This is a genomic window from Streptomyces sp. P1-3, assembly GCF_050613155.1.
Classification (GTDB): Bacteria; Actinomycetota; Actinomycetes; order Streptomycetales; family Streptomycetaceae; genus Streptomyces.
The window spans coordinates 7,754,131-7,864,074 of record NZ_CP192512.1 but is presented as its reverse complement, the minus strand read 5'-3'; the positions used below and the strand labels follow the sequence as shown (position 1 = coordinate 7,864,074).

107 protein-coding genes and 12 pseudogenes (2 of these 119 cut by a window edge) are annotated in these 109,944 nt (G+C 69.2%); 65 read left to right on the top strand and 54 right to left on the bottom strand.

All coding sequences use genetic code 11. From position 1 onward, the window contains the following. From ACQUSR_RS33785 to ACQUSR_RS33770, 4 genes are all read right to left on the bottom strand, one after another. On the bottom strand, window positions 1-502 hold the start of the coding sequence (locus ACQUSR_RS33785) for a hypothetical protein (protein WP_431045370.1). The gene continues 590 nt to the left of window position 1, outside the view; 502 of the gene's 1,092 nt are visible here — the first part of the coding sequence; its start codon is at window positions 500-502; its stop codon lies off the left edge, out of view. A 419-nt stretch (window positions 503-921) separates the two neighbouring features. After that, a complete protein-coding gene (locus ACQUSR_RS33780; RefSeq protein WP_431047214.1) occupies window positions 922-1,650 on the bottom strand; it encodes an alpha/beta hydrolase in 729 nt (242 codons plus the stop codon). Between the two features lie 610 nt (window positions 1,651-2,260). After that, window positions 2,261-2,551 carry a hypothetical protein gene (locus ACQUSR_RS33775; RefSeq protein WP_431047212.1) on the bottom strand — a complete coding sequence of 97 codons (291 nt, stop codon included), beginning with the start codon at window positions 2,549-2,551 and terminating at the stop codon, window positions 2,261-2,263. A 352-nt stretch (window positions 2,552-2,903) separates the two neighbouring features. After that, window positions 2,904-3,137 carry a hypothetical protein gene (locus ACQUSR_RS33770; RefSeq protein ID WP_431047210.1) on the bottom strand — a complete coding sequence of 78 codons (234 nt, stop codon included), beginning with the start codon at window positions 3,135-3,137 and terminating at the stop codon, window positions 2,904-2,906. 213 nt (window positions 3,138-3,350) lie between these two features. Between ACQUSR_RS33770 and ACQUSR_RS33765 the strand changes: the two genes are divergently transcribed. Both ACQUSR_RS33765 and ACQUSR_RS33760 read left to right on the top strand, forming a co-directional pair. Continuing rightward, entirely contained in the window at window positions 3,351-3,923 is a 573-nt protein-coding gene (locus ACQUSR_RS33765) for a histidine phosphatase family protein (protein ID WP_431048000.1), read from the top strand. Between the two features lie 83 nt (window positions 3,924-4,006). Further along, window positions 4,007-6,169, top strand: a complete 2,163-nt coding sequence (locus ACQUSR_RS33760) for a protein kinase domain-containing protein (RefSeq protein WP_431047208.1) — start codon at window positions 4,007-4,009, stop codon at window positions 6,167-6,169. Between the two features lie 692 nt (window positions 6,170-6,861). On the opposite strand, the pseudogene ACQUSR_RS33755 reads toward ACQUSR_RS33760, so the two are convergent. Together ACQUSR_RS33755 and ACQUSR_RS33750 are read right to left on the bottom strand one after the other, a co-directional pair. Continuing rightward, window positions 6,862-7,124, bottom strand: a pseudogene (locus tag ACQUSR_RS33755) (helix-turn-helix domain-containing protein); the annotation flags it as partial. An 82-nt stretch (window positions 7,125-7,206) separates the two neighbouring features. Beyond that, window positions 7,207-8,127, bottom strand: a complete 921-nt coding sequence (locus ACQUSR_RS33750) for an SMP-30/gluconolactonase/LRE family protein (RefSeq protein WP_431047206.1) — start codon at window positions 8,125-8,127, stop codon at window positions 7,207-7,209. 114 nt (window positions 8,128-8,241) lie between these two features. Here ACQUSR_RS33750 and ACQUSR_RS33745 point away from each other — a divergent pair, with 114 nt between their 5' ends. Continuing rightward, window positions 8,242-8,694, top strand: coding sequence for an Lrp/AsnC family transcriptional regulator (locus tag ACQUSR_RS33745; protein WP_431047204.1), 453 nt, complete (start codon window positions 8,242-8,244; stop codon window positions 8,692-8,694). Between the two features lie 75 nt (window positions 8,695-8,769). Then, window positions 8,770-9,731: pseudogene (locus tag ACQUSR_RS33740) on the top strand (MFS transporter). A 62-nt stretch (window positions 9,732-9,793) separates the two neighbouring features. Here the strand turns inward: ACQUSR_RS33740 and ACQUSR_RS33735 are convergent. Together ACQUSR_RS33735 and ACQUSR_RS33730 are read right to left on the bottom strand one after the other, a co-directional pair. Then, window positions 9,794-10,126 carry a sulfurtransferase TusA family protein gene (locus ACQUSR_RS33735; RefSeq protein WP_431047202.1) on the bottom strand — a complete coding sequence of 111 codons (333 nt, stop codon included), beginning with the start codon at window positions 10,124-10,126 and terminating at the stop codon, window positions 9,794-9,796. Between the two features lie 111 nt (window positions 10,127-10,237). After that, complete coding sequence (locus ACQUSR_RS33730; protein ID WP_431047200.1) at window positions 10,238-11,032, bottom strand: alpha/beta fold hydrolase; 795 nt, start codon at window positions 11,030-11,032, stop codon at window positions 10,238-10,240. Between the two features lie 157 nt (window positions 11,033-11,189). Here ACQUSR_RS33730 and ACQUSR_RS33725 point away from each other — a divergent pair, with 157 nt between their 5' ends. Then, window positions 11,190-12,107, top strand: coding sequence for a LysR substrate-binding domain-containing protein (locus tag ACQUSR_RS33725; RefSeq protein ID WP_431047198.1), 918 nt, complete (start codon window positions 11,190-11,192; stop codon window positions 12,105-12,107). A 12-nt stretch (window positions 12,108-12,119) separates the two neighbouring features. On the opposite strand, the gene ACQUSR_RS33720 is transcribed toward ACQUSR_RS33725, so the two are convergent. The 6 genes from ACQUSR_RS33720 to ACQUSR_RS33695 form a co-directional block, all read right to left on the bottom strand. Continuing rightward, window positions 12,120-13,004 (bottom strand): PhzF family phenazine biosynthesis protein, encoded by an 885-nt coding sequence (locus tag ACQUSR_RS33720; RefSeq protein WP_431047196.1) that lies wholly within the window; start codon window positions 13,002-13,004, stop codon window positions 12,120-12,122. Window positions 13,005-13,006: 2 nt separating this feature from the next. Continuing rightward, a complete protein-coding gene (locus tag ACQUSR_RS33715; RefSeq protein WP_431047194.1) occupies window positions 13,007-13,384 on the bottom strand; it encodes a RidA family protein in 378 nt (125 codons plus the stop codon). Between the two features lie 39 nt (window positions 13,385-13,423). Beyond that, window positions 13,424-14,305: a fumarylacetoacetate hydrolase family protein gene (locus ACQUSR_RS33710; protein WP_431047192.1), complete on the bottom strand. Its 882-nt coding sequence runs from the start codon at window positions 14,303-14,305 to the stop codon at window positions 13,424-13,426. Beyond that, entirely contained in the window at window positions 14,302-14,721 is a 420-nt protein-coding gene (locus ACQUSR_RS33705; protein WP_431047190.1) for a tautomerase family protein, read from the bottom strand. Before ACQUSR_RS33705 ends, ACQUSR_RS33710 begins: the two co-directional genes overlap by 4 nt. 16 nt (window positions 14,722-14,737) lie before the next feature. Next, window positions 14,738-15,133, bottom strand: a complete 396-nt coding sequence (locus tag ACQUSR_RS33700) for a MarR family winged helix-turn-helix transcriptional regulator (protein WP_431047188.1) — start codon at window positions 15,131-15,133, stop codon at window positions 14,738-14,740. A 98-nt stretch (window positions 15,134-15,231) separates the two neighbouring features. Then, window positions 15,232-15,402 carry a hypothetical protein gene (locus tag ACQUSR_RS33695; protein WP_431047186.1) on the bottom strand — a complete coding sequence of 57 codons (171 nt, stop codon included), beginning with the start codon at window positions 15,400-15,402 and terminating at the stop codon, window positions 15,232-15,234. A gap of 205 nt (window positions 15,403-15,607) precedes the next feature. On the opposite strand from ACQUSR_RS33695, the gene ACQUSR_RS33690 reads away from it, so the two are divergent. The 4 genes from ACQUSR_RS33690 to nhaA all read left to right on the top strand — a co-directional run bounded on the left by ACQUSR_RS33690 (window position 15,608) and on the right by nhaA (window position 18,596). Beyond that, window positions 15,608-16,192 (top strand): TetR/AcrR family transcriptional regulator, encoded by a 585-nt coding sequence (locus tag ACQUSR_RS33690; RefSeq protein ID WP_431047184.1) that lies wholly within the window; start codon window positions 15,608-15,610, stop codon window positions 16,190-16,192. Between the two features lie 237 nt (window positions 16,193-16,429). Beyond that, window positions 16,430-16,690, top strand: coding sequence for a VOC family protein (locus ACQUSR_RS33685; protein ID WP_431047182.1), 261 nt, complete (start codon window positions 16,430-16,432; stop codon window positions 16,688-16,690). A gap of 4 nt (window positions 16,691-16,694) precedes the next feature. Further along, window positions 16,695-17,024: a TfoX/Sxy family protein gene (locus ACQUSR_RS33680; RefSeq protein ID WP_431047180.1), complete on the top strand. Its 330-nt coding sequence runs from the start codon at window positions 16,695-16,697 to the stop codon at window positions 17,022-17,024. Window positions 17,025-17,270: 246 nt separating this feature from the next. Next, window positions 17,271-18,596 carry a Na+/H+ antiporter NhaA gene (gene nhaA / locus ACQUSR_RS33675; RefSeq protein WP_431047178.1) on the top strand — a complete coding sequence of 442 codons (1,326 nt, stop codon included), beginning with the start codon at window positions 17,271-17,273 and terminating at the stop codon, window positions 18,594-18,596. Between the two features lie 126 nt (window positions 18,597-18,722). On the opposite strand, the pseudogene ACQUSR_RS33670 reads toward nhaA, so the two are convergent. After that, window positions 18,723-19,211: pseudogene (locus tag ACQUSR_RS33670) on the bottom strand (DUF5994 family protein); the annotation flags it as partial. 307 nt (window positions 19,212-19,518) lie between these two features. Here ACQUSR_RS33670 and ACQUSR_RS33665 point away from each other — a divergent pair. From ACQUSR_RS33665 to ACQUSR_RS33650, 4 genes are all read left to right on the top strand, one after another. Continuing rightward, window positions 19,519-20,082 (top strand): DUF5994 family protein, encoded by a 564-nt coding sequence (locus tag ACQUSR_RS33665; protein WP_431047176.1) that lies wholly within the window; start codon window positions 19,519-19,521, stop codon window positions 20,080-20,082. Window positions 20,083-20,087: 5 nt separating this feature from the next. Beyond that, the gene (locus ACQUSR_RS33660) at window positions 20,088-20,291 is read left to right on the top strand and encodes a hypothetical protein (RefSeq protein ID WP_431047174.1); all 204 of its coding nucleotides are present in this window, start codon (window positions 20,088-20,090) and stop codon (window positions 20,289-20,291) included. A 106-nt stretch (window positions 20,292-20,397) separates the two neighbouring features. Beyond that, the gene (locus ACQUSR_RS33655; protein WP_431047173.1) at window positions 20,398-20,661 is read left to right on the top strand and encodes a hypothetical protein; all 264 of its coding nucleotides are present in this window, start codon (window positions 20,398-20,400) and stop codon (window positions 20,659-20,661) included. 108 nt (window positions 20,662-20,769) lie between these two features. Then, window positions 20,770-21,042: a hypothetical protein gene (locus tag ACQUSR_RS33650; protein ID WP_431047171.1), complete on the top strand. Its 273-nt coding sequence runs from the start codon at window positions 20,770-20,772 to the stop codon at window positions 21,040-21,042. Between the two features lie 477 nt (window positions 21,043-21,519). Here the strand turns inward: ACQUSR_RS33650 and eno are convergent, their stop codons facing one another. After that, window positions 21,520-22,827: a phosphopyruvate hydratase gene (gene eno / locus ACQUSR_RS33645; RefSeq protein WP_431047169.1), complete on the bottom strand. Its 1,308-nt coding sequence runs from the start codon at window positions 22,825-22,827 to the stop codon at window positions 21,520-21,522. A gap of 163 nt (window positions 22,828-22,990) precedes the next feature. Between eno and ACQUSR_RS33640 the strand changes: the two genes are divergently transcribed. From ACQUSR_RS33640 to ACQUSR_RS33625, 4 genes and pseudogenes are all read left to right on the top strand, one after another. Next, complete coding sequence (locus ACQUSR_RS33640) at window positions 22,991-23,413, top strand: MarR family winged helix-turn-helix transcriptional regulator (RefSeq protein ID WP_431047167.1); 423 nt, start codon at window positions 22,991-22,993, stop codon at window positions 23,411-23,413. A gap of 120 nt (window positions 23,414-23,533) precedes the next feature. Further along, window positions 23,534-24,278, top strand: a pseudogene (locus ACQUSR_RS33635) (IS701 family transposase); the annotation flags it as partial. A gap of 87 nt (window positions 24,279-24,365) precedes the next feature. After that, on the top strand, window positions 24,366-25,124 hold the full coding sequence (locus ACQUSR_RS33630; RefSeq protein WP_431047998.1) for a transposase: 759 nt from the start codon (window positions 24,366-24,368) through the stop codon (window positions 25,122-25,124). A gap of 323 nt (window positions 25,125-25,447) precedes the next feature. After that, window positions 25,448-25,579 carry a hypothetical protein gene (locus ACQUSR_RS33625; RefSeq protein WP_431047165.1) on the top strand — a complete coding sequence of 44 codons (132 nt, stop codon included), beginning with the start codon at window positions 25,448-25,450 and terminating at the stop codon, window positions 25,577-25,579. 630 nt (window positions 25,580-26,209) lie between these two features. On the opposite strand, the gene ACQUSR_RS33620 is transcribed toward ACQUSR_RS33625, so the two are convergent. Further along, complete coding sequence (locus ACQUSR_RS33620; RefSeq protein WP_431047163.1) at window positions 26,210-26,626, bottom strand: VOC family protein; 417 nt, start codon at window positions 26,624-26,626, stop codon at window positions 26,210-26,212. An 80-nt stretch (window positions 26,627-26,706) separates the two neighbouring features. On the opposite strand from ACQUSR_RS33620, the gene ACQUSR_RS33615 reads away from it, so the two are divergent. Then, complete coding sequence (locus ACQUSR_RS33615) at window positions 26,707-27,300, top strand: TetR/AcrR family transcriptional regulator (protein WP_431047161.1); 594 nt, start codon at window positions 26,707-26,709, stop codon at window positions 27,298-27,300. 74 nt (window positions 27,301-27,374) lie between these two features. On the opposite strand, the pseudogene ACQUSR_RS33610 reads toward ACQUSR_RS33615, so the two are convergent. Then, window positions 27,375-27,641 (bottom strand): annotated as a pseudogene (locus ACQUSR_RS33610) (IS5/IS1182 family transposase); the annotation flags it as partial. A 50-nt stretch (window positions 27,642-27,691) separates the two neighbouring features. Between ACQUSR_RS33610 and ACQUSR_RS33605 the strand changes: the two are divergent. Both ACQUSR_RS33605 and ACQUSR_RS33600 read left to right on the top strand, forming a co-directional pair. Next, window positions 27,692-28,567: pseudogene (locus ACQUSR_RS33605) on the top strand (Tn3 family transposase); the annotation flags it as partial. Between the two features lie 31 nt (window positions 28,568-28,598). Next, window positions 28,599-28,940 (top strand): hypothetical protein, encoded by a 342-nt coding sequence (locus ACQUSR_RS33600; protein WP_431047996.1) that lies wholly within the window; start codon window positions 28,599-28,601, stop codon window positions 28,938-28,940. Window positions 28,941-29,165: 225 nt separating this feature from the next. Here ACQUSR_RS33600 and ACQUSR_RS33595 read toward each other — a convergent pair whose 3' ends face one another. Further along, window positions 29,166-30,140, bottom strand: a complete 975-nt coding sequence (locus ACQUSR_RS33595) for a helix-turn-helix transcriptional regulator (RefSeq protein WP_431047159.1) — start codon at window positions 30,138-30,140, stop codon at window positions 29,166-29,168. 98 nt (window positions 30,141-30,238) lie between these two features. Between ACQUSR_RS33595 and ACQUSR_RS33590 the strand changes: the two genes are divergently transcribed. Both ACQUSR_RS33590 and ACQUSR_RS33585 read left to right on the top strand, forming a co-directional pair. Beyond that, the gene (locus ACQUSR_RS33590) at window positions 30,239-30,640 is read left to right on the top strand and encodes a RidA family protein (protein ID WP_431047157.1); all 402 of its coding nucleotides are present in this window, start codon (window positions 30,239-30,241) and stop codon (window positions 30,638-30,640) included. 212 nt (window positions 30,641-30,852) lie between these two features. Next, window positions 30,853-31,038: a hypothetical protein gene (locus ACQUSR_RS33585; RefSeq protein WP_431047155.1), complete on the top strand. Its 186-nt coding sequence runs from the start codon at window positions 30,853-30,855 to the stop codon at window positions 31,036-31,038. Between the two features lie 100 nt (window positions 31,039-31,138). On the opposite strand, the gene ACQUSR_RS33580 is transcribed toward ACQUSR_RS33585, so the two are convergent. Together ACQUSR_RS33580 and ACQUSR_RS33575 are read right to left on the bottom strand one after the other, a co-directional pair. Further along, window positions 31,139-31,336: a hypothetical protein gene (locus ACQUSR_RS33580; RefSeq protein WP_431047153.1), complete on the bottom strand. Its 198-nt coding sequence runs from the start codon at window positions 31,334-31,336 to the stop codon at window positions 31,139-31,141. After that, on the bottom strand, window positions 31,333-31,740 hold the full coding sequence (locus tag ACQUSR_RS33575) for a recombinase family protein (RefSeq protein WP_431047151.1): 408 nt from the start codon (window positions 31,738-31,740) through the stop codon (window positions 31,333-31,335). The genes ACQUSR_RS33580 and ACQUSR_RS33575 overlap by 4 nt, the downstream gene beginning before the upstream one ends. A 111-nt stretch (window positions 31,741-31,851) precedes the next feature. On the opposite strand from ACQUSR_RS33575, the pseudogene ACQUSR_RS33570 reads away from it, so the two are divergent. Both ACQUSR_RS33570 and ACQUSR_RS33565 read left to right on the top strand, forming a co-directional pair. Continuing rightward, window positions 31,852-32,852 (top strand): annotated as a pseudogene (locus tag ACQUSR_RS33570) (IS256 family transposase); the annotation flags it as partial. A gap of 60 nt (window positions 32,853-32,912) precedes the next feature. Further along, entirely contained in the window at window positions 32,913-33,941 is a 1,029-nt protein-coding gene (locus ACQUSR_RS33565; RefSeq protein WP_431047149.1) for an aminoglycoside phosphotransferase family protein, read from the top strand. Window positions 33,942-34,197: 256 nt separating this feature from the next. Here ACQUSR_RS33565 and tuf read toward each other — a convergent pair whose 3' ends face one another. Next, window positions 34,198-35,394: an elongation factor Tu gene (gene tuf, locus ACQUSR_RS33560; protein WP_431047147.1), complete on the bottom strand. Its 1,197-nt coding sequence runs from the start codon at window positions 35,392-35,394 to the stop codon at window positions 34,198-34,200. A 1,193-nt stretch (window positions 35,395-36,587) separates the two neighbouring features. Here tuf and ACQUSR_RS33555 point away from each other — a divergent pair. From ACQUSR_RS33555 to ACQUSR_RS33535, 5 genes are all read left to right on the top strand, one after another. Further along, window positions 36,588-37,127 (top strand): SCP2 sterol-binding domain-containing protein, encoded by a 540-nt coding sequence (locus ACQUSR_RS33555; RefSeq protein ID WP_431047145.1) that lies wholly within the window; start codon window positions 36,588-36,590, stop codon window positions 37,125-37,127. A 152-nt stretch (window positions 37,128-37,279) separates the two neighbouring features. Next, a complete protein-coding gene (locus tag ACQUSR_RS33550; protein WP_431047143.1) occupies window positions 37,280-37,405 on the top strand; it encodes a hypothetical protein in 126 nt (41 codons plus the stop codon). Window positions 37,406-37,429: 24 nt separating this feature from the next. Then, window positions 37,430-37,957 carry a hypothetical protein gene (locus tag ACQUSR_RS33545; RefSeq protein WP_431047141.1) on the top strand — a complete coding sequence of 176 codons (528 nt, stop codon included), beginning with the start codon at window positions 37,430-37,432 and terminating at the stop codon, window positions 37,955-37,957. Next, window positions 37,938-38,963 (top strand): S8 family serine peptidase, encoded by a 1,026-nt coding sequence (locus tag ACQUSR_RS33540; protein ID WP_431047994.1) that lies wholly within the window; start codon window positions 37,938-37,940, stop codon window positions 38,961-38,963. Before ACQUSR_RS33545 ends, ACQUSR_RS33540 begins: the two co-directional genes overlap by 20 nt. A 169-nt stretch (window positions 38,964-39,132) precedes the next feature. Then, window positions 39,133-39,915 (top strand): abortive infection system antitoxin AbiGi family protein, encoded by a 783-nt coding sequence (locus ACQUSR_RS33535; RefSeq protein WP_431047139.1) that lies wholly within the window; start codon window positions 39,133-39,135, stop codon window positions 39,913-39,915. Between the two features lie 315 nt (window positions 39,916-40,230). On the opposite strand, the gene ACQUSR_RS33530 is transcribed toward ACQUSR_RS33535, so the two are convergent. Together ACQUSR_RS33530 and ACQUSR_RS33525 are read right to left on the bottom strand one after the other, a co-directional pair. Beyond that, window positions 40,231-40,461: a DUF397 domain-containing protein gene (locus ACQUSR_RS33530; RefSeq protein ID WP_431047137.1), complete on the bottom strand. Its 231-nt coding sequence runs from the start codon at window positions 40,459-40,461 to the stop codon at window positions 40,231-40,233. After that, window positions 40,458-41,321 (bottom strand): helix-turn-helix domain-containing protein, encoded by an 864-nt coding sequence (locus ACQUSR_RS33525; protein WP_431047135.1) that lies wholly within the window; start codon window positions 41,319-41,321, stop codon window positions 40,458-40,460. Before ACQUSR_RS33525 ends, ACQUSR_RS33530 begins: the two co-directional genes overlap by 4 nt. A 257-nt stretch (window positions 41,322-41,578) precedes the next feature. Here ACQUSR_RS33525 and ACQUSR_RS33520 point away from each other — a divergent pair, with 257 nt between their 5' ends. The 5 genes from ACQUSR_RS33520 (at window position 41,579) to ACQUSR_RS33500 (ending at window position 46,021) form a co-directional block, all read left to right on the top strand. Continuing rightward, window positions 41,579-42,736, top strand: a complete 1,158-nt coding sequence (locus ACQUSR_RS33520; RefSeq protein ID WP_431047133.1) for an ATP-binding protein — start codon at window positions 41,579-41,581, stop codon at window positions 42,734-42,736. Window positions 42,737-42,914: 178 nt separating this feature from the next. Further along, complete coding sequence (locus tag ACQUSR_RS33515) at window positions 42,915-43,061, top strand: albusnodin family lasso peptide (RefSeq protein WP_431047131.1); 147 nt, start codon at window positions 42,915-42,917, stop codon at window positions 43,059-43,061. Window positions 43,062-43,137: 76 nt separating this feature from the next. After that, a complete protein-coding gene (locus ACQUSR_RS33510; protein WP_431047129.1) occupies window positions 43,138-44,820 on the top strand; it encodes an albusnodin/ikarugamycin family macrolactam cyclase in 1,683 nt (560 codons plus the stop codon). Beyond that, window positions 44,817-45,449: a lasso peptide biosynthesis B2 protein gene (locus ACQUSR_RS33505; RefSeq protein WP_431047127.1), complete on the top strand. Its 633-nt coding sequence runs from the start codon at window positions 44,817-44,819 to the stop codon at window positions 45,447-45,449. The genes ACQUSR_RS33510 and ACQUSR_RS33505 overlap by 4 nt, the downstream gene beginning before the upstream one ends. Next, window positions 45,446-46,021 (top strand): GNAT family N-acetyltransferase, encoded by a 576-nt coding sequence (locus tag ACQUSR_RS33500; protein WP_431047125.1) that lies wholly within the window; start codon window positions 45,446-45,448, stop codon window positions 46,019-46,021. Before ACQUSR_RS33505 ends, ACQUSR_RS33500 begins: the two co-directional genes overlap by 4 nt. Window positions 46,022-46,423: 402 nt before the next feature. On the opposite strand, the gene ACQUSR_RS33495 is transcribed toward ACQUSR_RS33500, so the two are convergent. The 3 genes from ACQUSR_RS33495 to ACQUSR_RS33485 all read right to left on the bottom strand — a co-directional run bounded on the left by ACQUSR_RS33495 (window position 46,424) and on the right by ACQUSR_RS33485 (window position 49,792). Next, complete coding sequence (locus ACQUSR_RS33495) at window positions 46,424-48,112, bottom strand: CAP domain-containing protein (protein ID WP_431047992.1); 1,689 nt, start codon at window positions 48,110-48,112, stop codon at window positions 46,424-46,426. A gap of 445 nt (window positions 48,113-48,557) precedes the next feature. Beyond that, window positions 48,558-48,686: a hypothetical protein gene (locus ACQUSR_RS33490; protein ID WP_304460010.1), complete on the bottom strand. Its 129-nt coding sequence runs from the start codon at window positions 48,684-48,686 to the stop codon at window positions 48,558-48,560. A 134-nt stretch (window positions 48,687-48,820) separates the two neighbouring features. Then, entirely contained in the window at window positions 48,821-49,792 is a 972-nt protein-coding gene (locus tag ACQUSR_RS33485; protein WP_431047123.1) for a GlxA family transcriptional regulator, read from the bottom strand. A gap of 100 nt (window positions 49,793-49,892) precedes the next feature. Between ACQUSR_RS33485 and ACQUSR_RS33480 the strand changes: the two genes are divergently transcribed. Together ACQUSR_RS33480 and ACQUSR_RS33475 are read left to right on the top strand one after the other, a co-directional pair. Beyond that, window positions 49,893-50,717 carry a dienelactone hydrolase family protein gene (locus ACQUSR_RS33480; RefSeq protein ID WP_431047121.1) on the top strand — a complete coding sequence of 275 codons (825 nt, stop codon included), beginning with the start codon at window positions 49,893-49,895 and terminating at the stop codon, window positions 50,715-50,717. Between the two features lie 265 nt (window positions 50,718-50,982). Next, window positions 50,983-51,792 carry a transposase family protein gene (locus ACQUSR_RS33475; RefSeq protein ID WP_431047119.1) on the top strand — a complete coding sequence of 270 codons (810 nt, stop codon included), beginning with the start codon at window positions 50,983-50,985 and terminating at the stop codon, window positions 51,790-51,792. A 57-nt stretch (window positions 51,793-51,849) separates the two neighbouring features. Here the strand turns inward: ACQUSR_RS33475 and ACQUSR_RS33470 are convergent, their stop codons facing one another. Next, entirely contained in the window at window positions 51,850-52,317 is a 468-nt protein-coding gene (locus ACQUSR_RS33470; RefSeq protein ID WP_179939559.1) for a hypothetical protein, read from the bottom strand. A gap of 291 nt (window positions 52,318-52,608) precedes the next feature. On the opposite strand from ACQUSR_RS33470, the gene ACQUSR_RS33465 reads away from it, so the two are divergent. Together ACQUSR_RS33465 and ACQUSR_RS33460 are read left to right on the top strand one after the other, a co-directional pair. Then, window positions 52,609-53,376 carry a transposase gene (locus ACQUSR_RS33465; protein WP_431047117.1) on the top strand — a complete coding sequence of 256 codons (768 nt, stop codon included), beginning with the start codon at window positions 52,609-52,611 and terminating at the stop codon, window positions 53,374-53,376. 291 nt (window positions 53,377-53,667) lie between these two features. Then, entirely contained in the window at window positions 53,668-54,972 is a 1,305-nt protein-coding gene (locus ACQUSR_RS33460; RefSeq protein ID WP_431047115.1) for a hypothetical protein, read from the top strand. Window positions 54,973-55,112: 140 nt separating this feature from the next. On the opposite strand, the gene ACQUSR_RS33455 is transcribed toward ACQUSR_RS33460, so the two are convergent. Next, window positions 55,113-55,610, bottom strand: coding sequence for a hypothetical protein (locus ACQUSR_RS33455; protein WP_431047113.1), 498 nt, complete (start codon window positions 55,608-55,610; stop codon window positions 55,113-55,115). Between the two features lie 3 nt (window positions 55,611-55,613). Beyond that, window positions 55,614-55,766 carry a hypothetical protein gene (locus ACQUSR_RS33450; RefSeq protein WP_431047111.1) on the bottom strand — a complete coding sequence of 51 codons (153 nt, stop codon included), beginning with the start codon at window positions 55,764-55,766 and terminating at the stop codon, window positions 55,614-55,616. A gap of 149 nt (window positions 55,767-55,915) precedes the next feature. Here ACQUSR_RS33450 and ACQUSR_RS33445 point away from each other — a divergent pair, with 149 nt between their 5' ends. Both ACQUSR_RS33445 and ACQUSR_RS33440 read left to right on the top strand, forming a co-directional pair. After that, a complete protein-coding gene (locus tag ACQUSR_RS33445; protein ID WP_431047109.1) occupies window positions 55,916-56,065 on the top strand; it encodes a hypothetical protein in 150 nt (49 codons plus the stop codon). Between the two features lie 473 nt (window positions 56,066-56,538). Continuing rightward, a pseudogene (locus ACQUSR_RS33440) lies at window positions 56,539-56,797 on the top strand (transcriptional regulator); the annotation flags it as partial. A 61-nt stretch (window positions 56,798-56,858) separates the two neighbouring features. Here ACQUSR_RS33440 and ACQUSR_RS33435 read toward each other — a convergent pair. From ACQUSR_RS33435 to ACQUSR_RS33425, 3 genes are all read right to left on the bottom strand, one after another. Further along, entirely contained in the window at window positions 56,859-59,648 is a 2,790-nt protein-coding gene (locus ACQUSR_RS33435) for a hypothetical protein (RefSeq protein WP_431047107.1), read from the bottom strand. Further along, a complete protein-coding gene (locus ACQUSR_RS33430) occupies window positions 59,645-60,154 on the bottom strand; it encodes a hypothetical protein (RefSeq protein ID WP_431047106.1) in 510 nt (169 codons plus the stop codon). The genes ACQUSR_RS33435 and ACQUSR_RS33430 overlap by 4 nt, the downstream gene beginning before the upstream one ends. A gap of 265 nt (window positions 60,155-60,419) precedes the next feature. After that, window positions 60,420-61,781 (bottom strand): hypothetical protein, encoded by a 1,362-nt coding sequence (locus ACQUSR_RS33425; RefSeq protein ID WP_431047104.1) that lies wholly within the window; start codon window positions 61,779-61,781, stop codon window positions 60,420-60,422. Between the two features lie 49 nt (window positions 61,782-61,830). Here ACQUSR_RS33425 and ACQUSR_RS33420 point away from each other — a divergent pair, with 49 nt between their 5' ends. Continuing rightward, window positions 61,831-62,379 carry a hypothetical protein gene (locus ACQUSR_RS33420; protein WP_431047103.1) on the top strand — a complete coding sequence of 183 codons (549 nt, stop codon included), beginning with the start codon at window positions 61,831-61,833 and terminating at the stop codon, window positions 62,377-62,379. 259 nt (window positions 62,380-62,638) lie between these two features. Here the strand turns inward: ACQUSR_RS33420 and ACQUSR_RS33415 are convergent, their stop codons facing one another. The 3 genes from ACQUSR_RS33415 to ACQUSR_RS33405 form a co-directional block, all read right to left on the bottom strand. Next, window positions 62,639-62,968 (bottom strand): helix-turn-helix domain-containing protein, encoded by a 330-nt coding sequence (locus tag ACQUSR_RS33415; protein WP_431047101.1) that lies wholly within the window; start codon window positions 62,966-62,968, stop codon window positions 62,639-62,641. Further along, complete coding sequence (locus tag ACQUSR_RS33410) at window positions 62,965-64,080, bottom strand: tyrosine-type recombinase/integrase (protein WP_431047099.1); 1,116 nt, start codon at window positions 64,078-64,080, stop codon at window positions 62,965-62,967. Before ACQUSR_RS33410 ends, ACQUSR_RS33415 begins: the two co-directional genes overlap by 4 nt. A gap of 322 nt (window positions 64,081-64,402) precedes the next feature. After that, the gene (locus ACQUSR_RS33405) at window positions 64,403-64,729 is read right to left on the bottom strand and encodes a putative quinol monooxygenase (protein WP_431047097.1); all 327 of its coding nucleotides are present in this window, start codon (window positions 64,727-64,729) and stop codon (window positions 64,403-64,405) included. A gap of 101 nt (window positions 64,730-64,830) precedes the next feature. Between ACQUSR_RS33405 and ACQUSR_RS33400 the strand changes: the two genes are divergently transcribed. Beyond that, the gene (locus ACQUSR_RS33400; protein WP_304460012.1) at window positions 64,831-65,148 is read left to right on the top strand and encodes an ArsR/SmtB family transcription factor; all 318 of its coding nucleotides are present in this window, start codon (window positions 64,831-64,833) and stop codon (window positions 65,146-65,148) included. Between the two features lie 318 nt (window positions 65,149-65,466). Here the strand turns inward: ACQUSR_RS33400 and ACQUSR_RS33395 are convergent, their stop codons facing one another. Both ACQUSR_RS33395 and ACQUSR_RS33390 read right to left on the bottom strand, forming a co-directional pair. Next, window positions 65,467-66,318 (bottom strand): calcium-binding protein, encoded by an 852-nt coding sequence (locus tag ACQUSR_RS33395; RefSeq protein WP_431047094.1) that lies wholly within the window; start codon window positions 66,316-66,318, stop codon window positions 65,467-65,469. A 213-nt stretch (window positions 66,319-66,531) separates the two neighbouring features. After that, complete coding sequence (locus ACQUSR_RS33390; RefSeq protein ID WP_431047093.1) at window positions 66,532-67,413, bottom strand: hypothetical protein; 882 nt, start codon at window positions 67,411-67,413, stop codon at window positions 66,532-66,534. A gap of 378 nt (window positions 67,414-67,791) precedes the next feature. On the opposite strand from ACQUSR_RS33390, the gene ACQUSR_RS33385 reads away from it, so the two are divergent. Next, window positions 67,792-68,403 carry a lipoprotein gene (locus tag ACQUSR_RS33385; protein WP_431047091.1) on the top strand — a complete coding sequence of 204 codons (612 nt, stop codon included), beginning with the start codon at window positions 67,792-67,794 and terminating at the stop codon, window positions 68,401-68,403. Window positions 68,404-68,470: 67 nt separating this feature from the next. Here the strand turns inward: ACQUSR_RS33385 and ACQUSR_RS33380 are convergent, their stop codons facing one another. Both ACQUSR_RS33380 and ACQUSR_RS33375 read right to left on the bottom strand, forming a co-directional pair. Further along, window positions 68,471-72,775 carry a hypothetical protein gene (locus ACQUSR_RS33380; RefSeq protein WP_431047089.1) on the bottom strand — a complete coding sequence of 1,435 codons (4,305 nt, stop codon included), beginning with the start codon at window positions 72,773-72,775 and terminating at the stop codon, window positions 68,471-68,473. 147 nt (window positions 72,776-72,922) lie between these two features. After that, window positions 72,923-73,447 (bottom strand): hypothetical protein, encoded by a 525-nt coding sequence (locus ACQUSR_RS33375; protein WP_431047087.1) that lies wholly within the window; start codon window positions 73,445-73,447, stop codon window positions 72,923-72,925. Here ACQUSR_RS33375 and ACQUSR_RS33370 point away from each other — a divergent pair. Continuing rightward, window positions 73,446-74,180: pseudogene (locus ACQUSR_RS33370) on the top strand (hypothetical protein). The gene ACQUSR_RS33375 and the pseudogene ACQUSR_RS33370 sit on opposite strands and share 2 nt — an antisense overlap. On the opposite strand, the gene ACQUSR_RS33365 reads toward ACQUSR_RS33370, so the two are convergent. Then, on the bottom strand, window positions 74,108-75,382 hold the full coding sequence (locus ACQUSR_RS33365; RefSeq protein ID WP_431047085.1) for an MFS transporter: 1,275 nt from the start codon (window positions 75,380-75,382) through the stop codon (window positions 74,108-74,110). The pseudogene ACQUSR_RS33370 and the gene ACQUSR_RS33365 overlap by 73 nt on opposite strands. Window positions 75,383-75,481: 99 nt before the next feature. Between ACQUSR_RS33365 and ACQUSR_RS33360 the strand changes: the two genes are divergently transcribed. Next, complete coding sequence (locus tag ACQUSR_RS33360) at window positions 75,482-76,567, top strand: DUF5937 family protein (protein ID WP_431047083.1); 1,086 nt, start codon at window positions 75,482-75,484, stop codon at window positions 76,565-76,567. Window positions 76,568-76,623: 56 nt separating this feature from the next. On the opposite strand, the gene ACQUSR_RS33355 is transcribed toward ACQUSR_RS33360, so the two are convergent. Continuing rightward, window positions 76,624-76,746: a hypothetical protein gene (locus ACQUSR_RS33355; protein ID WP_431047081.1), complete on the bottom strand. Its 123-nt coding sequence runs from the start codon at window positions 76,744-76,746 to the stop codon at window positions 76,624-76,626. Between ACQUSR_RS33355 and ACQUSR_RS33350 the strand changes: the two genes are divergently transcribed. Together ACQUSR_RS33350 and ACQUSR_RS33345 are read left to right on the top strand one after the other, a co-directional pair. Next, window positions 76,733-78,400: an NAD(P)/FAD-dependent oxidoreductase gene (locus ACQUSR_RS33350; RefSeq protein ID WP_431047080.1), complete on the top strand. Its 1,668-nt coding sequence runs from the start codon at window positions 76,733-76,735 to the stop codon at window positions 78,398-78,400. The two genes, ACQUSR_RS33355 and ACQUSR_RS33350, sit on opposite strands and share 14 nt — an antisense overlap. A gap of 139 nt (window positions 78,401-78,539) precedes the next feature. Continuing rightward, window positions 78,540-78,737: pseudogene (locus tag ACQUSR_RS33345) on the top strand (MFS transporter); the annotation flags it as partial. Between the two features lie 23 nt (window positions 78,738-78,760). On the opposite strand, the gene ACQUSR_RS33340 reads toward ACQUSR_RS33345, so the two are convergent. Together ACQUSR_RS33340 and ACQUSR_RS33335 are read right to left on the bottom strand one after the other, a co-directional pair. Then, complete coding sequence (locus tag ACQUSR_RS33340; RefSeq protein ID WP_431047079.1) at window positions 78,761-80,044, bottom strand: IS701 family transposase; 1,284 nt, start codon at window positions 80,042-80,044, stop codon at window positions 78,761-78,763. A 262-nt stretch (window positions 80,045-80,306) separates the two neighbouring features. Next, the gene (locus tag ACQUSR_RS33335; RefSeq protein ID WP_431047077.1) at window positions 80,307-81,521 is read right to left on the bottom strand and encodes an alpha/beta hydrolase family protein; all 1,215 of its coding nucleotides are present in this window, start codon (window positions 81,519-81,521) and stop codon (window positions 80,307-80,309) included. A 579-nt stretch (window positions 81,522-82,100) separates the two neighbouring features. On the opposite strand from ACQUSR_RS33335, the gene ACQUSR_RS33330 reads away from it, so the two are divergent. Together ACQUSR_RS33330 and ACQUSR_RS33325 are read left to right on the top strand one after the other, a co-directional pair. After that, window positions 82,101-82,688, top strand: coding sequence for a DUF1062 domain-containing protein (locus ACQUSR_RS33330; RefSeq protein WP_431047075.1), 588 nt, complete (start codon window positions 82,101-82,103; stop codon window positions 82,686-82,688). Window positions 82,689-82,810: 122 nt separating this feature from the next. Continuing rightward, window positions 82,811-83,153: pseudogene (locus tag ACQUSR_RS33325) on the top strand (MMPL family transporter); the annotation flags it as partial. On the opposite strand, the gene ACQUSR_RS33320 reads toward ACQUSR_RS33325, so the two are convergent. Further along, window positions 83,144-83,605: a hypothetical protein gene (locus ACQUSR_RS33320; RefSeq protein WP_431048019.1), complete on the bottom strand. Its 462-nt coding sequence runs from the start codon at window positions 83,603-83,605 to the stop codon at window positions 83,144-83,146. The pseudogene ACQUSR_RS33325 and the gene ACQUSR_RS33320 sit on opposite strands and share 10 nt — an antisense overlap. 10 nt (window positions 83,606-83,615) lie before the next feature. Continuing rightward, the gene (locus ACQUSR_RS33315; RefSeq protein WP_431047073.1) at window positions 83,616-84,140 is read right to left on the bottom strand and encodes a GtrA family protein; all 525 of its coding nucleotides are present in this window, start codon (window positions 84,138-84,140) and stop codon (window positions 83,616-83,618) included. A gap of 928 nt (window positions 84,141-85,068) precedes the next feature. On the opposite strand from ACQUSR_RS33315, the gene ACQUSR_RS33310 reads away from it, so the two are divergent. After that, window positions 85,069-86,058 carry a TauD/TfdA family dioxygenase gene (locus ACQUSR_RS33310; RefSeq protein ID WP_431047071.1) on the top strand — a complete coding sequence of 330 codons (990 nt, stop codon included), beginning with the start codon at window positions 85,069-85,071 and terminating at the stop codon, window positions 86,056-86,058. A 151-nt stretch (window positions 86,059-86,209) separates the two neighbouring features. Here ACQUSR_RS33310 and ACQUSR_RS33305 read toward each other — a convergent pair whose 3' ends face one another. Further along, window positions 86,210-86,782, bottom strand: a complete 573-nt coding sequence (locus tag ACQUSR_RS33305; RefSeq protein WP_431047069.1) for a GNAT family N-acetyltransferase — start codon at window positions 86,780-86,782, stop codon at window positions 86,210-86,212. Between the two features lie 65 nt (window positions 86,783-86,847). On the opposite strand from ACQUSR_RS33305, the pseudogene ACQUSR_RS33300 reads away from it, so the two are divergent. After that, window positions 86,848-86,991, top strand: a pseudogene (locus ACQUSR_RS33300) (DUF4158 domain-containing protein); the annotation flags it as partial. A 93-nt stretch (window positions 86,992-87,084) separates the two neighbouring features. Here ACQUSR_RS33300 and ACQUSR_RS33295 read toward each other — a convergent pair. Then, the gene (locus ACQUSR_RS33295) at window positions 87,085-87,645 is read right to left on the bottom strand and encodes a hypothetical protein (RefSeq protein WP_431047067.1); all 561 of its coding nucleotides are present in this window, start codon (window positions 87,643-87,645) and stop codon (window positions 87,085-87,087) included. A gap of 152 nt (window positions 87,646-87,797) precedes the next feature. Further along, entirely contained in the window at window positions 87,798-88,355 is a 558-nt protein-coding gene (locus tag ACQUSR_RS33290) for a recombinase family protein (RefSeq protein WP_431047065.1), read from the bottom strand. Between the two features lie 37 nt (window positions 88,356-88,392). Here ACQUSR_RS33290 and ACQUSR_RS33285 point away from each other — a divergent pair, with 37 nt between their 5' ends. Together ACQUSR_RS33285 and ACQUSR_RS33280 are read left to right on the top strand one after the other, a co-directional pair. After that, window positions 88,393-89,727, top strand: coding sequence for an aminotransferase class I/II-fold pyridoxal phosphate-dependent enzyme (locus tag ACQUSR_RS33285; RefSeq protein ID WP_431047063.1), 1,335 nt, complete (start codon window positions 88,393-88,395; stop codon window positions 89,725-89,727). A gap of 68 nt (window positions 89,728-89,795) precedes the next feature. Next, entirely contained in the window at window positions 89,796-90,695 is a 900-nt protein-coding gene (locus ACQUSR_RS33280; protein ID WP_431047061.1) for a dihydrodipicolinate synthase family protein, read from the top strand. Between the two features lie 95 nt (window positions 90,696-90,790). Here the strand turns inward: ACQUSR_RS33280 and ACQUSR_RS33275 are convergent, their stop codons facing one another. Together ACQUSR_RS33275 and ACQUSR_RS33270 are read right to left on the bottom strand one after the other, a co-directional pair. After that, window positions 90,791-91,708 carry an aminoglycoside phosphotransferase family protein gene (locus tag ACQUSR_RS33275; protein WP_431047059.1) on the bottom strand — a complete coding sequence of 306 codons (918 nt, stop codon included), beginning with the start codon at window positions 91,706-91,708 and terminating at the stop codon, window positions 90,791-90,793. 484 nt (window positions 91,709-92,192) lie between these two features. Next, window positions 92,193-93,458 carry an MFS transporter gene (locus ACQUSR_RS33270; RefSeq protein ID WP_431047057.1) on the bottom strand — a complete coding sequence of 422 codons (1,266 nt, stop codon included), beginning with the start codon at window positions 93,456-93,458 and terminating at the stop codon, window positions 92,193-92,195. Window positions 93,459-93,560: 102 nt separating this feature from the next. Between ACQUSR_RS33270 and ACQUSR_RS33265 the strand changes: the two genes are divergently transcribed. Continuing rightward, window positions 93,561-94,013, top strand: a complete 453-nt coding sequence (locus ACQUSR_RS33265) for a winged helix-turn-helix transcriptional regulator (RefSeq protein ID WP_431047055.1) — start codon at window positions 93,561-93,563, stop codon at window positions 94,011-94,013. 236 nt (window positions 94,014-94,249) lie between these two features. Here the strand turns inward: ACQUSR_RS33265 and ACQUSR_RS33260 are convergent, their stop codons facing one another. Next, on the bottom strand, window positions 94,250-94,453 hold the full coding sequence (locus ACQUSR_RS33260) for a hypothetical protein (protein WP_431047053.1): 204 nt from the start codon (window positions 94,451-94,453) through the stop codon (window positions 94,250-94,252). A gap of 364 nt (window positions 94,454-94,817) precedes the next feature. On the opposite strand from ACQUSR_RS33260, the gene ACQUSR_RS33255 reads away from it, so the two are divergent. Together ACQUSR_RS33255 and ACQUSR_RS33250 are read left to right on the top strand one after the other, a co-directional pair. Beyond that, window positions 94,818-95,738 (top strand): helix-turn-helix transcriptional regulator, encoded by a 921-nt coding sequence (locus ACQUSR_RS33255; RefSeq protein ID WP_431047051.1) that lies wholly within the window; start codon window positions 94,818-94,820, stop codon window positions 95,736-95,738. Further along, entirely contained in the window at window positions 95,735-96,778 is a 1,044-nt protein-coding gene (locus ACQUSR_RS33250) for an NAD-dependent epimerase/dehydratase family protein (protein WP_431047049.1), read from the top strand. Before ACQUSR_RS33255 ends, ACQUSR_RS33250 begins: the two co-directional genes overlap by 4 nt. A 36-nt stretch (window positions 96,779-96,814) precedes the next feature. On the opposite strand, the gene ACQUSR_RS33245 is transcribed toward ACQUSR_RS33250, so the two are convergent. Next, entirely contained in the window at window positions 96,815-97,201 is a 387-nt protein-coding gene (locus ACQUSR_RS33245) for a GNAT family N-acetyltransferase (RefSeq protein WP_431047048.1), read from the bottom strand. A 310-nt stretch (window positions 97,202-97,511) separates the two neighbouring features. Here ACQUSR_RS33245 and ACQUSR_RS33240 point away from each other — a divergent pair, with 310 nt between their 5' ends. After that, complete coding sequence (locus tag ACQUSR_RS33240; RefSeq protein WP_431047046.1) at window positions 97,512-98,840, top strand: cytochrome P450; 1,329 nt, start codon at window positions 97,512-97,514, stop codon at window positions 98,838-98,840. 407 nt (window positions 98,841-99,247) lie between these two features. Continuing rightward, window positions 99,248-100,954: a S8 family serine peptidase gene (locus tag ACQUSR_RS33235; RefSeq protein ID WP_431047044.1), complete on the top strand. Its 1,707-nt coding sequence runs from the start codon at window positions 99,248-99,250 to the stop codon at window positions 100,952-100,954. A 100-nt stretch (window positions 100,955-101,054) separates the two neighbouring features. On the opposite strand, the gene ACQUSR_RS33230 is transcribed toward ACQUSR_RS33235, so the two are convergent. Next, the gene (locus ACQUSR_RS33230) at window positions 101,055-101,582 is read right to left on the bottom strand and encodes a DUF3995 domain-containing protein (RefSeq protein WP_431047042.1); all 528 of its coding nucleotides are present in this window, start codon (window positions 101,580-101,582) and stop codon (window positions 101,055-101,057) included. 85 nt (window positions 101,583-101,667) lie between these two features. Here ACQUSR_RS33230 and ACQUSR_RS33225 point away from each other — a divergent pair, with 85 nt between their 5' ends. The 7 genes from ACQUSR_RS33225 to ACQUSR_RS33195 all read left to right on the top strand — a co-directional run. Next, window positions 101,668-102,234 (top strand): TetR/AcrR family transcriptional regulator, encoded by a 567-nt coding sequence (locus tag ACQUSR_RS33225; protein ID WP_431047990.1) that lies wholly within the window; start codon window positions 101,668-101,670, stop codon window positions 102,232-102,234. A gap of 93 nt (window positions 102,235-102,327) precedes the next feature. Then, window positions 102,328-102,948 carry a TetR/AcrR family transcriptional regulator gene (locus tag ACQUSR_RS33220; protein ID WP_431047040.1) on the top strand — a complete coding sequence of 207 codons (621 nt, stop codon included), beginning with the start codon at window positions 102,328-102,330 and terminating at the stop codon, window positions 102,946-102,948. A gap of 81 nt (window positions 102,949-103,029) precedes the next feature. Then, a complete protein-coding gene (locus tag ACQUSR_RS33215) occupies window positions 103,030-103,518 on the top strand; it encodes an SRPBCC family protein (protein WP_431047038.1) in 489 nt (162 codons plus the stop codon). Window positions 103,519-104,075: 557 nt separating this feature from the next. Continuing rightward, window positions 104,076-104,579: an LGFP repeat-containing protein gene (locus ACQUSR_RS33210; RefSeq protein WP_431047036.1), complete on the top strand. Its 504-nt coding sequence runs from the start codon at window positions 104,076-104,078 to the stop codon at window positions 104,577-104,579. Between the two features lie 15 nt (window positions 104,580-104,594). Further along, window positions 104,595-106,559, top strand: a complete 1,965-nt coding sequence (locus ACQUSR_RS33205; protein ID WP_431047034.1) for a DUF6603 domain-containing protein — start codon at window positions 104,595-104,597, stop codon at window positions 106,557-106,559. Next, window positions 106,559-109,462 carry a hypothetical protein gene (locus ACQUSR_RS33200; protein ID WP_431047032.1) on the top strand — a complete coding sequence of 968 codons (2,904 nt, stop codon included), beginning with the start codon at window positions 106,559-106,561 and terminating at the stop codon, window positions 109,460-109,462. The genes ACQUSR_RS33205 and ACQUSR_RS33200 overlap by 1 nt, the downstream gene beginning before the upstream one ends. Before the next feature lies 1 nt (window position 109,463). Further along, window positions 109,464-109,944, top strand: partial view of a hypothetical protein gene (locus ACQUSR_RS33195; protein ID WP_431047030.1) — the 5' portion only. Its footprint extends 3,941 nt past the window's final position; 481 of the gene's 4,422 nt are visible here — the first part of the coding sequence; its start codon is at window positions 109,464-109,466; its stop codon lies beyond the right edge, outside the window.

Genomic DNA, 109,944 nt, shown 5'->3' with positions numbered 1-109,944 from the left:
GTGCATCGTGCTCGTCCTTCACCGTCTCCGCCTTCCACGCCCGCAGGGCTCCGGCCGGAGCGCGGGTGGGCGGCGGGCGGTGCTTGTCCTGGCCCCCCTCTACCCACTGCACGTACACCTGGGCGTCTGGTGCCACGGCGGCCGACCACCAGCCGGTCTCCGGCGCGCCTTCGATCGCTTGCGCGAGCGGACGCAGCGCCTCGACGAACTCCTGATGGGTGAGCAGGGAGTCCTCCTCGTCGGGCTCCTGCCAGTACATCGCGGCGGCCGCGCTGTCGCCCAGCGCGCCCATTAGCCCTTGCTCACCCATGGCTGCGACAGCGTGGGCGGGATCCAGCCCGCCCAGCAGCCGGACCAGCTCCCGCCGCTTCCGTTCGTCGGCAGGATCGAGTGCGGTGTGGAAGAGGGCCTCCCCTATGTCGCCGCTGCGCTCCGCGACCAACATGCACAGTCGGCGGCCCCGCGGACCGAGGAGTATCGAGGCACCCTGCGAATCGGACATCCCGCGCAGCCTATACGCCGGACGCCGCGTCCGATTTTCGCAACCGCTCTGCGCTGACGGCGAGGTCCACCCCCGCCTGAGGGAGGTCAGTGAGGAAATGACACCGGCCTGAGACTGAGGAGCGGCCGAGCCCACTGAGACAAACGCGAAACCACTGGCCAGGACGGCGTCTGATGACGCAGCCGACGAGAATCTACATGAAGCCAGTCACCCTTTCATCCAATCGAGGCGCCTGACACCGAACTTAGGCGTCCACGCCTCGCGCCGCCCCGATCGCGGCGGTACCGCCGCGATCGGGGCGGTTGTGCACCTGCCAGCCGCCGCCATCGAGGAGGGCCGGGACCTGTCCTCGATGAGCGGCATCCTGGCCGACGCCGCCTACCGTCTGCTGCTGTCCTGACGGCGGGGGTGGCCGGCGGCTAGCTCAGATGCCGGGTGAAGAACTTGGCCGCGGCGTCCCCCGCGTGCTGAGGGACGCCGGTGTGCCCGCCCATGTTGGCGTGCAGGGACTTCTCTTTGGAGCCGAAGGCGTCGAACAGGTCCAGGGCCGCCTGCCGGTCGTTGCCTTCGTCGTCCCACTGCAGCAGGACGTGCAGCGGAATGGTGACCTGGCGGGCCTCCTCGAACATGACGCGGGGCACGAAACTCCCGGCGAACAGAACGGCGGCCGAGATGCGCGGCTCGACCACCGCAAGGCGGACGCCGATGGAGATGACTCCCCCCGAGTACCCGACCGGGCCGCCGATCTCGGGCAGCGAGAGGAGGGCGTCCAGGGCGGCCTGCCATTCCGGGACCGCCTTGTCGACCAGCGGGAGGATGAGGGCGTCGATGATCTCGTCGCTGACCGGCTCGCCGGCCTCCATCGCCTGGCGCAGGTCGGCGAGGGCCTGCTCGGCGGCGGGCCAACGGGGCCGGTCGCCGCTTCCGGGCAGCTCGATGGTGGCCGTGGCGAAGCCGTCCGCCGCGGAGTGCCGGGCTCGGGCCACCAGTCGCGGGTACGTCTTGCGCAGCCCGAGGGGAGGGGGGCTGAGCAGGATCAGCGGCGCCGGTGCGGATGCGGGCGTCCACAGGATGCCGAGGATCTCACCGAGGGTGAATTCGCGCTCGAGAATGCCGTCGTCGAGGCGTTGCTCGGAGGTGAAGTGCATGGTCGTGCCTTTCGGGAGGGCTCAGAGATGGCGCTCCCGGACGACGACCTATCGCCCGACCGTGACCCCGGAGGGGAGCACCCGTGTCGATACTGCGTTCACGGGTACCACCTCCTCGTTCTCTCGCACGGCCTCCGGAAAAGTAGCAGTGGCCGCCGTGGTCCGCCAACGGGTTTTTGCGGAGGCTCCGTGGCCGGACGCCACGGAGCCACTCGCCTCAAGGCCAAGACCGTTTAGTCAAGGGCTTCGGGGCTGTGTGGTCACGGTGTGGTGCAGGCCGGGAGGTAGGAAGCGGAGCCCTGTCAGGGACGGTTTTGCCCGGGCCCTCGTTACAGCTGCGACGATGCCGCTGCCATGAGCCTCCGTGGTGGGCCGGGCGCACCCCGGGCTCCCGTTCCCCACGGACCTCCGCCACCATCCTTTGACATCGAAGTAAGTCCACCCAGGTCAGCTGATTGCGGTGGACTAAGTTGATTGTCAAAGGACAGCGCTCGCGGAGCTGGGCGTGGAATGGGCGTGACACCGCCCGCGGCCGGTCGTTGAACCGGCCGGACACACCAGTGCAGCACGAGATCCCGGGAGCCGTAGCCCGGGGTCTCGTGCTGCCGGATCAGCGCACGGCGGTCGATGTGCCCGTCTCCAGGTCCAGCGTGGGTACCGGGCGGCGCTGGTCGTGCGTGCAGGCGGCGCGCCTGCCGTGGTCTCGAGCCCACCGCCAGCGCACGCGTTCATCGCGGGCAGCCGGCTCGGGGAGCATGGCGGTGAGCTGGTCCTGCCATACGAACAGGGCTTCCTTCGCGGACTCGGGCGTCACGCAGGCCTTGCCCCGGTAAGTCTCCGTATCCACGTCGGTGACCACCCCCGGCAGCAGACGCAGCACCTCTTGGGCGTCCTTGAGCACGGCGAGCGATGATCAGTCGCTCAGAAGCAGTCCTTCGGCGGGTCGGCCGGCGATATGAAGTGCTTCGCCCTCACCCACGTCTTGTACGGGACAGAGTCCTCCCGATACCAGTACCCGTACCGGTTCGAGTGCGCGCACTCAACACCGACAGGGGCTCCCTGCCGAATATGACGAACCTTGGTACACCGGTCGGTCGGGTACTTGCACAGGTCGGCACCCCCCGGGTCGGCCACGTACATCGTGACCTTGCGAGGCGCAGCCGCGGCCCCCTCCGCATGCGCTGTCGGCGCCAGGACTCCGGCGCCGAAGAACGCCGCACCCAATGCGGCGACGCTTACGAGCTTACGAACAGTCAACACTCCCCCAATTCCCATTTCATCACCGATTCCCCTCGCTTCAAAGGCGGTGCCATTTCCCGCCCCTTGCTGCATTTCATCCTTGTGGAACGGAAGACGACAAGGAAGAGGTCATTGATGCGAAGGCGAAGGCCATTGATGCCCTGATGTGCATAAGCGCGCAGGTCCACGGTGAGGTCGAAGGTGTCGAACCCGTCGGCGATCCGGACCGTGGGGCGCTCGAAGTTCACGCACCAGTTCCGCAGCCGCTCGCCGGCCGCCATTGGGGACGTGGAAGGCGTTGACGCTGCACCAGGCGCCCGGTGGCTTCCACAGCGGCAGCTCGGTCTCCTGCCACCGGCTGTCCGCGAGCTCCCACTGGCCCGTCGCCATCGCGTCCGGCGTGGTCGATGTACGCGGCAGCCGCGTGAGGGACGAAACCGACCGGATTCGAAGGCTGACATCTGGCTCCTGCGCCACGGCGCCTACGAAGGCCACCGCCCCGGCTACCGCGCCCCACTCGACGCGGCACGAAGGGACGCGAGCAGGTACGCAGCTCCCTGCCCCTACCGGACGGCATCACCGGCATCGTCACGAGCCCCATCCCCCGAGCCCGCCAGACCGCCGCCCTCATCGCGCACGTCACGGGCCTGCCGATCATCGCGATGTCCGGCCTCCTGGCGGAACGGCGCGTATCCAGCGTCGTCCTCGGCCGCACACCCGCCACCTATCCACCCGCCTACCATGCATGGCGAGAACGCCGTCTCGCCAACCCCTCCCTGCGCTTCGAGGACGGCGAAAGCCTCACCGACCTCCACGCCCGCGCCAGCCACTGCGTCAACTTCCTCCACCGCAACACCCAGAAGCACGGCCCTCTCCTGGCCGTATCCCACAAGCTCCTCCTCGGCGTCCTCACCCGCCTACCAGAAGGCCCCACCGCCTTCACCACCGCGGCCAGCACCTCCTGGCAGTTCACCGAGCACCGCCTCTTCACCACCCACCAGCTGACGCCGCAGTTTCCCCGTGCACAGCCGTGAGCCTGGGCCCAAGAGCGGGGCAGCTTCAGACCCCCGTCCGCGCCCGCTTAGGCTGTGAGTCCTGGCAACGGAGGGGGTAGGCAGTGGCGCTGAGTTCGGGGGATCCGGCGTCGCTGGGCGACTACGAGCTGCTGGATCGGCTGGGTTCCGGCGGGATGGGCGTGGTGTATCTGGCGCGCTCGGCCTCCGGTCGGCAGGTGGCGGTGAAGGTCGTCCATGCCCAGTTCACGGAGGACGAGGAGTTTCGTACCCGGTTCCGGCAGGAGGTGGCGGCGGCCCGGAGGGTCAGTGGTGCGTTCACCGCGCCCGTGGTGGACGCCGACCCGGACGCCGAGCGGCCCTGGATGGCGACCCAGTACGTCTCCGGGCCCACCCTCGCGGAGCGGCTGGCGCAGCACGGGCCGTTGGACTTCGCGGAGTTGCGGCGGCTGGCGCTGGGGCTGGCCGAGGCGCTGCGCGACATCCACCGCGCGGGAGTGGTCCACCGCGACCTGAAGCCCGCCAACGTCCTGATGGCGGAGGACGGCCCGCGCGTCATCGACTTCGGCATCTCCCGGGCCGGCGACAACCAGGCCCTGACGACCACCGGCCGGGTGATGGGCACCCCGCCGTTCATGTCTCCCGAGCAGCTCAGCAGACCGCGCGAGGTCACCGCTGCCTCCGACGTCTTCTCGCTGGGCACGCTGCTGGTGTACGCGGCAAGCGGCCGCGGCCCCTTCGACGCCGAGAGTCCGTACATGACGACGTACAACGTCGTGCACGAGGCGCCCGCACTGGACGAGGTGGCCGAACCGCTGCGCGGCATCGTGGCGGACTGCCTCGCCAAGGATCCCACCGCCCGGCCGGACCTGTCGGGCCTTCTCACGCGGCTGCGGGAGCTGCCCGAGCGCGGATCGCCGCGCGTCGAAGGCGCCGCGAAGGCCGGTTCGCCGGCCGAGGCGGAGGAGTACGCGCCGACGAGCCCCGGCAGGCGTCGACGGCGCACCTTGCTAGCGGTACTGACCGCGGCCGTGGCGCTCGGACTCGGCGGCGGCGGGCTCGCGCTGTACACAGCGAACGGCAACGGAGTGCGAACGGACGAGCAGTCGGCGGCCGCACAGCGGAAGGTTTCGCCACCCCAGGGATGGCGTCCATGGCAGGTGTCGCTGCCGAGGGACGGGCGCGATCAGCTCTACGTCGCCGACGACGAAGTGAACTCCCCGGCCTGCGTGCGCGAGGGCGACGCGTTCTTCTGCGGGGGCCGGAATGTGCGGCTGGTCCGCGTCAACGGGCTGACCGGGCACGTCGACTGGCGGGCCAAGGAGCTGGTGACGGCCGCGACGCCCGACGAAGGCACGAGTGTCAGCTTTTACCGGCCACTCGCGGTACGCGGCGGTTTGGTCTATCTCCACGACAGCCCTGGTGAGATCTCCCGGAGGCTGGTGGCGGTCCATGCGGATTCCGGCACGGTGGCTTGGGCTCACCGCGTGAGTGGCGAAGAGGACCATCCCACTGTCCTCGCGGGCGACATGCTGGTCTCCACCGATCCGAGCGGTAAGGCTCTGGTCGCGCGGGACGCGGTGACCGGCGACGAACTGTGGACATCTCATCCGGTTGAAGGCGGCGCGTGCACCCCGACGGTGGCGGACGGGCTCCCGTACGCCATCTGCTACGGCCGCGACTCCGACGAGGGGTCGGGCGCGCTCCTCATGCGGCTGGACAAGCGGAACGGCGACGCACACCGGGTGACGGACGTCGGCGGCGCCGAGAGCGTCCTCGGCGCGCACGACGGCACTCTGCTGTTGGGGACTGAGGCCAACCCGTGGGAGCCGTCGCCCTCCCCCGCTGTGTCGCGGGTCAACCCGCGCACTGGCGAGAGGCGCGAGCTGAAGCTGCCCGCCAACGCCGACGGGACGCCGACGCTCGTCGGCGGCCGGCTCTTCTTCGTACAGGAGACCGGCCGCGTCACGATGGTTGATCCGCGCAGCGGCAAGGAACTGTGGAGCACCGTGGCGTCCGTCGAAGGTCTCGGTGCTCCCACCGTCTCCGCACAGGCCGGGGCGGTGTATCTGTGCGGTGCGAGCGGCCGGCTGGTGGCACTGGACCTGCGCACGGGCGCCGAGCTCTGGCACACCTCTCCCCACAGCTCCGTCTCGGGCCTCGGCGGCGCCGCGTTCGCCGTACGCGGCACGGTCACCGGGCTGACCGGCGACCAGACGCTCTTCTCGGTCGACCCGGCGCACCCGGACGCCCAGCCCTCCGGCTGACCCGGAACCACCCGGCAGCAGTCGAGGCGTATCGCCTGCAGTACAGCACCCTCTACAAGGCCGCGGCCGGTGATCGGATGACCGCCCGGCCGATAAGGGGACGTGAGGAGCAGGCCGTGAGCGCCGCCCAGCACACTCGCACCAGCAACCCCCTTGACCGGAGTCATCCCGAGCGATTCGGCGAGCCAGCCTCCTTTTGTGCGGGACGGCTCAGGGGGCGATCCCTCCACGCCCGTGCCCCATCCGTGTCCTCCAGCACGGTACCGTTGATTCCCAAGCTCAGAGCGCGAGTTCGATTCTCGTCACCCGCTCCAGCATCAGCGGGGAACCGCAGGTAGGAACCGTGACCCCGGCTGGACCATGCCCCGCACTCTGGGCATGGTCCGACGGCTCCCCCATGCGTTACGGCGTCAGGCGCACTTGCCCTTCAGCCACGCCTTGTAGTCCTTGGTCCACGACGTGCCGATGCGTCGCGGCCCCTGAGCGAGCGTGCTCTGCCATCGCGGGTGGTTTCCGGAAGCCGCCGGCACAGGCTCTTCCCAGCCGATCCCGTCGACCCACGTGGGGTAACCGCGCAGCGTGGCCTCCAGGCCCGCGGCCTTGACGCGTCGGCCGAGCTCGGGGCGCAGACTGTCGTCGCGCGTGTAGATCATGATTTCCTGGCCGGCCGTCCGTTCCCGGATCGGGTCGAGGACCTCACGCCACGCACTGTCCGCCCACTGAGGGTCCAGGCAGGCCAGGCCGATCTCGTTGAACCGGTGGATCACGTCGCCGACGGTGTCCTCGTCGGCCTGCACCAGCTTCGCGATCACCGGCACACGGTTGCCGCCGGCCGAGGCCAGCAGCATCATCGCGCGCCGGTACGCACCGAGTTGGTGCTGCCCCAGCACACGATCTGCTGCAGCTTCTGCCCCTCCTGGCCGGTCAGTCTGCGCACAGGGACCAGCTCGGCCACCGCACCTCCAGCAGTCGGACGGCCCCATCCGGACATCCAACCGCGGGAACCACCGCCCCGGCCAGCCTTCGCGGTCAGAGCACTAGATCCGGGGGGCGCCGGTGACCGACATCACCAGGGAGTACAGCGTGGTGGTCGCGGTGATGAACAGGCGGTTGTTCTTCGGGCCGCCGAAGGCGATGTTGGAGACGGGCTCGGGAACCCGGATCCGGCCGATCAGCGTTCCGTCCGGGTCGTAGCAGTGCACCCCACCGGCCATGGCCGCCGCCCACAGCCGCCTGTCCTTGTCGAAGCGAATGTTGTCGAACCGGGCGACACCGTCCGTGGCTTCGGCGAAGACCTTGCCGTCCGAGAGCGTGCCGTCCTCGCGCACATCGAACACGCGGATGTGACCGGCCCGGGTGTCGGAGACGTACAGCTGCTGCTCGTCGAGGGAGAAGACGAGCCCGTTGGGGCCGCCGAAGCCGTCCGCAACCAGGCGCACCTGTCCCGTGCCCGGGTCCACTCGGTAGACGTTGCACGCGCCGATCTCGCTCTCGGCGCGGTGTCCCTCGTAGTCGCTGGTGATGCCGAAGTCCGGGTCGGAGAACCAGATCGAGCCGTCGGAGCGCACGGTCGCGTCGTTGGGGCTGTTGAGCCGCTTGCCTTCGAAACGGTCGGCAATGACCGTGATCGCACCGTCGTGCTCAGTGCGGGTGACGCGGCGGTTGCCCTGCTCACAGGTGATCAACCTGCCCTCCCGGTCAAGGGTGTTGCCATTGCTGTGGCCCGCAGGCGAGCGGAAGAGGCCGACAGTGCCGGTCGCCTCGTCCCACCGCAGCATGCGGTCGTTGGGGATGTCACTCCAGATGGCCTGGCGCCAGGCCGGAAGGTAGAGCGGGCCCTCCGCCCAACGGCAGTCCTGGTAGAGCCTTTCCAGCCGCATGTCCCCGTTGGCGCAGCGTCCGGTGCGGAACCGCTCGTCCACAACCTCGTAGATGTCGGGGCGGGTGTCGGATGACATGGATGTTCCCTTCACGCCTGTTACAGAATCTCATTCGCTTGATCTCGAACATTGCAGGATGAGATATGGTCTTAGCAAGAGGTGACCGAAAACCGGGGCACGGAAGAGGCGAGCATGGACGACATCGACCGCGAGCTTGTGGCACTGCTCCAGCAGGACGCCACCCAGCCATACGCCGCACTGGGCAAGGCGGTTGGCCTGTCGGCAGGCGCCGCCCACGAGCGGGTACGCAAGCTACGCGAGCGCGGCATCATCCGTCGCACGACGGTGGACGTGGACCCGGTCGCGTTGGGGCGCGGGGTACTGGCCTTCGTCATGGTCGAGTCCTCGGCCTGGATGGGCGACTCGGCCGCCGACTTCGCCGCGATTCCCGAGATCCAGGAGGCGCACGTCATCGCGGGCAGTGCGTCCATCCTGGTGAAAGTGCGCACCGCAACCACCGAGCAACTCCAGGACGTACTGCGGCGGCTCTACGCCATTGACGGCGTAAGCGGCACCCAGGCCACAGTCTCCCTGGAGACCTTCTTCGAAAGGCCCGTCTCTCCCCAGGGGGCGGTCGTCGGCTAGTGCTCTGACCGGGAAGGGATGACGCGCCAACCCGGTAGACCTTCCCGGTCAGAGCACTAGCGAAAGAACTCTCTTGTGACGAATACCCTGCCTGCTCGGGCCGAGGATCTCCCACGGTCTCAGGCGCAGCGGCGCGTCCTGATCGTCTTGATCGCCGCTCAGGTCCTCAGCGGTGCCGGACTGGCGGCGGGTCTGACCGTCAGTGCCCTGCTCGCGCAGGACATGCTCGGTTCCACCGGCCTTGCTGGTCTGGTCAGCGCCCTGTCCATCACCGGTTCCGCGCTGGCGGCCATCGTGGTCGGGCATGTCTCCCAAGCGCGCGGCCGTCGCTCCGGTCTTGCCGCCGGGTATCTGGCTGGTGCCGTCGGCAGCGTGAGCGTCATCGCCGCTGCGGTCGCCGGCAGCTCCGTGCTGTTGTCCGTCGCGATGTTCGTCTACAGCGCCGGTACGGCCACGAACCTGCTGGCCCGCTACGCCGGTGCCGACCTGGCGGCTCCCGAGTACCGCGCCCGCGCCTTGTCCACCGTGCTGGTCGCCACCGCCCTGGGCGGCGTGGTCGGGCCCGCTCTCGCCGCGCCCGCCGGCGACCGCAGCGCCGCCTCCGGCCTCGTCATCGCGCTCCACATCGGGGCGATGCATCTGCCTGCGCCCCTGTCCGGCTGGCTCGTCGACCGGTACGGCCGGCTCACGGTCGCCGCCGCCTCCGCGCTGGTCCTGCTGGCCGCCGGACCGTCGCTGCCAACGCCCCCCCGGGGGGGGCGGCCGCCAGGTTCGCGGTGGCTCTCGCGTTGCTGGGTGCGGGTTGGAGTCTCGGCCTCGTCAGCGACACCGCGATCATCACCTATGCCGTCCCGTTGGCCACCCGCGCCAGGACGCAGGGTGCGGTCGATGTCTGCCTCGCCCTCGCGGGTGCCATGGGCGGTATGGCCTCGGGCCTGGTCGTCACGGCCGCCGGCTGTCCTCTTCTGGCCGTCGGCGGTGGCATCCTGGCGCTGGCCATCGTGCCAGCGGTCGTCGTCGCAGCGCGCAGTCGCTGAGCGCCGCCCCCCTGGCCCGCACGGGCAGTGGCCGCATCGGGCGGGACACAAGGGATACGTGGTTACGGCCGTAGGTCGACGTCCGGTTGGGCTGGGTGCCACGGGGCATCGGGGCGGGTTGGACGTGCGTCGGCGGAGAGCCGGAGGGCGTACACACCCCTGTCCTTCTCGTCGAGGACGGGCCCGAGATAGTGATGGCCGGTCATATGGCACCAAGCGGCCAGGTCGAGTGGAGCGGCCGGATCGGTCGCGATGACATGCACGACGGCACCTGGCTCGGCCTGGGCGATCCCGGCACGCAGCCGCAAGAGGACCGCGACGCAGAGCAGTCCGGTGCCGTCGACGGTGATGTCTGCTTCCGGCACGGAAGCCGGAGCCGGGGACGAGCCGGTCATGCGCGGGCCATTCCGGTCAGCAGCATGCTCAGGTCCAGCCCTGGTGCGCTGACGGCCCTCGGCAGCCATTCCGGCACGGACCGCTTTGATCGCGGGAAGAGCATCGCTTCCTCATTTCTGTTCAGTGGCGCGGGCGGCCGGGGTCATCCGGGCGAGCGCGGCGCGCAGCGCGGCGTTGAACTCGGCGGGGCGTTCCTGGTGCGGCATATGGCCTGCGTCGGCGATGACGCCGACCTCGGCGTCGGGCGTGAGCGCGGCACAGGTCCGGGCCACTTCCAGGGGGATCGCGGTGTCCAGCTCACCGTGAAGGTAGTGGATCGGTACCTGTAGCCCGGGCAGTGCCGGTCGCGGGTCGTAGCCGTCGGCGGTGGCCTGGTGCTCGTCGATGTAGACGCCGGAGTCCAGGATCTGGCGAACCGTCCAGTCGATGAGCGCGGGGGCGGCGCCCGGCGCGTACCACCCCGGCACCCAGTCGGCGACCGTACCGGCCCGGTCACAGCACAGACCGGTCACGAGTTCCGTCTGGGCCTCCGTCGAGGGCCAGTACCCCGGCGCGTCCACCGGAACCACGCCTCCAGTCAACTCGGGGCGTCGCACGCCCAGTTCCGTGGCGAAGGTCCCGCCGATCGAGGAGCCGATGACGACCGGCCGGTCCAGCCGCAGCGCGCCGATCAGCGCCACCAGGTCGCTGACCACCCCGGCGGTGGTGTTGCCGCGGGCTGGGTGGGCGGACCGTCCGCAGCCCCGCCAGTCGACGGTGACGACCCGGTGGTCCCGGGTGAAGTCGGGGAGCTGCGCGCCCCAGGTTTGGCCGCTGGTGCCCCAGCCGTGCAGGAACAGCAGCGCCGGACCGGTCCCCTCGTCCTCGTAGTGGAGCGTGGTGCCGTTGACCTCCAGGCTGGGCATGGTGGTTCCCCTCTGCCTCGTGGGCCCTTGCGGGCCGTACGGTTCGTGATGTTCCCAGCCAACCGCGCTCGCCCCCGTCGGCCAACGACCGATCCGCGACTACACTGATCGCGAACCGTGATCAGTGCAGGTCACGGCGAACGGGGGGCCAAGGACCATGGAACTGCGTCAGCTCCGCTACTTCCTCACCGTGGCGGAGGAACTGCACTTCGGCCGGGCCGCCGAGCGGCTGCACATCGTGCAGTCCGCGGTCAGTCAGCAGCTCCGCCGGCTCGAACGTGAACTGGGTGCCGAGCTGTTCGCCCGCTCCACCCGCGTCGTCCGGCTCACCGAGGCCGGCGACCGGCTCCTCCCCTACGCCAGGGAGATGCTCGCCCTCCAGGCACGCGCCCGCGAGGCCATCGACGAACTGCGCGTCGAACGGGCCACGACGGTGCGCCTCGGCACCAGCTCCGGACTGGGTGTCCGGCTGGACGCCGTACTCACCGCGTTCACCCGGCTCGCCAGCCACGCCCAGTTGGAACTGGTCACCGGCAGCACCGAGGAACGCCTGGCGCAGGTGCGGGCCGGTGACCTGGACGCCGCTCTGCTGCGCGGTGAACGGACCGCCCCCGGGCTGGAGCTCCAGCCGCTGTGGCAGGACGCACTGATGGCGGCACTGCCCGCGGACCACGAGCTGGCCGCGCGGGAGACCATCGAACTGGCCCAGCTCGCGGAACTGCCGCTGCGGCTCTCCCCGCGCTCCCGCAATCCCGCGCTCCACGACCTGGTGATGCACTCCTGCCGGTCGGCCGGCTACACCCCCGCCCTGGGCCCGGAGTTCACCAACGACCAGGACACCCTCGCCGCCATCGGCCACGGCACACCGTCCTGGACGGTCTTCTACGCCCCGCACGTCGGCCAGCTCCATGTCCCCGGCGTGGCGTTCCGCCCCCTGAGCGGGCCGACGCCCGTGATGCGGACCTACCTCGCGGTGCGCAACGGGCCGCCCCGGGCCGCGCTGCGAGCCCTGATCGATGCCTGCCACGCGACGGTCGGCGCGGGCGCGGTGGCAGGGCCTGGGAGTGCCGTGTGACCGCAGTGTCGATCAGCGATCCGGCACGGTGAGCGCGCCCTTGCCGACGATCGTGGTGAAGCCTCCGACAGTGATGCCGGCGAGGCGGCCTCCCTCGGTGCGGGCGCCCGCCTCGATCAGGCTGGGACGTCCCATCCGGACCCCCTGCTCGATGCGGAGCGTGTGCTCGCCCTCGGTCTGCCGCGATCGCCGGGCGAGGCTCCCGGCCAGCCCGGCACAGGCGGAGCCGGTGGCGGGATCCTCATCGACCCCGGAGCCGGGAGCGAACGCCCGTGCGTACAGGGTGCCGCCGCTTCGGAACTCTCCCGCGAACACATAGAGGTGCGGCGACCAGCCGTGGGCGATACCCGCCGCCCACGCCGCCCTGTCCAGGACGGCGCGGTCCACGGACTCGGCGGACGCCAGACGCACGTAGCAGAAGTTCAGTCCGACCCCGCCGTACCAGCACTCCAGGATGTCGTCCTCGGGCAGGGTGAGCGCGCCCGCGACCGCTGTCAGGGACGGACGGTGCGTGGGGGCCTCGAAGGGGATGTCCAGTGCCAGTCGGCTGAAGGAGCCGCGGACGTCCACCGTGACGGGGCCGATGCTCTCCTCGAACGTCAGCCTGCCCTCCGCCGTACCCGCTTCACCGTGCCCGCCCGCGGCGAGCACGGACGCCGTACCGATGGTCGGGTGACCGGCGAACGGCAACTCCTCGTGCGGCGCGAAGATCCGCAGGCGGTAGCCGCGGCCCGGCGCGAGCGGGAACGCGAAGGCCGTCTCGGAGAAGTTGAACTCCCTTGCCAGCGCCTGCATCATCGCTCCGGACAGCCCGCGCGCATCCGGGAACACGGCCAACTGATTGCCTCCGAACGGCTGTTGCGTGAAGACGTCGGCGATGACGAACTCGTACGCCATGGTCAGCAGGCGATGACGTCGATCTCGACAGCGGCGCCGAGCGGGAGCGCCGCGACACCGATCGTCGTGCGTGCCGGGTAGGGCGCGCTGAACATCTTCTCGTACGCTCCGTTCACGGCGGTGAAGTCGGCCATGTCGGTCAGATAGACACCCACCCGTACGACGTCGTCGAGCGTCTTACCCCCGGCCTTGAGTACCGCGTCGATGTTCCGCAAAGCCTGCTCGGTCTGCGCCGCCACATCACCGTCGATCAGCGCACCAGTGGCGGGATCCTGGGCCACCCGCCCGCTGACGAAGATGAAGGGTTCGGTACGGACAGCGGCCGAGAAAGGGCCCACCGGCTTCGCGACCTCGTCCGTGGTGATCTCTTCGTGCTTCATCTGTGCTCCTTGGGTCATTCGTTGGGCCATCGGGCTGGGTCATTGGGCGACGACGGTGTTGGCCAGAGTCCCGATGCCGGAGATGTCGATGCGGACGCTGTCGCCGTCGGCCAGGAACCTCGCGGGAGTGAACCCCGCGCCAACACCCGCCGGGGTCCCGGTGGCGATCACGTCGCCGGGAAGCAGCGTCGTACCCGCCGAGATGGTCTCGATGAGGGTGGGGATGTCGAAGACGAGGTCGCTGGTCTCTGCTTCCTGGCGCAGTTCGCCGTTGACCCAGCACCGCACGCTCAGGGCCGCCGGGTCGATGTCGTCGGCGGTGACGATCCACGGCCCCATCGGGCAGGAGGAGTCCAGGGCCTTGCCGAGGAACCACTGACCGTGCCGGGCCTGGAGGTCCCTGGCGGTGATGTCGTTGACGATCGTGTAGCCGAAGATGTGCCGGTGGGCCTCCCCGCGACGGATGCCACGGCCCGCAGTGCCGATAACGACGGCGAGTTCGGCCTCGTAGTCCAGGCACTCGGTCACGTCGCGGGGCAGCGGGATCGTCGCGCCGGGCGCTGTCACGGTCTCCGGGGGCTTGGTGAAGACCACCGGCGCGGTGGGGACGGTGCCGGTGGGCGACGCGTTGAACCCGCTCCGGTCGAACTCCTCCGCGTGCTCCCGGTAGTTCTTCCCGACGCACAGGATGTTGCGGGCGGGTCTGGGAAGGGGCGCGAGGAGTTCCACGTCGGACAACGGCCGGGGGGCGGCCAGGGCACCCGGGGCCAGACGGTCGCGCACGTCGTCGAACCTGTCGATCACATCGAGCATCGTGGCGAGGGGACGACCCGCGTCCACCTGGTCAAGGGCCCGTACGGTGCCGCCGACGACGACGCCGACCTGCGGGCTGCCGCCGCACCGGTACGTGGCGAGTCTCATGACGCTTCCTCCGGCTGCCGCAGATGCGGCGGAAGCCGGTCGGCGAACTGGGCCTCGCCGTTGCCGAACGAGAAGTTCTCCGGCGGGACCTCCAGCAGGCTGATGAAGACGTCCTCGGGGCGCACCTCCAGCTCGCTGGACAGGAGTGTGACGATGACCCCGTACAGCGCGGTCTTCGTCTCGCGGCTGCGGCCTGCGGCGAGCGTTATCTGGATCAGGATGATTCCGTCCGTACGCTCGATACCGAGGAACGACGGGTCGTAAGCGATCTCCCCGGGGTCGTGCTCGGTGACGATCTGGAAGCGGTCCCCTTCGGGAATCCTGATCGTCTCCACCATCGCGCGGTGCACACAGTCACCCACACGGCGGGCGACGTCCCCGCCTCTTGTGTGGAGCGAGATGCGAACGAAAGGCATGATTTCCTCCTGATGCTTACTGAACAGTGAGCTGTTGGGCATCCGCGAGCAGACCGCGGAGCATTCCGAGCAGGTCGTCGGTGGCTCCCCGGCCGAAGGCCGCCGCCACCTCTTCCTGGACCGCCATCCAGTGCGGACGCGCCTCGGCGAGCTTCGCCACGCCCTCGGGCGTCAGCCGCACCATGCGCTGACGGCGGTCAGCGCCGGTCTCGACAGCGACGAGCCCGGCCCGCGTCAGGGGCTGAAGCTCACGCGTGCAGGTCGTCCGCTCCATGGCGAGGCGGTCCGCGAGCTGACTGACCATGAGCGGGCCCTCGGCGTCCAATCGCGCGAGGAACGCGTAGCCCGTGGGCCGCAGTCCCGCCTCCCCCAGCGCCTGGCTGTAGAGGCGGTCGATCCACCGCGTGGTCATACGAAGCGTGGTACACACGCACTCTGTCGTGGCAGGCTGCATGGGATGAGTGTATATACACGTATCTCAAAATGGAACGGCAGCCATTCATCCGAGCCCTACCCGGAGCCCAGGGCGGTCCGGAGTGAGTGACGTCTCGGCATGGCCTGACTTCCATCAGCGACGGGCCGTTCGGCCGCCGGCCCCACGATGTCGATGAGGGCCAGGACGACGACGCCGACCGGGGCGAGTAGCCGCCGCAGCGCGATCCTGGAGGGCGTGGGCCGCATTCACTTCTGCGCTTCCTGCGGTGCCCGGCTGCCCCGGGGCGCCCCTGCCCGCTCGGTTCTCGGAGTCCTGCCGCCCGCGCCGCGGTGCGCGCGTCAAGTAGCGCGGGCTTGCCCGTAGGACAGGCGGGTTGGACCGGTTGATGACCCGCTACCCTGCCTGTTACGTACGTCCGTACCAATCGGCGCCTGGGAAGGGGTAGTGATCGTGGCAGAAGAGGCCGAGCGGCGGCCGCGCCGTACGCGCCGGCATGACCCGAATCGGCGGGAGCGCATTGCCGAGGTCGCGGAGGAGCTGATCGCCGAACGCGGCCTGGAGGGTCTCAGCCACCGGGCGATCGCCGAGCGGGCCGATGTTTCGCTCAGCTCCACGACCTACCACTTCGCCGACCGCGAGGCCCTGATCCAGGCCGCACTCGAGCGAGCCACGGACCGCTTCGCCGGCTTCGTGCGCCAGTGGGCCCTCGAGCATGCGCAGGACACCCGGGAGCAGCTGGCCGAGGCACTGGCGGACTCCGTCATGGCCTGTCTGGGTGAAGGCAGGACCGGGATGGTCGTGGAGTTCGAGCTGTATCTCGCCGCGCTGCGCCGCCCGGCCCTACGGGAGGCGGCCGCGTGCCTGACCCGGGAGAGCGTCGAGGCGATGACCCCGGTGGTGGGGCCCGTGCTCGCGGCGTGCATTCCACCGCTGATGAACGGTCTGTGCCTGCAGGTGATGACCGCGCCCGAGCCTCCCGGCCGCGAGCAGGTCCTCACGGTGGTGAGGCAGGTACTGGGAGTGGAACCCGCCTAGCCCGACCCGCAGCGGGTTGCGGACCGGCCCGCCGCCGACGCGCAGGAACACACAGTTCCGCTGGCGCGTCAGCGGCGGGTCTTTCTTGCTGTGGGGGCTTTCTCGCCTTGGGGGCCGACGTGACCCGGGCCACTCCTTCGAGAGTATTGGTACGGTCGTACGTACCGATGAGCTAGGGTGAAGATGTCATGAAAACGTGAGCAAATGATCTATATGGGGCATTGAAAGGAAAGAGCGATGGCGAAGGCGAACCCCTGCAATCTGGTGGACATCACGGTGCCGCATGCGGCCCACAGCGAGGCGCGGAAGTTCTACACCGAAACCTTCGGGTGGAGCGTGGACATCGACATCCCCGGCTACCCGATCATGGGAACCGGTGACGGCGGCGCTCAGGTCGGCCTGATGTGGGAGGGCAACCCGGAGTCGGGCGACCTGGCGAAGTTCTGGAAGACGGGCAAGGCGATGCCGTTCCTGGGCACCGACGACATCGACGGCTGACCTGATGGCCTACGACGAAGTGCTGGCGGACCGGGTCCGCCAGCACCTGGAGCAAGCCGACCTGGACTCCGTGGAGAAGAAGATGTTCGGCGCGGTCTGCTTCCTCGACCGGGGATACACGGTGGCTGGGGTGTTCGGGGACGACCTGCTCGTGCGCGTCGACCCCGACGACATGGACGACGCCCTGGCCCAGTCCGGCGCGCGGCCCTACGACTTCCGCGGCCGAACCTCGGGCGGCTGGGTGTACGTGGCGGGTGAGGTCCTCGACGACGAAGTCCTGGACGACTGGCTGCGGGCGGCCTGGGACGCCACGGCCGGGCTGCCTCCCAAGTGACCCACCCGCACGTCACGCCCCCTGCGAGGTTCGCGACGCCGCGGGCCATCACCTTCCGTCGGCCCCACCTGGACCCCAGGACACGCGGCAGGCCCAACTGGCCCCATGACGAGCCCCAGCGCCTCCCCCGCCACGTGCGACCCAGCCACGCGCCCTGTCGCATCGACGCCGTACATCTCGTCGACGTCACCGCGGACAGCAAGTCACACTGCGACCCCGCCCGGCAATGCCCCGGAGGTGCCTCCTATGTGTGCTGCTCCGCGTGAGCGTTCGGTCTTCCTCGGGCTGCTGCCCTGGCCGGAGCGTGTGCAGGTGGCTCGAGCCCTGCGGACGGAGACGGTCGGCGGGCTGGTGCTGCTGGGCGCCGCCGTGGTGGCGCTGGTGTGGGCGAACACCCCGTGGAACCGAAGCTACGAGGCACTGCGCGATGTCCACTTCGGCGTACCCGCGCTCGGGCTGGATCTGTCCGTGGAGCACTGGAGTGCCGACGGGCTGCTCACCCTCTTCTTCCTGGTCGCTGGGATCGAGCTCAAGCGCGAACTGGTGGCCGGCGGGCTGAGCACCCCGGCCACGGCTGTCCTGCCGGTGGTAGCCGCGGTGTGCGGCATGGCGGTGCCCGCAGCGATCTACCTGGCCACGGTCACGGTCGGCGGCGGGCGTGCCGGAGGTTGGGCGGTGCCGATGGCCACCGACATCGCTTTCGCGCTGGCGGTGCTGGCCGTGCTCAGCACCCACATGCCCACCGCTCTGCGGGCCTTCCTGCTGACCCTGGCGGTCGTCGACGACCTGGGCGCGATCCTGGTCGTGGCGGTGTTCTTCTCGAGCGGCCTGAAGCCGGCCGCCCTCGGCGGAGCTCTCGCCGGGCTGGTGGTGTTCTCCCTGCTGCAGCGGTTTCGGGTGCGCGGCTGGTGGTGGTACGTGCCGCTGGGCGTGGCCATCTGGGCGCTGACGTACAACGGCGGGGTGCACGCCACCGTGTCCGGGGTGGCGATGGGCCTGCTCCTGCGCTGCGCCCGCGACCAGGACGCGGGGGAGGACGCCTCGCCCGGGGAGCGCACCGAGTACCTGCTGCGACCGGTGTCCGCCGGTGTCGCCGTGCCGCTGTTCGCCCTGTTCGCCGCCGGAGTGAGCGTCTCGGCCCCCATGCTGGGCGAGGTGTTCACCCGCCCGGAGCCGCTGGGCGTGGTGCTGGGCCTGGTCATCGGCAAGACGGTGGGGATCTTCGCTGGAACCTACCTCGCCGCCCGGTTCACCCGGGCCCGGCTCAACCCTGATCTGGCCTGGGCCGATGTCTTCGCCCTCGCGGTGCTGGCCGGTATCGGCTTCACCGTCGCCCTGCTGATCGGTGAGGTGGCCTTCCCCGACCCGGCCGATACCGGGCGCGTCAAGGCCGCCGTCCTGCTCGGCTCACTGCTCGCCGCGGCAATGGCCGCGCCACTGGTCAAACGCCGTAACCGCATCTACCGCGGGCTGTGGGAGGCGGAGAACCGCGACGAGGACGCCGACGGCATCCCCGACATCTACAAGCGCGGCACGGGCGGACCCGCGCCCGGCGCCGCGGGTGAGGACTGAGCGCCGGGCGACCACCGGCGCGAGGAACGGTCGGGAGGGCCGTGTGCGAGCGCTCATGACCGGCCGAGAGGGGAAGTCCCTGGGCGGAGCGCCAGGTCGAATCGCCGCATCGTCTGTCTGTGTGCGTTCCGCGGGACTCGGGTGTGCGGGATGGGTGCCGGTGTCGATGAGGATTTGCTCGGCTGGGGTGATGTTGTCGGCTCGTACGGCCTGGGCCATCGCGGCGCGTGCCGCGTCCGGCGTCGCCTGCGAGGGGACGACCAGCAGTGAGAAATGATCCTTGTCGCCCCGGGTGATGAGGACGGTGTCGTCACCGACCGGGGAGGAGTCGAGGTGGACGACCCGGTCGTCGATGATCAGTCGCGTCGGCAGTTCCTCCCAGGCACTCGCGTCCAGTCCGACGCGGGTGATCGGGCCGAGATGCCGGCTCAACGCGGTGATCAGATTGGGCAGTTCGGCGGCGATGTCGCGGGATCGCGGCCACCACGCGCCATCGAGGATTCCCTCGCGAAGCCGTGTCGTCTCCAGCCTCAGAAGCGCTGTCCCGGGCTTCACTGCCTCGAGGATCGCATCCGGGAGGAGCCTGGCGGGACGCGGGGTGTCGGAGTCGGCCATGGTGAGTTCCCCTCGACGGGGATCGGCATCTTCACTGGGTAGCCCGTGGCAGAACCGCCGTGGTCGCCACAGCGAAGGGTTTCAGGGCTTCACCGTACTCCGCGTGCCGGCCCGCAGGCTCGTCCGCGAGGCTCAGTGCGGGCTCGCACTCCTGAGAAAGCGCTGGTCGCAGGGGTGTACGGCCCATGGACCGGAGTAGTGTGAAGACACCGGGAGTACTTCGCACACCGGCTCCCGTGCCGGTGCCGTTCCCGGCGAGCAACAAACACCGGGCAGTCGAAGACGAGCCCGGAGGCGGGTTCGCGCCATGACCATCACCACCGAACGCACGATGACCGATGAGCGCGTCCCCTCGCCACCGGCTCGTTTGTCCCTGACGCCCGAGGGCGCGCCTCCAGGTCTCCTGGACGGCGCCTGGTGGCCCCGGTCCCGGGACCTCTTCCGCGAGTTGCCCGCTCTGACAGACAGGCTGGACAGGTGCTGGGGCCGGATCACCCATGTCACGGTGAACCCGACCCACTGGCCGGTGATCCCCCCGAAGGTGCCCGTCACCGGGCACACGGTGCACGTGGGTTGGTTCACGGATGAGCAGGACCCGCACAAGCTGATCCTGCTCTCCTACAGCGCAGGACGCTGGGACCTGCTGGTGATCCCACCGGAAACCAGCGCGGCGTCCGCCGCCCGGCTGATGTCCGCCGCAGCCACCCCCGGCAGCCTCCTCACCGCGAGCAGACTGATGGACGACGAGGACGCGATCCGCGACGCGACTGAGGACCGAGGCCGGGAATCGGAGTGGGACACCGAGGGCGGGGCCGAGCCTCCGCCGCTCAGGCATCCGATCGGGCTCCCGACCTCCGCCCAAGAGAGGTGAGGACAGTGGAGACTGTCATCACCACCGCGGTGATCCTCGCCATGATCGCTCTGGGAGTTCTGCTGATCCACCTGCTCAATGGCCAGCACGACCAAAGGATCGCGGCCTTCCGCTACAGCGACGTCCTGCCGGTGCGCGGCAGCCGGAGCCGGAAGCGCCGGCGGCCGGCCGACGGGGCCGCAGGACACCACGACGGGGACCGCGGATGACACCGACTCTTCTCTGACCGGGGGCGGTGGGTGCGACGCCGAGGCGGCGCGCCCACCGGCACGTCACTTGGACGCCTCCCATATCACCTGGACGAACGAGGACACCATGAAACCAGCGGAACCAGTGCCCTCGGCCGGACACGCCGAGGTTCGTATCGTCGCCGCGTCCCCGGAGACGGCACGCCAGGTCGCGGAGGTTCTCCGGCGCTGCTTCGCCTCCACCGAACAACGCAGCTATCCCGTAGGCCACGACGGCGGGACCCGTCTCCATCTCACTGTGGACACCGCCCACGCCGCCGAGCCCGCCCGGTCCTGGCTGCTGTCCAGTAAGTCGTCGGACGACGACCGAACGCAGTCGGACGAGGTCTGAGGGCACCGGTCGCAACGCTGCGCGGCGGCACGCCAGACGGCTGGGCGGGGCACCGCCGCCCCGGCTCCACTTCCCGCACCGACCACCAACCATGAGAGGGCGGCAGCGATGGCAACACTGCGCGAACGCAAGACTTACCGAACCCAGGTCCTTCAGGCTCTGTACGAGGCCACCGAAGGCAACCGTCTACTGGGCGTCGCCGGGGCCCAACTGCGCGATGACCTCGGTATCCACGAAGAGGACCTGGCTGCGGCCTGCACGTATCTGGTGGGCGAGGGCCTGATCGCGGTCGACTGGGCAACCGGCAACACACCCGCGATGGTCACTCTGACACACCAGGGAATCCGGCTTTTGGAGGCCGAGGAGGAGGAGCGCGGCTGAGGCGGTGCTCGGCACTTCCTGGCAGCTGGGGCGCCCGGAAAGTGCGCTATGCCGGGAAAGCGCTTCGAGCGATACCATGGGCCTTGGGTTGGTGCACTCTCACGTGCAACCACCCGGAAGGGCAGCCCCGGTGTGTACACGCCGGGGCTGTGACGCGAGCTGGGTGCCCTCACGTTGCGGGGCGTCCAGCTCTGGAGCGCCGTCCGGGAGGACGGTGTCCACCCGGTGCCCTGCGAATGATCCGCAGTAACCGCTTGCCCTCGTCAGCGTCGATCTCACGCACGCGTACTCGTTCTGCCACCTGCACAGAATGACGGTCACGCGCTGGCCGGCTCCATTCGACCGGCCGTGCCGACCGGTCCGGGAAGGCGCAGGTCACGCGGGGGTGAGCAGCCCAGGAAGATTGTCTCCCCGGCACGCGAGCGGGCCCCCGTTTGCGATCTGGGGGCCCGCGTGGTCTCTACCTCTGCCTGCTGTTCACGCCCGGCGCAGTGCGGAGCGGCCCGCGAAGCGCGCCGAGTCGCCCAACTCCTCTTCGATCCGAATCAGTTGGTTGTACTTCGCCGTGCGGTCGGAGCGGGAGAGCGAGCCGGTCTTGATCTGACCGCAGCCGGTCGCCACCGCCAGATCCGCGATGGTGGTGTCCTCCGTCTCGCCCGAGCGGTGCGACATGACAGCCGTCCAGCCCGCCTGGTGGGCCGTGGCCACCGCGGCCAGCGCCTCGGTGAGAGTCCCGATCTGATTGACCTTGACCAGGACCGAGTTGCCGACGCCGGTGCGGATGCCCTCGCGCAGCAGCGTCTCGTTGGTGCAGAACACGTCGTCGCCGGTGAGCTGACAGCAGTCGCCGACGCGGGCGGTCAGCTCGCGCCAGCCGTCCAGGTCGTTCTCCGCCATCGGGTCCTCGATGGAGACGACCGGGTAGGCGTCGATGAGCTTGGCCAGGTAGTCGGCGTGCTCGGAGGGGGTGCGGCGCACCCCCTCGCCCGCGTAGTCGTACACCCCGTCGCGGAAGAACTCCGACGACGCCGGGTCCATGACCAGGCCGATGTCCGTGCCGGGGCGGTAGCCGGTGCGCTCGATGGCGGTCATCACGAAGTCGAGCGCCTCCTCAGCGGTACGCAGCGCGGGCGCGAAGCCACCCTCGTCGCCGACGCCCGTGGAGTGCCCGGCGGCCAGCAGATCACCGCGCAGGGTGTGGAAGACCTCGCTGCCCATGCGGACGGCTTCGGCGAAGGTGTCCGCGCCCACGGGCGCGATCATGAACTCCTGGAAATCCAGCGGATTGTCGGCGTGGGCGCCGCCGTTGACGATGTTCATCATCGGCAGCGGCAGGAGGTGGGCGTCGGCGCCGCCGAGGTAGCGGTAGAGGGGCTGGCGGTGGGCCGCCGCGGCGGCCTTGGCGGCGGCGAGGGAGACGCCGAGGATCGCGTTGGCGCCGAGCCGGGACTTCGTGGCGGTGCCGTCGAGGGCGCTCAGCGCGGCGTCGAGGCCCGCCTGGTCCGCCGCGTCCCGGCCGCGTACGGACGCCGCGATCTCCGCGTTGACGTGGGCCACCGCGCGGTCGACGCCCTTGCCGTGCCAGCGCGCGGAGTCTCCGTCGCGCAGTTCCACGGCCTCCCGGGCACCGGTGGAGGCGCCGGAGGGGACAGCCGCGCGCCCCAGGGACCCGTCCGCCAGGACGACGTCGACCTCGACCGTGGGGTTGCCCCGACTGTCGATGATCTGGCGGGCGGTGACGGTCTCGATCGTGGCGGTGACGGTTCCGACTGCGTTTGCGGACATGGGAGTTCCTTCCCGTTGTCGTGTGCCGTGGCCCCGGCTGCGACAACGCTGGCGCTGAGCCCGACAACACCAAACCCTACAGCAATGCTGCTCAGTTTTGCTGTACAGCATTGCTGTGCAGGTCAGGTGCACAGCTTTGCTGGCCAACGGGGTAAAGTGCCCTATGCCCACCTCGGAAGCCGCCGCCATCGCCGTCGAACTGCGCACCGCGATGGGCAAGCTCACCCGACGCGTCAAACACGAGGACCGCATCCCGCTGGGCCAGGCCGCCGTGCTCGGTGCACTCGACCGCAACGGCGCCATGACCACCAGCGACCTCGCCGCCGATCAGCGCGTACGCCCCCAGTCGATGGCCCGGGCGGTGGGGCTGCTCATGGAACAGAACCTGATCACGCGCCGGGCGCACCCCACGGACGGCCGCAAGTCGCTGGTCGAGCTGACGGACGCGGGCCGGGCCGCGCTCGAAGCGGAGCGCGGCCGCAGGGCCGGTTGGCTCGCGCAGGCCATCGAGGCCGAACTCACAGATGAGGAGCGGGCGTTGCTGGCACGGAGCGCCACCCTGCTGGAGCGGCTCGCCACACGCTAGTAGGGCTTGGTCGGGTTCAGTCTCTGGTGGCGTGTCCAGATGATCGGTTGTTCCGTTGATCGGGTGTGACGCCTGAGGAGCTTGCTGGGGTCCGGTGTGATCTGGAGGGCTTCGCGGCAGATGTGTTCGAGCCGTTCGCGCGGGCGGATCAGCGGCGGTGGGGTGTATCTGTGGGGGCTGCTGCTGGACGGGCAGCGGAAGTCGGTGGAGCCGATGGCAGCCAGGCTCGGTGAGGACGGCAACCGGCAGGCCCTGGCCACTTCATCACCTCCAGCCCCTGGGATCCGGCCCATGTCCGGGCCCGGCTGGCCTGGAGGATGCAGCCAGTGGTCAAGCCTGCCGCGGTGATCGTCGATGACACGGGGTACCTCAAGGACGGCGAGGCATCGGTGTGTGTCGCGGCAGTACACCGGCACCGCGGGAAAGGTCACCAACTGTCAGGCGGGCGTGTCCTTGCACCTGGCCTCTGACCATGCATCGGCGGCGGTGAACTGGCGCCTGTTCCTGCCCAAGTCCTGGGACCCGGCCCGGGCGGAAGCCGATCCCGCCAAGGTGGCCCGCCGCGAGCGGTGCGGTATCCCGCCGGACGTCGGTCATGTCGAGAAGTGGCAGCTGGCCCTGGACATGGTCGACGAGACACTGTCATGGGGCATCGAGGCCCCGCTCGCCGTCGCGGACGCCGGTTACGGGGATGCCGCCGCCTTCCGGCTCGGCCTGGAACAGCGCGGACTGTCACGTGGTGGGCGTCTCCATGACGGCCACCGCCCATCCTGCCGATGCCCGGCCGCAGATCCCGCCCTACAGCGGCCGCGGCCGCAAACCGGTGACGGCCTACCCCGACCCGCCCCAGGGAGTGAAACAACTGGTCACCACAGCCGGCCGGGAGACGGTCCGGCCAGTGCAGTGGCGCGAGGGATCCCGGCCGGGCACCGGCCGCAGCGGGTTCAAGCGCATGTACTGGCGCTTCACCGCACTGCGGATCCGCCCCGCCGGACGCGAAATCCGCAAGAACACCGACGGCCCCGAACTGCCCGAATGCTGGCTGCTGGCCGAATGGCCCGCCACCGAACCCGAACTGGTCCAGTTCTGGCTCTCCAACCTGCCCCCGGACACCCCGCTGACCACACTCCTGCGGCTCGCGAAGCTCCGCTGGCGCATCGAGCACGACTACCGCGAGATGAAACAGGCCCTGGGACTCGCCCACTTCGAAGGCCGCACCTGGAACGGGTGGCACCACCACGTCACCCTCGTCTCCGCCGCCCACGCCTTCTGCACCCTCCAGCGACTGGCCAGAGCCCCAAAAGAAACGGCGCCGGCCTGGGCCTCTACCAGGTCATCCGCGAGCTTCAGATACTCCTCGCGGTCTGGACCGGCGCCTGCCCCACCTGCCACCGCGACATACCCACACTCACACCAACCTGACCAAGCCCTACTAGCAGCCAGGTCCAACGAGGACCTGGCCGCTCTGCTGTTCACGCAGGGGCGGCAGGATTCGATATCTTCTCCTGGCCATCGAGAGCGACGGACTCGACCAGGCAACGGCTGCAGCCTAGTCCCCAGCACGAGCGGAGCCCGCCCCACGCCCGCACCGGCCGGGGGAAGCAGCCCGGCGGCCATGTGTCCATCCGGTCCCGGACCGGCCGCCGACCCGCCGCCAGGCCACGAGGCGCGCGCTGTCGCCTCGCATAGAGATCACAGGAAGACCGAATGAGGGAGCCCGAGTGGGAGACCTAGTGGTGCTGGGGATAGCCCTCACCTTGGCGCTCATCGCGATGGTACGCGGCAACAGAAGGGGAGGCAGCAGGCCAGCAAGGAGAAACCGGTCCTCGGGCGACGGAGGCGGCCACGCCTGTGGCGGCAGTTGGTCCTGCGGAGGCGACTCGTCCTGCGGGGGCGGCGGAGGCGACTGACGAACTGAGGCCGGCCGACTGGGAGCAGATGAGCCACGACCAGCGAATGGCCTATGGCTTGACCGTCACCCCGAGTCGCTCAACGCCCACCCCACTGCCCCGGCCGACCCGCGAGCACGGTGTCGTGGCCGCAACCCGCGTGGTGCTGCGGCAGGCGCGAGCCGACACGTTCGGTTCCCGCGAACTGGCGTTCAAAGTCGCGGGCTATCTGGCCGCACGCGAGGCTTTGGAGAGTGCGGGAGTGCCGCGCCTCTGATCGGCGTTCCCAACCCACGCATCTCCCACCACGGCTTCTCCCGGTGCGTCAGCTGTCAATCGCTGTCACAGGGCCTGTGTGACTGCGTGAGTTCCAGCAACGGTGGCGGTTCGTTCCCAGCGCCCCGGGGGGGGACCGCACCGTCCACCGCACGGCGACAAGACGGCGGACGGTATTGAGACCGGCGGCGAAGACGACAGACCTCCGCAAGCGCACCGCCCCAGAATCTGTGATGGCCGAGTATCAACTCGACAGCCCCGACGCCGACGTCGAAGTCATTCCCGCACCAGATGCCCGCCCGGCACCCGGATCGTACGAGGCGTCGACAGCGATCGGCCCCGGCGTCGTGCCAGCGCCGGGGCCGATGGTGGCACGCTGATCGCGTCAGATCGCTGCTCTGAAGGTTGCTCCGTAGGTGTCGCTCAGCTTGTGGGCGATTTCCGGTCCAGCGGCCTCTGGCCAGACGAGGATGAGATGCTCTTCGACGGGGTCGTCGTCGACGGTGAGAAGGCGGTGTCCCTCCGCTCTCCGTCCCCGTCATGACCACAGCGAACTCGCCCGGTGTCGCGGCATGGCCGGGCGCGTCTAGGGCGTGTCCGATTGGTTGGCGACGGACCCGCCCTTCATTGATCAGCCGTTGACGTACTGTTCGGAGTATTCCGCGGTGGGGACGATGGGCGTGATGACGTCGATCAGTACGCCGTTGGGATCGGGCACGATGAAGTGCCGTTGCCCGAAGTCCTCGCTGCGCAGTTCGAGGACGGGCGGTATCCCCTCGCGGGTGACGAGCCGGTCCCATTCCGCGTCCACATCCTCTACTTCGAAGTTGAGCAGCAGACCCCGTGCCGGGACGCGGTGCCCCTTGGGGATCGTCGGGTGGGTGTGGTCGAGCAGGGCGAGCTCGTACCCGGGATCTCCCGGTCGCCGCAGGCTGACGTACCAATCGGCCTCGAACGTCGTCTCAAACCCCAGCAACCGGGTGTAGAAGTCGCGGGACGCTTGCAGCTTCGCCGTGCCGATCACGGGATAGAAGCTGGTCAGCTTCATGGCTGGACCCCTCTCGCATACCATCGGTATGCGAGTGACGCTATTCGCGTACCATTGGTATGTCAATGAGGAGGAGTGCGATGCGGCAGCGCGGCGTCCGGGCGCAGCAGCGGGAGCAGACCAGGCAGGCGCTGCTGCGGGAGGGGAGGCGCCTGTTCTCCGGCCGCGGCTACGGCGCGGTGGGCCTGGCGGAGATCGTCCAGGCGGCCGGGGTGACCAAGGGCGCGCTCTACCACCACTTCACAGGCAAGGCGGACCTCTTCCGCGCCGTCCTGGAGGAGCTCCAGCAGGAAGTGGGCCGGCGCGTGGCCGCGGCGGCCGACGCCCACGACGATCCCTGGTCCCAACTGACGGCAGGATGCCAGGAGTTCCTCACCGCGACCGCCGATCCGGACATCCAACGGATCGTGCTCGTCGACGGGCCCGCCGTGCTGGGCTGGAGCCAATGGCGGGCGATGGACGAGGCCGCCTCAGCCCGCCATCTCGCTGACGCGCTGACTTCGCTCGTCGACGCGGGGATCATCGCCCCGCAGCCGGTCGCACCGCTGGTCCACCTGCTGTCGGGGGCGATGAACGAGGCAGCCCTCTGGCTGGCGTCCTCCTCCGACCCTGAGGATCTGGCGCACACCAGAGCCGCGCTGGAGCGACTGCTCAAGGCGCTGCGCACCGGCTGACCAGCCGACCCCGGAAGGCGTCGGATCCGCCCCAGGCCCACGTGGCCCAGGCAGGCTACGGGCTGTGCGGCGGGTCACGAGCGAAGCCAGAGGCGAACAGCGGCGACGGTCACGGTGCCATGAAAGATGTACGCCCTCTTCTCGAATCGGGTGGCTATGGCGCGAAAGCCCTTGAGCGCGTTGATTGTTCGCTCGACGTCGTTCCGACGTTTGCAGATCGCCTTGTCGAAGCCGGTGGAGCGGCCGCCCGCGCTACCACGGCGCCGGCGGTTGGCCCGCTGGTCCTTGCGCTCGGGAATGGTGTGCTTGATCTGTCGACGCCGCAAATAGCGGCGGTTCCGATCGCCAGCCGCAGGACCCTGCCGCGTTCATCGCCGGCCTGAAGCAGCGGATGACCGGCGCTCTGGACCGGCTCAGCGTCGCGGTGACCGGCGGCTCGGCGGGCGGGGTGAAGTTCACCAGGCGGCACGTCGAGCCCTGGATCACCGTGCCGAAGCTCCAGCCGCTGGAGGAGCCCACCGGGCTGGAGGCCCTGAACGCCGAAGTGATCCGCCGCTGGGGCGTCCTCGACCTCCTTGACGTGCTGAAAAACGCTGACTTCCTGACCGGCTTCACCGACGAGTTCTCTTCGGTGGCTGCCTGCGAGCGCATCGACCGTGCCACCCTCCAGCGGCGCCTGCTGCTGGCTCTGTTCCCGCTGGGCACCAACACGGGTATCCGCGCCATCGTGGCCACCGGCGAGCACGGCGAGAGCGAAGCCGCGCTGCGCCACATCCGCCGGCACTTCATCACCGTGGACAACCTCGGCGCGGCCGTGCGGAAGCTGGTGAACGCCACCTTCACCGCCCGCGACACCCCAATGGTGGGGCACCGGTACGCCTGCGCGAGCGACAGCAAGAAGTTCGGGGCCTGATCCAGCAACTTCATGACCGAGTACCACGCCCGCTACGGCGGCAACGGCGTGATGATCTACTGGCATGTGGAACGGAAGAACGTCTGCGTCTACTCCCAGCTCAAGAGCTGTTCGTCCTCCGAGGTCGCGGCGATCGTCGAGGGCTTGCTGCGGCACTGCACGGACGCTGAGGTCGAGTCGAACTACGTGGACACCCACGGCGCGAGCGTAGTTGGCTTCGCCTTCACCGAGCTGCTGAGCTTTCGCCTGCTGCCGAGGCTGAAGAAGATCGGCAGCATCCGACTGCACCGGCCGGACGACGGCCCCGCCACCTGGCCGACTCTCACCGGCTCGCTGACGTCCCGGGCGATCCGCTGGGAGCTGATCGGCCCAGCAGTACGACCAGATGGTCAAGTACGCCACCGCGCTGCGCATGGGTACGGCGGAGGCCGAGCAGGTGCTGCGGCGCTTCACCCGCGGCGGCCCCAAGCACCCCATACGCTGCCCTGGAAGAGCTCGGCAGCGCGGTGCGGACGATCTTCGCGTGCGACTACCTCGCCGGCTCGGAGCTGCGCCGGGACTTTGCATCTTCTCCAATCCAGCTTGGTGCACATCAACCCGTACGGGACTTTCTGCCTGGAGACGGACAGCCGGCTCGACCTGTCCGGCCTCCCCGGAGCCGGGGCCGTGCCGGGGCAGCGTGGTGTGGCGGACAGCACGGCCCGCGCGGTGTTGTGACGGCGGATGAGCAGGCCCCCCCCCGGGCCGCGGAGGGGTCAGTCACCCCCTGACCGCAGCCGCGGGACGCCTTGCTGGCTCTACGCGTCGAGGCTGGGGGGCTGGGCGGTGAGGGGCCGTGGAACAGGTGGGGAGCTCCGCGAACGGTGGCAGGTGCCGCGGGGTGAGGTCGATCTCCGGCGAGCCCGGCCGGCGCTTGTCGGCTTCGGCGGCGTCCCGCAGAAGGCGACGACTCTCAGGATGACACTCCGTAGCGGGTGGCGAGCGCGGCGGCGCGGTTGCGCAGGGAGTCGCGCAACCACTGCGGGGCCAGGGCCTCCGCGTTCGTGCCGAGGTGCCACAGCGCCCATTCGGCGTGTCTCGCATCTTGGAAGGTCACCTCCAGCCGCAGCCAGCCGTCTGCGTCGGCTTCCTCGGCGAGGACGGCCAGCGCGGTGCCCACCAGGTCCTCCCGCCGCGCCGGGTTCATCCGTACCAGCACGGTGACTTGGTCGCCGCCGGTCCGAAACCGTGTGCTGCGTTCCTGCCAGGCCCGGTCCAGATCGACCCGCTCTGGTCGCTGTGCCGGTTCGGCGAGTTCCTCGGCGGCCAGGATGCGGGACAGCCGGTAGGTGCGGTCCGCGCCAGACCGCGTGGCCAGCAAGTAGCCCTGGTCGCGCACGGTGACCAGGCCGATCGGGTCCACCGTGCGCCACTTCGGGGTCTGGTCCACAGCCGCGTAGTGGATGCGCAGCTTGTGGCCGGCGAACACCGCGCGCCGGACCTCGGCCACGATGATGTCGGGTACCTCCTCAGTAACCAGCCGGCGCGAGAGGAGGTCGGTCTCCGGGTCGATGAGCAATCGCTGAGTCGCGCCGGCCGCGGTGGCCCGATAGCTCTCGGGTAGCGCGTCAACCACTTTGCGCATGGCCGAAGCGAGCGCCGGGCCGAGGCCGAATGCCTGCGCGCCGCGCCGCGATCCAGCAATCAGCAGAGCAAGTGCCTCGTCGTGGTTCAGTCCGGTGAGCTCGGTCCGGAAACCGGGCAGCAACGCGAAACCGCCGTGCCGACCGCGTTCGGCGTAGACCGGGACACCAGCTGCGGACAGCGCATCGATGTCGCGCAGCACGGTGCGGGTGGACACCTCCAGTTCGCGGGCCAGTGTGGCCGCGGACAGCCGACCGTGCTGCCGCAGCAGCAGCACCAGCGAGACCAACCGATCAGCGCGCACACGAAAACCCTACTGGAATACACGACACATGATGTCGTGATTCGTTGCGAGGCTTTACCAGCACCACACAGACCCATCGCACACGAGAGGTGACCCGCATGGCACACGCCATTGTCAATCCGGACGGTTTGCACGACCCGGTCCCGTTCGGCTACAGCCACACCGCCACCGTCCCCGCAGGTACGGAACTGGTGCTCATCGCGGGTCAGTACGGATCGGGCCCGGACGGCGCGGTTGTCTCGACCGATTTCACCGAGCAGGTGAAGCAGACGTTCCGCAACATCGGCGTCGCTCTTGCCGCCCACGGGCTCGACCTCAGCCACGTCGTCCAGCTCAGGACGTATGTGGTGAACCATGACGTCAGCAAGCTCGGGCCAATCGCCGGCGCCGTGCAGGAGGGCTGGGGGACGAAACCGCCCACGCAGACCCTCATCGGTGTCGCGAGCCTGGCTGCGCCTGACGTGCTGTTCGAGGTCGAGGCTCTCGCCGCCCGGCCCTGACTCGCCGCCGCCCGCATCCGGGCTATTCAACCCGGATGCGGGCGGCGGTTCGGCAACGGGGTGGCGTAGCAATGTGAACGGGCACCTTCGGACACGAAGGTCCGGGCAACACGTCGCTCTGGTGAGGGACCGCCTCGTAGGCGAGCGCACGCGGCTCGCCTACGAGGCGTCGACGGATTCGGCCGAACTTGGGTCGTCGCGGTATCGGGGTGTTGAGCCTGCGCGAAGACCAGGTCGCCGCGATCTGGAGCTGGCCGAGGATCTGCGGCGTCGCCTCCACCCGCACCCACAGGGCCGCGCGGAGCATGCGCCGCGACCTCAGCCTCTACCGGGCCGGCGCCCTGCGCTGCGCCGCCGAGCTCGATGAGCGCGCCACCGGCTTCCTCACCCGTGCCTGACCGGGCTCCGGCTCCTCCACGTCGTCCGCCGGCCAGCCGTAGGGCCCGAACAAGCCCGCCTCGCCCGGCCTGCGGGCGCCCAGCATCGCGGCGCCGCCCTTCATCCGGTGCCAAGCGGGGAGCACTGCCCACTCCCTTCGAGCTGGCGCGGCACCGCGGCGGCCCGCAGCTCCTTCAGGTCCGGGATGTGGTTGTAGAGGGTGCCGACCGACACCCCCAGCAGTCTGGCGATGGTCGTGACGGAGTGCTCGGGGCTGGGCAGCATGTCGCGGGCCGCGCGGATCAGACCCTCGGTCACCACGGTGAGCCACCCGCCGACCCGGCCGCGGGCACGGGCGGCGGCCAGACCTCCCGGGTGCCCTGGACGATAAGTTCCCGGATGAACTCCGCCAGAGTGGCGAAGACATGGAACACCAGCCGCCCGCCCGGAGTGGTGGTGTCCAGCGCCTCGTGCAGCGAGGTGAACCCGATCTCCCGGCGGCGCAGCTCGACCACCATGTTCACCAGGTCCTGGAGCGAGCGGCCATAGCAGTCCAGCGAGGGCACCACCAGGGTGTCCCCCGCCGTCAGGAAGGCATGGCACTCCTTCAGCTCCGGCCGGGCATCGTTCTTGCCGGACTCTTGTCGAGCAATGATCGAGACCTGTGGATCGGCCTGACGGTAAGGGCGTACCTTCCCGATGGATCGATGGGGATCGAGCATGGCCGGCGTTGCAGCGCCGGTCGGGAGGGCACGCCCGGTGCTGACCGTAGTTGCTGGGGACGGTTCGACGCGAGGCGGCGTTTCGCTGCTGGACGAGATCGTGCGGGAGGGCGCACCGACCCCGAGACCGGCGAGCGGAAGAAGTTCAGGTCGGCGATCCTGCCGCCGTGGTGCCGCCGCTCCTCACGGATCGCGGAGGCACTGCCACTGCTATACCTGCACGGGATGTCCTCGGGCGACTTCGTACCTGCCCTAGAGGGCTTCCTCGGTTCGGCCGCCGGCCTGTCCCCGGCCACGATCACCCGGCTGACCGCCCAGTGGCAGGACGACCAGAAAGCTTTCTCCGAACGGGACTTGTCGACGGCTGACTTCGTCTACCTGTGGGCCGACGGCGTGCACTTCAACGTTCGCCTGGGCGAGGACCGGCTGTGCGTGCTGGTCGTCATCGGGGTGCGTGCGGACGGCAGCAAGGAGCTGGTCGCGCTTGCCGACGGCTACTGGGAATCAACCGAGTCATGGGCCGACCTGCTGCGCGACTGCCGCCGACGCGGCATGCGCGCCCCGGTGCTCGCGGTCGGCGACGGGGCACTGGGATTCTGGACCGCCCTGCGCGAGGTCTTCCCCCAGACACGGGAGCAACGCTGCTGGGTGCACAAGACCGTCAACGTCCTGGCCGCGTTGCCCAAGTCCGCCCAGCCCGGCGCGAAAAAGGCTCTCGCGGACATCTACAACGCCGATGACCGCGAGCACGCCGAGCAGGCCGTGACCGCGTTCGCCAACACCTACGCGTCAAGTTCCCAAAAGCGGTCAAGAAGGTTACCGCCGACGCCGAGGTCCTGCTGGCCTTCTACGACTACCCGGCCGAGCACTGGATCCACCTGCGCACGACCAATCCCATAGAGTCGACCTTCGCCACCGTCCGCCTCCGGACCAGGGTCACGAAGGGCCCCGGGAGCCGGGCCGCCGGTCTGGCCATGGCGTTCAAGCTCATCGAGTCCGCCCAGAGCCGCTGGCGCGCGGTCAACGCACCGCACCTTGTCGCCCTGGTCCGCGCCGGCGCCCGCTTCGAACGCGGCGTCCTGGTCGAACGCTCGCAAGCAACCGCGGCGTGAACGGCCGCCAGTTATCCGCCGCAACCGCAGAGTTGTTCGCCCGCGTGGAAAGATGAGGTCATGTGGTCGCGACTGCCGTTCGGGGACGAGTTACGGGCCGAGCTGGGCTCACCCAGACGCTCTCGGCGTCTGGGCAGCAGTCCGCGCTCACGTGTGTGGCGCGTGGAGCTGGCCGGTTCACCGGCGGTGGTGAAGCAGATCGTCGACGGCCCCGACGCCGAGGAACGGTACACCCGCGAGGTGGCCGCGCTGCGGCTCGCCGCCCGGGCTGACGCGCCCGTGGTGCCCTCACTGCTGAGCACCGATCCCAGCGAGCGGGTACTGGTCTTGGAGCATCTGGACCACCAACGCCCGTCCAGCGACTGGATCGTCGACTACGCGGCGGCCCTGGCCCGGCTGCATGCCACTGCCGGCCCGGAGGACGTCGGAGTACTTCCCCGCTGGCTGGGCCCGGACGAGGCCGACGTCGAATCCTTCCTCAGGCTGGCCGAGGCTCTTGGGGTTCCCGTCGCGCCTGGCGTGTCCGGCGAGCTCGATGACCTCGTGCATCGGCTTGGCCAGGCATCGGGGCATGCCCTTCTCCACGGGGATCCGTGTCCCGGCAATGACCTGCACACCACCAGCGGGATCAGGTTCATCGACTTCGAACAGGCATCACTGGGCAGCGGACTGGTGGAGCTCGCCTACCTGCGCATCGGCTTCCCGACGTGCTGGTGTGTCACTGCGGCATCCGCTCCACTGCTGGACCGGGCGGAGACCGCCTACCGCACGGCATGGCGCACCGCGACCGGCACCGAAGTCCAGGACGATCTCGCCGACGCGTGCGCCGGCTGGCTGCTACGAGGCGACGCGCTGGTCGAAAGGGCCCACCGCGGAACCACTGACCACCTGGCCCGGATCCTGAACCGGGACTGGAAGTGGGGCACCGCGACCGCCCGGCAACGGCTCGTCCACCGGCTCGGTGTCGTCGGCCAGATGACTACCGACCGCGCCGACCTGAGCGGCCTGAGTCGGCTCAGCACGGACATGCGCCAACGAATGCTCGCTCGCTGGCCCACGCTCCCACCAGTCCCATCACAACGCCCGTAGACACCGGCTGATATCCCGGATCCGCGCGGAAGCTCGAACCACAACTATTGACTATTCCTCCTTCTTGTCTGCGAGGATGCGCCGGCACCCGGCCGCCTTCAGCGCGTCGAGCTGCCGGATGCCTGCCTCAGCCTTGGCTACCCACTGCAACTCACTCTACGATTCCGCCGCCCCTGGCGCCCGCCCGCTATGCCCGGTCGCCGTGCGGGGCGTGCGGCACGCGGCATACCGGCGTGCTCCAAGGGGCGTGGGGCGGCTACGCGAGGATCTTGGTCACCCGGCCCACGCCGATGGTCTTACCGCCCTCGCGGACGGCGAAAGGCTGGGCGCGCTCCATCTCTATGGGCGAGATGAGTTCGACGGAGAGGTCACACCGGTCGCCCGGCATGACCATGTTGTCGGTCCCGTCCGTGCTGAACTTCATCACCCCGGTCACATCCGTGGTCCGGAAGTAGAACTGCGGCCGGTAGCCGTTGAAGAACGGGTTGTGCCGCCCGCCCTCCTCCTTGGAAAGCATGTAGATCTTCGCCTCGAACAGCGTGTGCGGAGTCACCGTGTTGGGCGCGGCGACGACCTGCCCGCGCTCGATCTGCCCCTTTTTCATGCCGCGCAGCAGCAGACCGACGGTTCGGCCCGCTTCGGCCTTGTCCAGCCGCTTCTTGAACTCCTCGATGCCCGTCACCGTGCTCTTCTGCGCCTCCCTCAGGCCGACGATGTCGACCGCGTCACCGGGCCTGACGACCCCGGCCTCCACGCGCCCGGTGGCCACCACTCCGCGACCTCCGATGTCGAACACCTCGTCGACTGCCAGCAGGAACGGCTTGTCGATGGCCCTCTTGGGGATAGGGATGGCGGAGTCGACCTCGTCCATCAGATGGAGCACCAATGTGGTCCAGTCCTTCTGCCCGTTGAGGGCTCCCAGCGCCGAGACGCGGACGACGGGGACCGTGTCTCCTTCGAAGCCGACGCCGGAGAGCATCTCGCGGACCTCGGTCTCGACCAGGTCCAACACCTCATCGCTGTCGACCAGGTCGCACTTGTTCAGCGCGACGACGAGCGATTCGACACCAACGCTCCGGGCCAGCACCGCGTCCTCCCTGGTCTGCTTCTGCGGCCCGTCGGCCGCGGAGACGACGAGAATTGCGCCGTCCATCTGCGCAGCCCCAGTGATCATGTTCTTGACGTAGTGGATATCGCCGGGGCAGTCGGTGTGTGCGTAGTGCCGCTTCTCCGTCTGGTACTCGACATGCGTCGTGCAGACCGAGTGACCACTGCGCTTCTCCTCCTGCCGTTTGTCGATGTCCGCGACCGAGACCGCCTTGTTGAGGCTCGGGAACTTATCGGCCAGCACTTTGGTGATCGCCGCCGTCAGCGTCGTCTTGCCGTGGCTGATGTGGCCCAGGGTGCCGATGTTGATGTGAGGCTTGGACTTCGCGGCTTGTGTCGTGGCCATGATGATCCGTTCCCGCGCAGGACCCCGAGTGGCGCTCACCATGCTCCTCGCGCCCCCGCACGGCCGCGTACCGCCCGGTGGCGCCGTACCGCCATTCGGGTGACGTCGGGACGCGGAGTCACCCTCGGTGCGCGGAGAGCGCGCAGGGCGTCTCCATGGTCATCATCGTCGGTCCGCCCGGCGGGCTGCTGACCGTCGAAGGTGTCCAGCCAGCCGACACTCCACCCTGCGCAGCCCCGTTCCCGCTTCGAGGTCGGCGCCGAGCTGGTCTTGTCCGAGCTATCCCAGCACGGCGGTGAGCTGGCCTCATCACCCGCGTTCACCACGGAAAGTAGTCCCTGACAGAGCGTCAAGATGTGAAAGTCCGACAAGCCGACACACCGCAGCCACTGCTACCGCTATCCACTGCGCTGCCAACCCTCACGACGACCCCAGCCCTCAGCGTCACACGGGCCTACTTGTCCGCTCGCCCTGGCCATGCGAGAACAGGGCCGTGATCCCCGCGAGTTCGCGGAAACTGGAAGTTCTTCAGCACGAACCCGAGGGTCCGAGTCGTCATTCTCAGGGATGAAACCGCGGGTTCTTGGCAAAACCGTTGGGCGGGTGATGAGGCCGGGCTTGGACCCCAGGAGGCGACTGACCCGCCGGTAGGTCGTCAGGGGTCGGGGTTATCTGGGGTTTCTGAAAGATACCCACACGTCAGGCCGCTGGTTGTTGATGCAGGCACGTGGGGCACGCTAGCCAGGCAGGTGGTTCCGTCGCACCTGCCTGGTGGGCCACGAGCTCATGTACGTGTGGCTTTCCCAGCCTCAGCCGTGTGCGAGATCTCCCATGAGGGTGTCGTCACCGCCGGTGTCGCGGCACTCACCGTGTCCCACACCATGTGTGTCGCTTTACGCGGGGACTCGGCCGCCGGTACGCGTTGTGCCCATGTGATCCATCGTGTCTCTTTCACCAACCTACGAATGACGAAGGTCACGCTGTCCCGATCCCCCGGAGCGCATTCCGCAGGATGTCGGGGAAGGGTGATCCCCAGGCCGCCCAGTCTTCCAGATCGCGCCGACCACCGAGGGTGATGTCCTGGGGTCGGCAAGGCCCGAGCAGGCGCGGAGTAGGCAGTGCTCCGCCCACGGAACGGTGTCCTGGTCTGGCCAGCAGATCCTGTGGCAGGACGAGATTCGCGCTGGCTCGGGATGCTCTACGGACTGCGGGATGGAAGCATTGAACGCGTAATCGACCGGCACGCTGGTAGCGAACGGGAGGATGCGATAAACCTCCGTGACCCCGACGCCACGACGGCGGCAGCCCTCGAACGGATCCGGCAGGTCCCGTTCCTCGGCGACTTCGCCGAACCGCTGCCGAGGCTTACCGAGCCCGGTGCTGCGGGCGGTAAGGAGGGCGTCGAGAGGACTTTTCGGCGGTTCAGCGGGCTTCTCGGCGAGCAGACGGACGCGGTGCGCCTGCGCTTCCGCGTCGTGGACGACGGCGGGGAGAACTGCTGGTGCATCGAGGCCGGGCCGGAAGGCAACCGCGTCACCGGCGACGTTGGCACGCGGGCCGACGTCGAGGTCATCGTCGACGACGGGACCTGGGCCGCTTTGGCGGAGGCGCGCATGTCACCTCTGGAGGCGTTCGGGCTGGGTCGGATGCGAGTGCGCGGCGATGTGAACGTCGCCTGGCGCGTCGTGCGGCGACTGCATCGTGCGGCGGCCAACGGTTCCGAGGGGAGATGAGGCCAATGCCAAGCACCAAAGGCACCGTGAGCTGCGTCCAGGTCGGCGATGACTACGGTTTCACCACAGTCGTAGAGCCAGGTACAAGCAACCAGGAGACGTTCATCCTCTGGTGGAGCGGTGTCGCGACACCCGCAGATCCCGCTGTTCACGTGCGGATCATCCAGAGCGACTGGGTGTCCCTGCTGCGGCAAGCGATGGCGGACGGTCTTCCTGTCACCATCGGGTCCCCAGAGGACTCCGCTCTGGTCCTCGGCGTCCAGCTCGACTCGACCTGAGGGCCGCGGCTGCGGGGAGGTGCGATGAGCATCAGGCGAGCCAGGGTCGCCGAGGAGGCGGACCACTGGTATGTCGACAAGCTGAGCGATCGGCGCATGTGGTTCCGGCCAAAGGCTGACGAGATGACAGTGACCCTCAGCCAGGCAGCCGACAACGACGTGCTGTCGCGGCTTGTGCAGGCGGCTCCGGTTCGGTCGGTCAGCCGCGGCGCGAACCCACGCCTGGGCTTCGCCGCAATATATGTCCGCCCGGCAGCCGACGTGACAGCCGTACGGAGCTTGCCCGAGGTGGCGAATGCCCTGCCGGTGATGGTCGACCCTGAGGGCCTGTCCCGGTATTTCCTTCCGGACGAGTTGACCGTGCAGTTTCGCGAGGACGTCGACTCGGCGCGCGCGGAGGAGATCATCCGCGGGTTGGGCAGTGAGGTAGTCGTCCGGCAGCGCACACCTGGCTACTACACCTTGGCAGTCCCCGAGGGCGCGGGCCTGCCTGTTCGGCACTATCCGTCGTTTCGCCGCACTGCCCGAGGTGATGTTCGCCGAACCGAGTGAGGCGGGCTTTGATGACCTATTGGCCTACACGCCGAACGACCCGGATTTCCCGCTGCTGTGGGGGATGCACAACACCGGCCAGGAGGCGAACGGCGCCTCCGGCACGGCCAGCATCGATATCAAGGCACCTGAGGCATGGGACATGGGCCTTGGTGATCCCCGCGTCGTCATAGCCGTGATCGACAGCGGTGCGGATCTCGACCACCCGGACCTGAGCGGCAACCTCCTGCCGAGGAACAATGAAGACTGGAACTTCGCCGACCCCGAGGACCGCGTGCCGGACGACGTACGCGGGCACGGCACACACGTTGCTGGGACCGCCGCCGCGGCGGATAACACGGTCGGAGTCATCGGTGTAGCGCCCCGCTGCCGGATCATGCCGCTGCGCATCAACGGGAGGGCAGACCGCTACCAGGACAAGGCAGACGCCATCAACTACGTGGCTCAGCGGGCAGCGGCTATGCCTACTCTTCGGTTCGTAATCAACTGTAGCTGGCGCACGAGCGGCGACAACGCCGCCATTCGCAGTGCGATTACCAACGTTGTGAGCCGCAATGTCGTCGTGGTCTTCGCCGGCGGTAACGACAATACGAGCACGGACGTTACGCCGCTGTACCCAGGCGTCTACCCTCGAGTGATCTCGGTCGCGGCGATCGACCAGGACGGGGTCAAGGCCACCTTCTCCAATTATGGCAGCACCATCGACGTGTCTGCCCCCGGCGTCAACATCTACTCCAGTCTCCCGGATGACCGGTACGGGTTCGCTGATGGCACGTCGATGGCGGCACCACACGTTGCTGGGCTGGGCGGGCTCGTCTGGTCCGTGGCGCTCGGTCTAACCAATTTTCAAGTGCGGATGATCATCGAGGACAGCTGCGATGATCTCGACGCGCTCAACCCAGGATTCACCGGCCAACTCGGGAGCGGCCTGATCAATGCGTATCGAGCTGTCCGGCTGGCGCAGTTTGTGGCGGGCTACGTCCCCTCGATCCCAGCTCTGGCCTGAGCAAGCGGCAGGCCGCCGAGCAGTACCGGCGCGACCGCCTGCTGCCCTCGGGCAGCCGGGCGGCGATTTCGATGTGCTTCCCAGCGCGAGCGGTCGGGCAGGCAGTAACCGGTGGTCCGTCGACGCATCGCCGGATGTCACCAGCCACTGAAAGCGCGAGATTGGGACCATGGAAGCCATCGAGAACCTCCTGCACCGGCGGACCGACCTGTCGACATTCGTCGTTCACTTCACCCGAGCCACACCACCGGATTCGGCTTCGGGCAACCTGCAGAGCATCCTCCTATCGAAACGGCTGGAGGCGCGAAACGTATACGGGATGGCGGGGGAGCTCTCCAAGGAGTTCCCCGACGTGGCTGAGACGCAGAAAGTGGTGTGCTTCACTGAGACGCCGCTCGAACATGCCTGGATGATGTGCACACCCATCGAGAACCGCGAGTTCCAGTTCGAAGGCTACGGTCTGGCCTTCACCAAGACCTTCGCGCGACGATTTGGCGTCAACCCCGTCTGGTATCTCGACATCACGCCTGGCCACGGTGTTCCGGGAGGCCGAGACTGGCTTACCCAGCCCATCAATCGGCTGGTCCAGCGAGCAAAGGAATCAGCCGCAGCCTCAGAGGATGCGGATCCGGATCCTCCGACGCTGGCGGCAGCTGACATCCTTCGCCTCACCCCATTCATTGAACAGATGGGGCGAACCACCGGCGGCCGCAAGGAGTTCTGGTGGGAACGCGAATGGCGTTACGTCGGACATTTTTCGTTCAAGGCCGATGATATCGTCGCCGCATTCGCTCCCGAAGGCGATCATCAGAACCTGAAGGCCTGTCTGAGCACAGATCCCAGCTATGAGTCGAAGATGCCCGCGTTCGTCGACGCCAACTGGGGACTCGAGCGCATGATCGCTACTCTGGCTAATGTCGCAGCGGCGGATCTCGGTCCATTTCCAAGGTGATCAAGTCGAGTTTCGGGCCTCGATGTCGCCACGGTCGATCCCAGCGTGGCATCTGCGTCATGGCAAGAGCGTGCCATGACGCTGCTGAGATGCTGTTCCGCTGAGGCATCCGGTCGCTCTCGACAGGTCGGACCGGGCCTGGGCCGAGTTCGCGCGGGCCAGGAGGGACCGAGATGCCCTCGGGGTTGCCGGGACACAGGGTCGGGAATGGGTGAGACTTGGTGGCCGGTCCGGGCGACTGGGGTTCGTTCGGACCGGCCTAAGCTGCGCTCCAAAGCTGGTATGCAGCCAGCGGACAGTGGAGTTCTCCCGGAGTCAGGGACGGTTGAACTCCCCGCCCTGGGCACCGTCGAGGAAGGCGTCCCACTCATCCGGCCAGAACAGCAGCACGGAGCCGCCCGGATTCTTCGAGTCGCGCATGGCTACGGCGCCTTCTACGAAGGCGACCTCCACGCACGCTCCGTTCTGCGCACTGCGGGTGCTCTTGCGCCACACCGCACCGTTCAGGTCGACCTGGGGCGTCGCGCGCCCGGTCTGGTTGCTCATGTCTCTTGCATCTCCCTTGCGATGCCCTTCAGCAACGCTGTCGTTTCCTGTGGGTCGGGTGCTGCCGCCCGCAGCAGGTCGAAGCTCTGGGTGAATCTGCGGACGTCGCGTTCCTTCTCCAGATAGATGTTCCCGGCCGCGGATTCGACGTAGATGACCGTGGGTGTCATCGGACCGAACTCCAGCAGCGTGAACGCCCCCACCATCGCCGCGTGTGCTCCCTTGGCCAGCGGCATGACCTGGATGGTCACGTTCGGCAGGTCGGCCATGGCGACGAGGTGGTCCAGTTGCTCCCGCATCACCTCCTTGCCACCGACCGGTCGCCGCAGCACCGTCTCCTCAACGACCGCCCACAGCTCCAGCGGGCCGGATGCCTTCTCCAGCATCTGCTGTCGACGCAGGCGGAACTTCACCAGCTGCTCGATGTCGGTCTGGTCCATCGGGTTGCCCGAGGCCATGAGCGCCCGGATGTACGGCTCGGTCTGCAGAAGCCCGGGAATGACGAACGGCTCGAAGGAGCGGAGCGTCACCGCGTCGGACTCCAGTCCCGCGTACGTGCTCATGCCCGAGGGCAGCACGTCGTCGAACTGGGCCCACCAGCCCTGCTGCTGGGCGTCCTTGTGGATCTGCATGACCGCCTCCACTTGAGCCGTGTCGTCCACGCCGTACCAGGCCAGCAGATCCCTCACGTCCCGAGCCTTGATCGGGGCCTGCCCCGTCTCCACCCGGCTGACCTTGGACATGGAGCACTCCAGGTGCTCGGCCACGTCCTCGATCCGCTTACCGGCCTTCTCCCGCAGCCGTCGCAGCTCGGCACCGAGCTGACGCTTGCGGACGGTTGGACCGTTCGCAGGACTCATCGCCCCTCCTCACAACAACGCACGGACGGTGTTGCTGTACGCAAGTCTGCCGCAAGGCGCCCCCCGCCCGCTTCCGCCCAAGTGTTCGCATCCGTTTGGCTCGTTGAAAGTGAATATGCCAATTCCCTGACGCACTTGCGTGGGAGAAGTTCGTTCCTTCATTCTGGGGATGCTTCACGATCCGTAGTGCCCTCGTTGCTGATCGTTTGTGGCCAGGTGCGTTGCGGATGCCGTCCGAACGGAAGGAGCCCCTGGCGATGCGAGCGGTGCCAGACCAGACGCGCGAGCGGTGGACGGACGGGGTCGAAGCGCGTCCGATAGCTGCCGCCGTGGTGAGCGACCGGCATCTGTCCTTCACGGTCGATGCCGTTGAGGCGTCCGTGCCCGTCGCCCGCTGCGAGGTCGCCGCCCATCTGGCGATGTGGGGGCTGCCGCGCGGGTTGGCCGTGGTTGACACCGCCTTGATCGCGGTGAGCGAGCTGGTCACCAACTCCGTGCAGCACGCTGCCGATGCGTCGCCGACGGCGGACGTGGCCCTCGCCCTGGGCGGCGGTGAGCTGTCGGTGGCCGTGCATGACCGGGATCCGCAGCTTCCTCAGACGGTGGAGGTCCCGCACCTGGACGGCAGCGGCGGGTGGGGGCTGCGGCTGGTCGAAGCCCTTGCCGCCGAAGCGGGCGGACGGGTCACACCCCCCTGGACAGTGACGGGCTTGGCAAGACCGTCACCGTCCTGTTGCCCCTACCAGCACGTCGGCCGGCAGCGGCATGTTCCCCCGTGGCGCCGCTGCCCGCCGAGCCGCACCCCCGACACGGGGTGTGCGGTGGGCGCCGTCCCCTCCCTGCGGCGCCGTCGGCGGCCCCGCCCAGCCGCAAGTCCGCGGCGGGGCCGCCCCAGGACTCGACACGCGCTGACCAGCAGATCCGCCGCCACTGGACTTACCCCAGGAGAAGAAGTGCCCGAGCCGCTTCCGCAACAGCTGCCGTTCAGCATCGTGTTCGACACCGCCAAGCAAGAGCTCGTGCTGTGGACGACGCACGGTGTTCCACCGCGGCAGACCACGCGGCGCAAGGCCATCCCCACCCCGGTAGATCTGGTGATCGCGGTCGCCGAACACCGCCACGAGGCATACCTGCAGACCCGGCTCGCCCAGCATCTGGCCGGAGCCGCCGTCCAGCATCTGGGGCTCGACCCCGATCGGCTGGAGACGGCTGTCCGTTCCCTGGCCGACCCGACACGCAAGGTCCCGCTGGAGACGCTGCTGCACGGTACACCCCCGCCCGGCACCGTTCCGGCCGGAGCCCGACCCACCCACACAGACCCCGGCCCTGCCGCCGGTGGGCGCCCGCCCGGCGAACCCGGCCGGTCGGCTACCCACCGTGGATCGGCGTCAGGTCCGGCATCAACGTCCGCCTGATGCCCGGGTATGACGGCGGATGCGGGGCCCGGCAGCACCACTCGGACCCCGGCACCATCCTCGCCGCACCGGCCGCGACGGTGCCGCGAGGAGGCAGTCCCTCGTGCGGACGAACCTGCGGCCGCACCGTGCGAGGACGGTTCCACTCCATCGAGTTGGCAGAGAGGAGGGAACGCACATGGAACTCCACAGTGACGAAACCATCGGACGGAAGCGTGAGGAACACCTCGCACCGCCCGCGGTGATCGAGCTGGGCGACGCAGCCGCCCTGACCAAGGGCAGCAGCAGTCAGAGCGTCGAGTCCAAGCAGACGCCGTACAGCTGACGCACAACGGCGGCGGCCTCCGAAAGGGGGGCCGCCGCCTCGCTGTCTGAACAGGAGTGATGAGGAGAAGAGTGGTATGGGGATGCGTTGGTTCGGTGGATGTGCACCCGGTGGTCGGGCGGTCGTCCCGCACGGCGCCCGGATGCTGTGGAGCGATCCGCCGCTGTGGACCGTGGGGCCGTGGCGTCAGAGGCTGGTGCACACCCGAGACGGGCTCGGCGTGCGGCTCGCCGTGTTCGGTTCCTGCTCGGTCGGCGAGGACGACTTCGCAGCGGCCTTGACCGCCCGCGACTTCGCGGCCGTGGCTGGCGCCTGGGCCGGTTCGTACACCGCCGTACGGCTCAATGCGGCCGGGGCGATCGAGGTGGTCACCGACGCCGCCTCCGCCTGCCCCATCTACAAGGTCAAGGCGCCCGGCGGCATCGTATGGGGGTCAAGCTCGCGGGCCCTGGCGGGCCTTGCCGGCAGTCGGCTGGACCCGCAGTGGCTGGCCTCGTACCTGCTGGACCGCCAAGCCCCGCGGGCAGACCGCAGTGCCTGGGCCGATGTCGTGCCCGTCCCGCCAGGACACCGGCTGACCCTGGACGCCGACGGTTCGGCGACCGCCTCGTCCTGGTGGACACCCACATCCCGGCCGTATGAGGACGCCCTGCCGCTGGTGTACCGGGCACTGACCGAAGGGGTACGGGCCCGGGTGCAGACGGCACAGGCTTCGACCGACCTGGCCGGGATGGACTCCACCACCGTCACGGTGATCGCCGCCCAGCACGGGCCCCTCACGGGCATCACCGTGCACCCCGAGGACATCACCGAGGGCGGAGACATGGCCTACGCCCGCGAGCTGAACACGCCCGGCCTTCGCCGGGTCCTGTTCCCGCTGCGGGCCGAACACCTCCCCTTCACCCCGGCCCCGGACCGGCTCCCGGCGACGGACGAGCCCGCACCGTCCGCGATCGTGTGGGCGATGCTCTCCGCACAGCTGCGGACCGCCCTGGAGGCCGGGTCCGTATGCCATCTGACCGGGGACGGCGGCGACAACCTGTTCCTGGCACCCCCCACCCACATTGCCGATCTCGCCCGCCGCGGGCGTCTGCTGCGGGTCGCCGCGGACGCCCAGGCATGGGCCCGCTTACGGAAGATCAGCCCCTGGCCGGTCTGGAAGTCCGCCCTGCGCGGGGATGCCGCCGGCCTGGCCCGCCCCTGGCTCGCCAGGCCGCCGTGGGTCACCGCGGCGGCGGTCGAGGCCGTCAGCGAGCCGGGCCGGGACGCGGACGCCGTGCTCGTGGCCGACGTCTGTGGAGCCGCCCGTCTCGCCAACGGCGATGTCCAGGCCGCTGACTCGCTCGGCATCGAGCTGCACAACCCGTACTTCGACGGTGCCCTGCTGGACGCGGTCGTTTCCGTGCCCTCGTGGAAGCGGTTCTCGGTGAGCCGCTACAAGCCCATGCTGGTCGACGCCGCCGGGCACCTGCTGCCGAAGGTCCACCGCGCGCGGGTCACCAAAGGTGTGTTCGCCGCCGACTTCCACCACGGGCTGCGGACCAACCTGGACCGCGTCTTGTCCCTGACCGACGCCCGCCTAGCGGCGATGGGCCTGGTCGACCCGACACCTCTGCGGGCCGCGGTGCACGGTGTGGCCCTGGGGGCGGACACGATCTGGCCCCAGCTGCTGACAGCGATCGGCGCCGAGATGTGGCTCGAAGCCATCGAGGAGGCACCAGCTGTCGCGTGGGGCCCGCAGAAGGAGGCAGCGGCGTGAACAGTGCGAACACGGTGTCGGTGACCACTGCGAACGCGGAGGTCACGATCGACTACCGCACGGGAAGCACCCAGTTGCGGCCCCTGACACCCGGCTCGGCCCCCGCCGGGGCCGGTAGCGTAGTGCGGCATGACGGCCCGGCCATCTCCTGGGGAACGTTCGAAGTCTCCGCCGTTCTCCCCACCCCCGACCCGGTCCCGCTGCGGTGGCGGATTGGGGCCGTGCCAGCCGTGGCGTTGACCGCCGCGGTCATGCTGATCGGCCCCCAGCGAGGCCGCTTCGCCCGCATGGTGCGGCTCGCCTGCGCAGGCCGAGCCCTCCCAGCAGCCAACGACCAGCAGGCGGTGTACGCGGTGCGGGCCATGCGCCGGGCAGCCGCGGTCATCCCCGCCAGCTGGGCCTGCCTGGAGCAGTCCACCGCTGCGGCCGTCCTCCTCGCCCTGGCCGGACGGCGAGCCGAGTGGCGCCACGGCGTCGCCACCGACCCGGTACGGCTGCACGCCTGGATCGCCGACTCAGCAGGACACCCCGTCGAAGAACCGGCCGACACCGCCCTCTACACCCCGACCTACACGCCAGACGGCCCCAGTCCTGCCAACCAGCAGGGGCCGGAAGGGACCACAACATGAGCAGCCCGCACATCCTTCTACCCGGCGACCAGCTCGCCCTAGGCCAGCCACGTCACGAGATGCTCGCCGAGTACCACAAATGGGAGAACGACCCCGGCACAATCCTCGGCTACGGCAACCAGTTCCCCCAATCCTGGGAAGTCCGCGTGGCCGGATGGGAACGCCAGCGCGGCAACCACAACTACCCACAGTTCGAGGTCGTACGCGTAGAGGACATGACGCCGATCGGCATGACCGTGCTGACCGTCAACCAGTTCGTCCGCACCGCCGAGTTCGTCATGGTCCTCGCACCCGAAGCCCGCGGGAAGGGCTACGCGGCCGAAGCCGCCCGCCTCACCCTCGACTGGGGCTTCCACCTCGGCGCCCTCCGCATGATCTGGCTCAAGGTCCTCGAACCCAACCAAGCCGGCATCACCGCGTACGAGAAGGCCGGCTTCAAGCCCTCCGGACGGCTGAGGCAGTCCGGCTACTGGCTCGGCCAGCCCGTCGACGAACTCCTCATGGACGCCCTCCCCGCCGACTTCCCCGGCCCCTCGGCCATCCGCGCAACCCAAGCCACCGACACCCCCTGACCAGCGCAGACGCACACCGGGGGTGGGCTGCAAGGAATACGTCCGAGGCGGGTCCTGGTGCGGCGGGTACGTGGACATCGTTATGCCCACCGACCGACGCGGTGACAGGCACAGCTGGCACGACGCCATCCGGGGTCTGATCGGTCCACATCGAGACGCATGTTCGAATCCGTCGCTACGGCCGGTCACACCATACGAATCAACGACCCGCGAAATACGGGCCTCGACGCAAGGCCAGTGACCTAGCGAGCCGTCCGAGCCTCTGACGTGCGGAAACATCGTCGGTTAGGGCTTCCAGCAGCCGTTAAGTCACTGGCATTGAGGCTAAGCCGGTAGGAGCTCTCAGCCGACCCAGAACCACCCCCGGACGCGGCCCCGGCGGACTGCCTGCGATGCGTCCATTCAGATCTGCGGCGGAGCGATGCCGAGAGTATGGGTGTGTCCGCCCGCGATGGCGGCCACCTTCCTGAGGCCGAGCATCTGTTTTGGCTTGAGCTGGTCGACGGTGGTGCCATCCCCCAGCTGTCCGAATGCGTTGTTGCCCCAGGCCCACACGTCGCCGCCATTGGTGAGCGCCAGGCTGTGGAAGGCGCCAGCGGCGATGGCGGTCACCGTGACGAGGCCCGGCACCCGTTTTGGCTTGAGCTGGTCGACGGTGGTGCCATCCCCCAGCTGTCCCCACTTGTTGTCGCCCCAGGCCCACACGCTGCCGTCGTTTTTGAGCGCCAGGCTGTGGCCGCCCCCGGCTGCGATGGCCACCACGTCCTTGAGGCCCGGCACCGGTACCGGCTCGGATCGGAGTGTAGTGTCGCCGGTCCCCAGTTCCCCGTATGCGTTGCCGCCCCAAGCAGCCACCCAGCCATAACTCGTGAGTGCCAGGCTGTGGCAACCTCCAGCGGCGATAGCAACCACATCGGGAACGTCTACCTGGACTGGGCGTGGAGCCTTGTAGCTATACGGCCAGATGCTGAAATAGTCCGGGTCGCCCACCTGCCCGGATGTGTTGGGGCCCCAAGCGTACATATAGCCCTGCTGGTCTAGCACCAAATTGTGGTAGCTGCCGGCGGCGATGGCAATGACCGGCGCGATTGTATCGTGGTAACCCAATACCAATACTGGCGTCGGCCTGCCCAGTGTGTCGCCCACGCCCAGTTGTACCTCATCGTTGGCACCCCAGGCCCACACCAGGCTGTCAGCGGTCAGCGCCAGACTGTGGTTCCAACCAGCGGCGACGTCGACTACTCCACTGAGGCCCGGCACCTGATGTGGCGTGAGTCTATCGGTAGTGGTTCCGTCTCCCAGCTCTCCATCGTTGTTGTCGCCCCAGGCCCAAACAGTTCCATCAGTCTTAACCGCCAAGCTGTGCGAGCTGCCAGCGGAGATGGCTGCTACCTCGTCAAAGGCTGGCCCTCGGGGGGACTTCACCACAGGTACCGGGGTGTGCCTGGCATTAGTGCTGCCATCTCCCAGCTCCCCCCACTTGTTATTGCCCCAGGCCCACGCCTGGCCCAATTTCACGAGCTCTAGTTGACGGCAATGCCCGAATGTCTGCACGAAAATGAAGCCACCATCCGGTGGAACAGGATTTCCATCGGCGTCAAAGAGTGGGTTACCATTCTGGTCCTTGAGGATCGGGTTGGCCTCGGGGACGCCCGGGATGACTGCAACACCCGTCTCGTTATACTCAGGATTGAGTAGGGTCATCCGGTGAGGATGACTCTTCATCCACTCCGCGACTGCATGTCGGGGTGTGATCTTATTGACGTAGTTTCCCTTGTAGATGTCATTTCTGCAGTTCTCGTTTCTGGGCGGGTTTGCATTCACAGAACAGTATCCCGCGGCCTTGATTCGAACTTGCTCTGAACCTCTCTCGGGATTTTGGTGGACCACGGGTCCGCCTCCCGGTGGCCACCACTTGAGTCTCGCGGAATCCTTGGCATGCTGAAGCGCCTCAGCCCGCAGCTTCGGATTGAGACTCAAAGGCGGCGAACCAACCACTGCGCGTTGTTCGTTGATTAGGCACAGCACAGCCGACTCCGCAGCGGCCTGAGACAGTTGGGCAACCGGCGTGTCGGCGTAAACGCATGGCATCGAAGACTCCAGGGATCGAACATTGTCGCCATCGCATGTGCGGCGGTACGGCCAATATGACGCGTTCGAAAGCAACTGCGCTCGTACAGAACGGGTTGGTTGCTCCATCCGGTGGCGGGGACAGATCTCCCAGGCCATGGCAGGCTGCTGCACACGGCCGATAGACGGCTGGCCCGCGGATGCCAGGCTCACAAGCTTGCCCAAGTGCGGCCGAACGGCGGCGAAGGCCAACTCCTATCTCGCTGCCATCCCCATCCGGGGGTCGGGCCGAAAGAAGCGGCCTAGGCGCCATGCGAGTGACTTAACGGCTGCCGGAAGCCCTAACCGACGGTGTTTCCGCACGTCAGAGGCTCGGACGGCTCGCTAAGTCACTGGCATTGGGCCTAAGGATTGTCCCGCAATGATCTCCAGATGAGTGGGAGTCGGCCGCTGTGTGACGGTTGGCCTATCTGGAGAGGTTGAGGTTGTGCAGGCGGGCGACGCCGAGCAGGGCGGCGTACACCTCCTTGGCCTTCGCCAGATCGGCGACGGGGTGCAGCACGGTCTTGATTCCCTGGGTGGACGATCTGGTCATGGTCACTCCTGAGGTCGTGAACGTCGAGGGTGTCGGGGGCATCGGGGTCGTCGTGCCCCTGAAAATCAGGCTAGGCACGGACCCGGCGGCCGCCGCTTCTCGATTCCTGACGGGTCGCTCCTGACCGGTCGCCGTCACCCGGCGCCGCGCCGGAAGGCGGCCCGGTAGTGACTCGGGCGGCGCCCGGTGTGCCGGGCGAAGAGCGCGGCGAAGGTCGCCGGGTCCCGGTAGCCGACCGCGGCAGAGACGCCGGCGACGGTCCGGTCCGTGGACTCCAGGAGGTGGCGGGCGCGACGGACGCGCGAGGACTGCAGGTACTCGAGCGGACTGAGGCCGGTCTCGTCCGCGAAGCGCCGCAGCAGCGTGCGGGTGCTGACATGGAAGGTGTCCGACAGCGCGGCGAGGTCGTAGCGGGCGGTGAGGTGCTGATCGAGGTGGCGCATCACCCGGTGGGAGAACTCGTGTCCGGGCCGCGGCAGCAGCCTCGCGTCGACGTACGGAGTCTGCGACGTGCGCGCGTCGTCGACGAGCGCCACCCGCGCGGTGGTCCGCGCCACGCCGGCACCGCTGTGCCGGCGGATCAGCTCCAGAGCGAAGTCGTACATCGCGCTGAAGGCCGCCGTCGTCGTCACCCCCTGATCGGTGACGGCCAGCCGCTCGGGCCGCACTTCGGCGTCCGGACAGCGCCGGGCCAGTTCGTCCGCGAACAGCCAGGACGTGGTGGCCCGGCGACCGTCGAGCAGCCCGGCCTCTGCGAGCAGGAACGCGCCGACGCACAGGGAGACCACGGCCCGGCCCTCGGCGGCGTGCGCGCGGATCGCCGCGATCTCCGCGGCGAGCTGCGCGAGCCTCGCGTCCAGGTCCAGGCCCGGCAGCAGCTCGAAGCCCGGCACCACCAGGACGTCGGCCTCGCGCAGCGGCGAGACGGCCAGTGCCGCGCCGCCCGATGCGGCGACACGACGCCGGGGCGAGACCACCGTCACCTCGTAGCCGGCCCGGTCCGGCCCCGCCACGTGCGTGGCCATCGTCAGCAGATCGGGCACGCCGAACACCTCGGACGCGAAGCAGCCCGGATAGGCCAGGACCGCGATCCGCAGCGCGCTCACATCCGCCTCCTCAAGCCCGGTCGACTGATGGCGAGATTACCTTCACCCATGGCGATACGGCCTCTGCCCCGGCGTGCGGGCGGCAGTCCACGCTGTCTCCATGACTGCAGCCGACGGACGTCTCGACGACGCGCTCACGGACTTCTCCCGCCGACTCGTGGAGGTGGACGGGGTGGTGAAGACGGTGTACGTCGCGGGCTCCGGCCCCGCCGTCGTGCTGATGCCGGAGATGCCCGGCATCAGCCCCGACGTACTGCGCCTCGCACGGTGGATACGGGACGCGGGCTTCACCGTCCACGTCCCCTCGCTGTTCGGGACCGACGGCGCGTACCCCACGGCCGAGCGCGGCAGGGAAGTGGTCCGCCGCGCCTGCGTCAGCGCCGAGTTCCGTGCCTTCGCCGGCGGCGGCACCAGCCCCGTCACGGCCTGGCTGCGCGGTCTGGCCCGCCAGGCCCATGCCGCCTGCGGCGGTCCGGGAGTCGGCACGATCGGCCTGTGCTTCACCGGCAACTTCGCCCTCACCATGGCGATCGAACCGTCCGTCGTCGCACCCGTGGTCAACCACCCGTCGCTGCCGCTGGACGACCCCGCCGGACTCGAGCTCGGCGACGAGGACGCCCGCGCCGTACGGGACCGCGTCACGCGCGACGGTCTGACGGTCCTCGCCTACCGCTTCGAGGGCGACCGCTGGTGCACCGGCCAACGCTTCGCCGCCTACCGGGCGCTCCTCGGCGACGCCTTCGACGGCCGTGTCCTGTCGGACAGTTCGGCCCGCACCGACCCGCCGCCCTTCTTCCGCGACATGGTCGAGACGCCCCACAGTGTGGTCACCGCCCACCTGGTCGACGAGGCCGGGCATCCCACGGTCGAGGCCAGGGACGACATCCTGGCGTTCCTCGGGGAGCGCTTGAAGCCAAATGATTGACCCCTGGTTCTGTCATGTATGACCGATTTGGTACTGCGGTCCGCATCCCCGAAGATGCAAGGGTGCGTACATGCCAAGCCACTTAGTTCGCCGACTGTCGGCGGTGGCGCACTGACGTTTTCTCAGTGAAGTGACCAACAGACCTGTGGACAACATGAGTTGGGCGGGCGGGGTCGGGGAAGCCCCGGCTGCAGGCAGGCGTTGGACCCCTGGTAGGACGGTTCTCCCCACAAGATCGTCCGCTGCGAAAAGCCAGAGGCCCACGTTGGTCACCTATGTTGCTACGCTCGACGTCCCCCGCCACGTCGTGGAATACCTCGCCCGTCTGCTGGCCGCCCATCGCCGCCGGATCGGGACTCCGAGGAACTCACGCGCCTTGGGCCCGTACCGCCAAGCAGTGCTGGTCCTGCGCTGGTTCCGCGAACGCAGCTGCGTGCACTGCCTCGCCCGCGACGCTGGCATCTCCCAGGCAACCGGCTACCGCTACCTCCACGAAGGCATCGACGTCCTCGCTGGCCAGGCGCCGGACCTGCACGAGGTTCTCGGCCGCTGCCGAGGCGAGGGCATGACCCACGTGATCCTCGATGGCACGCTGATCGCCTCCGACCGCGTCGCCGGTCTCCGCGAGAACGGCAACGACCTCTGGTTCAGCCAGAAGCACAAGACGTTCGGCGGCAATGTACAGTTCCTGGCCGCCCCTGACGGCACCCCGCTATGGGTCTCCGACACCGAACCCGGATCCACCCCCGACATCACCGCCGCCCGCCTCCACGCATTCCCCGCCCTCTACAAGGCGGCGGCTGACGGTCTGCCCACCCTCGCCGACAAGGGCTACATCGGCGCCGGCATCGGCATCCTCGTCCCAATCCGCCGTCCGAAAGGCCAGTCGGAACAAGCCCTGCACGCCGACACACGAACCACGAACAACCTGATCAGAGGCATCCGAGCACTCGGAGAACGCGCAGCCGCCGAACTCAAACAGCGCTGGCGAGCCCTGCAGCGCGTCACCATCAGCCCCAGCCGGATCGGGGACATCGCCCGCGCCGCCCTCGCACTCAACGCGATCTGGAAATGATCACCACTGGGAAAACGTCACTGCCTGACGCCTATGCTGCCCGTCGGCTTCACCGCGTCAGTCTGCACCGGGGTAAGCGGTGGTGCGCCACCAGTCGCCGGCTTCCAGATGCTCGATCACCCGGGAGTCGGTGACCACCACGTCGTAATCGGCCCCTACGCGTATCTCCTCGCAGCGGACCAGGGCCGCGGCGGATTCGGGGGACATCTCGTTGAACGACCCTTCATCCTCCCAGGGAAATCCTCTGCCGCTTTCAAACACCCGTTTCTCGGCCTCCGCCGTGAAGGGGTAGTTGCGCGTCGCAGTCCGCTCCACACTCTCGACGAAGTCGTCATCCACCCCGTCGTCCTCGTCAACAAGAAGGTCCAGTATGGCCTCATCGTCTTCCAGGTCACTGAGGAAGAAGCTCGCATCGTCGGGCAGCGGAGCGTGCCATACGTCCGGGTTGATGGCAGTTACCCGCAGTTGTATGCGGCGGCGCGGTGGATCGACGGCTAGCACCCGTACCGCGTAGAGATCAGTCACGACGCCATTTTCTGCGTGGGCACCGGCATCGTCAAAGGCCTCATACGCAGCCTCCGCGCCCTGCGCGAGCGCACCGCCGCGGAGCTCAAGCAATCCTGGCGAGCCCTGCAGCGCGTCACCATCAGACCCAGCCGTAACGGCGAGAGACCCCGCCCCGCTCTGGACCTCAACGCAATCTGGAAGTGATCACCATTGAGAAAACCTCACTGACCTCTGGTGGCACCGTCGTCTTGCCGGATGGCGTGAGCCTGGATGAAAGAAGCGGCAACGCGCTGGTGAAATGATCTCGGCGTGACTTGTGTGATCACGGCGTCCGAGCCGTCCTGGATAGGCCCGTTCACTGGGCTGAGCCCGCGCTGCTTCGGCAAGTTGGTCACCGCGGTCCGGCGTGAGAGTGCCATGACGTTGCGGCGGGGGCGGCCATGGGGGCTTCCGTTGGAAGATCGCGTCCTACTGGTCGTGGCGTACTGGCGCACGAACTTGACAATGCGCCAGCTGGCCCCGCTGTTCGGAATCTCCAAGTCGGCTGCGGATCGCATCATTGACCGCCTCGGGCCCCTGCTCGCGTTTCAGCCGAGGAGGCGGTTCCGCAAGGACGCCGTGCTCATCGTGGACGGGACTCTCGTGCCCACCCGCGACCACACGATTGCCGAGCAATCGAAGAACTACCGCTATTCAACGGCCCATCAGGTGGTCATCGACGCCGACACCCGCCTGGTCGTGGTGGTCGGCCGGCCCCTGCCAGGCAACCGGCACGACTCCCGTGGCTGGGAGGAGTCCGGCGCCAAGGCCGCCGTCGGCAAGACAATGACCATCGCCGATGGCGGCTATCAGGGCACCGGACTGGCCATTCCACACCGCCGCCGCAAGGGCGAAGAACTCCCGCTCTGGAAGGAAGAGCACAACCGGTCGCACAAGCAGGTCCGCGCCCGCGTTGAGCACACGTTCGCCCGCATGAAGGGCTGGAAGATCCTGCGCGACTGCCGTCTCAAGGGCGATGGCGTCCATCACGCGATGCTTGGCATCGCCCGACTGCACAACCTCGCCCTCGCCGGATAGGCCAACGGGCGGCACCGCAGCCGACCTTGCCATCACCAGGTCCAAGATCAGTTACGGGACAAGCCTTAGACGACCGAAGTGACACAGAATTGGATCAGCGGCGCCCCACTTTCAGGTAGCTGAGCGGTCGACCATGCTGGGTGAGTGAATGACATCGAGAGCCGTCTGAAAGACGCGGGGCGGGCATTCCTAGCTGTGGCATGGCCTCGGCTTCGGGACGAGCGGGTGGTTCCTCCGCCAGCCTTTCACCCGTACATAGAGGTCGGGCGAGATTACTTCGGGGACTCCGTCATGGTGCTGGCCGAGTACCGGGCGCTTGAGGATGCGATTGCTGCTGCTCATCCTCGGTTCGACGCCGACCGACCATTGGGTGAGCGCGAGTTCCCTGGTGGGTTGATCTTCAGCTTCCTCGAGACGTTCATCGCCCAGCTGACCGGTGCGCGCGAGGAGTTCTCCCCTGACGGGCCGGCCGCCGAGCAGTCGCTGCACGACCTGGTCCAGGCGGTCCAGGCGGACACCTTCGAGGTGGCGTGCTGCCGGGTGGTTTCCCACATGACCACTGCGGACGGCGAGCCACTCGAGTTCACCGACGTCTGGGTGGAGCCGGTCATCTCGGAAGCGGTTGGACACAGTAGGGAGCTGCACCGGGTCATTTCGGCGGTGATTCCTGGGGCGGTGAGCGCCAGTGGTCGAATCCGGCCTGACGACTTCGCACCACCGGAGAGCGTCATCGTCGCGCGAGACAGCAGTTCGCAGCCGTTTGACCTGCGCGAGCCGCTGTCGCAGCGGATCGAGCGGTTCCTGCTGCTGGTGCGGCTGTTGAAGCCGGGCACCAGTGAGTCGATGTGGGAGGTTCAGGGGGAAACCCGCCCAGTCCGAGAGTTCAAGCCCATCGTGGTCCGTTTCCGGGGCGCGGGGCCCGGGTTCGCGTCCCCGACGCAGCTGGCTGCCCGAGTGATCACCCTCGGCTCGGATGATGTCAGCCGTGTTGACGGCCTCGGGCGGCTCCTCGCCGCTGCAGAGCAGGCGCGAGCGGACATGGCATTCACCTCGTATGGCATGGCGTTGCAGAAGTTCGTTCTGTCCTTCCACGCCCACGTCTGGTCCGAGCAGATCGTTGGCCTGGCGACCGCCTTCGAGGCGGCGCTGTCCGGAAAGGAGAAGGACGACGTCACGCTGCGGTTGAAAACGCGCGCGGCGACGCTGCTGTCTACTGACCTTGATCCCGCGGACAAGATCTTCAAAGACGTGGGCGTGATCTACGGGCTCCGGTCCAAGCTCGTCCATGGCGGTGGCATGAAGAGAAAGGATCTCCTCAAGGAGGTCCGGAAGATCTCGACCGTTCCCGGCGACCTGCTTGACGGAGAGGCGATCGCGCACGCCGTGGAACGGTTGCGGGACCTCGTCCGGCGCAGCCTGCTCGCCCGAGTCTGCCTTGCGGTCGGCGATACGCCGTTGTGGCCCTTGGACACGGATGAGGGCGTCGACGCGGCTATGGTCGATGATCTCTGCCGGGCGGCATGGCGCGAAGCATGGCGGGGCGCCCTCACGGAGATCGACGCCATCGACTCCGCCGACCGTCCTCCTCGCCAATAGGCCCGCTCAGGTGTGGTCTATGACTGGCTGGGGCGGGCCTGCCCGTCCAGGCGGGGGTTCGGGTTATGGCTACGAAAATCTTGCCGGAGCCACGTTCGCGTGTACGCAGACGCGTGGGCCGTTGGTTCGAATCGTGTTGGTCAGCTGCACGACCCGGAGGGGGCGGCGTCGTTGCGGGCGGCCGGAAGGCGGCGGACGTTGTCGACGGCGGTGGCCTGGCTCCGCAGGCGCTGGATCTCATCGTGCTGAGCGGCGAGCCGTGAGATCGCCAGGGTCTTGAACGCGGTGAGCTCGGCGAGGTCCGCGTCCCGTTTGATGATCCGTGTCTGTAGTTCAGCCACCTGAGTCTTGAGGCGTTCGATCTGGGCATTCCGCGGGTCCACGATCTGCCCGGCTTCCTGCAAGGCTGTGAGGCGCCGTTCGAACTCCTCAGCCAGGTGCTGGTAGGGGCCCGGGCGTGCGCTGCCGTCGCGGTTCTTCTTGGGGTAGAACGCGGTGCGACTCACTCCGGCTTCGGCGGCCAAGGTCTTGATGTCGCACTTGCCGCCGGGCGGCAGCTCGCCGGCGAGCAGGCGGTCCATCGCCGCCCGGATCGCTGCCTCGTTGCGGGCCTTGGTGTCTTCGCTGATGCGGGGCAACGTCTACTCCTGTCCGTGTCCGCTGGCTGCGGTGCTGATCTGTTCGACGATCTGCTGGGCCCGTTCCAGCTCGGGCCGCAGCCGGGCCTTCTCGGCTTTGGGGAAGCGAGGGTTGTCCAGGAAGACCTGGGTGGAATCTGCTGTGCTCTGCCACACGGGTAGATGGCAGGGGGGTGGGTGGCCTGCGGGCAGCGGGCCGAATCGCACATGCCCGCCAAGGGTTTGGTCGCGTTCGGGGTTCCGGCGAGCTTCAGGCACAGGGCTTTCGACGGATCGCGGAACCAGCAGTAGTTCGCAGTCTGCACATGCAGGCTCTTGGACTGCTGCCGCAGCAGCATCTCCAGGCGACGCTCGTTGTCCAGGACCGCCGCGGTGCCGGGATCATGCTCTTTCAGGACGTCGTCGATGTGCTCGAACGCCTTGATCAGGTCACGGGCGCCAGGCCCGGCCGGTAGCTTGCCGGCTCGGTAGTCGGCGAACGCCTGCGAGGTCAGCTCCAGGTGGTGTTCTTCCTGGGCCTGTTCGACCTCCGCGAGCAGCGTTCCCTGTGACCCGCCGGGGCGGTGTAACGGTGGAGTCGGGTATTGGAACTCTCCCAATAGCGTGGGCAGTACGGTGATCGGATTGATGACTCTCTCCAAGAGGTGTGTCCGGCCAGGATGTCGGTAGGGGCGTCGCAGCCAGTCCGGTGGGCTACACGTGCAGTACGACGTCGACGGGCTCCGGTGCGCCGGGCACGCCGAACATGTGCCAGCACTCGTCTAAGCCTTCGACCAGGGTGGGCCGCTGGGTCTGTCGGTGCCAGCGTTCGGCGGTAAGGACGGCCTCGTCGGCTTCGACGAGGTGCTGGTCGACGGCGAGTCGCTGTCGCCATTGGACTCATGGCCGAACTCTCGGAGACATGGCGGGAGGCGGCGTTGTCCGCGAAGTCGGTGGAGGTGACCCGGTCGGCGCCGAGGACGCCCGGCACGCCGAGGCCGCCGAGGCCGCCGAGGCCGCCGAGGCCGCCGAGGCCGCCGAGGACCATTACGTACGTGCGCTCAGCCTCCTGGAAGGCGGGGGCGCCGCCGGTGACCTGGCCGATCTGTGCCGCCTCCTCGGCGACCTGCTGCGCCGCACGGGGCGGGATCGAGGCGGCCCTGGACGCCTGCCGCACCGGCCTCGGCAACCACCGCCCTGAGCCCGGGCCCCGGCTCAACCGCCGCTGTGAAGGTCAGACCGGCACCGCATGCGCCCATCCGTCCGGGGTCAGCCGTCCGCCGGCCCCCGCAGGGTGCGGCGGAGCTGTTCGGCCGACTCCGGGCGGTGTTCCGCGGTGAGCAGTTCCACCAGCCGGGAAGCGACCCTGTGATGCAGGGCCGTACCGCCCATCGGCGAGACGGCGTACAGCTCCATGATCTCCGTCGCCTCATCGAACAGCGTCTTGGCATCGTCGAGCCGGGGCTCGTCCAACGCTGTGCGGACTTCTGCGGCGATCAGCAGCGCGCCCACGAGCCGTGCGACGGCCAGGGGGTCCTTCTCGGCCATCCGACGGCACACCACCACGCACTCGTCCGCCGCCTCGGCGGCCTCCGCGTACCGGCCCGCGACCATCAGCGCTCCGATGAGCACGCCCAGCGCCTCCGCCAGCGTGTGCTGTTCGGCGATCGCCTCACGCGCGCTTACCCGGCGCAGGATCGCGACGCTCTCGTAGGCCGCGGTCAGGCTCTCCTCCGGACGCTGTGCCACGAGCAGCCGTACGGCGAGTCCGTTCAGCCCGTCCGCCAACTCGCGGTCGTAGGCGGAGGGATTGACCCGGGCGAGCTCCCGGTACAGCTCGACCGCCTCGTAGGCCAGCGGGACACTGTCAGAGTTCCCGACGCGTTCGAGAGCGGCGGCGAGGTGGTACAGGGCGTTAGCCAGCGACATGGCGTGGGCGGACGGGTCCCTCGCGTGGAGGCGACGCCGCAGGTCCACGCTCTCCCGCCCCAGCGACACCGCCGCCTCCGGCCGGTCCGTACGCAGGTGGCACACGCCGAGGGCCGCCAGCGCGGCGGAGAGGTTCGACTCGTGCTTGCCGGGTTCGGACGCGGCCAGTCGGCGGTACAGGGTCACGGACTCCTCCATCACCGCCGTCGCGTCGTCCCAGCGCTGCGCGTACGACAGATCCCGTCCGAGACCGAGCAGACCACTTGCCAGGTCGGGCCGGTACTGCTCGTCGTACGCGGCCAGCCTCCGCTGCACGGCGACGGCTTCCTCCGTCGCGGCCAGCGCCTCCTCCCGTCGCCCGACCTCCCCCAGCCGGTCGGCGTAGGCCTTCAGCGCGAACGCCAGGTTGCCTTCGACCATGGGGACGAGAGCGGGATTCGGCACATCTTCGAGTGCGATCGCCCGGAACTGTGCCAGGACCGCCTCGGATTCGGCCAGGGCCTCCTCCAACCGGCCGGCATGGTGAAGCCGGACGCCGTGCTCGTGCCGTTCCGCAGCCCGGTCATTAGGGTTCCTGGCGCGCGCCAGCCGGTGCGGGAGCAGCCGGGCGCTCACGGCTGCAATTCCGGGATCCAGGTCGGGGCTGCGCCGGTTGAACGGCGGGAAGAACATGGCGACGGATTCGAGGAGCTCCGGGCTGACGTCGTCCAGGGCGGCCAGCGTGGCCAGCGCGGCGCTGCCCCCGATTACGGCGAGCTGCGGGGCGGTGCTGAGCAGCGGAAACAGATGGAGGGGGCCGACATGGGGCCACCGCTGGGCGGCAGCGGCCAGAAAGACGACAGCGCGCGGCATCCAGCTTCCGGCGACCGCGTCACTCACCACGTCGGTGCCGCTGAGCATGGCGCTGACGGTGAGGCCGGCCCATTCCTGTGCCGGGTAGTCCGCCCGGTGCCCTGGAAGCGTCAAGGCCAGGAAGTCCTCGGCGAGTCGGTCCGGAAACAGCGGTTCCAGGACGGTGCTGCGGTCCGGGTCGGCCGACGGATAGCACACCGCGTGATCCGCGAGGATCCGCTCGGCCGGCAGCCGGGACGCGAGATCGCTGACGGCCACCCGCCCCTCCTCCGGTGTCACCGGCCCGGTGAGCGCCGCGGTGAAGACAGCGCGGTTCATGAGCGCGGGCGGGGTGCGGAACACCGGCGTGGACGGGGCGATCTCATGGCCGGGGTCGCCGTATAGCCGTGCCCAGTGCAGGTGTTCCCGGTCCAGCAGGTAACTGGACAAGCCGACGAGATCGGCGGGCGCTCGCAAGCCGTGGGCATCGGCATCGACGGCGACCAGGGCCGCCATGTGCACAGCCAGGGTCAGACCGAAGTCGGCGTCACCGAGCAGGGCCGGTGCCGCGATGCCGTCAGGAGAGACACCGTACCGGGCGGCGAAGCTGCCCAGAGCCACGGCGAACATCTCGGCCCGCGGGGATGCGGAGGCACCGTCGCCGCCGACCTCGTCGGACAGCGGCGCAAGGCGTTGCAGCGAGGTCCTGGCTTGCTGGTTCACCACAGCGGCGCGCACGCTGGGCCAGAGGTCGTCGCCACGGGCGAGCAGCAGCACCCGGGCGCCGCGTCCGTTGTCGCGATGCAGAAGCGCGTTGCTGAACAGCCACAACAGATGGGTCAGCGGCCAGCGGTCGGCATAGTCGACGATCAGCAGCACCCCGGCGTCGCTCTGGTCACGGAGGTCCTGACTGCCTGGAGGGGGGAGCACGCTTCCCGGCCCATGGGTGGCGGTGACGACCTGCCAGCCCTCGGCCAGCGACTCCTGCGCGAAACGGTCGGCGAGGCGGGTCTTGCCCTGTCCGCCCGGTGCGCACAACCACCGCACGGCGAGGGCACTGCCGTCGTCGCGCCACCCCCGTAACGACGACAGTTCAGCGGCGCGTCCGGTGAACTCCACCACCCGGAAACGCGCGTTCAGCATCCGGCTCGGCACGTCCAGCAGGAACCCGTCGTCCGGCAAGACCGGGGGTTGCCAGCGCTGCAACAGGTACACCGGAACGCCGTCACCGAACACATGGATGTCCGCGCCCATCACCCCGTAGGCGAAGCCGCTCTCGGCGTGTACCGACTGGTTCACGCCTCCGCCTCCCCACGGTCCGGCGGCTGTGCCGCAGGAGGAGGCGGTGGAGCATGGTGGTAGATGTGGACGCTGCTCCCCGGCCCCAACGCTCCGTACGCCGAGCCGCCGTCACTGGCCGTGACGCTCTGGTTCCAGACCGGACGAGCCTCCCGGACCCGTTCGCGCACCTCGACGGTCAGCACGCGCAGGTCCTCGGCGGCGTCCGGGGCGGCACGCAACAGGCGTTCCAGGTCTCGCTGCCAGCGCCGTTCTTGCTCCTGCCGGGCGATCTCCGGTCGCACGGCAGCACGGACCAGTGCGGCGCTGGCGTCCAACTCGGCGTCGATGACGTCGAGGTCGGGGATCACCGCCCCGTTCTGCCCGTTATCCCCGTTCTCTCCGCCGCTCCGTCTCCGGAACAGCGCCGCGGTTCGGCTGCGGGTGGCGTCCCATGCGGTGGTCGCCATGGCGGAGACGATGGCACTGGCTCCGGTCATGGCGAGTAAGGACAAAGGGTCCGACACGACGGCCTCCTTAATACCAGACGATCCGATCGCCGCTCGCTGGGTAAGCGTACGCACCGCCTTGCTTCGGGCACAGAAGATCGACGCAGCAGTTCGGGAGGGAGGAGGCGAGGGTCAGACCTGCGCCCGGCCCCGTCTACGGATATCTGCCAGGCGGAAGGACGGCGGCCTGGGGGATGTCGTTCGGTACGTCGCCCAGGCCGCCGTTGGTGAGGCGAGCGTCCTGGCCGACCCGGACGGCGGACGTCAGACGGAGAGTCGGCCCTTACGGCTGGTCCGAGTGTGAGGCCCGTTGGCTGACATCGGCGGCGTAGGCTGCCCAGTCCCCGGCGGATGCCTGCTGCCACTGGACGGCGACTTTGATGTGGATGCCGAGCATCCGGGCGAGGATTGCGGCGGGGAGTTCGGTCGCGAGGGTGAACAGCGCAGTGGACCGGTCCTGTTTGGGCCGGACTCCAATTCGGTGGAGGCGCTTGCCGATCTGGCTGTCGGAGAGGGGCTGTCCCGGGTGGCCACCGGGGAACAGCCATGGGACGTCGTCGGGGGTGCCGATCTTGGCCTTGCCGCGGCGGGTCGCGATGAATTCGCGAACCAAGCTGGCCAGCGGTGCGGGGAGGACGACCGGCGAGGTGCCGAACGTGATCGCGACGGTGTCGCCGTCGATGGTGACGTCGTCGACGGTGAGCTGGCTGATGGTGGCGATCTTCTGCGCGTAGAGGATCAGCAGCAGTCCCGCGACGCGGTCCGGGGTGGGAAGCGTGTCGTCGTTAAGTAGGCGGCGGGCGTCTGCCCAGCGTTTCTCGCTGTCGATGGTACTCAGCGGGCCGGTCCAGCGGACGGTGCCGTAGGTCAAGCCGCGGGCATGTCGGTGCTGTACCGACCAGCGGACAAAGTGGCCGGTCTCGTCGCGGTAGCTGACCGTGGAGTCGGCCATCCAGCGTTCCAGATCCGGCTGGGTGCAGGCCTCCAGTGTGAGCCCTTCGCCTGCGAGCCAGGTGAGGAAGTTGTCGGCCGCGGTGACGTGGCAGCGCACGTTCAGATCCTGGAGCCGGGTGGTGTGGTCGTCGCCGATGCGACGGCGGAGCCGGCGCATGTGATGCCAGACCGCGTAGCCATGTAGAACGCGGCGCTCGGCGAGATCGGTGCGGCCCTGGACCGTGGTGGTGATCCATTTCTCCAGGGCGATAAGCCGCTCGTCGCGGGGCGGCAGGGCGCCGGTCGCGACCAAGACACTGCGCAGGTGGGCCAGCACCTTGCCCGGAGGTAGTTCGTCGAGGACCTCGTGGGTGACGGGCCGCTCGTCGCGCCCTATGCGCTCCAGGAGATCTCGTGCTTTCGAGCGGGAGATCCAGGCCAGGGCGATGTCCGGGCGCTCGGCTTTCGTCAACGCCTCGTGGAACGGGGAGAGTTCGGGCCGGAGAGCGCCATTGGCATCGCCGAGAAGGTCACGTACTTGCTGGTCGAGGACGCATCGCTGGCAGGGGCGGGGGCTGAGCTGCCAGGTGATGGTGCAAACCGGGCAGCGGCCCCAGAAGTCCGGGTCGGGGTTGGTGCACTTCGCGCACAGCGGCGCCTCCCAGGTGCCGCTGCGGGCCTGCGCGGCGGCGCCGCAGCCGCTGCAGGACACCCACCGATGCTGGCAGCGGTCGCACCAGGGCTGGCCGGTGGCTCGGGACATGTCGCAGAGCGCCGTCCGGCCGCAGATGCCGCACTCTGCGGTGATCCTCGGCCGGCAGTTTTGGCAGCGCGGGCCGTCGGGCAGCCGGTTCGCGACGGGCGCGGTCGTCGACGAACAGGCCAAGGCGGTCCAGGACTTCGGCGATCCGCACGACGGGAAGCCCCCGGACACGCAGGGCCGGGAAGAGCTCGGAGTATCGGATCGACTCGCCTTCGCGGAAGCCGGACAGCACGATGACCAGGGCTCGGTTCACGTCGCTAGTGATCCAGCGGCTCCAGCCGCGGGCCTCTCCCAGCGCCCGAGCGGCTTGCCGGGCCCGGATCAGCCAGGGATTGGCCAGGTCGGCGTGGAGTTCCCGGTTGAACCGGTGGAAGTCCCGAGCGATGGTAAACAGCGTCAGTTGCGTCGATGCCGTGGTCACGCGATGCGGTTCGGGAAGTGGCTGTGGCTTCAGCAGGCGTCGCCCGGCCTTGCCGACCCGCGGCCCGCCGTTCTTGGGCCGCTGGAGGTTCGCGAAGAACAGTTGTTGGCAGGTCACCTGCCGTAAGTACGGCTCGATCACCGAAGCCTTGCCACTGGCCTTGATCGCCCAGGTCGCCTGAGCCCGACAGAGGCGGCAGTAGCCGTACTTGTCATCGACCGGGACCTGCCGCCGACAGCCGACACATTCGCCGACGGCGTGTAGTTGGCCGTAGGTATAACAGCCGCGGCAGAACCGGCCGGGCAACTGCCCCCAGGCGAAACAACCCGAGCAGGAGGCCGCCGGCTTGCTCTCGCTGATCTTCCCCATAGTGATGGTGACCAGGTCACATCGGCGGCAACGAACGGCCGTCGCGGCGCTTGGGCACGACGGCCTGGGCCACTACTGACCCGGTCGTGGCCTCCTGAACGCCAGCCTGCTGACCCGGGCGACTGGCCTTGCCTGGCTCGGGAATCAGCAGATCGCTGATCTCACAGCCGAGCACGACGCAGATCACGTCCAGATCCTCCAGCTTGAGGGAGACCGGCTGGCCGGACCACAGGCCGGACATCTTGCCGGCCGAGATCACCAAGCCGTGCTCGGCCAGGCTCCGCTGGAGCTCGGACGCCTTCCAGATCCCTTTGTTCGCGGCGGTCAGCCGCAGGTTCCACTTCATCCGATCAGTCCTTCCAGCCGCTTCGCGGCCCGTTGCTGCCCGGCCACCCAGGCGTCCTCGACCCGGGTCTGCTGGACGTGGATGTACCGCATCGTCGTGGCGATCCAGGAGTGACCGAGGACCTCTTGGATCCCGAGCAGATCAAGCCCTCCGAGGTAGAGCTCGGACGCGCAGAAGTGCCGCAGGACATGCGGCGTGAGCGTGTCGGCCCAGCCGGGCAGATGGGCCTTCGCCGCGGCGGCCAGGCCGTTGCGCAACGCGTCGTCGCCGACCCGACGCGAGGAGCCGTCGGAGTTCTTGCGCTCGGACGGGAACAGCGGGGCACCGGGTCGGGTGTGGTCGTCGTCGAACTGGCCCCAGACGTCCTCGATGAACCACCGCAGCGTGCGGTCGGCGCCGTTGATCAGCGGCACCATCCGCTCGCGCGGGCCCGATCCGCGGGCGCCCTTGCCGTGGCGCACGTGGAGCTTGCCGAAGCGGCCCAGGTCCCACTTGATGTCGGCAAGGTCGAGTTTGCATGCCTCGCTCACCCTGAGGCCGACCTGCGACATCAGTTTCGATGCGGTGTAGTTCCGCGCGGTCGGGGCGAACTTGCGGCAGGTCGCCAGCTCGCCGCCCCAGCCGGTGAACAGTGTCTTGATCTCCGGCTCGGTCGGCGGGATCCGCAAAGCCGCGTCCTTGGATCCCCGCGGCCGGTTCATCTCGTCGATCGGGCACTCGACGACCCGCCCGGTCATCCGATGGATCTCGACCTTGTGCCGCAGCTCCAGGAACAGGAAGTACGTGGTCAGCGCCTGCGCGCGGGCCAGCCGGGTGCCACTCGGTGATTCCCGCAGCACCTTCCCGAAGTACCCGTCGGCGTCAGCCGGCTCCATATCCCACAGGGGCCGACCCAACCAGGCCCGCATCTGGTCCAGGTGCCCGACGTCCCCGCGGATGGTGCCGTCCGCAAGCCCCGCCGAAGCCCGCGCGAGGACGAACCCGGCAAGCGCGTCGGTCTCGAACTGCTCCAGCTCCTCCGCCGAGACCGGATCGCGGAACTCGCGCAGGTCGCGCAGGTCGCGTACGGCCGCCAGCCCCAACCCGAGCCTCCTCGCCTTCACCCCGATCACGGATCGATCGGACGAAGTGAGAACGCTTCACGAATTCTGAAGTTACGTCACCAGCTCGAAGAACACCCCAAGGAGACAGAACGCGCTGGCCACGGGGGCAAGGACGCAGCAGGGCTCAGGGGAACTCGCGGAATGTCGCACAGACCGCCGCTGTCCCGTCGCATCCCAGTTGGCGGATTCTCGCGGGGTCTCAGCCGTGCTGGCGGATTCTCACGTCATCGCGCTCAGAGCGGCGCCGCACCGGATGCGTCCGGCCTGCACTGAAGGGGCGAGGCCGGTTGAGACGTTCAAGATCGGTGCGGCGTCACCGGGGAGCCAGGGGTCACGCTCCAGTCCGTCCGGCCGACTTGTAGGGGCTGTGCATGGCGAGAAAGCGGACGTCGAGGTCAGTCTCCAGGTAGTCCATGCGCCGCTCCCAGAAGGCTTGCATGTGGGGCAGGGCAAGGTGGGCGTCGAGATCGGCCTGGGAGCGCCAGACCTCGTAGAAGACGAAGACGCCGGGGTCATTGCGATCTTCGTGGAAGTGGTATTCCAGGCAGCCGGACTCCTGCCGGGTCGGCTCGACGAACGAGAGCAGAAGCTGCTTCAACTCCTCGGCGCGTTCGGGCTTGGGGCAAGCGGTGCCGACGAGTGCGAATGGCTGAGTCATGCAGGGTTCTCCCCCTGATAGGTACAATCAATCTCGTACCTGCCGGACGCTACCGAACTCATAGGTACGATGCAATCCATACCTGAAGGGAGGTGTCCCGAATGCCCGACGGTGAAGGCCACCCGAGCGTCGAGGAGATCGAGCTCGGCCCGGTACTCTCCGCGCTGGCAGATCCGCTGCGCCGCCGAGTGGTGCGTGAGCTGGCAGCCGAACCCGACGGCGCGGCGCGGACGTGCAGCTCCTTCGGGCTGCCGGTCTCCAAGGCGACGGTCACGCACCACTTCCGTGCACTGCGCGAGGCCGGGTTGATCCGGCAGGTCGACCGGGGCAACAGCCGGATGGCCAGCCTGCGCCGGGCCGACATCGAGCAGCGGTTTCCTGGACTGCTGGGCATCGTGGCAGCCGAGCCGGCGGAGTGAGCTCAGGAGCGGGGCGGTCCCATTCACACCAGCGCCCTGACTCACGCTCGCGTTGACGCCGTGTCCACGGCAGACACGACTTCCGCAAAAGCCAGGTCGATTGAGAACGTCAGGAACCCGGATTCTCAAACCATCTGGCAACGCCACAGGTCGAAACGCTTTCATGTCTCACATGCGTTGCGACAGGACACCGGGGCCCGGGACAGCCGCTCGGCTCGAAGAAACCGGCGGCCAGCTACCCGCCACGACGTGGATAGAACCACCAAACGCCCCGAGACGGTCATCGAGCGCAACCATCTCGGGACTTGAAAAGCAAGCTCAGTCCTGGTGCAGCTCGTTGCGGCCGGGGCCGCCGGAGAGCTTGTCGGTGCCCGGGCCGCCCCACAGGACGTCGTCACCGCTGTTGCCCCACAGCGTGTCGTCACCCGCCTCGCCGTACAGCTTGTCGTTGCCCTTGCCGCCGTAGAGGACGTCGACGGCGCCCCTGCCGCGCAGGACATCGTTGCCGTCGTCGCCGTGCAGGTTGTTCTCCTCGCCGGTACCAGTCAGGGAGTCGTTCCCGGCTCCGCCGGAGCAGTCCTGCCCGCAGTGGGTGAGGGTGTCGTTCCCCGGGCCGCCGAAGGAGCCGAAGCCGAACGGACCACCGCCGCCGTCGAGGCGGTCGTCACCGTCGTCGCCGTGGAGCATGGCAGACGCGGACCCCTTGAGCACGTCGTTGCCCTTGCCGCCGTAGACCCCGGCCCATGCGCCGCTGTCCGATTCGAGCGTCGCGGTGTCGTCCTTGTCGCCGAGGTCGATGTCATAGCTGTCCGAGTCATCCGAGTTCTCCGGGATCTCGACCGCGCAGCGCACGACGGTGCGGTCGCCCTGCGTGGGGTATGTGCACTCGTCCGCGCTCGCCGCACTCGCGTCGATGGCGATGTCGTACCGGTCGCGGAAGGTGAGGACGTAGTACGACTCGAACTCACCGCGGCGCTCGATCTCTTCGTCGACCGCCAGCTTGTTCTGCTGGCCGGGGGCGGCCTTGTACCAGAGCTCGCTGTCCTCGTGGACGACGGTGGTCGTGGCCCTCGGGGCTGCCTGGGCGGCCGGCGCCGCGAGGGCGGTTGCGCCAAGGGCGAGGGAAAGGGTGGCGGTGGCGGTGGCAGCGATGGTGCTGTAGGTGCGCATGCGGAAGGGCCCTTCGGGATGTCGGTGCGCCGTGGTGCTTGTGGTCACTGGGTTAGACCAGGGCTCCGAGAACGGAGTTGCGCCATCGATCATGAACAACGGCGGACCAGGCGGTGGCCGAGGCGTGGGCAGCCCCGCTTGTGCGGGCTGGCCGCCACCGTGCAGCGACGGCGAGGCCACCGAGGAACTCCGCCAGCGCGGCGGCGAGGACGTTCATACTGCGGCCGCCCGGGTCGCAGCGGCCGCGACGACGCGTTCACGGTGGCGGGCGGCCAGGCGCTTGAGTTTCCGCCGCACGCGTTCGCCTGTGACCGCCGGATCGCCGGCCCCCGCGCACAGGGCCGCTTCGGCCCATGTCGCCACACCCGCCTGCCCCCAGGCCAGCGCCACCGCCCGTTCCTCGGGGTGTAAGGCGCGCAGAACGGCGGCGAGCCGGGCATCATCCGTACCGACCCCGGTTTCGTCGTCCTGGCGATGGACCCGGTCTGCCACCAGGTCGTACAAGCTCAGACCGTCACCGAGCGGGGTATCCAGCAGCAGCAAGCGATGCCCCTGGGTACGGCGACGCCACAGCGGCATCAACTGCCGATGCAGCACCTCAGCCTCCCGCCGAAGGCTGGTAATGCCGTCCAGGCCGAGCCGGCCCTGGCTCTGCAGCGGTTCGGCCCAGTCCCCCAGAAGGGCGGTCGACACAGCCTCCCGCCACCGCGCACCACGTCGGCCGAGCACCTCCAACGTGAAGTGGTCCACCAGGTGCTCGCGCCCCTCCAACGCCGCCTGCCGGGCACGCAACGCGTACGCCAGCTGGATGGTCCCCTTCTCCAGTGCCCTGAAGGACTGCACCGACACCTCGGGAGCATCGTTCAACTGCGGCGCGCCGGTCAGGGCGGGATCGGTCGTGAACAGCCGCGTCGACAGCGAACCATCCGCTTCGACCGCCACGGTGACGGGCCGGTGATGCTCACTGGAGACGAGGATGAGGCTGCGCCGGTCCAAGCTCGCCGAGAAGTACGTCACGCGCGGGGCGCCCAGGGGTAAGCGCGCGGGGGCAGGCGGCGCGTCAGTCACGTGTGCGGCGACAGGGCGGGCGGTCATCCGGCCAAGCTCCTTACGAGATCGAGAACAGCTTCCCTTCTCGGCCCCGGGACGGTGGGGATCCGACAACGAATCTCACCAACCGCCATGTGACTTCAGTCACGTCACGATGAGGTCGCCTGCCCCCTCGCCCCAGCTCATCGGGCCACGGGTGGCCTTGGGCACACCGTCGATTGCCCTCTTCTCGTCGTCGTGGCCGCAAAGTCGGGGATGAGTCGGGACGCGGGCCGGCGCTGATCTCCGCCCTGTCGGACGGAGGGGGGACGCGCACCCCCGCTCCTGCGACATCGGGAAAACGGTGTGGTTCGCGATCAAATTTGTCGTATAAGCTGCGGCGAATTTTCGAAACTTCATGGCCAAGGGTGGGGGATTTTCGGAATGCGCAAGGTGTCGCAGGCCGTGGTGGGTGGGGTGGCCGCGATGAGCGTGCTCACTGGATGCTCGTTCAGCTGGGGCGGGGACGAGAAGGAGAAGGAGAAGGTCGCCGAGAAGAAGCTGGGCGACAAGGGAACGGCGTGCGAACTGCCGGTGCACTTCACCCTCGCGACGTCCTGGAAGGCGGACGCCATCACGCAGGCGACGGTGGACCAGATGGGCCCGCTCGGCCATCAGGGGCCGCTCACGCCCGCCTGCCAACTCGACGCCAAGCCCGCCGGGCACATCGGCTTCCTCACCGTGTGGTCCGGCACCAAGGGCGCCGCCGCGCCCGGCGGCACATCCCGCGCCCTGATAAAGAAGTTCGTCGCCGCCGAGAACTTCGAGAGCAACGTCAAGTTCCGCGAGGTCAAGGCCGGTGACCTGCCCGCCACCGAGGCCAGCTACAACGTCACCGATCTGTCCGCCGGCGAGGTCAGGACCGAACGCGCGCTGGCCGTGATGACGAAGCACGGTGGCGTGGTCATCCATCTCGGAGGGCTCAACACAGACGAGCACAAGGCGATGCTCCCGGCGTTCGAGCTGGCCAAGAAAACCCTCGGCCTGACTTCCTGACTTCCTGACCTCCTGAGCGACACCAGTTGCGGTGCGCCTGTGCGGCACATGACTCCTGCGGGGCCTGTCAGGCGCAGGGCGGCTTCGACGGCGTTCCCTCCGGGAGGAGCTTGCGCTCGGCCTTGGTGTAGTCGCGCCCGGCAGCGGCGCACAAGGTGCGGAACTGGGTGTCGGGGCGCAGGTCGAAGGTCTGGCGCAGGGCGCCGTTCTCAAGGGTCAGGCGGTGCCCGTGCACGAAGCCTGCGATCCAGTCTCCGTCCGTGACTGCCAGGGTGTCGGAGGCGCCGTCGCCCGTCAGGTTGTGGATCTGGACCTGCTTCTTGCCGGAGAGGTACGTGATGACGCTGCCGCCCGGTCCGAACCCGAGCAGGGTGTCGTTGCTCGAGCGGAGTGCGCTGTGGGCCAGCTGCTTCCTTCGGTCGACATCCCACACACGCACCTGACCATCGGAGTTCCGCACGGCGAGGTGCGTGCCGTCCCCGTTGAAGGCGAGCGCGCTGGGGACGGTGTCGGTGCTGAATGGCACGGTGATGGTCGGCCCCGTCAGTGTTGTGATGCGCCGCGGGGCACGGACGTCCCACAGCAGGATCTCGCCACGCAGGCTTCCCGTCCTGGTCACCGCGGCGACCTGCCCGGGATGTCCTGGACGGGCGAGGAGCTGGCCGCCGCGCAGGAAGATCTCGTTCGTGGCGCCGGTGCCGGCCCAGTTCGGTGCGGGGTGGACGAAAAAGGGCCGGGTGCGCACGGCCGCGTCGACGGCATCGAAGCGGGAGAGCCGACCGTCCACGGTCAGCAGGACGATCTCGCTGCCCTGCGACGCAGCGACACTGTCCACTTCCCCACCCCGTAACTCGGTGATGCCGTCCAGTTCCTTGGCGCCCGGCACGACATCGTCGAGCGGCACACTGTTGCTCAGGTCCTGTGCGGAGTACGACCGGTAGAGGTTGCCGCCCTCGCCCCACACCACGATCCGCTTCGAGTCCGCCGTCCACGTGGGTATCCAGTTCGCCGTGTTGACATGCGGCGGCAGCGACACCGACCGGCGGCGGGTACGGGAGGTGTCGAGGACCTCGAGCCGCCGGTCGGAGGTCCGGGCGACGAAACGCCCGTCCGGCGACAGGGCGTACTTGGCCGCCCCGGTGTCCTCCTGGAACTCCTCGCCACCCGCCCGCTCGGCCCGCACCGCCATCAGCGCCGTGCCGACGGGCACGAGGACGGTGAGCCCGCCGCCCGCGCGCGGCACCGCCGCGACACCTGTGTACGCGGCAGGAGTGTCACCCGAGGTCGGGATACGGGTGCGGTAGATGTGCCCGGTGCGCAGGTCGGTCAGGGTCGGCTCGGCGTAGCCTCCGCCGACCGAGGCCCTTGAGCCGGCCACGATCCCCAGGTCGTCGATGCCGTACTGCGCGGTGGCGTCCGGCTGACTCCCGGCGGTGGGCGGCAGCTCGGTCTTGCGGCCGGGTGTGCGGCCGAGTACTTGTGCGTACGGGGTGGTGGTGTCCGTCCTGACGAGAATCTCACCGCCGGCCTGCAGCCTCGCACCGCTGAGGGGGGCCGGGGCGACGGTGGAAGTGTGCCGCAGCCGGCCGGTGGTGAAGTCTCTGACCTCCATACGCTGGCGATCGTCCTTTGTGTAGCTGATCGTCACGACGGTGTTCGCGTCGGAGGTGAACGCGGCCTCCTTCAGCCCCGTCTCGGGGATCAGCCGGTCCGGTACGTCGATGGGGGCGCCGGAGGGTACCTGCCACGCTCCGGCGAACGCGGGGGTGCACCGCCGGGTGTCGTTGGAACACTCTATGGAGTTGTCGTCCAATGTCAGCAGCAGCCGCTTCCCGTCGCTGCTGAAGTCCAGGTTTCCACCGGCTTTCTCAGGGATGTCGTGGTCGCCGAGTTCGAGGATCGCGGGGTGCTCGGGGTCGCTCAGTCGCCACAGCCGTACCCCTTCGCCTGCGGTCGCGGCGAAGAAGTGGCCGTCCGGGCTGATGGCGGTCCTCAGCGTCCCTTCTGGGACGCCCCTCAGCTCCCGCGCCCGGGGTCTGCCTTGGAGAGCGCCCGTGACCACGGTGATCGTCGACTGGTCGCCGCCGCCAGGCTTCGACTGCACGACGAGGGTGCGGCCGTCCGGGGTGGCGTCCATGCCGGTGACCCGGCCCCGCCACACCGACGGATGGCTACCCACCAGGTACTGCCCACGCACGTACTGGTGGAGCAGGGCCTGGCGGGTCTTGGCGGTCTCCTGGGTGTTCCACGCGGCCAGGGCGAGCTGTAACGCGGTGGCGGGATCGCTGCCCGGGCGGTCCTCGGCGGCTTGGGCGAGTAGGCCCGCAGCCTGGGTGCGCAGCTGCTGCTGGGTGCGCTGGAGGCTCTGCCAGGTGGCGAGCGCCAGCACGACGGCGAGCACCGTGAGAACGGCCAGCGCCCCGACGGCGGCCTGCCTGAGGCGGGCACCGCGCCGGGAGTGGCGGCGGCTGAGCAGGATGTAGCCGCGCTCGTCCGCGGAGATGTCCTCGGGGTGCTCGGCCAGCCTGCGGTCGGCCTCGGCCAGGTCGGTTCCGCTCAACAGGCGGGCGGGCTCGCGGTGCTGTGTCTGCCAGCGGTGCAGGTCGGCCCGCAGTTGTTCCTGCCAGAGGCGGACGTCCCGGGAGTCGACGAGCCATTGCCTGAGGCGTGGCCAGAGTTCGGTCAGCGCCTCGTGCGCCAGATCGACGATCTCCTCTTGCTCGGCACCACCCGGGGCACGGGAGAGGACGACGAGCTTGCCGGGGGCCAGCTCTCGTACAAGGCCGAGGAGTTCGGGGGCGAGGTCGGCGGTGCGGGTTGGCCTGCGGCGGAAGGTGTCGCCGTCGCCGGGCCGGGCCAGCTGCACGAACAGCCGCCTGGCATAGTCCTGTTGTGCCTGTGTGAGACTGGCTAATGCCTCGTCCGCGTATCCGACGAGGGCGCCCGCGACGCCGCCCAAGTCGTCGTAGGCGGCGTGGGTGAGCATTGAGCGGGTGCGGCGCTTCCACAGCTCGGTCAGGGCGAACTGGACCAACGGCATCCGCCCGGGCTCGTCGCCCGCGTCCGCGACGATCCGCTCCGGCAGCCCCGGCTCGAACCACAACCCCGGTACGGCGTCGACGGGCCCGGTCACTGCCCACTGCAGGTCATCGGCGGCCAGCGGTGCCAGGAACTGCACGGCGTCGCTGACGAGGTCGGCAGTGTCGGCCGTCACCAGCACGTCGAGGGAGTCGGGCCGCGCGGTGGCGACGACCCGCAGCACGGCCGCGCCGTCCTTGCCCGCCAGCGCGGCGAGCAGCCCGAACAGCTCGCGCGCCGCGGCCGGGTCGGCGCCCGTGTACTCCTCGAGCTGGTCGACGAAGAGGACGTGCCCGGTGCCTTCTCCACAGGCGAGGACCCTGCTGCGCAGCTCGGCGGGCACATCGTCGCGGGCCTCCAGGAGCCCTGCCAGCTCCTCGGACCTGGCGAGCCGTTCGACCTCGCCGAGCCCCGGCTCCAGGACCCCGGTCAGCGCCCGGGCGAGCACGGCGGCCACCCGCACCCCGGGGACGGGCCGCAGCTCGGACACGCTCATGCCCTCGGCCCGCAGCCGGGGCAGCACCCCTGCCCGTACGAGGGACGACTTCCCGCACCCCGAGGGGCCCGCCACCAGCGTCACCGGCCGCCTGCACACGGCCGTGTGCACGCGGGAGGTGTCGCTGTCGCGGCCGTGGAAGAACTCCGCGTCGTCCTCCGTGAACGCCGCGAGCCCCTGGAACGGGCAGCGCGGCCACAGTGTCTGTTCGTCGACCAGCTCGGCCGACGGCAACAGATACGCGGTGCGCTCACCCCGGTGCGCGGCGACCGTCATCCCGACGACGCCGTCCTGCGCATCGTCCCAGACCGGCGCCCCGCTGAACCCTTCCGCGATGCGCGGCCCCGGCGCCTGCGCCTCCATCTGCACCCAGCCCGAGCCCTGCCCGGCGCGTAGCGTGCCCGACGCCCATACGCCGCGATCGGCGCCGACCGGGTAGCCCAGCGCTCGGAATGTGTGCCCCCACACGCCGGTCCCGTCGACGAGCGGCACCGGCCGGGCAGCTTCGACTGCCGTATCGAGCCGCAGCAGCGCGACGTCCGCCCCGCCACGCCGCCAGGACACCACGGTCGCCCGCGCCCGGGGGCGGCCGACCAGCAGGGGAAAGTCGAGGTCCACCGGCTCGCCGGGCGCCCGCTCCAGGGCATCCGGCACCCCGAGCGCCCCGGCGACGACATGGGCGCAGGTGCACACCACATCGGCGGCGACGAGGAACCCGGCACCGATCACCTCACCGGCGGCCGAGCAGATCCGCACCTGCGACGCTTCGAGGACGTCGCTCCCCCGTACAGCGGCCATGGACTCACTCTATTTGCTGCCGTGCCGCCTGACACGCCTGTCCGCCTGGGACTCGGCGAACCGGCGCAGCCGAAGAGGCCCTCACCCACGGGCCCGAGTCTGCTCGACCAGTACACGCCTTGGCGAGAGTGAGCACGCCAGGCAGAGTCAGCAGCCAGGGCCGATCGGCGGAGACGATGTCAGGGCGAGCGCGGCGATCCGCAGCTCGGCTGCCCACGTCCGCTGGTCAAGCCCCAACGTGTACTCAATGCAGCACTCACATTGCGGGATCAGCAATACGAACGATCGCTCCTCCGCGGTCTCGACCTCCGTCTCCCACCAGTCGTCCGTCGCCAGGTCGGCGGGAGCGATTTCTCCATCGACGAGTCTCGCCGCCAGCCGGCGCAGAGCATGCCGCCGCGCCAGGCCCGGATCGGGCAACTCGATCCCGGACTCGGACAGTGCTTGCTCGAACGCGTTGCGGATATCGCGGACATCCGCGTTGCGAGACCAGCCGGCGAGCTCACACAGCGTCGGGGTGTCCAGCCCAGCCGCGAGTGCCTCAGCAGCGATCATCGGCAGGTCCTCCGGGTAGATCTCATCCGCCTGATAACGGCACGCCACCTCACCCAGAGACGCGAGGCCGCTCTGCGTTGGGGTCTTCGGTTCCGGTGTCGTTCCTGCTGCTCCCATGACTCCTACGGTGCCAGCGCCATTACCGAGGAGGGTGCGCGGAGGTCCAGTATCTGCGGTAGCTTGCACGACACTCACCGTCCGGGCGGCGGCCGACGTCTTCCTGGACTCGCTGGGCAACGCGAACAGGGTCCGGAACTACGGGGCCGGGGTGGGCAAGACCGCCGAGCGGCTCGGTGAGGCCCCGCCGCTGGCGACGGTGGCGGACGACGAGGTCGGTGAGGCGTGGACTTCGCCGGCCGTCGCTGTCTGGTCAAGGCCAAGGGCGCCCGCACGAAGAACCGCCGCCGCGGTCAGGTGCGTGGGGACCACGTGCTGGAAACCGTGTACTGGGTTGCCGGTACTGCCCGGCTGCTGCCGCGGCTACTCAAGGGCCGCACCTGCGGCCCGGTGTTCGTCACCCACCGCCGCCCGGGGCCCAGCAGGGTCGTCAGACCACGCGACGTATGCCCGGACACCGGGCCAGCCCGGCTCTCCTACAGCCAGGCACGCCCTGCGCCGTGGAGCGCGCTGGACGGGCACACCGCCTTTCGGTGGCCGGGCACAGGCCGGGATCTGCCGGAGTACCGCCACTCACTGACCCACCTCGGCGAGCAGGGCGCGTCCCTTGTTGAAGCTGATGGCGACGTCCCGACACAAGAAGCCGGAGAACGTCCGCCGCTACTTCGAACCCTCGCTAGAGGCGATTGCCGAGCTCACGAGCCCGCTCGCGCCCGGCGGCAGCGACCGCTGAGCCGTTCCTCGATCCTTCTCGGTGGCGACGGCGGAGGCGGAGAGTAGCGTCGCACCGGCGAGGCTGCCCCAGAGGGCGGCCGAGCCATGGGGTGCGAGAGCGGTGATGACCGCCGGGGAGACGGCGAGGCCGAAGCCCGTGGAGAGTTCGAAGCGGGCGAGGGTACGTCCCAGGACATGGGCTGGGGCGAGGGCGGTGACGAGCGCGGTGGCACTGCCGGCATAGATGATCTCGCCGATGGTGCAGACCACGGACACCGCGGCGACGGCCGGGGCACCCCAGCCGTGTCCCAGTGAGGTGGCAGCGAGGAAGCCGAGGTAGGACGCGGCGAGTACCACGCCGGCGAGAGCCAGCACGGTCCGCCGGGAGAAGCGGGACATCAGGACGGTGACCGGAACCTGAAGGGTGACCACCAGCACCGTGTTGGCCACGAAGATGGCTGCCGACCACACCGGGGATGCGTGCAACTGTGTCACCAGGACCAGAGGGAGCGCGATTTCGGGGACGTTGAGGCAGAAGACGTAGACCACGTTGGCGGCCAGCAGCGCGCGCATCCGCGGTGCGGGCCCGTCGGCCCCGTCCTTGGCCGGGGTGGCGGCCGGATGCGCGTGCAGGTGGACCGACCACGCCAAGGCCGCCGCAGCGAGATAGGCGAGCCCGGTGACGGCTGCCAGCGCCTGCAATGCGGTGGTGCCGCCCGCCAGGCAGGCGGTGGCGATGAGCGCGCCGACGCCCAGTCCGGCGTTGCGCAGGGCGCGGCCTCCCGCGAGAGCGGCGTCGCGTTCCCGGCCGTGGGCGACCGTGGCCACGAGAGCCGCGTGGGCGGCCGGCCACGCCTGGTTGCCGATGCCGAGGAAGAGCGCCGCCGTCGCGAACAGCCAGACGTTCCCCGCCGGGGTGGCCAGCAGCAGTGCCACGCCAAGCACCCGCACCAGCATCGACGCTGCCACGACCGTGCTGCGTGCGCCCCGGTCCAGCCATCGGCCCACCGCGGGCATGCACACCAGACCCACGACGACGCCGACCGTCATGGCGATGCCGGTGGCGGGCGCGGACAGCCTCAGCACCGTCACCCCGTAGAGCAGCAGAAAGGGCCGCAGCAGGCCGGTGCCGAGCGCGTCCACGGCCAGGGCGACGGCATAGCGGGGGCCTCCGGAGGCACGGACGAGGGCGCGAGGCTGGATCTTGGTGGTGGTTGCCATGGCGACAACGGTGCGTTCGGCCGCCGGACCGGCCGCGTCGGTTGACGGACACCGTCAACCGACGCCGTAGCCGGCCGTCCGACCAGCGATGATGAAGGGATGACGCTGCGCATCGACATCAGCGGCCTGCCGTCCGAGCGACTGCGGTTCGCCGCCTCCCCGCTGGCCGAGCTGACCGCGATGCTGCACGTGCTGGCCGAACCCGGGCACCATCCGCAGTTCGCCGACTGGGCCGGGGACGTCTGGGCCGCGCTGCGGCCGGAACTGGCCGAGCGGTTGCGGGAGGCGGAGTTCCTCTGGCGTTCCTCACAAGCCGACTTCCTGCTCCCCGCCCGGCCTCGGCCGACCCTCGCCGAGGAGTTGGACGACGTGGACCGGATCGACGACGAAACGTATGTGACCGCCGCGCTCGTCACCACGTGCGGCAGCAACCGGGTCCCCTTCGCTACGCCGTCCCCGCTCACCGACGCGGCCGCGCGCGAGCGGGCCCTGGAGCTGGCCCAGGCCCGCGGCGCGCGGCAAGAAGCCTTCGCGGAACGGCTGTTCGCGGACCCGGCCGCTGTGCGGGCGCGGGTGCGCCACACCCTCGAACAGTGCGCCGAGGCCTTCTTCGACGCCGCCTGGACGGGCGCCGCCGTGCAGCTCGCCACCGACCTGCGCCTGAAGAACGACCTGCTGAAGCGCCAGGGCATCGGGGCAGCACTCGCATCGGTCTCCGGCGCGGTCACCCTGGCACCGGACGGCGACTGCATCATCGTGGACAAGCTGCAGGACAAGGCGACCGCCGCCCACGGCACCGGGGTCACCTTCATCCCCAGTGTCTTCGGCAGCCCGCACCTGGTGGTGGTCCACGCACCCGGGTGGCAGCCGGTGGTGCAGTACCCCGTGGCCGAGCCGAGTCCATCGGAGCCGGTATCGCTGGAGACGGTCACACTACGGCTGGAGGCACTCGCCCATCCGGTACGGCTGCGGCTGCTGCGCACCCTGGCCCGCGGCCCGCACACCCCCGGTGAGCTGGCCCACGCCTGGGAACTTTCACTCCCGGAGGTTTCCCGCCACCTCGCTGCCCTGCGCCGCGCGGGCCTGCTCACGGCCCGGCGGCACGGTCGTTACGTCCGTTACACCCTCAATCTTCCCGATCTGACGGCGCTGGGGACCGACCTGCTGGCGGCCGTACTGCGCTGAGTGGCTTCGGTCCGCCAGAACGCGGGCGACCGCCGCCTTGGGAACCTGGTGCGGCGTCAGAGGCGGAAGACGCGCTCGGCCTCGTCGCGTTGGCTGGTGTGCGGCTCCCAGTCGACGGGCGAGATCTGCTCGGGCTGAGCCGTCGGCAGGCCCGGGATGACGGCGGTGCCGACCGACACGTCGATGCCGACGTGGGCGCCCTGGATGCCGTTGCGGGCCAGCTCGTTGTTCAGGTTGACGGCCCAGTTGCGGGCGGGGCCAGGCCGCGGCGGCGGTGATGCCCTCGGCGGTGAGCTTGCCGACGATGTCGTCGAGCTTCTCGCGGTTGGGGGAGATCAAGGCGACGCCGAAGCCCTGGGAGCCGAAGGTTCGGGCGATGGCCAGGCCCAGCTGAGGCCCGGCTCCGACGATAGCGATGCTGGCCACAGCGATTCAGCGGAAGGTTATCTGGCATATCCACAACTCTTGACAACTGCTCATGTTCCTGACAGCAGTGGCACTGCACCACTCCCACGAACGACACCACACCCCGAAGGGAGCGATCAGCGCATGACCAAGCCTGAGAGCGCGGGATACGACTACGACGTCGTCATCAGCGGAGCCAGCCTCGCCGGCAGCGCCGCGGCGATCTTGCTCGCTCGACGCGGTGTCCGCGTCGCACTGCTGGAACGCCACTCAAACCCCGAGGCGTACAAGGTGCTGTGCACCCACTCCCTCACGGCCAACGCCTACCCGGTGCTGGACGAACTCGGCCTCATCCCCGCTCTCGAGAAGGCGGGAGCCGTCCGCAACCATGCCCGCTGGTACACCCGCTGGGGATGGATCGAGCCGAGGGCAGCGCCGGCGGGCCCGGAGCTGCCGTACGGGTACAACATTCGGCGCAGCACCCTCGACCCGTTGATCAGGTCCCATGCGGCCAAGACCCCTGGCGTCGATCTGCTCCTCGGTCACCAGGTGACCGGGCTGGTCCGGGAGGCCGGACACACCTTGGGGGTGCGCGTGTCGACACCACAGGGCGAGCGCGAGATCCGGGCCCGCCTGGTGGTCGGCGCCGATGGCAAGGACTCGGCCGTGGCGAAGTTCGCCGGGATGCCTGCTCGGCTGTACGAGAACGCGCGGTTCGGCTATCTCGCGCACTTCCGCGACCTTCCCCTGCACGGCGGAATCGCTCACGCCTGGTTCCTCGAGCCCGACATGGCGTACGCCTTTCCGAACGACGACGGGGTGACGGTCCTCGCGGTGCTCCCGGACAAGAAGCGGCTGCCGGCCTTCCGGGAAGACCTGGAGGGCAGCTTCTTCGAATTCGTCCGCGCCCTACCCGAGGCACCGCCCATCGACTCCGCCGAGCGCATCACGAAGATCACTGGCATGGTCAACTACCCGCTTCACAGCCGCAAGCCGACCGCACCGGGCGTCGCGCTCATCGGCGACGCCGCCCTGACCGGTGATCCCCTGTGGGGAGTGGGATGCGGGTGGGCCCTTCAGTCCGCGCAATGGCTGGCGGAGGCGGTCGCCTCGGCCGCAACCGGTCGGGGCGACCTCGATAAGTCGCTCGTGGCGTACGCACGCAGACACCGGCGCCGACTACGCGGTCACCAGTACCTGGCCGCCGACTACGCCAAGGCCCGTCCGTTCAATCCCATGGAGCGGCTGATGTTCTCGGCGGCAGCGCGCGATGAATCGGTGGCGCGGCACATCCATCTCTTTGCATCCCGCCTGATCAGTCCGCTGCGTTTCCTGAACCCGGTGGCAGTGGCCAAGGCTTCGGCCGTCAACATCAAGCATCGCAGGGCGGCTGTGCCACCCGCGCACCTGTCACACACAGGGCCATGACCGGCTCCCCTCCCACTCCACTCGCTCTCGGCAGCTTGCGCAGAAAGGAACACTGAGCCGCTCCGGGGCCTGTGGAGGCTTGATTGCGTCAGACCATGGCACGTCCGTCGAGGATCCCGATGAGCTGCGCCGCCGTGCGTGGACGTATCCGCTGATCGCGCTGCTGCACACGGGCGAGCCGCTGCTGATGTTCCTCGACTTCCTGGGCGCGGGCCTGGCGTCCACCCCCACGTTCACCGTCGTCGCGGCGTATCTCCCGGAACTCTTCGAACCACGGGTGCGCTGCAGCGGGGCCGCGGTCGGCTACAACCTGAGCGGCGTCTTCGACGGCGCCCTAGTACTCCAATGCGGTTTTGTGATCTATCCGGTGGACTCGTCGGAGGACCGTCGTCTGTAGTGGCTGCGACGGGCTGTTGCCTGGTGGCGTCTGCGCCAGTTGGACCAGTGCAGCAGCCTGGTTGCGGACACGGACGGTGGGTTGAAGACGGCGACGAACAGGTGACGGATCTCAGGGACGGTGAGAGCGATCGTGTCGCTGATGCGGGCGGGGTGGTGCGGATCGGCGGGCCGGCTGGGGGCCGTGTCGGCCGCTATGGCTGACAGGAAGGCCAGGGCGAGCATGGCCAGCGTGACGTGCCGGTGCCATGAGGTCCAGTTCCTGACCTGGTAGTGGTCGAGTCCGACCTGGCCCTTGGCGGCCTGGAAGCATTCTTCGATGTTCCAGCGGACACCAGCGACGCGGACCAGCTCGGACAGGGGCACCTTGGTGGGTGACCAGCACAGGTAGAAGGCGAGTTCGCCAGTGGTGCGGTTGCGGCGGATGAGCAGGTGATGGTGGCTGGCGCTGCCGATATGAACCCAGGCCCAGTCGTAGTTGCGCGGGCCCTTTGCACCGCTGCCGGCGCTGTGCCGACGCCAGGCCGCTTCGGGCAGGCGGTCTGCGAGGGTGTCCGCGCGGATGGGGGTGCGGCCTTGGTTGATGCGGACCCTGGTGGAGCAGGCCACGGCCAGGACGTAGCCGATGCCGGCCTCCTCCAGGTGAACGCGTAGGTGCGGGTCCTGGCCGTAGGCTTCGTCGCCGGTCACCCAGGATGCGGTGATTCCGGCGTCCAGCGCGGCGGCGATCATCTCGCTGGCCAAGCGTGGCTTGGTCGCGAACTGCACCTGGCCGGGTATCCCGGCAGCATCACGGCGCTCGGGATCGGAGCACCAGGAATGCTCAGGAAGGTAGAGCCGACGGTCGATCAGCGCCCGCCCCCGCTCGGTGGCGTAGGCGAGGAACACGCCCACCTGGCTGTTTTCGATGCGTCCTGCGGTGCCGGTGTACTGGCGCTGGACCCCCGTCGAGGCCCGGCCCTTCTTCACAAAGCCGGTCTCGTCGACGATGAGAACACCGTCATCGGCCCCGAGGTGTTCGACGGCGTAGGTGCGGACGTCGTCGCGAACCGCGTCGGCGTCCCAGCGGGCATAGCGCAACAGGCGCTGCATCGGCCCCGGACGGGCGTGACCGGCCTGTTCGGCCAGCCGCCAGCAGTTCTTGCGCTCGACACCCGACAGCAACCCGAGCAGATAGGCGCGGGCGGTCGCCCGAGGCTCCACCCGCCCAAATCGTCCCGCGATCCGGGCCATGACGTGGTCGAACATCGCTCGCCAACGGACAGGGTCTACGCCATGGCCCGCGGCCACCGCACGATCTTCAGGAGTCCACACAACCCCCGATGATCACGCGGTGGCCGTACCCGTCCGCACCCGCGTCCGTGTGCCGAAGTTGTCACCAACGAGAGCAGCCGACCTGCTGGTCTGCCAGCGGCGGAGGCAGGGTGGTTGTCACCCGGTAAGCGCGCTGCTTGTCACCATCGGCTCGGGCAGCACGGCATAGTCACCGGCACCAGCTGCCACGTTCACGTCACCGCTGGCGCAACTCACCGAACCAGCGCACGATCGCCGAGGTGGCCGCGACATTGGACCCCAGGTGTCGGGATCCGTGGTAGTCGACAGCGCCAAGATCAACGGCCGGGGCGTCCACGCCATTCCTGAGCAGAGCATCCTGGCAGTGCTCCGTGTTTGCGGTGGCGGCCTGCTCGTCCCCAGTCGCCATATAGAGCCGGACCGGGGCGCGGGGGGCCCAGTCGGTGCATACAGCATCGGTTGTGCGCAGCGCCGCTGCCAGCGGCCCCGTCGGATGCGCGAGCAGCTCGCGGCCGTGCGCGGTCAGCAGGCCGTCGACAGCGCCCGGGATACCGTCCATGATCTCCTTCCCCGTGTGCGCACCGTCGAAGAGTCCCTCGACGGTCTGGTCGTACGGGTCTTGGAAGACCTCGCTGGGATTGTCGTAGACGTGGTGGAGTCGCTGGAACGCCACCAGGGTGTAGGCCGCGTACAGCACACTGGACTTGGGTTCCAGCCTGCCCTCGAGGATGGCGGGCAGCTCCGTTCCACTGAAGTCGTAGGCGCCGCTGACCGGTGCCAGCGCGCCCAGCCTAAACCAGCGGTCCTCACCTGCCTGAAGAGCCCGGCCGAGCCCCAGTGCCGCCGAGGCGCCTTGCGAGAAGCCAGTGACCATGACCTTGCGCTCCAGCACATGTCCGGTGCGCGGCGCGAAGGCGCGGGCCGCGCGCAGCATGTCCAGGGATGCCGTGGTCTCGGAGCCGATGTCCATCCAAGGGTGCAAACCGGGGCCCTCGCCCAACCCTAGATAGTCGGGCGCGACACCCGCGGCACCCGCCGACGCATGCGCGATCACCGGCGCGGACAGGAAAGCGCCGCGCTGCATGGACGGGGAGTCGTCCTTGTGACTGCCCGTGCCGTGCGCGAAGGAGACTGCCTGCAACCGCCTCTCGCTGTTGCGCGGGAGCACGAGCAGCCCGCTCGCCGTGGTGGGCCGTCCGTGCGGATCGACGGTCCGGTAGACCAACCGGTACGCGACCACACCGTACCGGACGGTGCCGTCATCGAACCCGGCACCGCCCAGCTCGGCGGCCACGGCCTGCGGGGTCGCGAGCGTGTACAACTTCTCGGCGGAGACCAGCGTGCCCCGGCCACGCTCCTCGTGCTGCGCCTGCGCCTGGGCATGGGCGGCGGGCGCAGTGGCGGCGGTGGCGACGGCCGGCCCGCTCAGCATCAGGCCGCAGCAGACGGCCGCCCCTACTGCCCGGAGGCCGCTGCGGTACCGCGTTGCCCTGCGCGAGGATGGTGAGGCGGAGATGATCACAAGTTCCTCCAAACGTGACTCGTCAAAAGCCAGTTCAGCCTCACGCGTTCCGAACTACGACGCACTGGTGCAGGCCCCCGGGTCCTCCTGGTGCCTACCCCCGTTCGCGTTACCGCCCGAAGACGGCCAGCACCATGCTCTGTTTGGGGAGGTGCAGCTGACCTCTCCGACCCCGCACAGGGTCTCTCCCTGATGCGCCTGCTGCGATCTTGGTGACAACAAGTCCGCCTGTGCGACGACCATCGTGCTTCGGTTCAGTCCGCCGCAAGATCGCGAAGTCAGACTGGAGTACTAGCCGTGAGGCGCTCGAAAACCAGTGGAGCAGCGCCGCTGTGCCTCATTACCGTGCTGCCGAACCAAGTCGTCTAGTCAAGGACGTGCCGTTGTACACCCTGTGAGACCTCCCGAGCGCTGATTTGTCGCGCGTCGCGCGTGCGCGCCGCGCTCCTTTTTGCTGCGGACTTCTCACACTGAAACCGGTGTACTTCTGTGCTCAAAAACTGGGTGGTCGTGCCGACTTGCCTGCCGCTCGTTCTCCGCCGTTGCCACGCGTGCGCGTCCGAGCGCTTCCGGGCAAGCGGTAAATTTCGTGTCAACGCCAACCACAAGCTCATCGACGCCTGGCTCCTCGCGCTCTGCACCGCTTGCGGGGAAACTGCAAAGCTCACGGTCCTGGAGCGGATGAATGTGCGCTCCGTACGACCTGAGCTGCTGGACCGGCTGCATGACAACGACCCTGGCCTGACAGCTGAGCTGCTCCAGGATCCGGTCGTGCGGCGCCGTAATCGCATCGCCCTCGACTGGGACAACGCCTGGCGCCTCGACACCGGCGGATCGGATCACCTGGACCGCGGATGGGGTCTCCCCTGCTCGAGCGAAGCCGAGAGCTTGGGGAAGATCGACGTCTCGGTCCGCTTTGCGGCGCGGATCCCTGTCCGGCCGGTGCGACTGATCACTGAAGGTTGCGGTCTTTCACGGGCCGAGGTCGAGAGACTGATCACGGAGGGGAAACTCGTTTCGGCAGTCCGACTGAGCGGCAAGCTCTCCGGCGACTTCACCTTCACGCTCAAGCGCTGAGCCCTCCCCGGGACCAGGGGCCTGTCCGGCAAGATCCGCCGGACAGGCCCTGACGCCCCTGGTGGCGACGGTCGTGACGGGCGGCGGCGGGCCGCCCCTTCCGACGGCGCTGGTGTGTCACCTTGTGCTGGGTTGCGGTCCTGGCTGCCGTCGGCTTCGCCGCTGCCAAGACTCCCGCCGCTCCGGATGAGGGGTCGGCCATGCCAGGGATCGAGTCCCGGAAGGCGTTCGACCTGATGGAGCAGCGTTTCCCGGGGTCCGAGGCCGACGGGGCGAACGCCCGGATCGTCTTCGTCGCCAAGGACGGGCAGAAGGTCACCGTGGCCGCCAACCGGGCGGCCATCGAGAAGCTCGTGGCCGAGGCGGCCGACGGTGGTCAGATCGCCGGCGCCGTGAGCCCTTCCAGGAGCGAAGGCGGTGAGCGAGGACGCCTCGACGGCGTACGCGACCGTCACCTACAAGTTGAATCCTCCCCTCCCTGAAGGGAGGGGATTCCTCACCGTCCAGGGCTGGTGTGGGGATTTCCAGCTCACGCCGCCGCGCCTCGTCCCGGCCGACGCGCCCACCAGTGAGAAGACCAGCCAGGCCGTGTCCTGCGGGGGCGTGTACGGCCCGCCCCCGCCGATCTGGTGGATGTGAGTGTCGAAATCGTAGAACTCGGTGGTGTCGTTGGCCTTGGCGGCCAGGTGCTTGACGCCCAGGCCGTGTTCGGGGTTGCCGGCCATCTTGAACTGCACCCGGTAGTCGCCGTTGGCCTTGGCGTCGAAGGTCTGGGCGACGGTTCCCGCGGTGCAGGCGCCGTGGAAGTCCAGCGGCCGCCCGCCCTCGGCGGCCGGCCACCTCCGGGAGTTACGAACCCGTAGCTGATCGGGCGTTCTCCGCCCGCCAGCCCCGCCGGCGCGCGCGGCACGCCGCACTGCGGAACGGTCAGGCGGCGCGGCAGAGCGCCGCGGGGCCGGCCGGGGCCGAGGCGCGGGCCACGGTCGCCTGTACGGGACGGGCGGCGCGGACGGTGGCCGCGGCCTGCGAGCGGTTCCGCGTGAAGACGAGGAGGCGCAGCACCGCGAACCGCGCGACACCGGCGAGTGCGGAGGCGGACAGGTAGACGACCTGCTCGAGCACCGCACCGGGCGCCGTCACCAGCTGCTGCAGGACAAGCATCGCCACGCAGGTCACCGCGTACGCGACCGCCGCGGACCCGGCTGACTGCGCATGCTGGCGCCAGGTCGCCCGCCCGCCCGCGCCGAAGGTGAAACGGGCGTGCAGCTCGGTGGCGAGGAGCGTGGAGACCACAGTGATCAGGGCGTTGGCCAGGACCCAGGGAATCCAGGAGGCGAGGGCCGCAACGGCGAAACTGGAGGCAACGCCCACCCCGCCGCCGCAGAGCACGAACCGGGCGAAGGCGGTGAAGGCCCCGGGCGCCGCCTGCTCCTGGCTCTGTGCTGTCTCCATGATCCGACCCCTTTGATGGCTCACTCCGCGAAACGCGCGCCCCTCGGCCTGCGAGGCCGAGGGGCGCGCTGCCCATGTCGCCATCATGGCACATCAATGGCGCCATCGGAAGCTACATATGGCGCTATCTGTGTCGCCAATGGCGCCACTGCATGGAAGGAGTCGCGAATGTGCAGGTCAGCGACTCAGCGCAGCTTCGGTGCGCGCCGGGGCGTGGCAGATGCCGTGGCAAGGGCCAGGAAGGCAGGGGCTTCCGCGGGGAGCGCGCCCGCCGTGCCGGGGGGCAGCACATCAGCGTGATCCCCACCGACGCCGAGCGTCCGCTGTCCGCTGTCCGCCGGTACGTCAGACGCGCGGCTGTTGACGTCACGGAGCCGATCCGCATCGGTCGGGACGACGCGCGCTCGCAGTCACTGCCGTTGATCGTCGCGGAGCGGCGCGGCAAGGAGTCCGCTCGTTCCGCGCCTACCGCACACGCACCGACCTCGGCCGCACCCTGCGCACCCCGCAGCGAACCGAGAAGCCGATGCGCCACGCATGGATGCCCGTCTCGGCCTCCTGCACGGCGTGGCCACTGTCAATCAGGGCCCGGGTCCGGGTCCGGCCCCGGGTGGAGCTTACGGTCGGCGCCGGAGCGGCCGATAGGCAGACGCTCATGACGGCCTTCCCGGTCCCGACGTGCGCCGGTTTCCCACTCCGCGGCCCCTGCGGTGTTGAGGCTCCGCCGGGCAGGGTCCGTCTCGGAAGCCCTCTTCGCGAGTCCAGGCACCTGGACTCAGCCACCCGGCGGCGTAACCGGCAAAGCCGGACCGTCTGTTCTGGCGCACGTCTTCGACAGCCTCCCACGTGACATACGCCAACCTCCGAAGGACCTCAAATCTTTCGTGGGATGCGAACATGAGAGCGATGTGTTCATAGGGTCAAGATCATGACCAACAGGGGTACCCGAACCATTCACATCACCGACTCGGCCAAGGCCGCGCTGAGGACCGCCCTGGCCGCGGTCACCGAACTCGGCGATGCCGTCCCCGACACCGAAGTCGACCTCTACCTGGAATACGGCGCGAAGCATCTGCGCAACCATCTACCCGCCCCGGTCCTCGACACGCTCTCGCAGTGGCGGCACACTCCCACCGCCTGGTTGACCCTGGCGAATCTGCCCGGTCCCAGCGAACCCGTCCCCACCCCGGGAGACGGGTTCTGTGACGAAGCACTGCTCAGGACGCCGAACCTCGTGCACTTCGGAATCCTGCGGCTGCTGGGGCTGGCGCCGGTCGCCTACCGATGGGAGAACGATGGGCGTCTGATCAGGAACGTGGCGCCGCGTGCCGCTGCGGCTCGGACGCTCACTTCGTGGGGTTACGCGCAGCCGCTCGACTGGCACACCGACGACTCCATACTCGACCACCGGCCGAACGCGGATGTCGCGCAGTCCATCCCCCACTACCTTTCCTTCTTCGGCATGCGCAACCAGGAGCGGGTTCCAACGGACCTGCTGCCCGTCGACACGGTCCTGGACGCGCTGCCCGCCGGGACGGTCCAGGCGCTGTACCGGCCCGAATTCGCCGTGGCCGCACCGGAGTCGTACACAAACGGGGACAGCGGCAAGCCGCTGAGCAGGAACGGGGTGCCCATGGTGTGGACGCTCCGGGACGGCAACCCCGCTCTTCGGTACGGGCCGGGGCTGCTGGCGGGTCTCACGCCGGCAGCGCGGGAGGCGCTGGCGCGGTTCGAGGAAGTCGTCGCGGACCTGCCGGGGATTCCGGTGCTGGTGGAGGAGGGCGGGTTCCACATCTTCGACAATCGCCGGGTGATGCATCGCCGGGTGCCGTTCGAGCCGGCGGCGGAAGGCCGCGCCCGCTGGCTGCGACGCTGCTACGCACACGGGCCTGCCGCGGGATCCGGCTCGGCACCCTGATCCGATCGGCCCCGCCCCCAGATTCCCAAGTGGGCCGCTGCCCGGGGTGGCACGTAACCAACCGGGACGTGCCGCCCCGGCGTCGGAGCATTACTGAGTTCGGCTTGTCAGGGTGACGTAGGGGTGTCGAGGACGAGGAGGCCCGGGCCGACTATGAGGCTTTGAATGAATACAGGTTGGCCACGGCGAGCGTTTGCTCCGCGTCGTGCGCCTCGAAAGTGCTCATGCGCTGGAAGCCGAGGCGGGTGGCGAGCTTGAGTGAACGCGCGTTGGCCGTCTGGGTCACTACCAGGACCAGTTGGTCAGGAAGCTCCGCGGCGGCGGTGCGCAACGCTGCCGTGGCGGCCTCGAACGCCAGCCCTGCGCCCCAAGCGCTGTGTCGTAGCACGTAGGTCAGTTCCAGTTCCTCGCCCTCCATGGTGACGTGCCCGGGAAGGTCGGCGGAGCGCCGGTCGAGCACGAGCGTCCCGATGAGCCGGTCAGTCGTCTTGTCGGCGATGACAAACGTGCCGGGGTTGTTGGTTATGTTGGTCGTACCGATCGCGTCGAGATACTGTTCGACAGCGCTCCGGGGCCTTGGGCCGCCGAGGTACAGCCGGACCTGTGGATCGGTCTGAAGCTCGATGAGTCCGTCGCGGTCAGTGTCATGTGCTTTACGCAGCCGGAGTCGATCCGAAGTGATCTCTGTGGCAGACAACGCGGGCAATGGGTTCATGGGATCCATACTGGCCGAGCACCCTGGCGTTCAACCTGGCACTTCCCGTTCCCCGTCGCATCCGGCCCGGCACGTGGGTGGACGCGCGGGCCTGGACGACCGGGGAGGTGCCGAAGGCGCTGTTCGACGCTGCGGCGGGGTGGCTGCGGGAGCGGCGGGTACTGCTGCCCGGCGTGACGACGCCGGCCCGGCTGGTGGCCGCTGTGCGGGCCAGGGCTCGAACGGGGCGCCGAGCAGCACGGGCCCGGGACGCGAACGGAGGGCCGGGCGGGGGCGGGCGGGCCCGCCCCCGTCGGCTCACCGCCTGGCGGTCACCACTCGATCGGCTCTATGGAAAGGATCTTCTTCGCATCGCGGGAGGCGAGCACGGACAGCTTGGTCTCGGTGCCATCACCCCAAGTCAGGGTGGTGACGGCGGAGTAGTTGTTGCCGTTTCCGTTGTCGGTGACGGTCCACTTCACCGGCACCTTCTGCGCGCGCAGCACTCCATCGGCGTTGTGACGCCGCTCCCAGTCCATCAGCGTCTTGTCCAGCCCCGAGGACAGGTAGTGCCTGCGGAGCACGGTCGACAGCGCGCCGCTGCCCTCGTCGTTCCTCGCGTCTTTCCTCGCGTCGATGTACGCGCCGAAGAAGTCGCTCACCCTGGTCAGCGGAGAGGACGGGCTACCGGACACCTTCTCCGGGAACGCCTGCTTCGTGTTGCCCTGGGCAGCCTTGGTCTTGGCCTCGGCGGCCTGCGCCGCCACCGGCTGCCGGTCCGGCCGGCCCCCTTCGGACGCGGAACTCGGCATCGCCGCCACGGTCAGCGACAGCAGCGCGGCGGCCGCACTCCCGGCCGTCATCAGCTTGACGCGGGTCATCCTCTTGCTCATCCCCATGCCTTCTTCTCCCCGGCTTCCCCGCCCCGGCCGTGCGGTCCCATGGACCGTCCCGCCTGACGTGAAGCCCACAACTGCGTGAGGCTGCCGGACCGACTCCGGCAGCGCTTGCTCTCAATGGGTTCACGCCCGGCGGCCCGGGAACGTTACCGATCAATTTCACGGTTCCCGGGGACGACGGCCTCGGGGAACCATGGAACAGCCATTGGCGCCAAGAAATGATCTTGGCTTTGGTGTCTCCTCGGTCCTGGGCCTGTGCGGCCAGCAGCTCCATGACCTCGTCGTCCGTCCCGCCGAGCACTCTTGCGGTCGAGCTGGGCGGCGACGGGAAGGAGACGGCAAGGAGAGCGAAGACCATGGCGCCCATGCCGCTGGGGGTCGTAGATGCCGGTGAGCGGGCCGGTGAGGAGTTCGAGCTGGACGCCGGCGGTCTGGAGCTGCTTGGACAGGGTCATCAGCTCGGCGGCGTCGCGGGCCAGGCGCTTGAGCTCGTGGACGGTGAGGACGACCTGCTGGCGAGTTCCTGCTCGGCGGTCGAGCAGCGCGCCTACCCGATCCGGATCGCGGGCGGTGTGGTGCTTCGTCGCCCGTCTCCCGCCGCGGGTGCGGCACGGACTCCCGGCGGGGCCCCACACCTTGGACAATCGTTCGATCCTCTGGGGTCGGCCGCGGCAAGCGTCCCGGCCGATTTTGGCATAGGACATATTTCTTATGTCCTAAGACGAATGCTAGGGTCCGGTGATGGAGGTGGTAAGGGTGCCGATCAGCGGAGCGACGGCGACGGAGATCGCGAGCAGCGTGCGGGATCTGATCGCATCGGGGGAGCTGACGCCGCGGACCCGGCTGCCACCGGTGCGGACCCTTGCGGTCGAGCTGGGGGTGAACCGGAACACGGTGGCCGCGGCGTACCGGCAGCTGGCGGCCGCCGGTGTGGCCGAGGCGCGCGGCCGGGGCGGGACAGTGGTGGCGTCCGTACCGCAACCGGCCAGCGAGGGAGCGGGGTTCGGCGGCAGACTGATCGATCTGGCCAGCGGAAACCCCGACCCCCTGCTGTTGCCGGACATGCTTGCGGCCGCCAACCGCGGCGCGTACCGGCAGCCGCTTTACGGTGCGCCCCCCGTCGACCCCGAACTGGCCGCATGGGCGGCCGACCGCTACGCGGCGGACGTGGCGGGCCGCCCGTTCAGGGTCCTGGTCGCCCACGGAGCGGTCGATGCCACAGAACGCCTGCTGAACGCGTACCTCACCCGGGGCGACGCGGTGGCGGTCGAGGACCCCTGTTTCCTGGCGAGCATCGGCACACTGCGGGTGAACGGCCTGCGGGCCACCCCAGTCGTGGTGGATCACTCCGGGATGCGTCCGGAATCCCTGAGGGCCGCTCTGGAGGGTGGCGCTCGTGCGGTGGTGTGTACTTCCCGCGCCCACAACCCGACCGGTGCGAGCCTGACTGCCGAGCGGGCCGCTGAACTGCGTGCGGTCCTCGCCCGCCATCCGCAGGTTGTGGTGATCGAGGACGACCACTTCTCGGCCGTGTCCGCCGTGCCGTACCAACGGATCATCCCGCCCGAGACGGCCAGGTGGGCGCTGGTGCGGTCGGTGTCGAAGTTCCTCGGCCCCGACCTGCGCCTGGCCCTGGTCGCCGCCGACGAGGAGACCGCCAGACACCTGGATTCCCGACTGCGTGCCGGGACGATGTGGGTGAGCCGGCTGCTGCAGCACACCGCCCGCCAGCTCCTCCTCGACCCTCAGGTGCACGAGCTGCACGCACGGGCGCGCACCGCCTACGCCGAGCGCAGTCGGCTGCTGGTCACCGCGCTCAACGCACGCGGTATCGCCACCCCGCCCGCGTACCGGCCGGACGGGCTGAACGTGTGGATCGACCTGGACACCGACGCCCGTGCGGTCACAGACGCGCTGGCGCGGCGCGGCTGGGCAGTACGGCCCGGAGACCTCTTCGCCGTCGGCTCCTCCGGGCGCCAGGCCCTGCGGGTCACCACCGCCACGCTCACCGAACAGCACGCCCTGGAGTTCGCCGACGACCTCGCCGCCGTCCTGACCAACCCCCAGGCCGCCTGATCACCGCACACCTCGTGCGGCCGAACCGGCCGCCGCCTCAACCGCACTGTACGAAGGGACCCTCTGCCATGTTCACCGGCCTCAGCGCCTTCCCGCTCACCCCCACCAGCGATTCCGGCATCGACGAACACGCCTACGCCCAGCTCGTCAGCCGCCTCGCCCAGGCCGGGGTGGACTCCATCGGTGCGCTGGGCTCCACCGGCGGCTATGCCTACCTCTCCCACGACCAGCGCGCCCAGGCGGCGCGGATCGCCGTCGACGCCGCTGACGGGACGCCGGTCCTGGTCGGAATCGGCGCCCTGCGCACCTCGCAGGTCCTCGCGCTCGCCGAGGACGCGCAGACGGCGGGCGCGTCGGCTGTACTGCTGGCTCCGATGACGTACCAGCCTCTCACCGAGGACGAGGTGTTCGGCCTGTACGAGGACGTCACCCGGGAGCTGTCCGTGCCACTGTGCGTCTACGACAATCCCGGTACCACCCACGTGCACTTCACCGACGAGCTCCACGCCCGTATCGCTCAGCTGCCACAGGTCGCCTCCATCAAGATCCCGCCCGTGCCCGGCGACCCGGCCGCCGCCAAGCAGCGTGTCGAGGCACTGCGGGCCCGGGTCCCGGAGGCGGTCACCATCGGGATCAGCGGCGACTGGGCGGCGGCCACCGGACTGAACGCTGGATGCGATGTGTGGTATTCGGTCGTCGGCGGTCTGTTCCCCGAGACCGCGCTCGCCCTCACCCGCGCGGCGCGCAACGGAGACGCAGGCCGCGCCGCGGCCCTGTCCGACCGGCTTGAACCGCTGTGGGAGCTGTTCCGCCGACACGGCAGCCTGCGCGTGATGTCCGCTGCCGCCTCCCACCTGCAACGCGCCGCCGAGGTGAACCTACCCCTGCCGCTGCGTGGCCTCGCCCCCGACGCCCGCCGTCAGCTCATCGCCGTTCTTGAGGACTTGGATCTGGGCGCCGGCGCATGAGCCCTCCGGCAGCCACCTCCCCAGGGCTTCTCACACCCGCCAGGTTCGGGCACAGGCACTGACCTTGTTTTTTATCCTCCCGACGGGGTGCTTGATCAGTGGTGGGCCGTTGTGGTGAGGCGTTGCAGTGCGGCGTGGGCGGGTGGGCCCCAGGTGGGTTTGCCTCCGGGGCGGCCGTGGGCGCCGGCGTCTGCGATGTGGATGCAGGCGAGGGCGCGTAGCACCGCCCAGCCGCGGGCGCGGCGTAGGGTCGCGGCGTCCGGGCTTGGCTGGTAGGTCTCGTGGAAGAGGTCGATGGCGCCGTCCGGCAGCAGGATCCAGGCGGCGGCGAGGTCGCAGGCCGGGTCGCCGGCGAAGAGGTCGCCGAAGTCGATCACGCCGCAGAAGGTGCCGTTCGTGGTCAGGATGTTGGCTGGGTGCAGGTCGCCGTGCAGCCAGAGTCTTGGGCCTGCCCAGTCGGGTGCGGCGGCGGCGTCTTCCCAGACCGCGCGGACGGCGTCCGGGTCGCGAATCAACCCCAGTTCGGTGGCCGAGGCGAGCCCTTGGGTGAAGTGTTCGGCGGTGTCGGCCAGCGGGCCACCGCGGTCTCGGCCTGCGGGCGCCCCGTGGGGGGCGGGGCGGTGGAGGGCGGTCAGGAAGGCGGCCAGGGTGACGGCCGCCTCCGCGGCGCGCGTGGCGGGGGCGCGGTCTGCGGGCTCGCCCGGTACCCAGGTGGTGACGAGCCAGGGCCGCGGAAACCGTTCGGAGGGCTCACCAAGGCGCTGCGGGACGGGGATCTGCAGAGGAAGGCGCGGGGCGAGGAGGGGCAGCCAGGCATGTTCCTTGCGCAGCAGCGCGTCCGCGGACTGCGTCGCCCAGGGCAACCGGACGGCGAGGTCGTCCCCGAGCCGCCACACCTGGTTGTCCCAGCCGAGCGCTCCGAGCTTCAGAGGGCGATCCGCCAGATCGGGGTGCTGCTCGCGCAGCAGATCCCGGATCAAGTCCTCGGTGATGTCCATCTCGGTGACTGTCATGTGGAACAACGGTAGTTGGGGAACGGCCCGCCTGGATTTCGGGCGGATATGTATCAAGTTCAGGCGTCGAACGAACTTCGAACTTGCTCGGCGTTTTCGCAGTTCAGCGGATGTGAAGGCGACCTCGCCCCGATCCTGTGCTCCGTCACAGAGTGGATCAGCGCGAAGGCCGTGGTCGTGAGTTTGGTGCATCAGGGCGTCCTGCGGGATGCGTTCGCGGACGTGTCACACGTCCGGTCGCAGCTGTACGCGTGTCTGACCGCGCGGGGCGACGCGTTGTTCGAGTTGCCCCGAGTTCCTCGCGTTCGGCGTTCTTGCCGGACTTCTTGTCGGACTTCTTGTCGGCAAGGATCCGGATGCATCTGGCTTCGGTGCGGCCGCTGCGGCTCCCGCAACATGCGCCGGCTGTGTCGCTACTCCCTGGAGGGCCGCACACTCCCCTGACCCTGCGGCGCGCCCGCCACTCAGCGCTCGGCGGGAACGCTCAGGCTCTGCTGCGAGAGGTCACCTTCGCACCGGGGTCCGGGGCGCTGTGTCGAGTGAACGCCCACAGCACGAGCCCGAGGCAGCTGAACGCGGCACCCAGTGCGCATACGGCGCCCCAGCCGGCCACCGTGTAGAGGGAGGTCGCGGCGATGGCGCCGGTGGCGCTGCCGATCGAGTAGAAGACCATGTATCCGCCGATCAGCCGGCTGCCCGCGTCCGGGTGCAGCGCGTAGATCAGGGTCTGGTTGGTGACATGGACCGCCTGCACGGCGAGGTCGAGAAGGATCACCCCGACGACCAGGGCCCAGAGCGAGCTGCGAGTGAAGGCCAAGGGCAGCCACGAGGCGGCGAGCAGTGCCAAGGCGATGCCGGTGGTCCGCCGGGAGAGTCCGCGGTCGTTCAGGCGGCCCGCCACGGTCGCGGCCAGGGCGCCGGCGACACCGATCAGCCCAAACGCCCCGATCGCGCTGTGGGGCAGGAAGTACGGGGCCTCGCTGAGCGGCAGCGCGACGCTGCTCCACAGGGTGCTGAAGGCGGCGAAGACCAGCAGACCGAACAGGGCCCGGAGCCGCAGCAGTGGTTCCCGTGCGAACAGGGTGATCGTGGAGCGCAGGAGCTGTCCGTAGCGCAGGGTTGTCGGCGGAGCGTCACTGTGGCGCGGCAGCACTCGGTACAGGACCAGGGCGAGCAGAGCGGTGAGCGACGCCGAGGTGAGGTAGACGGAGCGCCAGCCCGCCAGATCGGCCATGAGGCCGGATGCGGTGCGGGCGAGCAGGATTCCGATGACCACGCCGCTCGTGACCAGACCGACGACCCGTCCGCGTCCGGCGGGAGGGGCCAGTGATGCCGCGAAGGCCACCAGCGTCTGCGTGACGACCGCGAGAAGCCCCGTCGCGGCCATGCCCGCGAGCAGGATCGTCGCCGTGTGGGCGGCGGCCACCACGGCCAGCGCCAGCACCAGGAGCAGCAACTGGGCCACGATGAGCCGTCTGCGGTCGGCCATGTCGCCCAGCGGCACGAGGAAGAAGAGTCCCAGCCCGTATCCGACATGCGTGAGGGTGACCACGCTGCCGACAAGTGCCGGGCTCATGGCGAGGTCGTGGCCCATGGTCACCAGGAGCGGCTGGGAGAAGTAGACGTTGGCCACCGCGGCCCCGCAGGCGACGGCGAACAGTACGACGACGCCACGGGACAGGGCGAACGCGGAACCTTCCCCGCTTCGGGCCTCGGCCCGTCGTGTCACGGCCTCACCGTTGCCGGGCATCAGCACTCCTCCGCATATCCGGTTTCATCTTGCTACCAATGGCGACGGCGACGGTAGCCTTTTTGGTAGCATGTTGCAACCATCGTGAGAGTGAGGGACGGCATGGTGACCAGGACGCGCTTCGACGACAGCGAATGTCCCGTCGCCCGGTCGGTGGACGCGATCGGCGACTGGTGGTCCCTGCTGATCGTGCGGGACGCCTTCGACGGAAGTCGGCGCTTCGGGGAGTTCCAGCGCAGCCTCGGCGTGGCGAAGAACATCCTCACCGCGCGGCTGCGCACCCTGGTCGCCGGCGGTGTCCTCGAATCCGTCCCCGCCTCGGACGGCAGCGCCTACCGCGAGTACGTACTGACTCCGAAGGGCAAGGCGCTCTTCCCCGTCATCGTGGCACTGCGGCAGTGGGGCGAACAGCACTTCTTCGCCCCCGGCGAACCACACTCACAGTTGGTCGACCGCCGGCAGGGACATCGCCTACGCGCACTGGAAGTGCTGTCCGCGGACGGGCGACGGCTGAACCCCGACGACACCACCGTCCACAAGATCTCCACCCAGTGATCTGAGCCGGAGACCCGGTGCCGACACGCCACTCTGCCGACGATTCCGAGGCCGGGTGGCATGAACAGCGCGAAGGGTTGCGGCGCGTGCTGCGGAAAGCGCCCGAGGCCAAGCGTGCTCCGGCGGAAGACAGGGCGGCGTTCGGGACCGCCGGACCGCTCAGGTCCAGCGCGAGCGCACCGGCCAGCACCCCGAGCGCCAGGCCGGCCTGTGCTGCGGCATCGCCGCGGTGCCGGTCATGCGAGCCTGCCGAGAAACTCCCCGCCGTCGACGTCGACCACGGTGGCGGTGACAGCCGGATTGGCCATCAGGGCCAGGACCATCGCCGCGACGTCGTCCGGCTGGCCGGGGTGCGCGATCAGCTGACGGTTGCTGGGGTGTACTCCGATGCCGCCGGGGCTGACCGCGTTCACCCGGATCGGGCCGAGTTCGCACGGCAACGTGATCCAGCGGTCCCGGTCCGCCTGTCGTGAGCAGCCGGACCGCCTCGTCCGGATCCTCCGGATCGGCGACCACGGTCCGCACCCCGGGTGGTACGGCCGGAAGACGGTGCCGGGAGCGGCCGGACAGGGTGACCTCGGCGCCGGCCGCGAGGGCCTGACGTGCGGTGGCGAGCCCCATCTTCCCGGTGCCCACCACCAGGACGCGTGCGCCGGCCAGCACCGGCACGTGGTTCGTGGTTGTCATGCCGAGCAGCCTGCGGTGACGCTCGCCTGCTGCCCAGCCCTCCCCCACTCGTACGCCACCGGGGCGTACCCCTCACAGGGTCACCCCACGCCTCGCAGGTTCGGGCATGGTGACGGCATGCAGCGCACCTCCGGACTGGGCGCCTTCCTGCGCTCCCGCCGCGGCCAACTCCAGCCACAGGACGTCGGGGTGAACCCGGTCGGCGCACGCCGCCAGGTACCCGGACTTCGCCGGAAGGAACTCGCGCAGCTCGCCGGAGTCAGCGTGGCCTACTACATCCGCCTGGAGCAGGGCCAAAGTCACCACGCCTCCGACGGTGTCCTCGACGCACTCGCCCGCGCGCTGCGCCTGGACGACATCGAGACCGCCCACCTGCACAACCTCGCCAAGCCGGCCCGAGCCCGCCGGCACGAGCCCCACCCCGAGCTGCTGCGGCCCCAACTCCGCGCCATGATCGACTCGTTCGACACCGTGCCCGCCTACATCGTCGGCCGCCGCACCGACGCACTCACCTGGAACCGGCTGGCGCACGCACTGCTGGCCGACCACCTCGGCTACAACGCCCCACATGATTCGGCCGAAAGCCGCCCCAACCTGACACGCCTGCTGTTCCTCGACCCGCACCAGCGCGAGCTGTACCCGGACTGGAACCGCCGGGCCAGGGACGCGGTGGCCGCTCTGCGGCGGTCCGCCGGGCACTTTCCCGACGACCGGGATCTACTGAGCCTCATCGGCGAACTCACCACCCTCAGCGAGGAATTCGCCGATCTGTGGGCCGCGCACCCGGTCGGCGAATGCGGCTCCACCGCGGAGCGCTACCACCACCCGCTCGCCGGTTCCCTCACCCTCGGCGAAGAGGTCATGCGCCTCCCGACCGACGCAGGACAGCGCCTCGTCGTACTCAACGCCGAACCGAACTCGCCGTCCACCGCAGCCCTCCAGCTCCTCGCCGCAACCCATCGGCGCGGTTGCCCACAACAGAGCTCGCAGAATTGCGGCTGCGGTGCCCTTGGTTGTCTTGCTACGGTCGCTCGATGACTCGCGCGCTAGCGCTTGGGGGTACTGGTCCGATCGGTCGAGAGATCGCTCGGCGGCTGTCGGCTGCTGGCTGGCATGTGGATGTCACCGGCCGAAATGCCGCCCACATGCCGCCCGAGCTCGCTGCCGGTGGCGTTCGTTTCATCGAGGCGGATCGAGCTGACGACACGCAGCTTCGAACCGCCCTGGGCGACGGTGCCGACCTGCTCGTTGACTGCATTTGCTACACAGCTGCCGACGCCCGGCTCCTGCTTCCCCTGGCCAAGAACGCCACCTCGACCGCGTTGATCTCCAGCCGGGCCGTGTACGTCGACAGCCACGGCAACCACGCCAACTCCGACGTCCAGCCAAGCTTCGACGGGCCCATCCACGAAACCCAACCCACCATGGCGCCTGGCGACATGGATTACGACTCCCGGGAAGGCTACGGCGCCAACAAGGTCGCGGCCGAGCGCGTCGCCTTGGACAGCGGTCTGCCCATCACCGTGGTACGTCCTTCCCTCGTCCACGGAGTGGGTGCCGCATGTCCGCGCGAGTGGGTGTTCGTGAAACGGGTTCTGGACCGGCGCGAGGCAGTACTGCTCGCACACCAAGGTGCCGGCATCGTTCAGCCGACGGCTGCGGCCAACATCGCTGCCCTCGTGAAGACGATCGCCGCCAGGCCCGGCACACGGATCCTCAACTGTGCGGATCCCGATGCGCCGAGCGCGCTGGAGATCTCCCGTGTCGTCTCCCGGCACCTCGGCCACACATGGGAGGAGGTCCTTCTCGACGAGACGGCCCCGGACACGCTGGGGCGGACTCCATGGGACTCGCCATGCCCGGTTGTCCTGGACATGTCCGCCGCCGAGGACCTTGGGTACCGGCCGGCCGGGGATTACGCGGCGATGGTCACTGCCGAGATCGACTGGCTTGTCGACACCGCCCGCGCGGGGAGCTGGTCCAGGATGGATGCCTCGCACTTCAGCCTGTGCTTCGACTACGCGACCGAGGACGAGTTCCTTGCCCGGCGCAGGCGCACCGAAGCAGGACAGCCGTGATCGCCAGGGGGATCAGCGCCTGACGGGAGCTCCTCTTCACGTTCCGAGGGCGCCCGCACCCGGCCGTCGCACCATGTAGGCGTCGACCGCGTCCTGAACCTCCACGGTGAACCCGTGGCGCTCGTACAGCCGCCGGGCGGCGCTGCCCTGCAGGACATTCAGGCGCACGAGCACGCCGTCGGCATCGATCGGCTTCAGCAGCGTTCGCAGGACAGCCGATCCAAGCCCCCGGCCCTGGAGGCCCGGAGCGAGATGGAAATGCTCCAGCCACCGCCCGTCCTCGGCCGGGCGCACAGTGACGCAGCCCGCGAAGGCGCCATCGGCCACGATGACCGACGTGTGCTGCGGGGAGAGGGAATCCCGCAGCCGCTGCCGGACCCGATGCTCGTCGAACCGCCCCAACCGCTCCAGGTCCGGGCGCATCACCGTCGCCCGCAACTCCGCGATCGCCGCCCGAGTATCTCCATGACCCGCTGTGACCACGCACACAGCAAGATCGCTTACCGGTTGGGTACGCAGCAGCCCCTATCGCGCCGGGCCTCGCCGTCGTCAGCCGTGCGCCCGGCAGGCGGGTGGGGGTGGGGCTGCGGGCGGTCAACCGATGGGTGGACCGGTACCTGTAGGGCGTTCCCGCTGCGAGGCGGGCTGTCACTGGACACGCCGATTCCCGTACAGTCCGTGATGCCCACGCTCCGTCAGGGACCAAGCCCAGCGGTTGAACAGGAGAAGACCCGTGGCCACCGAAGCCCGTTCCGCCGCCCTCCCGCCGAACGCTTCCGCAGCGGGTCGGCCGGTCCCCGAGTTGGACTCCGCCCTCATGGAGCAGTGGCGCTCCGAAGGCGGGGAGCTGATCGATCTGCTGACCCGGGCGCGCGAGCGGCTCGGCGGTATCGCCGCGGTCCGCCTCGGGCCGCGCCCCACAGTCCTGGTCACAGAGCCCCGGGCCATCCAGCACGTGCTCGCCCAACATCCGGACCGGTACGTCAAGCGCTCCCACCGCGCACGTCTGTTGATCGGCGACGGCGTCCTCGCCGCCACCGGCGAGGCATGGAAGCGGCAACGGCGCCTGTTGCAGTCCCAGTTCACCGGAACCGGGATGCGCCGCTACGAGCAGCGGATCAGCGAGGCCGCCCGGACCACGGCCGAGCGCTGGGCCGAGTACGCCCGCGCCGGGCAGACTCTCGACGTCGGCGAGGAGATGCGCCGCTTCGCCCTGGATACCATCTGGCGATCCCTCACCGGACACCCCCTCGATGTCGAAACCGAGCACGAACTGACCGCCGTGGGAACCGTGGTGGCGGCCCTGCCGACCCTGCCCGCCGACGCCGTCGACGCCCAGGAGGCCGTCGCCGCCGACCTGGCCAGAATCGACGCGGTCGCCCGGCACGCCATCGAGGCCGCCCGCCACGGCGCTGCCGGCCCCGACGGCCCCGGCCTGCTGCACGTCCTGCTCGACGCGGCCACCGAGCGCCCCGAGTACACCGACCGCCTGATCCGCGACGAGCTGATCACGCTGATGGTCGCCGGCCACGAGACCACCGCCACCACCCTGACCTGGTTCTACTTGCTCCTCGACCGCCACCCCGCGGCCCGCGAACAGGCGCTCGGCGCCGGCGAGGAAGGCTCACCGCAGCGCCGGGAAGCCCTCCAGGCCCTGGTCAACGAGACGCTCCGGCTCTACCCGTCCGCCTGGATCCTGCCCCGCCACGCCACCGAGGACGACACCCTGGCCGGCTACGCCATCGAGGCGGGCACCGATATCCTGGTCTGCCCCTACCTCGTGCACCGCGACCCTGAGCTGTGGCCGGACCCCGAGCGTTTCGACCCGCGGCGCTTCACCACCCCGGGTAGCCGCCCCACCCCTCCAGGCGCCTACCTGCCTTTCGGTATCGGCCCCCGCGCCTGTCTCGGCCTGCAGTTCGCCCTCCGCGAGTCGACCATCCTCCTCGAGCACCTGCTGCCCGCCCACACCCTGACCTTCCACTCCACCCCCGCCAAGGCCGCCTACAGCATCACCGTCCGCCCGGACGGCCCGACCCCCGCCATCCTCACCGCCTGCTAGGACATCTCGTCGGGCAGTATCGGCCCAGGCAACACTCACCTTCCTCTCCCTCTCCTGGCCGGTGGCGGGGACGACGACGAGATCTGTCCGCCACCGCCGCCCGGCGACGTCATGCGGCCGGCCGTTACGTTGCGGCCGGCCGCAGCCGCGCGATACTGGATGAGGAGTGCACGTGGCAGGCCGCGCTCCGTTCGACATTCGAGGCATTCGCAGCGGCTCGCAGCCGTTCAGGGAGCCACCCGCTGCCCGCGCCGCTGCCGCAGGGCTCCATCACGCTCCTGGCGGATGGCCCTGCTCTGCCCGAGATCGGGCTTCCCGTGAGTGTGTCCACCCTCCGGGGGCTCAGATGATCCAGGCCGACAACCGTGCCGCTCCATCGGTCGTGCGACCGGAAGAATGGGGATCCCGTGTTTCTGTCACAGCTGTTCCAGGGTGAGCCGATCCTCGAGGCCGTCGCCCGGAACGAGACGCGGATCAACAGGGAGCTGAACAACGCGTTCGCTCCTGTCAACCGCCTGCAGAGCGCCCTGCTCATCTGGGACGCCGGCAGCCTGCCGGGGTTCGGTGCCGACGGTGACTACGGCAACGAGACCGCCTCCGCCGTCGCCCGATTCAAGCAGGAGGTCCTCCTCGTCCCCGCCGCCGAAGTGATCGACGACGTCGGTCCCCGCACGGTCTGGCGGCTGGACGAGATCGCGTACGGAGCGGAGGGCGATCCGCAGAGGCCGTTCACACCCCAGGTCATCGTCAAGCTGCGCGACGAAGCGGCCGCCCGGGTCCCGTACGAGAACGACGCTCAGGAGTCGCTCCCACCCGAGGACCGCGCGGCCTGGGACAGCGTCACCGCCGCCTTCCCGGACCTCCGCCTCGCGCTCAACAGGGGCCTGCCGGGCGTCGACCCGGAGGCGGTGCGGCAGTGGCTGAGCGAGAACGAGGCGATCCACGGAACCCCGTCCCAGCCGCTGCTCTCCTTCTACGTGATCCCGCTGCCCGACGGGCCGGCCGATCAGGTCGCCTCAGCTGTGGAGTCCCTGCCTTTCGTCGAACGCGCCTACGTCGAGCAGCAGGTGGTGCCGGCCGTGGTCACAGCGGACGACCCGCTGATCGTGGGGCAGGGGTACGTGAGCGCGGCACCGGTCGGGGTCGACGGGCTGCATACCTGGGCGCTGCCGTTCGCGGACGGGAACGAGGTTCGTTTCGTCGATGTGGAATGGGGCTGGCAGCTCACCCATGAGGACCTCGTGGACACGAGCGGCGTCAACCGCGTCCCCATTCTCCCCAGCGGGCGGGTCTCCAGGGACTCGGAGCTGGTCAACCACGGGACGAACGTGCTCGGGGTCGTGATGGCGACCGACAACCAGAAGGGCATGCTCGGGCTGGCGCCGAACGTCAAGGCGTCGGTCGCCCCGGTGGAGACACCGACCGGCACCGACGCGGTCGCGGTGGCTCTGACCGTGATCGGTACGACACCCGGCATCGGAGCGGGGAGCATCGTCCTGCTCGAGCAGCAGGAGGCGCAGCACCACCGGCCGATCGAGACAGACCTCTTCATCCACCTGGCCATTCAGGAGCTGACGAGGAAGGGCATCACGGTCATCGAGGCCGCGGGCAACGGGTTCGGTGACGGCGTGAACCTCGATACCTTCGTTGCGCCAGGGCGTCCGTTCGATTCCGGTCGGATCTTCGACCGCAATGACACTACCGGTGCCTTCTTCGACAGCGGCGCCGTCATGGTGGCCGCCGCGACCTCAGCGCACCCGCACACCCGTATGGTCTTTCCCGGAAACCAGAGGTCGAACCACGGAAATCGCGTCGACTGCTACGCGTGGGGAGAGAATATTCTGACCACCTCGTCACTGTTGAACCCCGCGTCGAACCAGCCGTACCGCACGAACTTCGGCGGCACCTCAGGGGCATCGGCAATCGTCGCCGGGGTGGCCGTGGTGCTGCAGAACATCCGACGCGCGATTTCCGGCGACTTCCTGACACCCGCACAGCTTCGGGCGCTTCTGAGCGACCGCGACCTCAACACCCGGCCCGCGGCCGCGGACGACTTCCGGATCGGCGTGATGCCCAACCTGGCCACACTCGAACCGGCGGTCCGGGCGCTCTGAGCAGTTCCGGTGAAGTCACGTGCTGATCCTTCTCGGCATCCGGGCCTCGACCAGACCGGTCTTGCGGACCAGGACGTCACCCCTCGTGTGAAGGCCGAGGCTAACGCCTGCTCGCGGCTACCGCGACAATGCCGCCCAGGGAGGCGAGTGCCACACACAATGGCGAGTACAGGACGGTGTTCAACCGCTGGAATTCGCTGGCCGCTCCGGAGTTCATGAAGTATCCGCCCAGGCCACGGGCGAGCAGCACCACCGTCAAGCCGTACATGCCCACCAATCGCAGCCAGTCCGGGCCGATCGCCGGGATGGACTCGTTCACCATGAGGGTGAGCACAGCGCCACCGATCAGCGCCAGACCCACCAGAACGGTGCTCGGTGCCGACGGCATCCTGCCATCGTCGCTGCCACCGATCGTCTTGGTGAACGTCATCGCATCCTTCATCGGCCAGGGGGAGAACGCCCAGACGAAGTGCAACAAGCCGATTGCCGTGAGGACAATCGCCAACACCATAGGGACCACCGTGCGGACCATATTCAGTGCCTCCAACTCAGTGTGCTGCGCGCGAGCTTCGGCTTGTTCGGACGGGATGTGCGCGTGGCGCGCGGGAGTGTCATGACCATCCCTCATCTATACGGCATCGTATAGATGAAAGCCTAGCACCCATCTATACGATGCCGTATAGATGGGTGATCGAAGCGGAACGGAGCAGATCATGGCGGTGGCTCGCACCCCGCGTCACAAGTGGATCGACGAAGGACTGCGCGCGCTCGCGGCAGGCGGCCCGGATGCCGTCCAGATCGAGGCGCTGGCGAAGGCTCTGGGCGTATCCAAGGGCGGCTTCTACGGATACTTCTCCGACCGGCGCGCCCTGCTCGAGGAGATGCTCGACCGCTGGGAACGCGAGGTCACCGACGACGTGGAAGCACGCGTCGAGAAGGAAGGCGGCGATGCGAAAGCCCGGCTGCGCCACCTGTTCGCGATCGCCGAAACCGGTGACGGGCTCGACACCGACATCACGACCGAGCTTGCGATTCGCGACTGGGCCCGGCGCGATCCGGCGGTCGCCGAACGCCTTCGGCGCGTCGACAACCGCCACATGGACTACCTGCGTTCGCTGTTCCGCGCCTTCTGCGCCGACGAGGACGAAGTCGAGGCACGCTGCCTGATCACCTTCTCACTGCACATCGCCGACCGGTTCGTTCTCGCCGACCACGGCGATCGCAGCCGTGCCGACGTCCACGAACTCACAACGAGGTGGTTGCTCGACTCTCCGCACTGAGGGCCCCAGGGGCTGACAACGGTCGCCATGACCGCGGCAGTGGTCGTCACCGGGGGAACACCCGCCTCGGATGCCTGTGGTAGCACTGCACCTATGAAAGACCAGGCTGCCGCAGAGCGCGCTCAACGCACCGGCTATCACCACGGCTCGCTCCCCTCCGCGCTCGTCTCCGCCGCGCTCGACATGCTGGACGAGCGAGGGCCCGGACAGGTGAGCATGCGGGAAGTGGCGCGTCGGGTGGGCGTCTCGCCGGGGGCGCCGTTCCGGCATTTCACGGACCGGCAGGCGCTGCTAACGGCGGTGACGGGGCGAGTGCTCGCGGATTTCGAGGAGTGGCAGGCCGCCCAGATGACACAGGGCGAGGGGCCGGCGCTGCGGGATTTCGGGCTGGGGTTCGTACGCTATGCGATACGGCATCCTCACCGGTTCGAGTTGGTCAAGTCGAGGGTGTTCGGCGCGGAGCAGCCCGCCGAGTTGAGCGAGCAGATGTCCGGGATCGAACAGGCGCTCACCGGCCTGATCGTGGAGGGCCAGCGGGCCGGGGTGCTGCGCGGGGGTGATCCCGCGGTGATGGGGCTGGCCAGCCAGGTGGTGGTGTACGGACTCGCGCAGATGATCACCGACGGCTACCTGCCGACCGAGCAGGCGGAACACCTCGCCGCGCAGGTGCTGGAGATCTTCGCCCTCGGTCTCGTCAACGCCCCCTATGAGTAGGGAGTTTGACCGGACAGGGGGATTGACCGCCAGCCCCGTCGCTGATGTAATCAGTGTTCACATCAGCGGAAAGGGGTCGGCATGCGCGTACCACGGTTCCCGGAACCCGCAGCCACCGGCACGGTGACCGTACGGGCCGACCCGGCCAAGGCGTACCGCATCATCAGCGACCCGCCCGTGATGATCCGGTTCGCCGAGGAGGCGCATCGTGCGCGCTGGCTGGACGGCGTCACATCGCCGGCCGTGGGCGCCAGCTTCCGGGGCTACAACCGCAACGGCCTGCGCCGCTGGGTCACCACCTGCCGCGTCACCGACGCCGATCCGGACCGGCGGTTCGCCTACGAGGTGGTGACCATGCCACTGGCCATCCCCATCTCCCGCTGGCAATACGACATCGAGACCACCTCGGACGGCTGCGCGATCACCGAGACCAACTGGCTGCGCGTCCCGCTGTGGTTCATACCGTTCGCCATCCTGGTCACCGGCGTTTTCAACCGCCCCGGCGCCAACAATGCCCATATCGGCACCACACTGAACCGCCTCAAGACGCACCTGGAGGCCGCGCCCTGACCGGGGGGGGAGGGGGGAACCGTTGCCCCGGTTCGCCCGCGAACAGCTGATCTCAACGAACCCGGGAATCGACCACATGGTCAAAGTCGTTGAGCCGATCGGATGGCAATGCGTCGACGTCTCGCCGTTCTTCGCGTCGGTCCAGATCACCTTCGCCCGCCGCGCCTGACCAGCTGGAGGTGCGCGGTAGCCGGGTATTTTTCACTGTGACGTAGGCCGTATTCGATGGCTCCCGCAATCATCCATCGACAGGCAGGCTTTGTAGAATCTCGAACAAATTCCGCGGTGGCTTGCGAAGCATGCCGCACCTATACTGAATGTGCCGAGTTTCCGCCTATCGGGCGGTTCGCAGTTCCGCCTTGCCTCAGGCGACGAAGTATCCGGCTTCCCATCCGAATCGTCCCGGAGAAGCCCATGTCGGCTTCGACGAAGGATCCACACACGTTCACATCCCGCCGCCCGGCAGGGCCGGCCGTGGACGTGCGGGCGCTGAGCCGCCTCATCACAACACCGTGGGAGTGCGCCCTTCCCACCCGGCACCCGATCTGGAGGCCGATGTGACTGCCATCGACGACAAGTGGAATGAGATCCAGTGGATAGGCCCACCGTTCGACGCGGGGGCCGGAAGCGGAGAGGGGCCGAACCCGGACGGGCGTGGCTCCTCACGTGACTTCGCGAATGGTTCCATCTACTGGTCCCCAGGAACGGGCGCGCGCGAGGTCCATGGGGACATCCGGCTCAAGTACGCCCAGCTCGGTGGCTCGGGAGGATTCCTGGGATATCCGGTGACAGACGAGCTCGGGTGCCCTGACGGCGTCGGACGCTTCAACCACTTCGAGGGCGGCTCGATCTACTGGACTCCCCAGGGTGGCGCGCACGAGGTGCACGGAGCCATCCGCGACCTGTGGGCCAGCATGGGCTGGGAGAACAGCTTCCTCGGCTACCCGGCGACAGACGAGATCGGCACGGGCAACAGCCGCTCCAACCGGTTCCAGCACGGGCACATCAGCTGGTCGCCCTCCGAAGGGGCCGTGGCGCACCACAGCACCCTCATCGACTGATCCGCGAGGTGTGACATGGGCGGCATCCCGGGACTCGACCTGGAACGGTTCGCCGCCGGGCAGGTCCCAGAATCCGTGGACATCGACGCGCCGCTGCCCCCGGTGCGGCTGCGCGGCAAGCTCAACCGCAGTCCCGACTTCGGCTCGCTTTCGGGTGTCCTGAGCGCGACCCTGCCCGCGGCGACGGCCACGGCGTTCGGCGAGGCCAGGCTGAAGGGGGACGGAAGCCCGTCGTTCCTTGTGCTGCTCGGCGCCACGTTCCCCGAACCGGGCCTGCAGATCGGCTTCGGCTTCGCGCTCAGCGGGGTCGGCGGGGTGGTCGGCGTCAACCGTACGGTGAACAGCGAAGCCCTGATCAGCGCGATCGCCGACGGCACCGCCAACGAGCTGCTGTTCCCGCCCGATCCGGTCAGGGCGGCGCTGCGCGTCATTCCCCGGCTGCCGGCGCTCTTCCCCGTCGCACGGGGCCGCCTCGTGGTCGGGCCGATGTTCAAGCTCTCCTGGGGGGCCCGGATGGTCTCCCTGTCCACGGCCGTCGTCGCCGAACTGCCCGACCCCGTACGGCTGTCGGTGCTCGGGGTGCTGCGGGTGGCCGTGCCGGACCCGAAGCTGCCGCTGATCGAGCTGAACGCCACGTTCGCCGGCCAGTACGACAGCGCCGAGCCGAGCGCCTTCCTGATGGCGAGCCTGGCCGGTTCGCACATGGCCGGCATCCCGCTGAACGGGGACGTCCTGGTGCTGAGCCGAGGCGGCCGCGACGCGACCTTCGTGCTCAGCGCGGGTGGCTTCCATCCGGCCTTCCCCATCCCGCGCGGCGTGCCCGCGCTGCGCCGGCTGAACATGAACCTCTCGCCGGTGCCGTGGATCCAGCTGCGCTGCGAGGCTTATTTCGCCGTCACCAGCAACACCGTCCAGTTCGGGGCCCAGCTCTTCCTGGTCGCGGAGATCGCGGGGTGCGGTCTGCGCGGACAGTTCGCCCTCGACGTACTCATCCACCTGGCGCCCGTTCTGAGGTTCTCGGCCGCCATGCGGGGCTCGCTCGCGGTCAGAGTGCTGGGAGAGACGCTGCTGGGCATCTCCTTCTCGCTGACGCTGGAGGGCCCCGCCCCCTGGCACGCCGTGGGACGCGGCAGCATCGACCTCTTCCTGTTCGAGGCATCGTTCGACTTCGACGAGACATGGGGCAGCCCGCCACCACCGGTGCTCGCGCCGCCTCGCGACCTGGAGCAGGAGCTGCGCGCCGCGTTCGGGCAGCAGAGCGCCTGGACGGTTCTGCCGCCCGGCGAGGACCGCTCCCCGGTCCGGCTCTCACCGGACGCGAACCGGCTCCTCGCCGGCGGCGGGCGGGTCCACCCGCACGGCCGGCTCGTGGCTCGCCAGCGCGTCCTGCCCTTCGGCGTGGACATCCAGCGCTTCGGCCACACCCCGGTGGAGCCCGCGCAGCGCTGGGACATCGCGGCGGCCAAGCTCGGCGAGGACGACGCGCGCGGCGAGGTCACGGTCGACGCCTTCGCTCCCGGTCAGTTCCTGGCGCTCGATGAGGACCAGCAGCTCGGCAGCCCGGCGTTCGAGAAGTACCGGTCGGGGATCGAGTTCATCTCGGACACCGGCGTGCCGGACGACTCCGCCTTCATCACCGCGACCCTCGCCTGGGAGACCCGGGTGGTCGACGGGGGGCGGCTGAAGTTCATCCGCCGGGCGGCGCGGCTACTGGACCTGGTGGATGCCGAACTGGTGGCCACGGCAGGCTCCGTGCGCAGTGCGCACTGGTGGCCGACCCCGGAAGAGCTGATGGTCGTGGCCGAACGGCCGCCGCTGGCGGTCATGTCGACCTGGTCGATGACGCAGGTCCTCCCCGAGGAGGCGGGCCTCGACCCGGTGGGGCCGGCGGGCGGTGCGCCGGTCGACGGTGAGCTGCGTCTGCAACTCGGCGGCCGGGCGGCGCTGAAGGCCGTCGAGGCCTGGGAGGTGCAGGGCTGATGCCGGAGGAACTGCAGTTCGCTCCGTACATGCAGAGCTCCATCGGCGCTTCCGTCGGCACCACGATGCCCCACCTGGAGCCGGTCCTCACGCCACAGCTGACCCTCGTCGGTCCGGGCGGTCGGCAGGTCCCCATGGACACCCCCGGAACGGGGCTGCAGATGCTGGGACCGGAGGGCGTCATAGGCATCGACCCGCGCCACATCGTGCGCATGGAACCGACGCCCGGCAGCTCCGACACCGAGCCCAACTACCTCGCCTACGTCGAGTTCGACGCACCGGAACTGCCGTGGCTGTTCACGCCGGCGCGAGCCGAGCAGGGCCGCCTGCGCCCGTGGCTCGCTCTCGCCGTCATCGAGGTCGAGGGACATCCCGTGCAGCCCGGCAGGCCGCTGCCGTTCGTCGACGTGGACTCCGCCCTCCTCCCGGATCCGGCGTCGTCGTGGGCCTGGGCGCATGTTCAACGGCCCGCGGGGCGGCCAGGCCCGCTGACCTCCCGGTTGCTGTGTCCGAGAAAGCTCTCCGCGGGGGTCGGCTACGTGGCCTGCCTGGTGCCCGCGTTCGAGGGCGGCAGGGTCGCCGGTCTCACCGACGGTGATCAACGGGTCGGCGCGCGCGGTGACGCCTGGCAGATCGGACGGGGCGTCGTACGGCTGCCGGTGTACCACCACTGGACGTTCAAGACCGGCGCGGAGGGCGACTTCGAGCAGCTCGCGAGCGCCGTGGTCCCCTTGAAGGCTGACGAGATCGTCGAACTGGGCGGCGTCACCGTCGACATCACGGAACCCTGGCGCAACGGCGAACCGCTGCGTTCCGGGGATCCTGCCGGCGGCCGGCAGACGATCGTCGTGCAGGGCGTACTGACGCTCCACGACCCGCCCGAGGGCACGGTGACCCCAGCCGCACTCGCGGACTTCGCCGGCCGAGTGGCCGAACAGATCAGCCGAGGCAGCAAGGACGATGTGACTCCGCCGCTGTACGGCGGCCACCACCTCGTGCGGGAGGACATCGAGGCGACCGGGACGGGCTGGCTGGCCGACCTCAACCTGCGGCCCGAGCACCGGCTCGCGGCAGCCCTGGGGGCCGACTACGTGCGAGAGGAGCAGGAGTTCCTCATGGCCCGGGCCTGGGAGCAGGTGGGGCCCATCCGCGAGGCCAACCGGCTGCGCCGCCGCGCGGCGTTCTGCACCGAGGTCGCCTCGTCGGTGCACCGCCGCAACGTCCGGACGCTGTCTCCGGCCGAGCTCCTGAGGCTCGCGGCGCCGGTCAACGACCGGGTGCGGACCGGTAGCGGGCTGCCGCTGCGGACCGAGATCGCGGTGAGCCCTGCCCCGACGGAGCTGGCCGCCCCAGCCCTCCACCGGCTGCTGCTGCGCTCCCGGGGACCGGTCGCCCGGCGCACGGGCGTGGACCCGGGTACGTACGTGAACCGTGCGCTCAGTGGCGAGCTCGTCCCGCCGTTGCCCGCGCCCGTCGTCACCGCCCCGGAGACGACGCAGCCGTTGCCGCGCGAGGACAGCGACGAGTTCGCCGCCCAGGTGGGCTCGGCCCTGCGCTCCGACGACACCAGACGGGCCGGACGCCTGCTGCGGGTGATGTCGGCCGTGGCCGTGTCGGCCCAGGCCAACGGCTTCACGGACCAGTCTCAGGCGCTGACCGCGGTGATCGCGGCACCCGTGCGGCGGATGCTCGGCGAGGAACCCGCCGAAGGGCCGGCCGCCGACGGTGAGGCCGTCGAAACGCTGTCCGCCGACCGGCTCCTCTCCCTGGAGCGGACGTTCACGACGGCCAACGTCGGCTCCGTGGTCCCGGACCTGGCCGCGCGGTTCACCGAAATGACGCCGGGCCTGGCCATGAACGTCCCGGCCCTCCACCACGTACTGGCACAGGACTCGATGGCCGACGACCCCGGCACCCACCTCCTCGAGCTGGGCGTGCCCGTCGACCCCGGCAGTCTGCGCGAACGGCTCGGCGCGGCCTTCGAGCCCGGGCCGCTCCTGGCGGCACGGCTGGCGTACCAGGCCTCCCCCGCACCCGGCTTCCTCGCCGCCGAGGAGGTGTCCCCGACCGATCCCGTCATGTTGTGTCCCGCCTTCGACGTCCCCATGGCCCTCGCCGTCAGCGAGCGCTGGCCGGACTGGTTCCTGCCGGGCTCCGGCACGATCCCGGACAACCGCGCCGTCCTGCTCAAGGCCAACGCGCGGTTCATCGCCGCCTTCATGGTGGGTGTCAACGTGGAGATGAACCGGGAGATGCGCTGGCGGGAGTACCCCACCGACCTCAGGGGCACCCCCTTCACCGCGTTCTGGCCTCGGACCGACGCGATCTTCGACGTTCCCCCCATCCACACCTGGGCGCTCGAGGGCGGGCTGGGTTCGCACCTGGCGGGTGGCGCGGGCGGACTCGACGTGCTGCTGATCCGTGGCCCGCTCGTACGCCGGTACCCCGACATGACGGTCGCCGCGATCCCGCCCGAGTCCCGGCACCAGCGCGACCTCGCCGAGTCCACCTGGGAGTCGCCGAAGATGATCCTCAACCTCGACGAACAGACCGCCGCGTACGCCTTCGAGCTGCCCGAGGGCGATATCCACGACTGGTGGTTCGTCCTGGCGGAGAACGTCCACCGGGTGCGGTTCGGTTTCGACACACCCGAGACCCGGGTCGCTCAGGCCGAGGAAGGCGTGTTCGAGGAGGAGCCGGCACCACCCTGGAGCGACCTGGACTGGGCCACCGTGGACGGCGGCCGCGGGTTCGCCGAGATCGACGGCAGGGTGCTCCCCTCGGCCGACACGCCGACGCCGGTGATCTCCGGGCGGTGGAACGCGGCCGAGGTGGCGAACATGGCCCTGCAACGGCCGTTCCGCATCGTCAGGTCCGCCCGCAGCCTGATCGGAGACCCTTGACGTGGACGTGGACATCGCGCGGGCGCACCGTGCCGTCGCCGACGCCCGCATCGCGCTGAACTGGTCCCGGACCGGACTGGCCGGTCTCGAGAAGCGGATCATGGCCGGGGAACCGGGCCTGGAGCAGGAGATGCTCAACCAGCGCCAGGAGGCCGACGAGGCCGAGACCCGGCTGGAGCAGGCCCGCGAGACCTACCGCGAACTGGCCGGCCAGGCCCCGCCGCTGTGGCCGGACGGCCCCAAGGACCCGCTGCTGCTGCTTCCGCTCCGTCTGGAAACCGTCTTCCGGACCGCCGACGGCGGCGGTCCGGAGCTGTGGATCCGCGCCTACCCGGACGAGATCCACGTCGACTCCCACGAGACCGGGCTCACCGGCGCCGAGCGCGCGGCCACCGAGGCGTACTGGAAAGCCGTCTGGGCCGCCGGGGGAAACCCGGACAAGCGGGCCGCCGCCTGGAGGCAGTTGGTCGCGGCCATCGGAT

Bases quoted from the DNA above. Each gene is read 5' to 3' on its own strand.
- ACQUSR_RS33780 (WP_431047214.1), bottom strand. From the start codon at position 1,650: ATGCACTTCACCTCCGAGCAACGCCTCGACGACGGCATTCTCGAGCGC.
- ACQUSR_RS33750 (WP_431047206.1), bottom strand. From the start codon at position 8,127: ATGTCATCCGACACCCGCCCCGACATCTACGAGGTTGTGGACGAGCGG.
- ACQUSR_RS33745 (WP_431047204.1), top strand. From the start codon at position 8,242: ATGGACGACATCGACCGCGAGCTTGTGGCACTGCTCCAGCAGGACGCC.
- ACQUSR_RS33735 (WP_431047202.1), bottom strand. From the start codon at position 10,126: ATGACCGGCTCGTCCCCGGCTCCGGCTTCCGTGCCGGAAGCAGACATC.
- ACQUSR_RS33730 (WP_431047200.1), bottom strand. From the start codon at position 11,032: ATGCCCAGCCTGGAGGTCAACGGCACCACGCTCCACTACGAGGACGAG.
- ACQUSR_RS33725 (WP_431047198.1), top strand. From the start codon at position 11,190: ATGGAACTGCGTCAGCTCCGCTACTTCCTCACCGTGGCGGAGGAACTG.
- ACQUSR_RS33720 (WP_431047196.1), bottom strand. From the start codon at position 13,004: ATGGCGTACGAGTTCGTCATCGCCGACGTCTTCACGCAACAGCCGTTC.
- ACQUSR_RS33715 (WP_431047194.1), bottom strand. From the start codon at position 13,384: ATGAAGCACGAAGAGATCACCACGGACGAGGTCGCGAAGCCGGTGGGC.
- ACQUSR_RS33710 (WP_431047192.1), bottom strand. From the start codon at position 14,305: ATGAGACTCGCCACGTACCGGTGCGGCGGCAGCCCGCAGGTCGGCGTC.
- ACQUSR_RS33705 (WP_431047190.1), bottom strand. From the start codon at position 14,721: ATGCCTTTCGTTCGCATCTCGCTCCACACAAGAGGCGGGGACGTCGCC.
- ACQUSR_RS33700 (WP_431047188.1), bottom strand. From the start codon at position 15,133: ATGACCACGCGGTGGATCGACCGCCTCTACAGCCAGGCGCTGGGGGAG.
- ACQUSR_RS33695 (WP_431047186.1), bottom strand. From the start codon at position 15,402: ATGCGGCCCACGCCCTCCAGGATCGCGCTGCGGCGGCTACTCGCCCCG.
- ACQUSR_RS33685 (WP_431047182.1), top strand. From the start codon at position 16,430: ATGGCGAAGGCGAACCCCTGCAATCTGGTGGACATCACGGTGCCGCAT.
- ACQUSR_RS33680 (WP_431047180.1), top strand. From the start codon at position 16,695: ATGGCCTACGACGAAGTGCTGGCGGACCGGGTCCGCCAGCACCTGGAG.
- nhaA (WP_431047178.1), top strand. From the start codon at position 17,271: ATGTGTGCTGCTCCGCGTGAGCGTTCGGTCTTCCTCGGGCTGCTGCCC.
- ACQUSR_RS33665 (WP_431047176.1), top strand. From the start codon at position 19,519: ATGACCATCACCACCGAACGCACGATGACCGATGAGCGCGTCCCCTCG.
- ACQUSR_RS33655 (WP_431047173.1), top strand. From the start codon at position 20,398: ATGAAACCAGCGGAACCAGTGCCCTCGGCCGGACACGCCGAGGTTCGT.
- ACQUSR_RS33650 (WP_431047171.1), top strand. From the start codon at position 20,770: ATGGCAACACTGCGCGAACGCAAGACTTACCGAACCCAGGTCCTTCAG.
- eno (WP_431047169.1), bottom strand. From the start codon at position 22,827: ATGTCCGCAAACGCAGTCGGAACCGTCACCGCCACGATCGAGACCGTC.
- ACQUSR_RS33640 (WP_431047167.1), top strand. From the start codon at position 22,991: ATGCCCACCTCGGAAGCCGCCGCCATCGCCGTCGAACTGCGCACCGCG.
- ACQUSR_RS33630 (WP_431047998.1), top strand. From the start codon at position 24,366: ATGTACTGGCGCTTCACCGCACTGCGGATCCGCCCCGCCGGACGCGAA.
- ACQUSR_RS33620 (WP_431047163.1), bottom strand. From the start codon at position 26,626: ATGAAGCTGACCAGCTTCTATCCCGTGATCGGCACGGCGAAGCTGCAA.
- ACQUSR_RS33615 (WP_431047161.1), top strand. From the start codon at position 26,707: ATGCGGCAGCGCGGCGTCCGGGCGCAGCAGCGGGAGCAGACCAGGCAG.
- ACQUSR_RS33600 (WP_431047996.1), top strand. From the start codon at position 28,599: ATGGTCAAGTACGCCACCGCGCTGCGCATGGGTACGGCGGAGGCCGAG.
- ACQUSR_RS33590 (WP_431047157.1), top strand. From the start codon at position 30,239: ATGGCACACGCCATTGTCAATCCGGACGGTTTGCACGACCCGGTCCCG.
- ACQUSR_RS33575 (WP_431047151.1), bottom strand. From the start codon at position 31,740: ATGCTCGATCCCCATCGATCCATCGGGAAGGTACGCCCTTACCGTCAG.
- ACQUSR_RS33565 (WP_431047149.1), top strand. From the start codon at position 32,913: ATGTGGTCGCGACTGCCGTTCGGGGACGAGTTACGGGCCGAGCTGGGC.
- tuf (WP_431047147.1), bottom strand. From the start codon at position 35,394: ATGGCCACGACACAAGCCGCGAAGTCCAAGCCTCACATCAACATCGGC.
- ACQUSR_RS33555 (WP_431047145.1), top strand. From the start codon at position 36,588: ATGCTCTACGGACTGCGGGATGGAAGCATTGAACGCGTAATCGACCGG.
- ACQUSR_RS33545 (WP_431047141.1), top strand. From the start codon at position 37,430: ATGAGCATCAGGCGAGCCAGGGTCGCCGAGGAGGCGGACCACTGGTAT.
- ACQUSR_RS33540 (WP_431047994.1), top strand. From the start codon at position 37,938: ATGTTCGCCGAACCGAGTGAGGCGGGCTTTGATGACCTATTGGCCTAC.
- ACQUSR_RS33535 (WP_431047139.1), top strand. From the start codon at position 39,133: ATGGAAGCCATCGAGAACCTCCTGCACCGGCGGACCGACCTGTCGACA.
- ACQUSR_RS33530 (WP_431047137.1), bottom strand. From the start codon at position 40,461: ATGAGCAACCAGACCGGGCGCGCGACGCCCCAGGTCGACCTGAACGGT.
- ACQUSR_RS33525 (WP_431047135.1), bottom strand. From the start codon at position 41,321: ATGAGTCCTGCGAACGGTCCAACCGTCCGCAAGCGTCAGCTCGGTGCC.
- ACQUSR_RS33520 (WP_431047133.1), top strand. From the start codon at position 41,579: ATGCGAGCGGTGCCAGACCAGACGCGCGAGCGGTGGACGGACGGGGTC.
- ACQUSR_RS33515 (WP_431047131.1), top strand. From the start codon at position 42,915: ATGGAACTCCACAGTGACGAAACCATCGGACGGAAGCGTGAGGAACAC.
- ACQUSR_RS33510 (WP_431047129.1), top strand. From the start codon at position 43,138: ATGGGGATGCGTTGGTTCGGTGGATGTGCACCCGGTGGTCGGGCGGTC.
- ACQUSR_RS33500 (WP_431047125.1), top strand. From the start codon at position 45,446: ATGAGCAGCCCGCACATCCTTCTACCCGGCGACCAGCTCGCCCTAGGC.
- ACQUSR_RS33495 (WP_431047992.1), bottom strand. From the start codon at position 48,112: ATGCCATGCGTTTACGCCGACACGCCGGTTGCCCAACTGTCTCAGGCC.
- ACQUSR_RS33490 (WP_304460010.1), bottom strand. From the start codon at position 48,686: ATGACCAGATCGTCCACCCAGGGAATCAAGACCGTGCTGCACCCCGTC.
- ACQUSR_RS33480 (WP_431047121.1), top strand. From the start codon at position 49,893: ATGACTGCAGCCGACGGACGTCTCGACGACGCGCTCACGGACTTCTCC.
- ACQUSR_RS33460 (WP_431047115.1), top strand. From the start codon at position 53,668: ATGGTGCTGGCCGAGTACCGGGCGCTTGAGGATGCGATTGCTGCTGCT.
- ACQUSR_RS33445 (WP_431047109.1), top strand. From the start codon at position 55,916: ATGCAGGCTCTTGGACTGCTGCCGCAGCAGCATCTCCAGGCGACGCTC.
- ACQUSR_RS33420 (WP_431047103.1), top strand. From the start codon at position 61,831: ATGTCGCAGAGCGCCGTCCGGCCGCAGATGCCGCACTCTGCGGTGATC.
- ACQUSR_RS33415 (WP_431047101.1), bottom strand. From the start codon at position 62,968: ATGAAGTGGAACCTGCGGCTGACCGCCGCGAACAAAGGGATCTGGAAG.
- ACQUSR_RS33405 (WP_431047097.1), bottom strand. From the start codon at position 64,729: ATGACTCAGCCATTCGCACTCGTCGGCACCGCTTGCCCCAAGCCCGAA.
- ACQUSR_RS33400 (WP_304460012.1), top strand. From the start codon at position 64,831: ATGCCCGACGGTGAAGGCCACCCGAGCGTCGAGGAGATCGAGCTCGGC.
- ACQUSR_RS33395 (WP_431047094.1), bottom strand. From the start codon at position 66,318: ATGCGCACCTACAGCACCATCGCTGCCACCGCCACCGCCACCCTTTCC.
- ACQUSR_RS33390 (WP_431047093.1), bottom strand. From the start codon at position 67,413: ATGACCGCCCGCCCTGTCGCCGCACACGTGACTGACGCGCCGCCTGCC.
- ACQUSR_RS33385 (WP_431047091.1), top strand. From the start codon at position 67,792: ATGCGCAAGGTGTCGCAGGCCGTGGTGGGTGGGGTGGCCGCGATGAGC.
- ACQUSR_RS33380 (WP_431047089.1), bottom strand. From the start codon at position 72,775: ATGGCCGCTGTACGGGGGAGCGACGTCCTCGAAGCGTCGCAGGTGCGG.
- ACQUSR_RS33375 (WP_431047087.1), bottom strand. From the start codon at position 73,447: ATGGGAGCAGCAGGAACGACACCGGAACCGAAGACCCCAACGCAGAGC.
- ACQUSR_RS33365 (WP_431047085.1), bottom strand. From the start codon at position 75,382: ATGGCAACCACCACCAAGATCCAGCCTCGCGCCCTCGTCCGTGCCTCC.
- ACQUSR_RS33360 (WP_431047083.1), top strand. From the start codon at position 75,482: ATGACGCTGCGCATCGACATCAGCGGCCTGCCGTCCGAGCGACTGCGG.
- ACQUSR_RS33340 (WP_431047079.1), bottom strand. From the start codon at position 80,044: ATGTTCGACCACGTCATGGCCCGGATCGCGGGACGATTTGGGCGGGTG.
- ACQUSR_RS33335 (WP_431047077.1), bottom strand. From the start codon at position 81,521: ATGCTGAGCGGGCCGGCCGTCGCCACCGCCGCCACTGCGCCCGCCGCC.
- ACQUSR_RS33315 (WP_431047073.1), bottom strand. From the start codon at position 84,140: ATGGAGACAGCACAGAGCCAGGAGCAGGCGGCGCCCGGGGCCTTCACC.
- ACQUSR_RS33310 (WP_431047071.1), top strand. From the start codon at position 85,069: ATGACCAACAGGGGTACCCGAACCATTCACATCACCGACTCGGCCAAG.
- ACQUSR_RS33305 (WP_431047069.1), bottom strand. From the start codon at position 86,782: ATGGATCCCATGAACCCATTGCCCGCGTTGTCTGCCACAGAGATCACT.
- ACQUSR_RS33295 (WP_431047067.1), bottom strand. From the start codon at position 87,645: ATGAGCAAGAGGATGACCCGCGTCAAGCTGATGACGGCCGGGAGTGCG.
- ACQUSR_RS33290 (WP_431047065.1), bottom strand. From the start codon at position 88,355: ATGTCCTATGCCAAAATCGGCCGGGACGCTTGCCGCGGCCGACCCCAG.
- ACQUSR_RS33285 (WP_431047063.1), top strand. From the start codon at position 88,393: ATGGAGGTGGTAAGGGTGCCGATCAGCGGAGCGACGGCGACGGAGATC.
- ACQUSR_RS33280 (WP_431047061.1), top strand. From the start codon at position 89,796: ATGTTCACCGGCCTCAGCGCCTTCCCGCTCACCCCCACCAGCGATTCC.
- ACQUSR_RS33275 (WP_431047059.1), bottom strand. From the start codon at position 91,708: ATGACAGTCACCGAGATGGACATCACCGAGGACTTGATCCGGGATCTG.
- ACQUSR_RS33270 (WP_431047057.1), bottom strand. From the start codon at position 93,458: ATGCCCGGCAACGGTGAGGCCGTGACACGACGGGCCGAGGCCCGAAGC.
- ACQUSR_RS33265 (WP_431047055.1), top strand. From the start codon at position 93,561: ATGGTGACCAGGACGCGCTTCGACGACAGCGAATGTCCCGTCGCCCGG.
- ACQUSR_RS33255 (WP_431047051.1), top strand. From the start codon at position 94,818: ATGCAGCGCACCTCCGGACTGGGCGCCTTCCTGCGCTCCCGCCGCGGC.
- ACQUSR_RS33250 (WP_431047049.1), top strand. From the start codon at position 95,735: ATGACTCGCGCGCTAGCGCTTGGGGGTACTGGTCCGATCGGTCGAGAG.
- ACQUSR_RS33245 (WP_431047048.1), bottom strand. From the start codon at position 97,201: ATGCGCCCGGACCTGGAGCGGTTGGGGCGGTTCGACGAGCATCGGGTC.
- ACQUSR_RS33230 (WP_431047042.1), bottom strand. From the start codon at position 101,582: ATGAGGGATGGTCATGACACTCCCGCGCGCCACGCGCACATCCCGTCC.
- ACQUSR_RS33225 (WP_431047990.1), top strand. From the start codon at position 101,668: ATGGCGGTGGCTCGCACCCCGCGTCACAAGTGGATCGACGAAGGACTG.
- ACQUSR_RS33220 (WP_431047040.1), top strand. From the start codon at position 102,328: ATGAAAGACCAGGCTGCCGCAGAGCGCGCTCAACGCACCGGCTATCAC.
- ACQUSR_RS33215 (WP_431047038.1), top strand. From the start codon at position 103,030: ATGCGCGTACCACGGTTCCCGGAACCCGCAGCCACCGGCACGGTGACC.
- ACQUSR_RS33205 (WP_431047034.1), top strand. From the start codon at position 104,595: ATGGGCGGCATCCCGGGACTCGACCTGGAACGGTTCGCCGCCGGGCAG.
- ACQUSR_RS33200 (WP_431047032.1), top strand. From the start codon at position 106,559: ATGCCGGAGGAACTGCAGTTCGCTCCGTACATGCAGAGCTCCATCGGC.